This is a genomic window from Herbaspirillum sp. SJZ099 (assembly GCF_007828355.1).
In the GTDB taxonomy this organism is placed as follows: Bacteria; Pseudomonadota; Gammaproteobacteria; order Burkholderiales; family Burkholderiaceae_D; genus Herbaspirillum.
Genome location: NZ_VIUO01000002.1, coordinates 1 through 111,728 on the forward strand (window position 1 = coordinate 1; position 111,728 = coordinate 111,728).

General features: G+C 64.6%; 109 protein-coding genes (1 of these 109 running past the window's edge). 48 read left to right on the forward strand and 61 right to left on the reverse strand.

The window, feature by feature from the left end:
* Window positions 1–307: 307 nt before the first annotated feature.
* From FB597_RS05030 to FB597_RS05040, 3 genes are read right to left on the reverse strand one after another with little or no spacing between them, the layout of a single operon-like run.
* Entirely contained in the window at window positions 308–1,447 is a 1,140-nt protein-coding gene (locus FB597_RS05030) for a J domain-containing protein (protein WP_144768413.1), read from the reverse strand.
* A 50-nt stretch (window positions 1,448–1,497) separates the two neighbouring features.
* Window positions 1,498–2,904 carry a sensor histidine kinase gene (locus FB597_RS05035; protein WP_144768415.1) on the reverse strand — a complete coding sequence of 469 codons (1,407 nt, stop codon included), beginning with the start codon at window positions 2,902–2,904 and terminating at the stop codon, window positions 1,498–1,500.
* 4 nt (window positions 2,905–2,908) lie between these two features.
* Entirely contained in the window at window positions 2,909–3,592 is a 684-nt protein-coding gene (locus tag FB597_RS05040; RefSeq protein ID WP_141914170.1) for a response regulator transcription factor, read from the reverse strand.
* A 313-nt stretch (window positions 3,593–3,905) separates the two neighbouring features.
* Here FB597_RS05040 and phnD point away from each other — a divergent pair, with 313 nt between their 5' ends.
* From phnD to glpD, 5 genes are all read left to right on the forward strand, one after another.
* Window positions 3,906–4,895 (forward strand): phosphate/phosphite/phosphonate ABC transporter substrate-binding protein, encoded by a 990-nt coding sequence (gene phnD / locus FB597_RS05045; protein WP_144768417.1) that lies wholly within the window; start codon window positions 3,906–3,908, stop codon window positions 4,893–4,895.
* 159 nt (window positions 4,896–5,054) lie between these two features.
* Window positions 5,055–5,825 carry a phosphonate ABC transporter ATP-binding protein gene (phnC, locus tag FB597_RS05050; protein WP_144768419.1) on the forward strand — a complete coding sequence of 257 codons (771 nt, stop codon included), beginning with the start codon at window positions 5,055–5,057 and terminating at the stop codon, window positions 5,823–5,825.
* On the forward strand, window positions 5,822–6,625 hold the full coding sequence (gene phnE, locus FB597_RS05055; protein WP_141914167.1) for a phosphonate ABC transporter, permease protein PhnE: 804 nt from the start codon (window positions 5,822–5,824) through the stop codon (window positions 6,623–6,625). Before phnC ends, phnE (FB597_RS05055) begins: the two co-directional genes overlap by 4 nt.
* The gene (gene phnE / locus FB597_RS05060) at window positions 6,618–7,451 is read left to right on the forward strand and encodes a phosphonate ABC transporter, permease protein PhnE (RefSeq protein WP_144768421.1); all 834 of its coding nucleotides are present in this window, start codon (window positions 6,618–6,620) and stop codon (window positions 7,449–7,451) included. The genes phnE (FB597_RS05055) and phnE (FB597_RS05060) overlap by 8 nt, the downstream gene beginning before the upstream one ends.
* Before the next feature lie 13 nt (window positions 7,452–7,464).
* Complete coding sequence (glpD, locus tag FB597_RS05065) at window positions 7,465–9,063, forward strand: glycerol-3-phosphate dehydrogenase (RefSeq protein ID WP_144768423.1); 1,599 nt, start codon at window positions 7,465–7,467, stop codon at window positions 9,061–9,063.
* Here glpD and FB597_RS05070 read toward each other — a convergent pair.
* From FB597_RS05070 to FB597_RS05135, 14 genes are all read right to left on the reverse strand, one after another.
* Window positions 9,045–9,656: a HupE/UreJ family protein gene (locus FB597_RS05070; protein WP_144768425.1), complete on the reverse strand. Its 612-nt coding sequence runs from the start codon at window positions 9,654–9,656 to the stop codon at window positions 9,045–9,047. The genes glpD and FB597_RS05070 overlap by 19 nt on opposite strands.
* 75 nt (window positions 9,657–9,731) lie before the next feature.
* A complete protein-coding gene (gene ureG, locus FB597_RS05075) occupies window positions 9,732–10,364 on the reverse strand; it encodes an urease accessory protein UreG (protein ID WP_141914163.1) in 633 nt (210 codons plus the stop codon).
* Between the two features lie 63 nt (window positions 10,365–10,427).
* Entirely contained in the window at window positions 10,428–11,108 is a 681-nt protein-coding gene (locus FB597_RS05080) for an urease accessory protein UreF (RefSeq protein ID WP_144768427.1), read from the reverse strand.
* Between the two features lie 5 nt (window positions 11,109–11,113).
* Window positions 11,114–11,641, reverse strand: coding sequence for an urease accessory protein UreE (gene ureE / locus FB597_RS05085; RefSeq protein ID WP_141914161.1), 528 nt, complete (start codon window positions 11,639–11,641; stop codon window positions 11,114–11,116).
* Window positions 11,642–11,646: 5 nt separating this feature from the next.
* Window positions 11,647–13,347 (reverse strand): urease subunit alpha, encoded by a 1,701-nt coding sequence (gene ureC / locus FB597_RS05090; RefSeq protein WP_144768429.1) that lies wholly within the window; start codon window positions 13,345–13,347, stop codon window positions 11,647–11,649.
* 4 nt (window positions 13,348–13,351) lie between these two features.
* Entirely contained in the window at window positions 13,352–13,672 is a 321-nt protein-coding gene (locus tag FB597_RS05095) for an urease subunit beta (protein ID WP_144768430.1), read from the reverse strand.
* Between the two features lie 22 nt (window positions 13,673–13,694).
* A complete protein-coding gene (locus FB597_RS05100) occupies window positions 13,695–13,997 on the reverse strand; it encodes an urease subunit gamma (RefSeq protein ID WP_141914158.1) in 303 nt (100 codons plus the stop codon).
* A 69-nt stretch (window positions 13,998–14,066) separates the two neighbouring features.
* Window positions 14,067–14,990, reverse strand: a complete 924-nt coding sequence (locus tag FB597_RS05105) for an urease accessory protein UreD (protein WP_144768432.1) — start codon at window positions 14,988–14,990, stop codon at window positions 14,067–14,069.
* A gap of 175 nt (window positions 14,991–15,165) precedes the next feature.
* Window positions 15,166–15,864 carry an urea ABC transporter ATP-binding subunit UrtE gene (urtE, locus tag FB597_RS05110; protein ID WP_144768434.1) on the reverse strand — a complete coding sequence of 233 codons (699 nt, stop codon included), beginning with the start codon at window positions 15,862–15,864 and terminating at the stop codon, window positions 15,166–15,168.
* A gap of 4 nt (window positions 15,865–15,868) precedes the next feature.
* Complete coding sequence (gene urtD / locus FB597_RS05115; RefSeq protein WP_144768436.1) at window positions 15,869–16,747, reverse strand: urea ABC transporter ATP-binding protein UrtD; 879 nt, start codon at window positions 16,745–16,747, stop codon at window positions 15,869–15,871.
* Window positions 16,744–17,886, reverse strand: a complete 1,143-nt coding sequence (gene urtC / locus FB597_RS05120; protein ID WP_144768438.1) for an urea ABC transporter permease subunit UrtC — start codon at window positions 17,884–17,886, stop codon at window positions 16,744–16,746. Before urtC ends, urtD begins: the two co-directional genes overlap by 4 nt.
* Window positions 17,883–19,499 carry an urea ABC transporter permease subunit UrtB gene (urtB, locus tag FB597_RS05125; RefSeq protein ID WP_144768440.1) on the reverse strand — a complete coding sequence of 539 codons (1,617 nt, stop codon included), beginning with the start codon at window positions 19,497–19,499 and terminating at the stop codon, window positions 17,883–17,885. Before urtB ends, urtC begins: the two co-directional genes overlap by 4 nt.
* A 239-nt stretch (window positions 19,500–19,738) precedes the next feature.
* Complete coding sequence (gene urtA, locus FB597_RS05130) at window positions 19,739–20,992, reverse strand: urea ABC transporter substrate-binding protein (protein ID WP_141914152.1); 1,254 nt, start codon at window positions 20,990–20,992, stop codon at window positions 19,739–19,741.
* A gap of 304 nt (window positions 20,993–21,296) precedes the next feature.
* Window positions 21,297–22,124: a ferritin-like domain-containing protein gene (locus tag FB597_RS05135; RefSeq protein WP_144768441.1), complete on the reverse strand. Its 828-nt coding sequence runs from the start codon at window positions 22,122–22,124 to the stop codon at window positions 21,297–21,299.
* Window positions 22,125–22,352: 228 nt separating this feature from the next.
* On the opposite strand from FB597_RS05135, the gene FB597_RS05140 reads away from it, so the two are divergent.
* The 7 genes from FB597_RS05140 (at window position 22,353) to FB597_RS05170 (ending at window position 30,752) form a co-directional block, all read left to right on the forward strand.
* Entirely contained in the window at window positions 22,353–23,594 is a 1,242-nt protein-coding gene (locus tag FB597_RS05140; RefSeq protein ID WP_141914150.1) for a Bcr/CflA family multidrug efflux MFS transporter, read from the forward strand.
* A 441-nt stretch (window positions 23,595–24,035) separates the two neighbouring features.
* Window positions 24,036–24,908 carry an EamA family transporter RarD gene (rarD, locus tag FB597_RS05145; RefSeq protein WP_144768443.1) on the forward strand — a complete coding sequence of 291 codons (873 nt, stop codon included), beginning with the start codon at window positions 24,036–24,038 and terminating at the stop codon, window positions 24,906–24,908.
* A gap of 34 nt (window positions 24,909–24,942) precedes the next feature.
* A complete protein-coding gene (ettA, locus tag FB597_RS05150; RefSeq protein ID WP_144768445.1) occupies window positions 24,943–26,610 on the forward strand; it encodes an energy-dependent translational throttle protein EttA in 1,668 nt (555 codons plus the stop codon).
* A gap of 305 nt (window positions 26,611–26,915) precedes the next feature.
* Window positions 26,916–27,206, forward strand: coding sequence for a hypothetical protein (locus FB597_RS05155; protein WP_144768447.1), 291 nt, complete (start codon window positions 26,916–26,918; stop codon window positions 27,204–27,206).
* A 270-nt stretch (window positions 27,207–27,476) separates the two neighbouring features.
* The gene (locus FB597_RS05160; RefSeq protein ID WP_144768449.1) at window positions 27,477–28,391 is read left to right on the forward strand and encodes a bile acid:sodium symporter family protein; all 915 of its coding nucleotides are present in this window, start codon (window positions 27,477–27,479) and stop codon (window positions 28,389–28,391) included.
* Window positions 28,392–28,855: 464 nt separating this feature from the next.
* Window positions 28,856–30,142 (forward strand): branched-chain amino acid ABC transporter substrate-binding protein, encoded by a 1,287-nt coding sequence (locus tag FB597_RS05165; RefSeq protein WP_255517085.1) that lies wholly within the window; start codon window positions 28,856–28,858, stop codon window positions 30,140–30,142.
* A gap of 10 nt (window positions 30,143–30,152) precedes the next feature.
* Window positions 30,153–30,752 carry a molybdopterin-dependent oxidoreductase gene (locus FB597_RS05170; protein WP_141914144.1) on the forward strand — a complete coding sequence of 200 codons (600 nt, stop codon included), beginning with the start codon at window positions 30,153–30,155 and terminating at the stop codon, window positions 30,750–30,752.
* Window positions 30,753–30,770: 18 nt separating this feature from the next.
* Here FB597_RS05170 and FB597_RS05175 read toward each other — a convergent pair whose 3' ends face one another.
* A complete protein-coding gene (locus tag FB597_RS05175) occupies window positions 30,771–32,405 on the reverse strand; it encodes an acyl-CoA synthetase (protein WP_144768452.1) in 1,635 nt (544 codons plus the stop codon).
* Between the two features lie 181 nt (window positions 32,406–32,586).
* Here FB597_RS05175 and FB597_RS05180 point away from each other — a divergent pair, with 181 nt between their 5' ends.
* The 3 genes from FB597_RS05180 (at window position 32,587) to hisC (ending at window position 35,169) form a co-directional block, all read left to right on the forward strand.
* Window positions 32,587–33,261 carry a Crp/Fnr family transcriptional regulator gene (locus FB597_RS05180; RefSeq protein WP_144768454.1) on the forward strand — a complete coding sequence of 225 codons (675 nt, stop codon included), beginning with the start codon at window positions 32,587–32,589 and terminating at the stop codon, window positions 33,259–33,261.
* 82 nt (window positions 33,262–33,343) lie between these two features.
* The gene (locus FB597_RS05185; RefSeq protein ID WP_144768456.1) at window positions 33,344–34,009 is read left to right on the forward strand and encodes a hypothetical protein; all 666 of its coding nucleotides are present in this window, start codon (window positions 33,344–33,346) and stop codon (window positions 34,007–34,009) included.
* Window positions 34,010–34,092: 83 nt separating this feature from the next.
* A complete protein-coding gene (gene hisC, locus FB597_RS05190) occupies window positions 34,093–35,169 on the forward strand; it encodes a histidinol-phosphate transaminase (RefSeq protein WP_144768457.1) in 1,077 nt (358 codons plus the stop codon).
* A gap of 19 nt (window positions 35,170–35,188) precedes the next feature.
* On the opposite strand, the gene FB597_RS05195 is transcribed toward hisC, so the two are convergent.
* Together FB597_RS05195 and FB597_RS05200 are read right to left on the reverse strand one after the other, a co-directional pair.
* Window positions 35,189–36,400, reverse strand: a complete 1,212-nt coding sequence (locus FB597_RS05195) for a YbfB/YjiJ family MFS transporter (RefSeq protein ID WP_144768459.1) — start codon at window positions 36,398–36,400, stop codon at window positions 35,189–35,191.
* A 93-nt stretch (window positions 36,401–36,493) separates the two neighbouring features.
* A complete protein-coding gene (locus tag FB597_RS05200; protein WP_144768461.1) occupies window positions 36,494–37,111 on the reverse strand; it encodes an HD-GYP domain-containing protein in 618 nt (205 codons plus the stop codon).
* 102 nt (window positions 37,112–37,213) lie between these two features.
* Between FB597_RS05200 and FB597_RS05205 the strand changes: the two genes are divergently transcribed.
* Together FB597_RS05205 and FB597_RS05210 are read left to right on the forward strand one after the other, a co-directional pair.
* Window positions 37,214–38,371: an MFS transporter gene (locus FB597_RS05205; RefSeq protein WP_141914137.1), complete on the forward strand. Its 1,158-nt coding sequence runs from the start codon at window positions 37,214–37,216 to the stop codon at window positions 38,369–38,371.
* A 111-nt stretch (window positions 38,372–38,482) separates the two neighbouring features.
* Entirely contained in the window at window positions 38,483–39,178 is a 696-nt protein-coding gene (locus FB597_RS05210) for an alpha/beta fold hydrolase (protein ID WP_144768464.1), read from the forward strand.
* 130 nt (window positions 39,179–39,308) lie between these two features.
* Here the strand turns inward: FB597_RS05210 and FB597_RS05215 are convergent, their stop codons facing one another.
* Together FB597_RS05215 and FB597_RS05220 are read right to left on the reverse strand one after the other, a co-directional pair.
* Window positions 39,309–39,566: a hypothetical protein gene (locus FB597_RS05215; RefSeq protein ID WP_141914135.1), complete on the reverse strand. Its 258-nt coding sequence runs from the start codon at window positions 39,564–39,566 to the stop codon at window positions 39,309–39,311.
* 328 nt (window positions 39,567–39,894) lie between these two features.
* A complete protein-coding gene (locus FB597_RS05220) occupies window positions 39,895–40,866 on the reverse strand; it encodes a nitronate monooxygenase family protein (RefSeq protein WP_144768465.1) in 972 nt (323 codons plus the stop codon).
* A gap of 294 nt (window positions 40,867–41,160) precedes the next feature.
* On the opposite strand from FB597_RS05220, the gene FB597_RS20185 reads away from it, so the two are divergent.
* Window positions 41,161–41,313: a hypothetical protein gene (locus FB597_RS20185; protein ID WP_183405690.1), complete on the forward strand. Its 153-nt coding sequence runs from the start codon at window positions 41,161–41,163 to the stop codon at window positions 41,311–41,313.
* A 156-nt stretch (window positions 41,314–41,469) separates the two neighbouring features.
* Here the strand turns inward: FB597_RS20185 and FB597_RS05225 are convergent, their stop codons facing one another.
* The 9 genes from FB597_RS05225 to FB597_RS05265 form a co-directional block, all read right to left on the reverse strand.
* On the reverse strand, window positions 41,470–42,378 hold the full coding sequence (locus FB597_RS05225) for a hydroxymethylglutaryl-CoA lyase (protein ID WP_144768467.1): 909 nt from the start codon (window positions 42,376–42,378) through the stop codon (window positions 41,470–41,472).
* Window positions 42,379–42,425: 47 nt separating this feature from the next.
* Window positions 42,426–42,941: a YbaK/EbsC family protein gene (locus FB597_RS05230; RefSeq protein WP_144768470.1), complete on the reverse strand. Its 516-nt coding sequence runs from the start codon at window positions 42,939–42,941 to the stop codon at window positions 42,426–42,428.
* Window positions 42,942–43,013: 72 nt separating this feature from the next.
* On the reverse strand, window positions 43,014–43,943 hold the full coding sequence (locus FB597_RS05235; protein ID WP_144768472.1) for an MBL fold metallo-hydrolase: 930 nt from the start codon (window positions 43,941–43,943) through the stop codon (window positions 43,014–43,016).
* Between the two features lie 9 nt (window positions 43,944–43,952).
* Complete coding sequence (locus FB597_RS05240) at window positions 43,953–45,968, reverse strand: acetyl/propionyl/methylcrotonyl-CoA carboxylase subunit alpha (RefSeq protein WP_144768474.1); 2,016 nt, start codon at window positions 45,966–45,968, stop codon at window positions 43,953–43,955.
* A 23-nt stretch (window positions 45,969–45,991) separates the two neighbouring features.
* Entirely contained in the window at window positions 45,992–47,626 is a 1,635-nt protein-coding gene (locus tag FB597_RS05245) for a carboxyl transferase domain-containing protein (RefSeq protein ID WP_144768476.1), read from the reverse strand.
* A 66-nt stretch (window positions 47,627–47,692) separates the two neighbouring features.
* Window positions 47,693–48,118 carry a YchJ family protein gene (locus FB597_RS05250; protein ID WP_144768478.1) on the reverse strand — a complete coding sequence of 142 codons (426 nt, stop codon included), beginning with the start codon at window positions 48,116–48,118 and terminating at the stop codon, window positions 47,693–47,695.
* Window positions 48,118–48,720: a 2-hydroxychromene-2-carboxylate isomerase gene (locus tag FB597_RS05255; protein ID WP_144768480.1), complete on the reverse strand. Its 603-nt coding sequence runs from the start codon at window positions 48,718–48,720 to the stop codon at window positions 48,118–48,120. The genes FB597_RS05250 and FB597_RS05255 overlap by 1 nt, the downstream gene beginning before the upstream one ends.
* Before the next feature lie 27 nt (window positions 48,721–48,747).
* Window positions 48,748–49,932, reverse strand: coding sequence for an isovaleryl-CoA dehydrogenase (locus FB597_RS05260; protein WP_141914126.1), 1,185 nt, complete (start codon window positions 49,930–49,932; stop codon window positions 48,748–48,750).
* A gap of 102 nt (window positions 49,933–50,034) precedes the next feature.
* On the reverse strand, window positions 50,035–50,457 hold the full coding sequence (locus tag FB597_RS05265; protein WP_141914125.1) for a MerR family DNA-binding transcriptional regulator: 423 nt from the start codon (window positions 50,455–50,457) through the stop codon (window positions 50,035–50,037).
* A gap of 255 nt (window positions 50,458–50,712) precedes the next feature.
* Here FB597_RS05265 and FB597_RS05270 point away from each other — a divergent pair, with 255 nt between their 5' ends.
* Window positions 50,713–51,777, forward strand: coding sequence for an MBL fold metallo-hydrolase (locus tag FB597_RS05270; protein ID WP_144768482.1), 1,065 nt, complete (start codon window positions 50,713–50,715; stop codon window positions 51,775–51,777).
* Between the two features lie 52 nt (window positions 51,778–51,829).
* Here the strand turns inward: FB597_RS05270 and FB597_RS05275 are convergent, their stop codons facing one another.
* The 3 genes from FB597_RS05275 to FB597_RS05285 all read right to left on the reverse strand — a co-directional run bounded on the left by FB597_RS05275 (window position 51,830) and on the right by FB597_RS05285 (window position 54,751).
* Window positions 51,830–52,213, reverse strand: coding sequence for a hypothetical protein (locus FB597_RS05275; protein ID WP_144768484.1), 384 nt, complete (start codon window positions 52,211–52,213; stop codon window positions 51,830–51,832).
* 154 nt (window positions 52,214–52,367) lie between these two features.
* Window positions 52,368–53,198 (reverse strand): carbon-nitrogen hydrolase family protein, encoded by an 831-nt coding sequence (locus FB597_RS05280; RefSeq protein ID WP_255517103.1) that lies wholly within the window; start codon window positions 53,196–53,198, stop codon window positions 52,368–52,370.
* Between the two features lie 152 nt (window positions 53,199–53,350).
* Window positions 53,351–54,751 carry a PLP-dependent aminotransferase family protein gene (locus tag FB597_RS05285; protein ID WP_144768488.1) on the reverse strand — a complete coding sequence of 467 codons (1,401 nt, stop codon included), beginning with the start codon at window positions 54,749–54,751 and terminating at the stop codon, window positions 53,351–53,353.
* A gap of 159 nt (window positions 54,752–54,910) precedes the next feature.
* Between FB597_RS05285 and FB597_RS05290 the strand changes: the two genes are divergently transcribed.
* A complete protein-coding gene (locus FB597_RS05290; protein ID WP_144769007.1) occupies window positions 54,911–55,150 on the forward strand; it encodes a hypothetical protein in 240 nt (79 codons plus the stop codon).
* Between the two features lie 383 nt (window positions 55,151–55,533).
* On the opposite strand, the gene def is transcribed toward FB597_RS05290, so the two are convergent.
* Window positions 55,534–56,058 carry a peptide deformylase gene (def, locus tag FB597_RS05295; protein ID WP_144768490.1) on the reverse strand — a complete coding sequence of 175 codons (525 nt, stop codon included), beginning with the start codon at window positions 56,056–56,058 and terminating at the stop codon, window positions 55,534–55,536.
* Between the two features lie 23 nt (window positions 56,059–56,081).
* Between def and FB597_RS05300 the strand changes: the two genes are divergently transcribed.
* The 5 genes from FB597_RS05300 (at window position 56,082) to FB597_RS05320 (ending at window position 61,932) form a co-directional block, all read left to right on the forward strand.
* Window positions 56,082–56,327, forward strand: a complete 246-nt coding sequence (locus tag FB597_RS05300; RefSeq protein ID WP_141914120.1) for a hypothetical protein — start codon at window positions 56,082–56,084, stop codon at window positions 56,325–56,327.
* A 110-nt stretch (window positions 56,328–56,437) separates the two neighbouring features.
* The gene (locus FB597_RS05305) at window positions 56,438–57,154 is read left to right on the forward strand and encodes a hypothetical protein (RefSeq protein WP_144768492.1); all 717 of its coding nucleotides are present in this window, start codon (window positions 56,438–56,440) and stop codon (window positions 57,152–57,154) included.
* Between the two features lie 64 nt (window positions 57,155–57,218).
* Window positions 57,219–58,367, forward strand: a complete 1,149-nt coding sequence (dprA, locus tag FB597_RS05310) for a DNA-processing protein DprA (protein WP_144768494.1) — start codon at window positions 57,219–57,221, stop codon at window positions 58,365–58,367.
* 99 nt (window positions 58,368–58,466) lie between these two features.
* A complete protein-coding gene (locus FB597_RS05315; protein WP_050467425.1) occupies window positions 58,467–58,943 on the forward strand; it encodes a DUF494 family protein in 477 nt (158 codons plus the stop codon).
* 346 nt (window positions 58,944–59,289) lie between these two features.
* Window positions 59,290–61,932, forward strand: a complete 2,643-nt coding sequence (locus FB597_RS05320; RefSeq protein ID WP_144768496.1) for a DNA topoisomerase III — start codon at window positions 59,290–59,292, stop codon at window positions 61,930–61,932.
* Window positions 61,933–62,019: 87 nt separating this feature from the next.
* Here the strand turns inward: FB597_RS05320 and FB597_RS05325 are convergent, their stop codons facing one another.
* Window positions 62,020–62,922, reverse strand: a complete 903-nt coding sequence (locus FB597_RS05325; protein ID WP_144768498.1) for a LysR family transcriptional regulator — start codon at window positions 62,920–62,922, stop codon at window positions 62,020–62,022.
* A 125-nt stretch (window positions 62,923–63,047) separates the two neighbouring features.
* Between FB597_RS05325 and FB597_RS05330 the strand changes: the two genes are divergently transcribed.
* From FB597_RS05330 to FB597_RS05340, 3 genes are read left to right on the forward strand one after another with little or no spacing between them, the layout of a single operon-like run.
* The gene (locus FB597_RS05330) at window positions 63,048–64,211 is read left to right on the forward strand and encodes an MFS transporter (RefSeq protein ID WP_141914115.1); all 1,164 of its coding nucleotides are present in this window, start codon (window positions 63,048–63,050) and stop codon (window positions 64,209–64,211) included.
* Between the two features lie 58 nt (window positions 64,212–64,269).
* A complete protein-coding gene (dkgB, locus tag FB597_RS05335; RefSeq protein ID WP_144768500.1) occupies window positions 64,270–65,073 on the forward strand; it encodes a 2,5-didehydrogluconate reductase DkgB in 804 nt (267 codons plus the stop codon).
* 13 nt (window positions 65,074–65,086) lie between these two features.
* Window positions 65,087–66,055 (forward strand): TIGR03571 family LLM class oxidoreductase, encoded by a 969-nt coding sequence (locus FB597_RS05340; protein WP_144768502.1) that lies wholly within the window; start codon window positions 65,087–65,089, stop codon window positions 66,053–66,055.
* A gap of 86 nt (window positions 66,056–66,141) precedes the next feature.
* On the opposite strand, the gene FB597_RS05345 is transcribed toward FB597_RS05340, so the two are convergent.
* Complete coding sequence (locus tag FB597_RS05345) at window positions 66,142–66,918, reverse strand: exodeoxyribonuclease III (protein WP_141914113.1); 777 nt, start codon at window positions 66,916–66,918, stop codon at window positions 66,142–66,144.
* A gap of 148 nt (window positions 66,919–67,066) precedes the next feature.
* Here FB597_RS05345 and pyrE point away from each other — a divergent pair, with 148 nt between their 5' ends.
* The gene (gene pyrE, locus FB597_RS05350; RefSeq protein WP_144768504.1) at window positions 67,067–67,726 is read left to right on the forward strand and encodes an orotate phosphoribosyltransferase; all 660 of its coding nucleotides are present in this window, start codon (window positions 67,067–67,069) and stop codon (window positions 67,724–67,726) included.
* 99 nt (window positions 67,727–67,825) lie between these two features.
* Here the strand turns inward: pyrE and FB597_RS05355 are convergent, their stop codons facing one another.
* Window positions 67,826–68,323 (reverse strand): LapA family protein, encoded by a 498-nt coding sequence (locus FB597_RS05355; protein ID WP_141914111.1) that lies wholly within the window; start codon window positions 68,321–68,323, stop codon window positions 67,826–67,828.
* A gap of 212 nt (window positions 68,324–68,535) precedes the next feature.
* Complete coding sequence (locus FB597_RS05360; protein WP_144768506.1) at window positions 68,536–69,426, reverse strand: TauD/TfdA family dioxygenase; 891 nt, start codon at window positions 69,424–69,426, stop codon at window positions 68,536–68,538.
* A gap of 196 nt (window positions 69,427–69,622) precedes the next feature.
* Here FB597_RS05360 and FB597_RS05365 point away from each other — a divergent pair, with 196 nt between their 5' ends.
* Window positions 69,623–70,549, forward strand: coding sequence for a cupin-like domain-containing protein (locus FB597_RS05365; protein ID WP_144768508.1), 927 nt, complete (start codon window positions 69,623–69,625; stop codon window positions 70,547–70,549).
* A gap of 282 nt (window positions 70,550–70,831) precedes the next feature.
* Here the strand turns inward: FB597_RS05365 and gatB are convergent, their stop codons facing one another.
* From gatB to gatC, 3 genes are all read right to left on the reverse strand, one after another.
* Window positions 70,832–72,292, reverse strand: coding sequence for an Asp-tRNA(Asn)/Glu-tRNA(Gln) amidotransferase subunit GatB (gene gatB, locus FB597_RS05370; protein ID WP_144768510.1), 1,461 nt, complete (start codon window positions 72,290–72,292; stop codon window positions 70,832–70,834).
* A 56-nt stretch (window positions 72,293–72,348) separates the two neighbouring features.
* A complete protein-coding gene (gene gatA, locus FB597_RS05375) occupies window positions 72,349–73,815 on the reverse strand; it encodes an Asp-tRNA(Asn)/Glu-tRNA(Gln) amidotransferase subunit GatA (RefSeq protein ID WP_144768512.1) in 1,467 nt (488 codons plus the stop codon).
* Window positions 73,816–73,886: 71 nt separating this feature from the next.
* Entirely contained in the window at window positions 73,887–74,189 is a 303-nt protein-coding gene (gatC, locus tag FB597_RS05380; RefSeq protein WP_141914106.1) for an Asp-tRNA(Asn)/Glu-tRNA(Gln) amidotransferase subunit GatC, read from the reverse strand.
* 382 nt (window positions 74,190–74,571) lie between these two features.
* On the opposite strand from gatC, the gene FB597_RS05385 reads away from it, so the two are divergent.
* The 7 genes from FB597_RS05385 to FB597_RS05415 all read left to right on the forward strand — a co-directional run bounded on the left by FB597_RS05385 (window position 74,572) and on the right by FB597_RS05415 (window position 82,335).
* On the forward strand, window positions 74,572–75,615 hold the full coding sequence (locus tag FB597_RS05385) for a rod shape-determining protein (RefSeq protein ID WP_141914105.1): 1,044 nt from the start codon (window positions 74,572–74,574) through the stop codon (window positions 75,613–75,615).
* Window positions 75,616–75,894: 279 nt separating this feature from the next.
* Window positions 75,895–76,950, forward strand: coding sequence for a rod shape-determining protein MreC (gene mreC / locus FB597_RS05390; RefSeq protein WP_144768514.1), 1,056 nt, complete (start codon window positions 75,895–75,897; stop codon window positions 76,948–76,950).
* Window positions 76,947–77,459, forward strand: a complete 513-nt coding sequence (gene mreD, locus FB597_RS05395; RefSeq protein WP_141914103.1) for a rod shape-determining protein MreD — start codon at window positions 76,947–76,949, stop codon at window positions 77,457–77,459. Before mreC ends, mreD begins: the two co-directional genes overlap by 4 nt.
* A gap of 35 nt (window positions 77,460–77,494) precedes the next feature.
* Complete coding sequence (gene mrdA, locus FB597_RS05400) at window positions 77,495–79,450, forward strand: penicillin-binding protein 2 (protein ID WP_141914102.1); 1,956 nt, start codon at window positions 77,495–77,497, stop codon at window positions 79,448–79,450.
* A gap of 93 nt (window positions 79,451–79,543) precedes the next feature.
* Entirely contained in the window at window positions 79,544–80,653 is a 1,110-nt protein-coding gene (gene rodA / locus FB597_RS05405; protein ID WP_141914101.1) for a rod shape-determining protein RodA, read from the forward strand.
* A gap of 151 nt (window positions 80,654–80,804) precedes the next feature.
* On the forward strand, window positions 80,805–81,983 hold the full coding sequence (locus FB597_RS05410; protein WP_144768516.1) for a septal ring lytic transglycosylase RlpA family protein: 1,179 nt from the start codon (window positions 80,805–80,807) through the stop codon (window positions 81,981–81,983).
* A gap of 19 nt (window positions 81,984–82,002) precedes the next feature.
* Window positions 82,003–82,335, forward strand: a complete 333-nt coding sequence (locus FB597_RS05415) for an SMR family transporter (RefSeq protein ID WP_141914099.1) — start codon at window positions 82,003–82,005, stop codon at window positions 82,333–82,335.
* An 18-nt stretch (window positions 82,336–82,353) separates the two neighbouring features.
* On the opposite strand, the gene rsmI is transcribed toward FB597_RS05415, so the two are convergent.
* Window positions 82,354–83,247: a 16S rRNA (cytidine(1402)-2'-O)-methyltransferase gene (gene rsmI / locus FB597_RS05420; protein WP_141914098.1), complete on the reverse strand. Its 894-nt coding sequence runs from the start codon at window positions 83,245–83,247 to the stop codon at window positions 82,354–82,356.
* Window positions 83,248–83,326: 79 nt separating this feature from the next.
* Between rsmI and FB597_RS05425 the strand changes: the two genes are divergently transcribed.
* The 5 genes from FB597_RS05425 to FB597_RS05445 all read left to right on the forward strand — a co-directional run bounded on the left by FB597_RS05425 (window position 83,327) and on the right by FB597_RS05445 (window position 87,121).
* Entirely contained in the window at window positions 83,327–84,475 is a 1,149-nt protein-coding gene (locus FB597_RS05425) for a penicillin-binding protein activator (RefSeq protein WP_370454656.1), read from the forward strand.
* Between the two features lie 10 nt (window positions 84,476–84,485).
* Entirely contained in the window at window positions 84,486–84,905 is a 420-nt protein-coding gene (locus tag FB597_RS05430; RefSeq protein WP_141914096.1) for a YraN family protein, read from the forward strand.
* 197 nt (window positions 84,906–85,102) lie between these two features.
* Window positions 85,103–85,699, forward strand: a complete 597-nt coding sequence (locus tag FB597_RS05435; RefSeq protein WP_141914095.1) for a phosphoheptose isomerase — start codon at window positions 85,103–85,105, stop codon at window positions 85,697–85,699.
* Window positions 85,692–86,351: a BON domain-containing protein gene (locus FB597_RS05440; protein ID WP_141914094.1), complete on the forward strand. Its 660-nt coding sequence runs from the start codon at window positions 85,692–85,694 to the stop codon at window positions 86,349–86,351. The genes FB597_RS05435 and FB597_RS05440 overlap by 8 nt, the downstream gene beginning before the upstream one ends.
* A gap of 242 nt (window positions 86,352–86,593) precedes the next feature.
* A complete protein-coding gene (locus FB597_RS05445; protein WP_144768520.1) occupies window positions 86,594–87,121 on the forward strand; it encodes a peroxiredoxin in 528 nt (175 codons plus the stop codon).
* Window positions 87,122–87,218: 97 nt separating this feature from the next.
* On the opposite strand, the gene FB597_RS05450 is transcribed toward FB597_RS05445, so the two are convergent.
* From FB597_RS05450 to FB597_RS05500, 12 genes are all read right to left on the reverse strand, one after another.
* Entirely contained in the window at window positions 87,219–88,784 is a 1,566-nt protein-coding gene (locus FB597_RS05450) for a methyl-accepting chemotaxis protein (RefSeq protein ID WP_141914092.1), read from the reverse strand.
* 190 nt (window positions 88,785–88,974) lie between these two features.
* Window positions 88,975–89,895, reverse strand: coding sequence for a DMT family transporter (locus FB597_RS05455; RefSeq protein WP_255463843.1), 921 nt, complete (start codon window positions 89,893–89,895; stop codon window positions 88,975–88,977).
* Between the two features lie 64 nt (window positions 89,896–89,959).
* Complete coding sequence (locus FB597_RS05460; protein WP_144768522.1) at window positions 89,960–91,453, reverse strand: M81 family metallopeptidase; 1,494 nt, start codon at window positions 91,451–91,453, stop codon at window positions 89,960–89,962.
* Window positions 91,450–92,706 (reverse strand): Zn-dependent hydrolase, encoded by a 1,257-nt coding sequence (locus FB597_RS05465; RefSeq protein ID WP_141914090.1) that lies wholly within the window; start codon window positions 92,704–92,706, stop codon window positions 91,450–91,452. Before FB597_RS05465 ends, FB597_RS05460 begins: the two co-directional genes overlap by 4 nt.
* Before the next feature lie 134 nt (window positions 92,707–92,840).
* Window positions 92,841–93,545 (reverse strand): ABC transporter ATP-binding protein, encoded by a 705-nt coding sequence (locus tag FB597_RS05470; RefSeq protein ID WP_144768524.1) that lies wholly within the window; start codon window positions 93,543–93,545, stop codon window positions 92,841–92,843.
* Window positions 93,542–94,309 carry an ABC transporter ATP-binding protein gene (locus FB597_RS05475; RefSeq protein ID WP_144768526.1) on the reverse strand — a complete coding sequence of 256 codons (768 nt, stop codon included), beginning with the start codon at window positions 94,307–94,309 and terminating at the stop codon, window positions 93,542–93,544. The genes FB597_RS05470 and FB597_RS05475 overlap by 4 nt, the downstream gene beginning before the upstream one ends.
* Window positions 94,306–95,301, reverse strand: coding sequence for a branched-chain amino acid ABC transporter permease (locus FB597_RS05480; protein WP_144768528.1), 996 nt, complete (start codon window positions 95,299–95,301; stop codon window positions 94,306–94,308). Before FB597_RS05480 ends, FB597_RS05475 begins: the two co-directional genes overlap by 4 nt.
* 19 nt (window positions 95,302–95,320) lie before the next feature.
* Window positions 95,321–96,187 carry a branched-chain amino acid ABC transporter permease gene (locus tag FB597_RS05485; protein WP_141914086.1) on the reverse strand — a complete coding sequence of 289 codons (867 nt, stop codon included), beginning with the start codon at window positions 96,185–96,187 and terminating at the stop codon, window positions 95,321–95,323.
* Between the two features lie 167 nt (window positions 96,188–96,354).
* Window positions 96,355–97,548, reverse strand: coding sequence for an ABC transporter substrate-binding protein (locus FB597_RS05490; protein WP_141914085.1), 1,194 nt, complete (start codon window positions 97,546–97,548; stop codon window positions 96,355–96,357).
* 60 nt (window positions 97,549–97,608) lie between these two features.
* Window positions 97,609–97,749, reverse strand: coding sequence for a hypothetical protein (locus tag FB597_RS20190; RefSeq protein ID WP_186442739.1), 141 nt, complete (start codon window positions 97,747–97,749; stop codon window positions 97,609–97,611).
* A 338-nt stretch (window positions 97,750–98,087) separates the two neighbouring features.
* Entirely contained in the window at window positions 98,088–99,581 is a 1,494-nt protein-coding gene (locus tag FB597_RS05495; RefSeq protein WP_144768530.1) for a CoA-acylating methylmalonate-semialdehyde dehydrogenase, read from the reverse strand.
* A 42-nt stretch (window positions 99,582–99,623) separates the two neighbouring features.
* Window positions 99,624–100,946 carry an aspartate aminotransferase family protein gene (locus FB597_RS05500; RefSeq protein ID WP_144768532.1) on the reverse strand — a complete coding sequence of 441 codons (1,323 nt, stop codon included), beginning with the start codon at window positions 100,944–100,946 and terminating at the stop codon, window positions 99,624–99,626.
* Between the two features lie 346 nt (window positions 100,947–101,292).
* Between FB597_RS05500 and FB597_RS05505 the strand changes: the two genes are divergently transcribed.
* Both FB597_RS05505 and FB597_RS05510 read left to right on the forward strand, forming a co-directional pair.
* Window positions 101,293–102,711: a PLP-dependent aminotransferase family protein gene (locus FB597_RS05505; protein ID WP_141914082.1), complete on the forward strand. Its 1,419-nt coding sequence runs from the start codon at window positions 101,293–101,295 to the stop codon at window positions 102,709–102,711.
* Window positions 102,712–102,793: 82 nt separating this feature from the next.
* Window positions 102,794–103,438, forward strand: a complete 645-nt coding sequence (locus tag FB597_RS05510; RefSeq protein ID WP_144768534.1) for an HAD family phosphatase — start codon at window positions 102,794–102,796, stop codon at window positions 103,436–103,438.
* A gap of 277 nt (window positions 103,439–103,715) precedes the next feature.
* On the opposite strand, the gene FB597_RS05515 is transcribed toward FB597_RS05510, so the two are convergent.
* The 3 genes from FB597_RS05515 to FB597_RS05525 are packed head-to-tail and all read right to left on the reverse strand — an operon-like array spanning window position 103,716 to window position 105,979.
* Window positions 103,716–104,429 carry a DsbA family protein gene (locus FB597_RS05515; protein WP_144768536.1) on the reverse strand — a complete coding sequence of 238 codons (714 nt, stop codon included), beginning with the start codon at window positions 104,427–104,429 and terminating at the stop codon, window positions 103,716–103,718.
* 2 nt (window positions 104,430–104,431) lie between these two features.
* Window positions 104,432–105,043, reverse strand: coding sequence for an NAD(P)-dependent oxidoreductase (locus FB597_RS05520; protein ID WP_144768538.1), 612 nt, complete (start codon window positions 105,041–105,043; stop codon window positions 104,432–104,434).
* Between the two features lie 48 nt (window positions 105,044–105,091).
* On the reverse strand, window positions 105,092–105,979 hold the full coding sequence (locus FB597_RS05525; protein WP_144768540.1) for an MBL fold metallo-hydrolase: 888 nt from the start codon (window positions 105,977–105,979) through the stop codon (window positions 105,092–105,094).
* A gap of 119 nt (window positions 105,980–106,098) precedes the next feature.
* On the opposite strand from FB597_RS05525, the gene FB597_RS05530 reads away from it, so the two are divergent.
* Window positions 106,099–106,998, forward strand: coding sequence for a LysR family transcriptional regulator (locus FB597_RS05530; protein WP_144768542.1), 900 nt, complete (start codon window positions 106,099–106,101; stop codon window positions 106,996–106,998).
* Between the two features lie 18 nt (window positions 106,999–107,016).
* Here FB597_RS05530 and FB597_RS05535 read toward each other — a convergent pair whose 3' ends face one another.
* Entirely contained in the window at window positions 107,017–107,577 is a 561-nt protein-coding gene (locus tag FB597_RS05535) for a PAS and helix-turn-helix domain-containing protein (protein WP_141914076.1), read from the reverse strand.
* A 300-nt stretch (window positions 107,578–107,877) separates the two neighbouring features.
* Here FB597_RS05535 and FB597_RS05540 point away from each other — a divergent pair, with 300 nt between their 5' ends.
* Window positions 107,878–108,579, forward strand: coding sequence for a CoA transferase subunit A (locus FB597_RS05540; RefSeq protein WP_144768544.1), 702 nt, complete (start codon window positions 107,878–107,880; stop codon window positions 108,577–108,579).
* Between the two features lie 10 nt (window positions 108,580–108,589).
* On the forward strand, window positions 108,590–109,240 hold the full coding sequence (locus FB597_RS05545) for a 3-oxoacid CoA-transferase subunit B (protein WP_144768546.1): 651 nt from the start codon (window positions 108,590–108,592) through the stop codon (window positions 109,238–109,240).
* Window positions 109,241–109,423: 183 nt separating this feature from the next.
* Here the strand turns inward: FB597_RS05545 and FB597_RS05550 are convergent, their stop codons facing one another.
* Window positions 109,424–110,419, reverse strand: coding sequence for a pyridoxamine 5'-phosphate oxidase family protein (locus tag FB597_RS05550; RefSeq protein WP_144768548.1), 996 nt, complete (start codon window positions 110,417–110,419; stop codon window positions 109,424–109,426).
* Between the two features lie 23 nt (window positions 110,420–110,442).
* Entirely contained in the window at window positions 110,443–111,072 is a 630-nt protein-coding gene (locus tag FB597_RS05555; RefSeq protein ID WP_141914236.1) for a glutathione S-transferase family protein, read from the reverse strand.
* 294 nt (window positions 111,073–111,366) lie between these two features.
* On the opposite strand from FB597_RS05555, the gene FB597_RS05560 reads away from it, so the two are divergent.
* Window positions 111,367–111,728: the 5' portion of a TetR/AcrR family transcriptional regulator gene (locus tag FB597_RS05560; protein WP_141914072.1), read on the forward strand. 199 nt of this gene lie beyond the right edge of the window; 362 of the gene's 561 nt are visible here — the first part of the coding sequence; its start codon is at window positions 111,367–111,369; its stop codon lies off the right edge, out of view.

A 111,728-nucleotide genomic window follows, 5' to 3' on the forward strand; every position in this document is an offset into this window, starting at 1 on the left:
TGGGCTGCCTCTGCGAGCGTACTCCATACCCGCCTCCCCGCCGCTCGCGCTGCCAAGGCACGCCGTATTCGGTGGCAACCCCTGCATCTACCTCCTTACAGGTCCATACGCATCCCGTCATCACTCCTGGACTGCAGGCGCAGGATCATTCCTGCGCGTGATTCAACATCACTGCCCAGGTTCACCTTGATAAAACCGGCAAGGCCATCCGCCTTCGCTGCGGACAATAGAAAAACCGGCTGATGCCGGCTTCTCCTCTCCCCCGAAGAAATAAGACTTCGCAAGACCAGCAAGAAAACAGCAGCTTTCAGCTATCCACCGCTGATGCCCTGATATTTTTCTTCTCGTCCTTGAGCCAGCGCTTCAACACCTTAAGGTCGGAAAATTTCCCCAGACTGTCTTCCATGACATCGATGCTCGTTTTCACTTCTTCCATGTCGGCACGCAGCGAAGCAATAAGCGTATCCGGCGCCAGGTCCCGGGAAGCCGTCAGGCCGTAGCTGTGAACGAATTGTGCTTCAGTCTGCCGGATCTCTCCCTCAAGCGCCGCCAGCTGATCCCGTAACAGGCTGTTGTATTGCCTGAGCCGCTCATCGCCGATATCGTGCAGCGCATCCCGATCGATCTGCTGTAGCTCGATTTGCAGTTCCAGCAATCTCAGCAAGTCCTGCGCGGCATAGGCCTGGTTCAATGACTGCATGAGCGCGGTCTTGCGTATCCGCAATTGCGGATCGGGTTCGCGATCGGGATGCAAGGCGCTGGCCAGCTTGCGATAGATCTCCCGCAGCGGTTGGGCCAGTTCAGTCTGCAATTTTTCCTTGCGTAGTGGGGATTCAGTCGATTTCCCGGCCTTGGTGCGGCCGGCTTTCGACGCCTTTTCATCTTTCCTGCGCGCTCGCGTTTCTTCCTTGGCCGCCTCCCTGGCTTGCTGCTGTGCCAATTTGGCGCGCGCTCGCCGCATCAGTTCTTCCCGCGAACTCAAATCAACATCTTCGCCAAGCGACTCGCCGAACATCTGTTCAAGTTCGGCTTTCATGTCAGCCACTTCCAGCGCCATTTCCTGGTCATAGTCGGAGGAACCATGCCGGTTGTAGATCGCCTTGAGTTCCGCATCCAATGCCTCGCTGTCAAACTCCCGCAGCAGCCTGAGAACCAATGCCGATATCGTTTGCCGCTCCGAAGCGCTGAGTTCCTCATGGCTTTCATGCGCGTCCAGCTTCAATATCAGTTCACGCGCGAGACGGCTGGCCGTCAGGCGCAGCGGGACTAATTCCGCGGCATAGATCTTCTGGAACGATCCACCGGCCTGCTCCCAGGCGGCGAGCAGCTCCCGTTGCCGGCCGATCTGCCGGATCAAGGCATTGAATGCTTCCTGCTCCGTCGACAAGATGGAGCCGGAGCGTGACGCTGCGCTGAGCGCGAGAGCCTTGATAGGTGATGCAGCCATAAGGGATTAATAAAATAAACGGCGGGTTCCCAGTGTAGCAACCGCTGGCATCAGGAATGCGGAACTATCGGGAACACGACACTGGCATTGAGCCCAACGCAGGTCGCATGGCCGCCTTCGAAGCGGTTATGCAAATTAATGGTGGCGCCCATGGAATCGACGATCTCGCCGCAAATGGTCAGGCCCAGGCCGCCTGAGGAAGAACCGCTGGAAGAAAATGCCTTGAACACGGTATCCATCGCCTCGGGGGCGATGCCGCCGCCGCTGTCCCACACCAGCAGTTCGATGCGTTGATTCTCTTGCCGGATGCGTATGCCCAGCCTGCCGCCCGCAGGCGTATGGCGGATCGCGTTATGCAGCAGGTTGGAAATGAGTTCGCTGACCATCCACGGATGGCCCACGACAAATGCCTTGCCGCCCTCCAGCTCGAAATCGAGATCCTTCTCCGCGATCAGCGGCGACAGGTCGACCGCCGTCTCGCGCGCCAGCATGCCCAGGTCGCATATCTCCTGCACGCCGCGCCCGCGCAATTGCTCCACCTTGGCCAACGATAGCAACTGGTTGGCCAGGTTGGTCGCACGGTCCACCGTGCCGGACATCTCGGCCAGGATTTCCTGCGCCGGCGCATCGCCGCGCAAGCCGGACTGCAGCTGCGTCTTCAGCACCGCCAGCGGCGTGCGCAACTGGTGCGAGGCATTGGCGACAAAGCGTTGCTGGTGATCCAGCAGGCGGCGCAGGCGCGCCATCAGCTGGTTCAGCGCATTGATGAACGGCTGCAATTCGCGAGGCGACATGGGCGGCGCCACCGGCGACAAATCATCGGCGCTACGCTCATCGAGCTGGCGCCGCAGCGCGTCGACCGGTTGCAGCGCGCGCGACACCACATACAGCGTCACCGAGACGATCACCACCAGCAACGCCATCTGGCGCACCAGCGTCTCCCAGAAGATTTTGCGCGCCAGCGCGCTGCGGTTCTCCATGGTCTCGGCTACCTGCACCAGCGCCGTGCCGCGCGGGCCATTGGTCGCTACCGGCTGGAACAGCGCGGCCACGCGCACCGGCGCGCCGTTATAAGTATCTTCATAGATATGCGCCAGCGATGGGTAGATGGCGGACCTGTCAGCCTTGCCCGAATAGGCGGGCAAATCGTCATCGCCGTCGAAGAACTTGCCGTCGAGGTCGTTGATGCGATAGATCATGCGGCTGGAATAGTCGGCCTCGTAGATCTCCAGCGCGGCATAGGGCAGCGAGGCTTTCAGCTCGCCGTTCTCGATGCGCAGCAAGTCGCCGATCGAATGCACCGACGCGATCAGCATGCGATCGTAGGCCGTGTTGACCGACTCCAGCGTATTGCGATATAGCGAGAAGGAATCGATCACGATGAACAGCGCGATCGGCGAGATGATCCAGGCCAGCAGGTAAGTGCGTACCGAGCGGCGGCGCGACAGCAGGCGCATCTTCTCAGTCCCCGTTATCGGCCGGACGTACGCGCAGCAGGTAGCCCAGGCCGCGCAGCGTCATGATCTCGGTGCCGGTGGGCATGAGCTTCTTGCGCAGGCGATGCACCACCACCTCAATGGCCTCGATCTGGGTATTGTCTTCCATCGGGAACACCAGCCTGAATAGGCGCTCCTTGGTCACGGCATGCCCCGGCTTGGCGATCAGCGCCTTTAACAGCGTATGCTCGCGCGGCGTGAATTCCAGCGGATCGTCGTCGCAATAGGCGGCGCCCGAACCGCGCTCCAGTTTCAGCCGGCCGCAACGCAGGAAGCCGTCCTCGGCATTGTTCCGGCGGCGCAGCAAGGCGCGGATGCGGGCATCCAGCTCATCCAGGTCGAACGGCTTGGCCAGGTAGTCGTCGGCGCCGGCATTGAGTCCCACCACGCGGTCGCCCACTGCGCCGCGCGCGGTCAGCACGATCACCGGCGTATGGATGTCCTGCGAGCGGATGCGCTGCAGCAGGTGCAAGCCATCCAGGCCGGGGATATTGAGATCCAGCACCACCAGGTCGCCGATGCCATCCTTGATGTGCGACAGCGCGCTGATGCCGTCGGCGCAATGCGTGACCTGGAAGCCGCGCCGCTCCAGCGCCCTCAGCAAGGCGCGCGACATGTCGATGTCGTCCTCTACCAGCAGGATATGCATGATCTCCGGTATGGTTCTTGTTGGTCAGCCGCCTTTATACCGCCAAACCGCGCCCGGCGCGAGTCCCGCTGCGGGTGTGGTGGGCGTGGCGGGCATCCTGGGGCCGTTGCCGCGCCCGGCAAATGGACACAGGGCCGCCCTTGAAAGCAGATTGAAAGCCGGCGGAAAGGTCGCTGCAAGGAAAGTGCGGCTTTCATCGGCCGCAGGGTGGCAAAAGCCGCGGCCCTCGCCTACACTCCCGCACATCTTCCGGCATGCGCCCGACATGGCGCATGAAATCCGGCAATGACCATAACCATCTTCAGGAGACAGCATGACCCAGCGTCTGATCAAGACCCTGTTCGCCCTGGCCCTCGCCGTTCCGGCGATCGCCTTCGCGCAGGACAACTGCCCCAACCGCGGCGACCTCGACCAGCAATACTGCGACGCCAACAACGACCTGACGGCCGATACCCCGACCGATCCCAAGAAGCTGAAGACGCCCAACACCCTGGTGTTCACCTTCACCCCGGTGGAAGACCCGGCCGTCTACGACAAGATCTTCAAGCCCTTCACCGACTACCTGTCGCAATGCACCGCCAAGAAGGTCGTGTTCTTCCAGGTGCAGTCCAACGCCGCTGAAATCGAAGCGATGCGCTCGGGCCGCCTGCACGTCGGCGGCTTCTCGCCGGGCCCCACCAACTTCGCCGTCAACATCGCCGGCGCCGTGCCGTTCGCCGTGATCGGCGACGCCAAGGGCTACCAGGGCTATACGCTCAACGTGATCGTGCGCAAGGACAGCACGATCCAGAAGATGACCGACCTCAAGGGCAAGAAAGTCGCGCACACCGCGCCCTCGTCGAACTCCGGCCACATGGCGCCGATGGCCCTGTTCCCCAAGCTGGGCGTGACCCCGGACAAGGACTACAAGGTCATCTTCTCCGGCAAGCATGACCAGTCGATCCTGGGCGTGAACTCGGGCGACTACGACGCCGCCGCGATCGCCTCCGACGTGTTCGACCGCATGGTGGAGCGCGGCGTGATCAAGGCCGAGAACTTCCGCGTGATCTGGCACAGCGAGAAATTCCCGACCCAGGATTTCGCCTACGCGCACGACCTGGAGCCGGTCTTCCGCGACAAGATGCTCAAGTGCTTCTACGATTACCGCTTCACCGATGAGTTGAAGAAGGCCTTCGCCGGCGCCGACCGCTTCTACCCGATCAACTACAAGAAGGACTTCGAAATGGTGCGCTTCGTCGCCCACGCCGCCGGCGAATCCTTCAACCGCGCCGCTTACGACAAGCAGAACTCCGGCAAGAAGTAAGCCGCGTCATCCGCCCACGGCCATGCACGCGCATAGCGGCGTGGGCTGCGCAACAACCGCAACATACCGATTCACGCAACACCGGCCCGGGAGCGATCCCGGGCCGCGGCCGCCTGCGTCCTGCAGCTGCGCCGCGACCACCGAGAGAAAGCTCCGCCCATGTCACACGCCATCGAAATCCAGGGCCTGGTCAAGGAATACAAGCCCGGCCATCCCATCCTCAAAGGCATCGACCTGAAGATCGGCGACGCCGGCCTGGTTGCCATCATCGGCCCCTCCGGCACCGGCAAGTCGACCCTGATCCGCTGCATCAACCGCCTGGTCGACCCCAGCCGCGGCGCCATCTGGTTCGACAGCGAAGGCAAGCGTGTGAACCTGGCCGAACTGCGCAGCCGCGCCCTGCGCGAGGCGCGCCGCCACATCGGCATGGTGTTCCAGGAATACAACCTGGTGGAGCGCCTGTCGGTGATGGAAAACCTGCTCTGCGGCCGCCTCGGTTACGTCAACGCCTGGACCGCATGGCGCCGCAACTTTGCCAAGGAAGACATCGCCCATGCCTTCGAGCTGCTCGATACCGTGGGCCTGGGCAACTTTGCCAACCAGCGCGCCGACGCGCTGTCCGGCGGCCAGCGCCAGCGCGTGGGCATCGCGCGCGCGCTGATGCAGCGCCCGCGCCTGCTGCTGGCCGATGAGCCGACCTCCTCGCTGGATCCCAAGACCTCCTTCGAGATCATTTCGCTGCTGAAGGAACAGGGCCGCGCGCAGAAGATCCCGGTGATCGTCAACATCCACGACGTCGAACTGGCCAAGCGCTACGCCGACCGCATCATCGGCATGTCCGGCGGGCACGTGGTCTACGACGGCAATGCCGAGAACCTGTCCGACGATTTCCTCAAGCAGATCTACGGCGGCGAGGATTGGCTGGCATGAGCACCGTCCTCCATTCCAACAACGGCCGCGTCAGCCTGGCCTTCCGTCCGCAGCTCGCCACCCGCATCGCCGTCTGGCTGATCCTGCTGTACGCGGTCTACGCCGCCACCCAACTGGGCTTCTCGTGGGAGCGTTTTTCCGCGGGGCTGGGCAATGGCGCCAAGTTCCTCGGCCGCATGTTCCCGCCTGACGTCAGCAAGGGCGACATCCTGTGGGACGGCATCAAGGAAACCCTGCAGATCGCTGTGCTGGCCTCGCTGTTCGGCATCCTGTTGTCGCTGCCGATTGGCCTGATGGGCGCGCGCAACCTGATGCCGGCCTGGATCTCCTGGCCCGCGCGCGCCTTCGTCTCGGTGTGCCGTTCGCTGCATCCGGTGATCGTCGCCATCCTGTTCGTCAAGGCGGTGGGTTTCGGCGCGCTGGCCGGCGTGCTGGCGCTGATCGTGGCCTCGATCGGCTTCATCGGCAAGCTGTTCGCCGAAGCCATCGAAGAGATCTCGATCAAGCAAGTCGAAGCCATCCGCGCCACCGGCGCCTCGTTCATGAACGTGATCCTGTTCGGCGTGCTGCCGCAGGTGCTGTCGCGCTTCGTCGGTTTTTCCACCTACCAGCTCGACTCCAACCTGCGCAATTCGACCATGGTCGGCATCGTCGGCGCCGGCGGCGTGGGCGGCGTGCTGTTCTCCGCCTTCCAGCGCTTCGACTACGATTTCGTGTTCACCATCCTGGTCACCATCATCACCATCATCGTCGTCGGCGAACTGCTGGCGAACTCGGTCAAGAAGGTCTTCCATGTCTGATACCGCACTCCGCAACCCGCAGGCCGCCATCAGTCCGGCCGAGCGCGAATGGCAGCGCCATACGCCGTTGCAGCGCGTGCTGCGCTTCGCCGTCTGGCTGGTCATCGCGGCCGCCGTGGTGCAGTCGCTGCGCTACATCGAGATCATCCCCGAGTTCCTGTACGACGCGCCAGAACAGATGAGCGACATGCTGGGCCGCATGTGGCCCATCGACTGGGATTACTTCGGCACCGATGTGAAGGCCGGCTTGATCGAGACCTTGCACATCGCCACGCTGGGTACGCTGCTGTCGATCGTGCTGGCGATCCCGTTCGGCCTGTTGGTCGCTTCCAACCTGACGCCCCACCGCGGCCTCAACCTGTTCGCGCGCATCGTGCTGGTGGCCAGCCGCTCGGTCAATTCGCTGGTGTGGGCGCTGCTGTTCCTGGCGATCTTCGGTCCCGGCCCGCTGGCCGGCACCCTGGCCATTGCCTTCCGCTCGATCGGCTTCGTCGGCAAGATGGCCGGCGAAACCATCGAGCAGATGCCGCGCGGCCCGATCGAAGCGCTGCAGGCCTCGGGCGCCGGCAAGTTCTCCGAGATCTGGTACGGCTACTGGCCGCAGCTGAAACCGGCCTTCATGTCCATCGTGCTGTTGCGCTGGGACATCAACGTGCGTGAATCGGCAGTGCTGGGCATCGTCGGCGCCGGCGGCGTGGGCATGGTGCTCGATACCGCGCTGAACCTGTTCCAGTGGCCGCGCGTGGCAACCGTGCTGGTCTCGATCTTCGCCATCGTCATCGTTACCGAAGTGGCGGTAACGCAGATCCGCAAGCGCGTCCTGTAAAAGGCGATACGGCATGCAAGCACACAGCAAACAATCGGTATCCTTCCCCCTGGAGTGCGACGTCCTGGTCGTCGGCGGCGGCATCAACGGCGCCGGCATCGCGCGCGACGCGGCCGGCCGCGGCCTGTCGGTGGCGCTGTGCGAACAGCACGACCTGGCGGCGCATACCTCGTCGTCGTCGTCCAAGCTGATCCACGGCGGCCTGCGTTATCTTGAGCACTACGAGTTCGGCCTGGTGCGCAAGGCGCTGATCGAGCGCGAGGTGCTGTTGCGCAGCGCTCCGCACATCATGTGGCCGCTGCGTTTCGTCATGCCGCACGATCGCGGCCAGCGCCCGGCCTGGCTGATCCGCCTGGGCATGTTCCTGTACGACCACTTGGCGCGGCGCGAACTGCTGCCGGGCTCGCGCGGGCTGGACCTGCGCCGCCACGCCTCGGGCGCCCCGCTCAAGCCCGAGTTCACGCGCGGCTTCGTGTATTCGGACGGCTGGGTCGACGATGCCCGGCTGGTCGTGCTCAACGCCATGGACGCCGCCGAGAACGGCGCGCGCATTTTCACCCGCACCCGCTGCGAATCCATCGTCCGCCAGGGCGAGCAGTGGCAGGCCAGCCTGCGCCAGGAGGCGGACGGCCGCCTGCTGCAGCTGCGCGCGCGCTGCGTGGTCAATGCCAGCGGCCCGTGGGTGGCGCAATTCCTGGGCGAGTCCGCCCATGTGCGTTCCAGCAAGTCGGTGCGGCTGGTCAAGGGCAGCCACATCGTGGTCAGGCGCCTGTTCGAGCACGACCACGCCTACATCTTCCAGAACCCGGACGGTCGCATCGTGTTCGCCATTCCCTATGAGCGCGACTTCACGCTGATCGGCACCACCGACGTCGAGTACCGGGGCGCCACTGAAAACGTCGCCATCTCGGCCGATGAAATCGCCTATCTCTGCACGCTGTCCAACCGCTACTTCAGCAAGCCCATCGCGCCTGCCGACGTGGTGTGGTCATATGCCGGCGTGCGCCCGCTGCTGGAAGACGCGGCGGCCGACGCTTCGGCCGTCACGCGCGACTACCAGCTCGACCTGAACCGGGAAGGCGCGCCGCTCCTGTCGGTGTTCGGCGGCAAGATCACCACCTTCCGCAAGCTGGCCGAAGAGGCGGTCGACATGATCGCGCCGCTGCTGGGCAACAACCGCGCGGCATGGACCGCCGGCGCCTGCCTGCCGGGCGGCGACCTGTTCGGCGCGCTGCCGGAAAATCGTTCGGTGCGCGAGTTCGACGGCTTCGTGCAAGGCTTGCAGGCGCAATACGCCTGGTTGCCGCCGCAACTGCTGCGCCGCTATGCGCGCGCCTACGGCAGTCGCACGCATACACTGCTCAAGGGCCGCGGCAAGCTCGAAGAGATGGGGGAGGAAATCCTCGCCGGGCTGTACGCCGCCGAGGTGGACTATCTGGTGCGCCACGAGTGGGCCACCTGCGCCGCCGACATCCTGTGGCGGCGCTCCAAGCTCGGCCTGCATCTGCCCAAGGGCAGCGAGACCGTGCTGGATGGCTGGCTGGCCGCGCCAGGCGGCCGCCGTTCAGAACAAGACGCGGATCAGGACGCGCTTCAGGCCGCCAGCAGGTAAGCGCCCACGGCGGCGATGCCCACGCCGCCGATGCGCACTACGCGGTCGGCCATCTGGCGGCCGGCCACCACCCCCACCACCAGGCCGGCCGCATGCAACAGCGCGGTGGCCAGGATGAAGCCGATGCCGTACATCGCAGCCGACGAGCCGTGCGGCAGTTCAGTGCCGTGCGCATAGCCGTGGAACAGCGCGAACAGCGACACCACCAGGGTGCTGCCCCACAGCGGCATGCGCACCGCGAACGCGATCAGCAAGCCCAGTACCGCCACCGAAGCGGCGATGCCGGTTTCCACCGCCGGCACGCTCAGGCCGGCGATCGCCAGCAGCGCGCCCGCCACCATCATCAGCGGAAAGGCCAGCGGCAACACCCACAGTGCGCGCTGCTTGTTCTGCGCGGCCCACAGGCCAACCGCCAGCATGGCCAGCAGGTGGTCGATGCCCGAGAACGGATGTTCGAAGCCGCTCATGAAGCTGGCCGAGGCGTGCATCACCGAATCCGGATGGCCGGGGTGCGCCGCCGCCGAACCGGCTGCCAGCGCGGTCACGGCCAGCATGCCCAGGCGGGCGCGGTGTTTGGTCGAGAGTGCAAACATGTTTTCTCCTTGTGCGTAGCTGAAATCAAATCGTCTGAAATTGTTGGATGGGGCGGCGCAGCGCGGCGTGGCGCCTCAGTTCTTCGGCTTGTTGTCCAGCAGGCCTTGCTTGCGGATGTAGTCGATCACCTTTTCCACACCGTCGCCGCTGCGCAGGTTGGTGAAGACGAAGGGGCGCTCGCCGCGCATGCGCTTGGCATCGGCCGCCATGATATCCAGATTGGCGCCGACATAAGGCGCCAGGTCGGTCTTGTTGATGATCAGCAGATCCGAACGGGTGATGCCGGGGCCGCCCTTGCGCGGAATCTTCTCGCCGCCGGCCACGTCGATCACGTAGATGGTCAGGTCCGACAGTTCCGGGCTGAAGGTGGCGGCCAGGTTGTCGCCGCCGGACTCCACCAGGATCAGGTCGAGGTCGGGGAAGTCGGCGCTCATGCGCGCGATCGCCTCCAGGTTGATCGAGGCGTCCTCGCGGATGGCCGTGTGCGGGCAGCCGCCGGTCTCCACGCCCATCAGGCGCTCGGCCGGCAGCGCATCGGCGCGCAGCAGGATTTCCATGTCTTCCTTGGTGTAGATGTCATTGGTGATGACGGCCATGTCGTAGCGGTCGCGCATGCGCTTGCACAGCATTTCGCACAGCGCCGTCTTGCCGGAGCCGACCGGGCCGCCGATGCCCACGCGCAGCGGATTGGAAGTGGGATTGCTCATATGTTCGGTCTCTTGGTGGTGTTGAATATTCGGGTTGGCATCCTGGGCGATATCAGGTCGATATCAAGATCGGTAGATGCGGCTGTACTGCACCTCGTGCTGCATCGACAGCAGCGACAGGCCGGGCGACCAGTTCGACAGTTCGTCGTCTGGCAGCGCCTGTGCCGTGGCCGCCGCCCGTTCCAGTTCGGGCCGCAGCGCCAGCAGCATGCGCTGGCCGGCGACCTGGCCCAGCGGCACGGTCTTCACGCAGGCCAGCACCTGGTTCTCGGCCCAGGAAAACAGCATGCCCAGCACCGCTTCGGCCGGCGGCACCTCCAGCGCCACGGCGGCGAACGCCAGCGCGGTGGGCAGCGGTATCTCGGGTTGCGCCTGCAGGATCGCCAGCAGCTCGGCGTCGCCCAGCTTGAGGTCGGCGCCCAGCTTGCCCAGCGAATAGCCCATCTGGATCGTCTCGGCGCGGAATTCCGAGGTGTCGCGCGCGGCCGTGAAGCGCTCGCTCCACAGTGCGACCGCCGCGGCGTCGCGCGTCTGGAAAGCCTGCATCAGGCGTAGGAAGACCGGCGCCTCGAAGCGCGCCACTACCTCATGCAAGGCCTGCGCGATCCAGGCCTTGGCGCCGGCCTCGTTGCTCACGCTGCCGTTCTCGATGGCCGCTTCCAGTCCTTGCGAATAACTGTATGCGCCAATCGGCAGCGATGGGCTCGACAGCTGCAGCAAGTGGAGCAGGGCGGTGGCTTGCATGGCGTTCAGGATGGCTGCGGATCGTTGGGGCGATGGATCTTCTGGCGCAGCGGGATCGGCGCCAGCGGGTTGTGGTGGTCATCGCCATGATGGTGATGGCCGCCGCCATAGGCGCCCGCTTCCGGCTCGAACGCGGCCTGCTCTTCGGACACGCGCGCGCCCAGGCCTTCCAGCATTTCCTTGAGCACCGGATCCTTGCGGATGCGCAGGAAACCGGCGCCGCCCTCGTGGCCGATGTGCGCCTGCGTATGGCGGTTACCGAGGTGGAAGGCGCAGCGCAGCAGCAGGTGCGCATCGGCCGCGTCGACGCGGTAGGTTGGCTCCAGCGCGGCGGTGATCTTCACCACGCGGCCGTCGTCGCCGCGCAGCAGGTCGCCGTCGCGCAGCACCGTGCCGCGCAGCGTGAACACTGCCGCATCCTCGCCGGAAACCAGGGTGGCGCGCAGGCGGCTCTTCTCGCGCTGGTCATACGGCAGCACCAGTTCGCCATCGATCCGGTCGGCCTGTTCGATCTTGGTATTGAGTGTCAGCATAGGTATCAAAACAGGAAATAACGTTGCGCCAGCGGCAGCGACCTGGCCGGTTCGCACACCAGCAATTCGCCGTCGGCGCGCACTTCATAGGTTTCGGAATCGACTTCCATCTTCGGCGTGGCGCCGTTGTGGATCATGTCGTTCTTGCGCAGGTTGCGCATGTTCTTCACCGCCACCAGCGGTTTGTTCAGCTTCAACTGCTCGCCGATGCCGGCGTTGAAGGCCGCCTGCGAGACGAAGGTCATCGAGGTCTTCAGGCCGCCGCCGTAGGCGCCGAACATCATGCGGTAGTGTACCGGCTGCGGGGTCGGGATGGAGGCGTTGGGGTCGCCCATCTGGGCCGCCGCGATCATGCCGCTTTTCAGGATCATCGACGGCTTGGCGCCGAAGAAGGCCGGCTTCCACAGCACGATGTCGGCGATCTTGCCGATCTCCAGCGAACCCACCACATGCGAGACGCCGTGCGTGATGGCCGGGTTGATGGTGTACTTGGCGATGTAGCGCTTGATGCGGAAGTTGTCGTTGCGCGACGGGTCTTCCTTCAGGGAACCGCGCTGCACCTTCATCTTGTGCGCGGTCTGCCAGGTGCGCATGATCACTTCGCCCACGCGGCCCATGGCCTGCGAGTCGGACGACATCATCGAGATCGCGCCGATGTCGTGCAGGATATCTTCGGCCGCGATCGTCTCGCGCCGGATGCGCGATTCGGCGAAGGCGATGTCTTCGGCAATCGCCGGGTCGAGGTGGTGGCACACCATCAGCATGTCGAGGTGCTCGTCCAGCGTGTTGACGGTGAACGGCCGGGTCGGGTTGGTGGAGGAGGGCAGCACATTGCCCTGGCCTACCGCCGCGATGATGTCGGGCGCGTGGCCGCCGCCCGCGCCTTCGGTGTGGAAGGTGTGGATGGTGCGGTCCTTGAAGGCGGCCAGCGTGTGTTCCAGGAAGCCGCCTTCGTTCAGCGTATCGGTGTGGATCGCCACCTGGATATCCATGCGGTCGGCCACCGTCAGGCAGTTGTCGATGGCGGCCGGGGTCGAACCCCAGTCCTCGTGCAGCTTGAGGCCGATGGCGCCGGCGCGGACCTGTTCCTCCAGCGGCAGCGGCAGGCTGACGTTGCCCTTGCCGAGGAAGCCCAGGTTCATCGGGAAGGCATCGGCCGCCGCCAGCATCGAATGGATGTGCCACGGGCCGGGCGTGCAGGTGGTGGCCGCGGTGCCCACCGCAGGCCCCGTGCCGCCGCCGATCATGGTGGTCACGCCGCTCATCAGCGCTTCCTCGATCTGCTGCGGGCAGATGAAATGGATGTGGCTGTCGATGCCGCCGGCGGTGACGATCATGCCTTCGCCGGCGATGATCTCGGTGGCGCCGCCGATGGCCATGGTCACGCCCGGCTGGATGTCCGGATTGCCGGCCTTGCCGATGCCGGCGATCTTGCCCGACTTGATGCCGATGTCGGCCTTGACGATGCCCCAATGGTCGACGATGAGCGCATTGGTGATGACGGTATCCATCACGTCGGCGTGTGCGCGCTGCGACTGGCCCATGCCGTCGCGGATCACCTTGCCGCCGCCGAACTTCACTTCCTCGCCGTAGATCGTGTAATCCTTTTCCACTTCCAGGAACAGCTCGGTATCGGCCAGGCGCACGCGGTCGCCGGTGGTGGGGCCGAACATCTCGGCATAGGCCGAACGGGAGATCTTGCTCATCGTCTTACCCTTTCCGTTGCTTGAGGCCGCCCATCACCAGCGCGTTGAAACCATAGACGCGGCGCTCGCCCGCCAGCGCCACCAGCTCGACCGTGCGCTGCTGGCCCGGCTCGAAACGCACCGCGGTGCCGGCGGCGATGTTGAGGCGCATGCCGTAGGCCGCGTCGCGCTCGAACAGCAGCGCCGGGTTGGTCTCATAGAAGTGGAAATGCGAACCGACCTGGATCGGCCGATCGCCGCTGTTGGCCACGGTGATGGTGGCGGTGGCGCGGCCGACATTGAGTTCGATGTCGCCGGACTCGACCAGCATTTCGCCTGGGATCATGGCGTGCTCCTGTGTCAGAAATTCAAGGGATCGGATGGTGGACGGTCACCAGCTTGCTGCCGTCCGGGAAGGTGGCTTCCACCTGGATATCGGGGATCATTTCCGGCACCCCTTCCATGACATCGGCGCGCGTGAGGATGGTGGCGCCTTCGGCCATCAGCTCGGCCACGGTCTTGCCGTCGCGCGCGCCTTCCATGATGGCGGCGGTGATCAGCGCCACCGATTCCGGATAGTTCAGCTTCAGCCCGCGCGCGCGGCGGCGTTCGGCCAGCAGCGCCGCGGTGAAGATCAGCAGCTTGTCTTTTTCCCTTGGTGTCAGTTCCATGTTGGCTCCCGGCCGGCTTGCGGCCTTCAGGTTCTACGAATGTTCTAGGGTTGGATGCTTCTTGTGTATTCAGGTATTCCAGATGCGCGGTATGGCCGCATCGCGCCGCATGAGCGGCGGGCGCAGCACATGCCACGCCGCGTGCAGCCATTGCCGCGCCACCTGGCTGGATTGCCCCATGTAACGCGCCACCAGCACCTGCTTCATCAGCGTGGCGCCGCTGCGGCCTTCCAGCGCCAGCGCGCCGATGGTCTCGCGCAAGGCGCCCAGCAGGGCATTGTCCATGCCGTCGCCCACCGCGACCAGGGTGGCGCACACGGTCTGGCCATCCAGCGCCAACGGGCCGTGCATGGCGCCGGCTTCGGCTTGCAGCTTGCCCTGTTCGAACCATACCAGCTTGCCGCCGCGGCGGATGGCGGTGCGCTGGCCGACGCTGCCGCTGTTGAAGCGCTCGCCGGAGGCGGTGCGGCCGAAGCACAGGATCTCGGCGCCGATATAGGCGGCATCCGCGGCCAGTTCGACCTCGTGCTCCATGCGCACGTCGGCGGCATCGAAGAAGATGGTTTCCTGCGGCAGCCATTCCAGCGTCGCACCGGCGCCGGCCCGCAGCGATACCGCCTGGCGCGAGACGCCGCCATTGGCGCGGTACCACTTGCCGGCGCCCGGCGTGGTCAGCAGCGCATGGGCGCCGTCGCCAAGCTCGGCCGCGATCGCCAGCTGGTCGCCGCCGACGATGCCGCCGGGCGGATGCACGATGATGGCGTGGCACACCGCGGGCGTTTCGGGGTACAGCGGTTTTTGCACGCGCAGCGGGCCGAAGTGCTGGCGCCGCGTCAGGCGCGTGGTGCCGGCGTCATCGGTGAAGCCCAGCAGCAGGCGGGCGTGGTCCGGCGCGTGTTTTTGCTCAGCATGCGCAGCGCTCCCTCCTGTCGTGGCGACGGGAAGGGGCGGGGACGTGCTGGCGGCGTCGGCTTGGCCGGGAATGCGTTTCATACAAAGACAACAATGAGGGGCGACAATGCTGGAGTTCGGAACAGGCGGCAAGGCCGTGCGCCGGGAAGTTGAACGCTCCCTGCGCGCACGGCATGAAGATGCGTTGTTATAGCAGACCTGCCGTAAAAACGCATGCCTTGCCGAAGCGGCATGCGCAGCGGCGGGGCCGCCGGCGTTACACCGCCAGGTGTTTCTTGACGTTCTCGTCATCCATCTGGTCTTGCGTGCCGGCCGCCACCACTTCGCCGCGCGACATCACGGCAAAGGTGTCGGCCAGCTCGCGCGCGAAATCGAAATATTGTTCGCACAGCAAAATGCCGATATCGCCGCGCTGGCGCAACAGGCTGATGACGCGGCCGATATCCTTGATGATCGAAGGCTGGATGCCTTCGGTCGGTTCATCCAGGATGATCAGCTTGGGCTCGGCCAGCAAGGCGCGGGCGATCGCCAGTTGCTGCTGCTGGCCGCCGGAGAGGTCGCCGCCGCGCCGGTGCAGCATTTCCTTCAGCACCGGGAACAGCTCGTAGACCTCGCCCTTGATCATCGAGGCCTTGCGGCCGGACTTGGTGGCCATGCCCATGAGCATGTTCTCTTCCACCGTCAGGCGCGCGAAGATCTCGCGGCCCTGCGGCACGTAGGCGATGCCGAGCTTGGCGCGCTGGTGCGGCTTGAGTTTGGTGATGTCGTGGCTGTCGAACGTGACGTTGCCCCTGGCCACCGGCAGCACGCCCATCAGGCATTTGAGCAGCGTGGTCTTGCCCACGCCGTTGCGCCCCAGCAGCGACAGGCACTTGCCCTTTTCGACGTTGAGCGACACCCCGCGCAGCGTGTGCGCGGCGCCGTAGTACTGGTTCAGTTGGTTGACTTGCAGCATAGTGTTAACGCCCCAGATAGACTTCGATCACGCGTTCGTTGGACTGCACCTGCTGCATGTTGCCTTCGGCCAGCACCGAACCCTCGTGCAGCACCGTGACCTTGCCGCCCTGCGCGATCTCCTCGACGAAACCCATGTCGTGCTCCACCACCATGATCGAATGCTTGCCGCGCAGCTCGTTCAACAGTTCGGCGGTGCGCACGGTCTCGGCGTCGGACATGCCGGCCACCGGTTCGTCCAGCAGCAGCAATTGCGGTTCCTGCATCAGCAGCATGCCGATTTCCAGCCATTGCTTCTGGCCGTGCGAGAGCAGGCCGGCCAGGCGGTTTTCCTGGCCGTTCAAGCGGATCAGTTTGAGGATCTCCTCGATCTTGCCGATCTGTTCCGACGACAGGCGCGCGAACAGCGTGGTCTTGACGCGCTTGTCCATCTTCATCGCCAGCTCCAGGTTTTCGAACACCGTGTGCTGCTCGAACACGGTAGGACGCTGGAACTTGCGGCCGATGCCGGCGTGCGCGATCTCGTACTCGGTCATCCGCGTCAGGTCGATGCTCTGGCCGAAGAAGGCGGTGCCGGCGGTCGGCCGCGTCTTGCCGGTGATCACGTCCATCATGGTGGTCTTGCCGGCGCCGTTGGGACCGATGATGCAGCGCAGTTCGCCCACCGAGATGTCGAGGTTGAGGTTGTTGATGGCGCGGAAGCCGTCGAACACGACCGAAATGTTTTCCAGGTAGAGGATGGCGCCGTGGATGGTGTCCACGCCTTCGGGTTTGATGCGTTCGTAGGACGTGCCGTGGTCGGCGTGCGGCGTGTCGACATTGCCGCCCAGGCCGCCGATGCCAGCCGGGGCGCTGGGCGCCTTGCCCGGTTCGATTGCGCTCATGCTGCCTCCTTGGTCGCGGCCTCGCCTTCGCCGGCTGGCGAGGGCGGCGCGTCGCGCTTTTTCAGTTTCTGGATCAGGCCGACGATGCCCTGCGGCAGGAACAGCGTGACCAGGATGAAGATCAGGCCCAGCGCATACAGCCACAGGTCGGGGAAAGCCGCGGTGAACCAGCTCTTGAGGCCATTGACGGTGAACGCGCCGATGATCGGGCCCAGGAGCGTGCCGCGTCCGCCCACCGCGGCCCAGATCACCATCTCGATCGAGTTGGCCGGCGACATTTCCGAGGGGTTGATGATGCCCACCTGCGGCACGTAGAGGGCGCCGGCGATGCCGCAGATCACGGCCGACAGTGTCCACACGAACAGCTTGAACCACAGCGGGTTGTAGCCGATGAACATCAGGCGCGACTCGGAGTCGCGCACGCCCTGCAGCACCCGGCCCAGCTTGGAAGTGACGATCAGGCGGCACAGGAACAGCGCGCCGAACAGCAGCGCCAGCGTCACCAGGTAGATGGCTGCCTTGGTGCCCGGCGCGGTGATGGTGAAGCCGAGGATGCGCTTGAAGTCGGTGAAGCCGTTGTTGCCGCCGAAGCCGGTGTCGTTGCGGAAGAACAGCAGCATGAAGGCGAAGGTCATCGCTTGCGTGATGATCGAGAAGTACACGCCCTTGATGCGCGAACGGAAGGCGAAATAGCCGAACACGAACGCCAGCAGGCCAGGCACCAGCACCACCAGCAGCATGGCGAACCAGAAGTGCTCGGTCATCCACCAGTACCACGGATAGGCCTTCCAGTTGAGGAACACCATGAAGTCCGGCAGGTCGCTCTGGTACACGCCGTCGCGGCCGATGGCGCGCATCAGGTACATGCCGTGCGCATAGCCGCCCAGCGCGAAGAACACGCCATGGCCCAGCGACAGGATGCCGGTATAGCCCCACACCAGGTCCAGCGCCAGCGCCGCCATGGCATAGCACATGAACTTGCCGACCAGGGCGATGGTGTAGCCCGACACATGCAGCGCGCTGCCCTCGGGGAAGGCCAGGTTGCACAGCGGCAGCAGCGCCAGGATCACGGTGCAGACCACGATGCCGGTCCAGGCGGGCCTGGAAAATAAAGAGGGTCGCATGATCATGGCGTTCATTCCACGCTCCTTCCCTTGAGTGCGAAGAGTCCCTGCGGACGCTTCTGGATGAAGACGATGATGAATACCAGGATGGCGATCTTGGCCAATACCGCGCCGGCCACCGGTTCCAGGAACTTGTTGACTTCACCGAGGCCGAATGCCGCGATCACGGTGCCGGCCAGCTGGCCGACGCCGCCCAGCACCACCACCATGAAGGAGTCGACGATATAGCCCTGGCCGAGGTCGGGGCCGACGTTGCCCAGCTGCGACAGCGCCACGCCGCCCAGGCCGGCGATGCCGCAGCCCAGGCCGAAGGTCATCATGTCGATCTTGCCGGTGGATACGCCCACGCAGTCGGCCATGCGGCGGTTCTGCGTGACCGCGCGCACGAACAGGCCCAGGCGCGTCTTGTTGAGGATCAGCCACACCGCGAATACCACGAACAGCGCGAAGAACACGATCACGATGCGGTTGTAGGACAGCACCAGCGACCCCAGCACGGTGACGCCGCCCGACATCCAGCTCGGGTTGGCGACCTCGACGTTCTGCGCGCCGAAGATGGAGCGCACGCCCTGCATCAGCATCAGGCTGATGCCCCAGGTGCACAGCAGGGTTTCCAGCGGACGGCCATAGAGCCAGCGGATCACCAGGCGCTCCAGCGCGATGCCGACCGCGCCGGCGACGATGAATGCCGCCGGCAATGCCACCACGAGATAAGCGTCGATGGCGCCGGGGAAGTATTTGCGGAACACCAGCTGGCACACATAGGTGGTGTAGGCGCCGATCATCAGCAGCTCGCCGTGCGCCATGTTGATGATGCCCATCAGGCCGAAGGTGATGGCCAGGCCCAGCGCCGCCAGCAGCAGCACGCTGCCCAGGGAGATGCCGTAGAACAGCTTGCCGGCGAAATCGACGATCGACAGGTGGCGCTCCAGCGCCGCCAGCGTGCGCACGGCTTCGATCCGCACGCCTTCGTCGGGTTCGAGGTAGCTGCCGTCGGGATTTTTGGCCAGCATCTGTTGCAGCGCGGGTTTGAGCGATGCGTTGGTGGTGTCGCCCAGGGTTTTCACCGCGGCGCGCCGGGTGGCGGGATCGGGCGCATGCAGGTTGGCGGTGGCCTGCACTTGCTGCAGCACGTCCTTGATCTGCGGATCGGTTTCCTTGGCCAGCGCCTTTTCGATCAGCGGCAGCTGCGCCGGATCGGCATTCTTGAGCAGGTCGGCAGCGGCCGCCAGGCGAATGTTGCGCTCCTGGGACAGCAATTTCAGTCCCGACATCGCGCCTTCGACCGCGCCGCGCAGGCGGTTGTTGACGGTGATGCCTTCGGCATCGTCCGGCGCCGGGCCGGTCTGGCCGGTGGCCGGGTTGAAGGCGTTGCCGGCATCGTCGACGATCAGCACCTCGCCGGCCGGCGTGGCGTACAGCGCGTCGCTGTTCAGGGCATTGAGGATCTTCGCCGCGTCGTCATTGGCGAGTGCGGCAATCTTGTTGACCGCCTCGATGCGGGCATCGGGATCGTCTCCTCCCAAGGGTTTCAACAGATCCGGTGCGATGGCGGCGCCGGCGGCCAGCGCGTGTGCGCAGAGCCACATCGCGAGCATCGCGCGTAAGAGCTTGAAGGCTGTTTTCATTTTTGGTTCTGGTCCCGGCGCTGCCGGACGTAGGGCGATATGCCGGACGGCGGGCGGCAGGCACAGCGGGAAGCGGCTGTTTTGTCGTGGTGGGTGTGACCGCTGGACTGGCGGCGCGCCTTCGATACGCCGCGCTGCGGCTACTCAGTCCGAACGGGCGGCGGGTATAACAGGTCCCGTTCGGACTGGGTAGCGGCGTAGCCGCGTATCGCAGGCGCACCCCAGCGCCATGACTGCAATTACATCTTCTGCTTGCCTTCGTTGCCCGGGATATACGGGCTCCACGGTTGCGCCCGGATCGTGCCCTTGGTCTTGTTGACCACGTTGAACTGGCCATCGGCCTTGATCTCGCCGATCATCACCGGCTTGTGCAGGTGGTGGTTGGTCTTGTCCATTTCCAGCGTGTAGCCGGACGGCGCCTTGAAGGTCTGGCCGCCCATGGCCGCGATCACCTTGTCGGTGTCGGTCGACTTGGCCTTTTCCACCGCCTGCTTCCACATGTAGATGCCGACGTAGGTCGCTTCCATCGGGTCGTTGGTCACCACGGTGTCGGCGTTGGGCAGGCCCTTGGCCTTGGCATAGGCTTTCCACTTCTTGATGAAGGCGGCATTGACCGGGTTCTTCACCGATTCGAAGTAGTTCCAGGCCGCCAGGTGGCCCACCAGCGGTTTGGTGTCGACGCCGCGCAGTTCCTCTTCACCCACCGAGAACGCCACCACCGGCACATCGGTCGCCTTCAGGCCGGCGTTGCCCAGTTCCTTGTAGAACGGCACGTTGGAGTCGCCGTTGATGGTCGAGATCACCGCGGTCTTGCCGCCGGCCGCGAACTTCTTGATGTTGGCGACGATGGTCTGGTAATCGGAGTGGCCGAACGGGGTGTAGACCTCGTCGATGTCGGAATCCTTCACGCCCTTGCTGTGCAGGAAGGCGCGCAGGATCTTGTTGGTGGTGCGCGGGTAGACATAGTCGGTGCCCAGCAGCACGAAGCGCTTGGCACCGCCGCCTTCTTTCGACATCAGGTATTCGGTGGCCGGGATCGCCTGCTGGTTCGGCGCCGCGCCGGTGTAGAACACGTTCTTCTCCAACTCTTCGCCTTCATACTGCACCGGGTAGAACAGCAGGCTGTTCAATTCCTTGAACACCGGCAGCACCGACTTGCGCGACACCGAGGTCCAGCAGCCGAACACCACCGAAACCTTGTCCTGCGAAATCAGCTGGCGCGCCTTTTCGGCGAACAGCGGCCAGTTGGACGCCGGGTCGACCACCACCGGTTCCAGCTTCTTGCCCATCACGCCGCCGGCGGCGTTGATTTCATCGATGGTCATCAGCGCCACGTCCTTCAACGAGGTTTCCGAGATCGCCATGGTGCCGGAGAGGGAATGCAGGATGCCGACCTTGATGGTGTCCGCAGCGAAGGCGGACGGAAGCCAGGACGATGCGGCCAGTGCGAATGCGCCAAGTGCAGTTGCTTTCAGTACGGTACGACGTGACATGGTTGCTCCCTCAGAGAATAGAGTTGGAAGAGTTTTTCTGACTGCCTTGTCGCTTTAGCAGAATGCGTGCCAATGATGGGGCGCGGGTGGCCGCATGCATCAAAGCGGGGCGGGGGAGGGCGAGGGAGGGGCAACAATGTTGCCAATGGGCGTAAATTTACGCACCAAATATGGGAAGTTTTGTCGACAAGGCCAGGATCCGGCCAGCGCTTTCACCAAGCTGGCGCTGACGCGTGCGCGAAGTTGGGGCGCGCGGCGGGCCGGCATGGCCATTGTCATGCCGGCGAGGCGGGAGTGAGGCGGTTCAGCGCAGCAGTACGTGCCGCATGAACTGGCGGATCGGGAACTCGATCATGTTCTGCACCATGACGGGCAGCTCCAGCGGCCGCATGATCATCTTGATCGTGGTTTCCGGCTTGAGGTTGATGCGCACCGTGCGGCTCATCCGCGATGCCAGCTCCTTCAGGCGCGCCGGGTCGGCCGCCAGGTCCGGGCGGTGCGCTTTCACCACATGGCGGATGGCGCAGTCGGCGTCTTCGTTCTTCAGTTCCAGCGTGCGCCGGCCGAGCGTGCCGAGCACGCGCGAACGGCCGATCTTCTCCAGGCGGCGGTAGCGCCGGAAGTATTGGTAGAAGTGCTTGTAATGGTTCACCTCATCGTTGGCGATGAGCCCGGCCAGTTGTTTCAGTACCGGCTCATCGGTAGCGCGCGCCAGCGCCCGGTAGTAAGTCGCGGTGCCGGTCTCGACCACGCAACGGGCGGCCAGCTCCTGGGCGCGGGTGGGTTCCAGCAGTTCCACCTTGCAATATTGCGAATACTCATCAAGGAAGCTCGCGTAGGCGCGTTCCCATGCGAACTCCGGCCATACATATGCGACATAGGCGCGCAACGCGGCCCCGTGCTGCAGTTCCTCGCGTTCCCATTGTTCGCGCAGCCAGCTTTCCACCTCATCGTCGCCGCGGTAATACTCGACCAGGTTGTGGGTATAGAGGTCGGAGCCGCTTTCGACGAAGGAAGCGCAGGCCACGAGGTAGAACAGATTCTCATCCTTGCGGGCACGCGCGGTGTCGATGCGTGCGAAATCGATATCCTCGATGGTCCAGTGCGTTTTTGCTTCACGGCGTATGGTCATTTGCTTGTCCTCGGCGTGGTTGGCATCAAGGTATGATGCAGCACGGTATCTTTGGTTCAGGCAATGGCCGTCGCCTTGCGTTTCTTTGCATGTCGGCGCGTATTTGGGCCAGTTGTCAGGCCTGTGTCAGCGCACGTCCGGTTTCCCTTGCCTGAAGGAAAATGGCTGAGGACTTATAATGACCGACTCACTTCACCGGCCGTCCGCAGGCCGTCCTACCGATTTCCCATGAGCATCAAAGAAACCTCGCAAGACACATCGCTCTCGACGGGCAAATTTCCCCCATGGCTGGCGGTGCTCGCGGCCCTCACCGCGATGGGCGCGCTGGCCATCGACATGTACTTGCCCAGTTTCACCGCCATTGCGCAAGACCTCAACGTCGGCACCAACCTGGTCCAGCTCACGCTGGCCACGTTCCTGGTCGGCCTGGCGCTGGGCCAGATGTTCTACGGCCCGCTGTCCGACCGCTTCGGCCGCAAGCCGCCGCTGTTCTTCGGCATTACGCTGTATTTCATCTGTTCGCTGCTGTGCATCTTCGCCCAAAACATCGAGACGCTGATCGTGCTGCGCTTCTTCCAGGGCCTGGGCGGCAGCGCCGGCATGGTGATCCCGCGCGCGATGGTGCGCGACCGCATGGGCGCCGAAGGTTCGGCCAAGGCCTTCTCGATGCTGATGCTGGTGTTCGGCCTGGCGCCCATCCTGGCGCCGTTCATCGGCGGCATCATGCTGGTGATGGCGAGCTGGCGCGGCATCTTCGTGGTGCTGACCATCTTCGGCCTGCTGTGCCTGGTTGGTACCCGCAAGTACCTGACCGAGACCGTCGACGTGCATCAGGCCGAGCCCTTGCACCTGGGGCGCACGCTGCGCCAGTACTGGGGGCTGCTGCGCCACAAGCAGTTCATGGCCTACGTGCTGTGCGGCGGCCTGGTGCAGGCCGGCATGTTCGCCTACATCGCCGGCGGCCCGTTCGTGATCATCGAGCTGCATGGCATCAAGCCGCAGTACTTCGGCTTCGTCTTCGCTTCCAACGCCATCGGCCTGATCGCCGCCTCGCAGGTCAATGCGCGGCTGGTGATGAAGCGCTCGGCCGAGCGCGTGCTGGGCCGCGTGCTGTGGCTGCCGGCCGGCCTGTCGCTGTTCGTGGCGCTGATGGTGGCGGCCGGCCAGGAAAGCCTGCCGCTGCTGCTGGTCGGCTTCTTCGGCTTTCTTACCTCCTACGGTTTCACCGGCCCCAACGCCACGGCCGTCGCCTTGAAGCACCAGGGCCGCCAGGCCGGCACCGCGGCGGCATTGATGGGGACGCTGCAATTCGGCATGGGCGTGCTGTCGGGCGTGGCGATGAGCTTGTGGCATGACGGCACGGCCCTGCCGCTGGTGACGGTGATGGCGGTATGCGGCATATCGGCGTTCCTGCTGTATCACCTGGTGGCCAAGCATGAGACTGCGGCGCCGGCGGTGGCGCCGCGATGACCTGAACCGATCCAGAGTTGAAGTGAAGAGCGCCGCTGGTGACAGCGGCGTTTTCTTTTCCGGGCGACGGATGCGCGCCGCGCCCGCGGCATTCCCAACTTGGCGCACGCCTTTTCCGGCGCGCACATTCTTGGCGCTGGACGGTCGGCATCCGCCGCATCGTTCCCCGCATTTTCCCGCGCCATGGTTCGCCGGTATTTGGCTCGCTAATTGCTGATCCTGTTGTCGCGGTCTGACCAGTCAGGCCGGGCGTGGCGCACGAAGAGGATTGCGAAGTGGTGGCGCTGCGCGGGCGCATCGAGGTACACCTGCCGGCATCCGCGGCGGCGGATTGAGCTGCGGCCAGCCGAAAAGGGCGAATCCTGCAATAATGTCGCCTCCCATCGGGCAGCTACGCCAACCATAACAAGGCCCGGTTTTTTTCCGATTTCCTGCGCCGCAATGCTCTACGCCATCTCCAGTTTCCTGCTGTGGGGACTGTTCCCGCTTTACTTCAAGATGCTCAAGGAGATTCCCTCCTTCGATATCGTCATCCATCGCCTGTTCTGGTCCTTCATATTCCTCACCGGGGTGCTGCTGTGGCGGCGCCAGTGGGCGTGGCTCAAGCGGGCCGCGCAACAACCGCGCGTGCTGCTCGGTTTCCTGTTGTCGGCGCTGCTGTTGTCGGGCAACTGGACCTTGTATGTGTGGGCGGTCAACGCCGGGCGCATCGTCGACACCAGCCTGGGCTACTTCATGAGCCCGCTGGTGAGCGTCTTGCTGGGCTACCTGCTCCTGAAGGAACGCATGCGGCCGCTGCAGTGGCTGGCAGTGGTCCTGGCGCTGGGGGCGGTACTGTGGCTGACCATCGCCAACGGCAGCCTGCCCTGGATCGGCCTGATCATCGCCGCCACCTTCGGGCTCTATGGCCTGCTGCGCAAGACCGCGCCGCTGGGCGCGCTGGAAGGCTTGTCGCTGGAGACGCTGATGATGCTGCCGCTGGTGCTGGTTTTTCTGGGCGTCGATACCTGGCGCGGCAGCAACAGTTTTCTCACCGCCTCGCCTGGCGCGCAGCTACTGCTGGCGCTGTCCGGGCCGGTGACCGCGGTGCCGCTGCTGTTGTTCGCCCAGGCGGCGCGCCGCATTCCATTGTCGTTGTTGGGTTTGTTGCAATACATCTCGCCCACCATCCAGTTGCTGACTGGCGTGCTGATCTACGGCGAGTCCTTCGCCGGCGATCGCGCGGTCGGTTTTAGCGTGATCTGGCTGGCGCTCGCGGTATACTCCGCCGAAGGCTTGTGGCGCTTCTGGCGCACCCGTGCGCAAACCGCCTAGCACATCCATCATTTCTTTCTTTGGCATCGTAAACATGGCTCAATACGTATTCACTATGAACCGCGTCGGCAAGATCGTGCCGCCGAAGCGGCAGATCCTGAAGGACATCTCGCTGTCCTTCTTCCCCGGCGCCAAGATCGGCGTGCTGGGCCTGAACGGCTCGGGCAAGTCGACCCTGCTCAAGATCATGGCCGGCATTGACAAGGAGATCGAAGGCGAGGCGATCCCGATGCCCAACCTCAACATCGGCTACCTGCCGCAGGAGCCGCAACTGGACGCCGACAAGACTGTGCGCCAGGAAGTGGAAAGCGCGCTGGGCGAGGTGTTCGAGGCGCAGGCCAAGCTGGACGCGGTGTATGCCGCCTACGCCGAGGAGAATGCCGACTTCGACGCGCTGGCCACCGAGCAGGCGCGCCTGGAGGCGATCATCGCCGCGGCCGACGGCAACAGCCTGAACCAGCAGCTGGAAATGGCCGCCGACGCGCTGCGCCTGCCGCCGTGGGACGCCAAGATCGGCGTGCTGTCGGGCGGCGAAAAGCGCCGCGTGGCGCTGTGCAAGCTGCTGTTGTCCAAGCCCGACATGCTGCTGCTGGACGAGCCGACCAACCACCTGGACGCCGAATCGGTGGACTGGCTGGAGCAGTTCCTGCAGCGCTTCCCCGGCACCGTGGTGGCCATCACCCACGACCGCTACTTCCTCGACAATGCCGCCGAGTGGATCCTGGAACTGGACCGCGGCCACGGCATTCCGTGGAAAGGCAATTACTCATCCTGGCTGGAGCAGAAGGAAGCCCGCCTGAAGCAGGAAGAGGCCAGCGAATCGGCGCGCCAGAAGACCATCGCCAAGGAACTGGAATGGGTGCGCCAGAACCCCAAGGGCCGCCAGGCCAAGAGCAAGGCGCGCCTGGCGCGCTTCAACGAACTCTCCGAACACGAATACCAGAAGCGCAACGAAACCCAGGAAATCTTCATTCCCGTGGCCGAGCGCCTGGGCAATGAAGTCATCGAGTTCAAGAACGTCAGCAAGGGCTACGGCGACCGCCTCTTGATCGACAACCTGAACTTCAAGATCCCGGCCGGCGCCATCGTCGGCATCATCGGCCCCAACGGCGCCGGTAAGTCGACCCTGTTCCGCATGCTGGCCGGCCGCGAACAGCCCGACAGCGGCGAACTGGTGCTTGGCCCTACCGTCAAGATTTCGCTGGTGGACCAGTCGCGCGAGGATCTGGAAAACAAGAAGACCGTGTTCGAAGATGTCGCCGGCGGCGCCGATATCCTGACCGTGGGGCGTTTCGAAATGCCGTCGCGCGCCTATCTGGGACGCTTCAACTTCAAGGGCGGCGACCAGCAGAAGATCGTCGGCAACCTGTCCGGCGGCGAACGCGGCCGCCTGCACCTGGCCAAGACCCTGCTGCAGGGCGGCAACGTGCTGCTGCTGGATGAACCGTCCAACGACCTTGACGTGGAAACCTTGCGGGCGCTGGAAGATGCCTTGCTGGAGTTTGCGGGGACCGTGCTGGTGATTTCCCACGATCGCTGGTTCCTGGACCGTATCGCTACCCACATCATTGCGTTTGAGGGCGATTCGCAGGTCAGCTTCTTTGATGGCAACTATCAGGAGTATGAGGCGGACAAGAAGAAGCGGTTGGGTGAGGAGGCTGCCAAGCCTAAGCGGATTCGCTATAAGCCTGTTACTCGCTGATTTTTTTGTTTTGCTTTGATGGAGACGCCGCTGATGTTTAGCGGCGTTTTTGTTTTTTGGGGGTAGTCTGGTCTTGCTGCGTGTTGGTGTACTGGCTTTATGCTTTTCTTTCTCCGGTCGAAGGGGAGCGCCGGGAGCGGCTGGTCAGAAGCGGACTTCGTGTCCGGCTCGCCTGCGGCTTCGGTGTTGGGGTTCGCGATTTTTCTTCGGCGTCCTTTCTCCAATGTAAAGAGTTGTAGGAACGCATGACGTCATCGCTGTGCGCCGCTAACATCGTCGAATATAAGAACACCGTGGGAGCGGCGATGAATCAGCGATATGGGATGGCGTGCATGATGGCGGCATCGTTGCTGCTGGCGGCGTGCGCTTCGTCCGGGCCAGTGACGCAGCTGGGCCAGGATACCTACATGCTCACCGCCAGCTCGCGCTGGCATGGCAACGATGGCGTGGCTATCCAGGGGTTGCAGCAGGCCGATGCCTATTGCAAGAACCTGGGCGGACGCATGCGGGTGGTTGGCAGCGAGCGTTCCGAGGGCGTGGTGTTTTTTTTGCCGCCCAAGGCGCTGATCACGTTCAAGTGCGACAAGGTTTCCTGAGCGTCGACGCCAGGCGGTTGCTTCCGGCGCGTTGCGGTTTCGGCAGGCAATCGCCGGCGCCGGCAGGATTTTCCGCAGGCGGGTAAAATCCCGTCCTTGCGCCCACAAGGCGTGATAACGAGAAGAGGCCGCCGCCGCATCGGGTGCGAGCCGAACCTGCCTGCCTGTCTGTTGTCCGCGCAACCCGCGATCTTCCTATAACTAAACTAAACGCGCCTCCCATGTCTTTCACGAAAGACGGGGACAGTAATTACTCATCCGGATTCCATCATGCTCGCAACCATTACCCGCCTGTTTCCAGTGTGGGCGCTGCTGCTTTCGGCGGCAGCTTATTTCACTCCGCCGACCTTCACGCCGATCGGCAAATATGTCACCCAGTTGTTGACCCTGATCATGCTGACCATGGGCGTGACGCTGACGGTCGATGACTTCAAGCGCATCATCAAGCGCCCGGCGCCGGTGGCCGCCGGCATCGTGCTGCATTACCTGGTCATGCCGCTGGCGGCGTGGATCATCGCCAAGGCGCTGCGCATGCCGCCCGACCTCACCGCCGGCATGGTGCTGGTGGGCAGCGTCGCTTCCGGCACCGCTTCCAACGTGATGATCTATCTCTCGCGCGGCGATGTCGCGCTGTCGGTCACCATCTCCACGCTGTCGGCGCTGGTGTCGGTGTTCGCCACGCCGATGCTCACCGAGCTGTATGTGGACGCATCGATCCATTTCGACGCGCATGCGATGCTGATGTCCATCGTGCAGATCGTGGTGGTGCCGATCGTGGTCGGCCTGGTGCTCAACATCTTCGCCGGCGGCTTCATCCGCCGTATCGAACCTTACCTGTCGCTGGTGTCGATGGTGGCGATCCTGCTGATCATCGCGGCCGTGGTGGCGGGTAGCCAGGCCAGCATCGCCTCGGTCGGGCTGGTGGTGCTGGCGGGCGTGATCCTGCATAACGGCCTGGGTTTGCTGGGCGGTTACTGGGGCGGGCGTTTGCTGGGTTTCGACGAGGCGATCTGCCGTACCCTGGCCATCGAGGTCGGCATGCAGAACTCCGGCCTGGCGGCGGCGCTGGGCAAGCTGTATTTCACGCCGGTGGCGGCGTTGCCGGGCGCATTGTTCTCGGTCTGGCATAACCTCTCGGGTTCGCTGCTGGCCGGCTACTGGCGCGGACGCCCGCCGCGCGACTGACGCAGTCGCGATGCGTTGCCGCCCATGCCATGGGCGGAGAAGGGCAAGAACGGGGCTGCGGCTCTCATGCCGTTCAGTTAAGCGCTGAACGGCATTTTTGTTTGTGCAGCCCAGACCCCGTTCGCCCTGAGTAGCTGCGCAGCAGCGTATCGAAGGGCAGGCAAGATCGGTAAGGTTGGCACGCTGATACGCTGGCTTCGATACGGCCCTGGCGGGCCTACTCAGCCCGAACGGGATAGGGGGGATGAGTGCTTCAGAATTAGCCTTAACGGAACGGCATTAGGGCTGCGGCTCCGTTTTTGTTTTCGGAAAGCAATATTATTTCGATCCACTTCGATATTTCCAAAATATTTTCCCTGGGCGTATTCTTGCCGTTACCCAGCAGCTACCTTTCTTGCTTTTTCAAGTCGGCCGCCAGCCTTGCGAACTGCCAGGCGCGCTGCCGGCAGGGTTTGGAGATGTGCATGTCCCGTGTTTATTGTTTTGCCCGACGTATCGCATTGGTTGTGCTCGCCTGCCTGTTGCCGCTGCCGGGCCTGGCCGCGCCGGATGCCGACGATCAGGCGCGGGTCGTGCTGGTCGGGTTTTCCGGCGCCTTGAGCGGGGTGTCGGAGACGTTCGGCAAAAGCATGGCCAACGCCGCCGACATGGCGCTGGGCGAGATCAATCGCCAGCAAATCAGGATCGGCAACCAGCGCGTCTTTTTCCGCCTGTTGCGCCAGGATGACCGCAACGATCCCGAGACCGCCGTGGCGGTCGCCAGGCAATTGCTGCAGGCCGGGGTGGTGGCGGTGATCGGCACGTCCAACTCCACCACCGCGCAAGCCGTTGCCAAGATCTATTCCGATGCCGGCGTGCCCATGCTCACCCCGGCGGCGAGCGCGTCGTCGCTGAGCGAACAGGGCAACGAGGGATTTTTCCGCATGGTCGGACGCGATGACCTTGCGGCCGCCAACCTGGTCGATTACGCGGCGCGGAGCATGGGGATCCGCCGCCTCGGGGTGGTGGATAACGAGTCCATGTTTGGCATCGGCCTGGCCACCAGCGTCACCGAGTATGCGCGCCAGGCGGGCATCACGGTGGTCGGGCGCGAACGCATCAGCTACACCAGCGACTTGCGGCAGATGATCCGCGAGATGAAGCGGCGCGGCGCCGAGGCCTTGTTCTTCGGCGGCTACAGCGCACAGGCGGTATTGCTGACCCAGCTGATCCAGCAGGAAGGCGGCGGCATGCGGCTCTTGCTGGCCTCCAGCGGCGTGGCCGGGGCCACTTACCTGATCGCTGCGCGCTCGGCGGCCAACGGCGTGGTGGCTATCGAGTCCGGCATGCCGCCGCGGGACATGCCGGGCTGGCGGCGGTTCGAGGAGGAATACCACCAGCGCTTCGGCCTCAATATCTACGGCACGACGCCGTTTGCCTACGATGCCGTGCAGGTGCTGGTGGCGGCGATGCGCCAGGCCAACAGCACCAATCCGCGCACGCTCATCGACACGCTGCACAAGATCGTCTTCAAGGGATTGACGGGGACGGTGGCTTTTGAGCCCGACGGCGATCCGCGCATTCCCGTCTTCACGGTCTACCAGGGGCAGGGACAGCGCTGGGTTCCGTTGAAGACGTATGAGGGTTATCCGGCCGCCGCCGCCCCAATAGCGGCGGAAGCCGCGGAGACGCCCCTTGCCGGCCCTGACGCCGGCAAGCCCTACAATGCCGGCGCCGCGCCGGATAAGCCGGTTTCCGGGGCACGCCATTGAGAGGAGGAACATGAAGAAGAGGGATTTCCTGCGTACCGCCGCGTCGGCGCTGGCGACTGCGGCGGCCGTGCCGGCCATGGCCGCCGGCAGCAAGCCGGCCCCGTCCGGCCCGGTGCTGCTGACGGTCACCGGCGAGATTTCCGCGCCCAACCGCGGCCCCATCGATCCCGCGCTGGACCAGATGATGCACAAGCAGAAGCTGGAATTCGACAAGGCCCGCACCTTCGACTTCGCCGCGCTGGCGGCGCTGCCCGCGGTCGGCATCCGCCCCACGCTGGAATACGACGGCAAGCGCCATGCGCTGCGCGGCCCGCTGCTGGCCGATGTGATGCGCGCGGCCGGCGCCGATCCGGACGCGGAGGGCTATGTCTTGCGCGCCATCGACGGCTATGCCGTGATGGTGCCGCGCGAGGATGCCTTGAAGTACCGTTTCATCGTCGCCACCCATCTGGACGGCAAGCCGATGCCGCTGGGCGGGCTGGGGCCGCTGTGGGCGGTGTACGAGGCCGACCGTTTTCCCGAGATGGCCGCGCGCCCGGTGACGGAGCGCTTCGGCTTGTGCCCCTGGGGCATCTATCACATCGCCGTGCGCAAGCGCGCCAAGGGCTGAGCGCGGCGCGCCATCGCTTCAGACGTCGATGGCGCTGTCGGATTTCATGCGCTTGCGCAGTTCGAACTTCTGGATCTTGCCGGTGGAGGTCTTGGGCAACGGACCGAAGTAGACCGCCTTGGGCGCCTTGAAGCCGGCCAGGTGGCCCTTGCAAAAATCGATCAGGGTCTGCGCATCGACTTGCGCGCCATCCTTCAACTCGACGAAGGCGCATGGCGTCTCGCCCCATTTCTCGTCCGGCTGCGCCACCACCGCCGCGGCCAGCACCGCCGGATGGCGGTACAGCACATCCTCCACCTCGACGCTGGAAATGTTCTCGCCGCCGGAGATGATGATGTCCTTGCTGCGGTCCTTGATCTTGATGTAGCCGTCGGGGTTGACCACGCCGAGGTCGCCGGTATGGAACCAGCCGCCGGCGAAGGCTTCCTGCGTTGCCTTGTCGTTCTTCAGGTAACCCTTCATGCAGATGTTGCCGCGGAACATGATCTCGCCGATTTCCTCGCCGTCGGCCCGCACCGGTTGCATGGTGTCGGGAGAGCGCACGCTCACGCCCGCCTGCAGGTGGTAGCGCACGCCCTGGCGCGACTTCAGCACCGCGCGCTCGTCCACCGTCTTGCCGGCCCAGTCGTCCTGCTCGGCGCACATGGCCGCCGGCCCGTAGACTTCGGTCAGGCCATATACATGCGCCAGCTCGAACTGCATCGCCTCCATCTTCGCCAGCACCGCGGCCGGCGGCGGCGCTCCCGCCACCATGCCGCGCACCGGGCCGCGGATGCCGTCGCGCCATTCGGCCGGCGCGTTGGCCAGCGCGGCATGCACGATGGGTGCGGCGCAGTAGTGGCTGATGCCGTGCTCGCGGATCAGGTCGAATACCAGCTTCGGTTCGAACTTGCGCAGGCACACGTTCACGCCCGCGCGCGCGGCCACCGTCCAGGGGAAGCACCAGCCGTTGCAGTGGAACATGGGCAGCGTCCACAGGTAGACCGGATGCTTGGGCATGTCCCATTCGAGGATGTTGGAAATCGCATTGATGGCCGCGCCGCGATGGTGGTAGACCACGCCCTTGGGGTCGCCCGTGGTGCCCGAGGTGTAGTTCAGCGCGATCGCATCCCATTCGTCGGCCGGCAATTGCCAGGCAAAATATTCGTCGCCGCCGCCCAGCAGGGCCTCGTATTCGCAGTCGCCGAAAGCTTCTTCGGTGACCGGCCCCAGCGCGTCATGGACTTCCACGATCTCCAGCGCCGGCAACTGCGCCTTGAGCTGGCGCGCCATCCCGGCGAATTCGCTATCGACCAGCAATACTTTCGCTTCGCCGTGGCGCAGCATGAAGGCGATCGATTCGACGTCGAGCCGGATGTTGAGCGCATTCAGCACCGCGCCTGCCATCGGCACGCCGAAGTGGGCTTCCACCATGGCCGGCGTGTTGGGCAGCATCGCCGCCACCGTGTCGTTCTTGCCCACGCCGAGTTGCTGCAAGGCGCTGGCCAGGCGGCGCGTGCGGCGGTAGGTCTGGTCCCAGTTCTGGCGCAGCGTGCCGTGCGCGATGGCCAGGCGCTGCCCGTACACCTCGGCGGCGCGCGCGATGAAATCGATGGGCGTGAGTGCCGCGTAGTTGGCGGCGTTGCGGCCGAGGCCGGTGTCGAAATCTGCCATGGTGCCTGTCTCCTGATGGTGCGTTTGCATTATTCGTATGGCTGCCGTTCCGCATCTCGCAGATGGAGTGGGAACAAGGCCCTGTGAGCAGGGTAGCACCAATGGCGTGTGCGCTTTGTCATCAGGGCGACAGGGCGCTCGTGCGACAATCGGCGCATATCGACTGGCAACGGCATCGGGGATGGAGCAACAATTATCGCAGCACGACTGGTTCTGTGCGCTGTCCGGCGAACACCGCAGATTGGCGGCGGCGAGCGCCCAACTGGCGCGCTTTGCGGCCGACGCGTTTATCGCCCGGCGCGGCGAGGCTTCCAACTATTGGATCGGCGTGCAAGAGGGCCTGATCAAGCTCGCCGTCTACAGCGTGGACGGGCGCAGCAGCACGCTGTCGGGCGTGCCCGAAGGCGGCTGGTGCGGCGAGGGCAGCGTGATCAAGCGCGAGCCGCGCCGCTACGACGTGATCGCGGTGCGCGCCTCGCACATCATGCTGGTGCCGGCCGACACGTTCCACCGCCTGATGGCCGAAAGCCTGCCGTTCAACTCCTTCGTGATCCGCCAATTGAACGAACGCATGGGCCAGTTCATCGCCACCGTGCAGAACGAACGCCTGCTCGGCGTCGACGCGCGCGTGGCCCAGGCCATCGCCCAGCTGTTCCACCCGATGCTGTATCCGCGCACCTCGCCGGTGCTGGAGCTGTCGCAGGAAGAGATCGGCCTGCTGACCGGTTTGTCGCGCCAGCGCGTCAACCAGGCCATGCGCAAGCTGGCCGGACTGGGACTGGTGGAGATTTCCTACCAGAGCATCCGTGTGGTCGACCTCGACGGTTTGCGCGCCTTCGGCATGGCTTCGCTATGAGACGTATCATGGTCGCCGCAATGACAGTCTGCGGCTGCCCGCTCGCTTAACATCCATCATCGGTATTCCGTTTCCAACGCTCATGGCCATCGTCACCCACCATACTTTGCTGCTGCGCGAACTGCGCTTCGCCGCGCCTGCGCGCGTGAAAGTGTGGAAGGGCGCGGCCACGCTCAAGAGCGGCGGCGTCGCTATCGAGTTGCGCGCAGGGGAGAGCTTTACCGTGCCGCCTTTCGTGCGTTTCTCCTGCCTCGCGCATCCGCGCCTGGCGCCGGGCCAGGCGCGCCCGGCGGTGTGGTCGCTGGCGCTGGAGGCGCACGCCAGCCCGGAGATGGAACGCGCCGCCGACGCCAGCAAGCCGTGGACGCGCAAACTGGCCGCGGCCATCTTCGACGATCCCGCCGCCGACTGGCGCGCCGCGCGGGTGGCCGGCATGTGGCAAGTCACGCCGGCGCGTTTGCGCGCCTTCCTGTTTGCCGAAGGCGAATCCTTGCGGGCGCTGGTGCGCGAGCAGCGCGTGGCGAGGGTGCTGGCGCAACTGGCGCGCATGGACGGCGCCGGCGGCGGCTTCGCCGAAGCCGGGTTCGCTTCGGCGGCGGCCATGGCGCAGGCTTGCCAGGATGTCATCGGGCTGCCGCCGGAGATCGCCCAGCGCGCCATTGCGCTGTTGAGCCCGGCGCCGCTGCAGCCGGCGCCCGAGCCGCGGGGCGATGCCTTGCGCCGCCCGCGCTACCGGCCCTATTTCTGAATGCTGCCGCCGGTAGCGCCAAGTTTGCTACCATCTGCGTTTCCTTTTCCATTCCCTGTTGCCCTTCGCGGGCCGATTTCCCCATGAGCAAGTTCTGGAGTCCCATCGTCAGCCGCCTGACGCCTTATACCCCGGGCGAACAGCCCAGGATCGCCAACCTGGTCAAGCTCAATACCAACGAGAATCCCTACGGGCCGTCGCCGCGCGCGCTCGAGGCGATCGCGCGCGAAGTGGGCGACAGCCTGCGCCTGTATCCCAACCCCGATGCCGAGCCGCTCAAGCTGGCCATCGCCCGCCGCCATGCCGCCGATGACATCACCGCGCGCGAAGTGTTCGTCGGCAACGGTTCCGACGAAGTGCTGGCGCATGCCTTCCATGCGCTGCTCCAGTATGGCAAGCCGATCCTGTTCCCGGACATCACCTACAGTTTCTATCCGACCTACGCCGGCCTGTACCAGGTCCAATACCGGGCGGTGCCGCTGGCCGACGATTTCACGCTGCGCGCCGACGACTATCTCGGCCACGGAGACGCCATCGGCGGCATCATCTTCCCCAATCCGAACGCCCCCACCGGCTGCCTGTTGCCGCTGGCCGAGGTCGAGCGCATCGTGCAGGGCAACCCGCAACGCGTGGTAGTGGTGGACGAGGCCTATATCGATTTCGGCGGCGACAGCGCGATCCCGCTGGTGCAGCGTTATCCCAACCTGCTGGTGGTGCAGACGCTGTCCAAGTCGCGTTCGCTGGCCGGCATGCGGGTCGGTTTCGCCATCGGCCACGCCGACCTGGTCGATGCGCTGGAGCGGGTGAAGAACAGTTTCAATTCCTATCCACTGGACCGCCCGGCGATCGCCGGCGCCACCGCCGCCATCGAGGATGAGGAATATTTCCGGAAGACCTGCGACATGGTCATCGCCAGCCGCGAGAAGCTGGTCGCCTCGCTGGCGCAGCTCGGTTTCGAGGTGCTGCCATCGGCCGCCAACTTCGTGTTCGCGCGCCACCCGCAGCACGACGCGGCCAGGCTGGCGGCGGCCCTGCGCGGCGACGGCATCATCGTGCGCCACTTCGGCAGCGCGCGCATCAGCCAGTTCCTGCGCATCACCATCGGCACCGACGAGGCTTGCGGTGCGCTGGTGCAGGCGTTGCAGCGCCACCTTTCCTGACGAGGGGGGGCAGTCGGCGTTACTTTTCCAGCGGGCGCTGCCGCCATGCGACCAGCGCGCCCGCCAGCAGCGTCAGCGCCGAGAACACCAGCCCGCGTTGCAATCCGCCCGCGCCATCGGCGATCCAGCCGACGATGGTGGGGCCGACGATCTGCCCTGCGGCGAAGATGATGGTGAAGGCGCTGATGCCGGCCGGCCAGTCGGCCTGCGGCAGGTTGTGCCGCACCATCGCCGTGGTGGAGGCCACCGCCGACAGGAAGCAGGCGCCGAACAGGATGCCCGAGGCGAACACCGCCGCCGCCTGGCTGGTGAGTGCCGGGATCAGCGTGGCCACGCACAGCAGCGTGTTGAGGATGGCCAGCGACTGGCCGCCGCGGAAGCGGTCCAGCATGCGCGCCCAGATGCGCGACGAGGCGAAGGTGGCCACGCCCAGCAGCGTGAAGAACAGCGTGATGCGCTGCGGCGCCATGCCTTGCTCCTTGAGCAGCGCGATGACAAAGGTCATGTAGCCGATATAGCCGAGCCCGAAAAACAAATATCCAGCCAGGCCGAAGATCAGGCTGCGCGGCTTGAAGCTGCCGCTTGCCGACGCCTGCGCGGCCGGCGCCGGGATATGGCGCGCCGGCAGCGACATGAATACGCTGGCCGCCAGCGCCAGCGCGCCCAGCAGCAGCCAGGCCCATTGCCAGGGATGCGCCGCGCCGTGTTCGGCGGCCGCTTGCATGACCGCCGGCACCGTCAGCGAGGCCACGGCGATGCCGATGCCGGTGCCGCCGTAATACAGTCCCAGCAGCAATCCCGCGCGTTGTGGGTGCAATGCCGCCAGGCGGCTGACCAGCAAGCCGCCGGCGACGAAGAGGAAAGCGCTGGTGATGCCGGTGGCCACGCGCAGCGCGAGTTGCGCGGCAGTGTCGGTGACGAAGCCGGGGGCGAAGGTCAGCAATGCGGTAGCCAAGGCGCCGCCGATCAGCACGCGATGCGCCATGTAGCGCCGCATCAGCCATGGCGTAATCAGCGCGCCCAGCAGATAGCCCAGCGCGTTGCCGGTATTCATGCCGCCGGCGACCAGGTAGGGCCAGCCGAGGTCGGCGCGCATCGGCGCCAGCAGCAGCGCATAGGAAAAGCGCGCCACGCCCAGGGCGATGGCGGTGCCCAGCGACAAGGCCAGCGCGGTCAGGATGGGATGGCGCTGGATGAAATCGTGGGGGGCGGGATCGGTGGTGGCGGACATGGGCTGGCGTCTCCGAAGCCTGGGGGCCTCATTTTATGTGCGCCAAGTGTAGCCCAAATGGGGCTGGCGCCGCTTGGCCGGTCCCGGTACGGCTTAGGCGGCCGCGCTTCGGTTTCCGGCGGCGTCTTGCGCCACGACGCGCAGGCAGGCGTCCACCACGCGCGGGTCGAGGCGCGTCCCGCTCAGGCGGCGGATCTCGTCGAGCGCTACCGCCATGCCCAGCGATTTGCGGTAAGGACGGTCGGCCGAGATCGATTCGACGATGTCGGATACCGTCAGGATGCGCGACTCCAGCGGGATCGATTCGGCCGTGACGCCGCGCGGATAGCCGCTGCCGTCGAGATATTCATGATGGCACCAGACGATCTCGGCCAGGTTGAAGGGAAAGCCGATCTTGCTGAGGATGTCGTAGCCGGCCTGCACATGCGTCTTGAGCAGCGCGTATTGCTCGTCGGTGATGCGGCCGGGTTGGGTCAGCAGCGCCAGCGGTATCCTGGCCTTGCCGATGTCATGCACTTGCGCCGCCATGCGCAAGACGTCGATGCGTTCGCGCGGCAAGCCGAGCTGTGTCGCGATTTTCACGCACAGCGTCGCGGTGCAGTCTTCGTGGCTCGGGGTATAGCCATCGGTAAACCGGTGCATGGCGACCAGCGCATCGATGATTTCCTGGTAGATCGGGTTTTGGTGCGGGTTTGAGTCTGAGTCTGGCATGCGATTCCTGCGATATCGCAGCGCGCCGGCCGGGAGCGGATGCCCCGGATGTCGGATAATAGCGGCTGCAATCCCGAAGCAGTTTACCTTCACGATGTATCAATGACAATCAAGCTTTCCACTTCACGCGCGGGCCTGCCGACCATCCGCAGCCGCCAGATCGCCATTTTGCTGTTCTTCCTGTTGCTGGGCATGGTGTATGCCAGTTGGGCCGCGCGCATCCCGTCCATCCGCGACATCCTGCAGCTCGACGCCGCCACGCTGTCGCTGGTGCTGCTGTGCGGCGGCATCGGCGCGGTGGGTTCGTTCCCGCTGGCGGCCTGGCTGACCGGCCATTACGGCGCGCGCCACAGCACGCTGTATGCGGGGCTGGCGCTGCTGCTCTCGTTGCCGCTGCTGGCGCTGGCGCCCGGCCTGTGGACGCTGATGGCCGCCAGTGCGCTGTATGGCGCCGCCTCCAGCTGCTTCGACGTGGCCATCAATGCGCTGGGCGCGCAGGCCGAAAAGGAGGCCGCGCGCCCCATCATGTCCATGCTGCATGGCTGGTTCTGCGTGGGTACCTTCACCGGCGCGCTGGTCGCCAGCGCCCTGGCGGGCATGGGCATTACGCCGGTCTGGCATTTCCTGCTGGTGTCGGCGCTGTTCCTGGCGCCGCTGTGCATGGCCTACAACGCGCTGCCGGACGACCGTCCCGAGCACGATCCGCACCGCAAGATCTTTGCCATCCCGCACGGCCATCTGGTGGTGCTGGGCGTGATCGGTTTTTGCGGCGCCATCGTCGAAGGCTCGATCGCCGACTGGAGCGGCATCTACATGAAGGATCACATCCACGCCAGCGACGGCGGCGCTCCGTTGGCCTATGCGGGCTTCGCCGGCATGATGCTGGTCATGCGCATGGTGGGCGACCGCCTGAAGGAGCGCTACAACGCGCGCCGCGTGGTGGCCGTCGGCACGCTGGCCGCCGCATTCGGCATGGGCATCGCGGTGATGGCTGAGGGCATGGCGCCCGCCGTCCTCGGATTCGCCATCGCCGGCGCCGGCGTGGCGGCGGTGTTCCCGTTCGTCTTCAGCGCCGCCGGCCGGCATGGTTCGACGGCGCTGGCGGCGGTGGCCACGCTGGGCTACAGCGGTAGCCTGATCGGTCCGCCCGCGGTCGGTTTCCTGGCGCATGGCTGGGGCTTGCCGGCAGCCCTGGCGCTGATCGGCGCGCTGTGCCTGGCCATTGCCGTGTGCAGCAGCCGCGCGCAGTGGCTGGAATAGGGCGCAGGCTCCTGGCGACTGCCCAGGCAAGATAGCGAAAAGAAATAAAATGGCGGTTTTGCCGATGCCCGGCGTCAGCGCCGCATCGTTCATGCAATAAGGGGAAACATCATGCGCAACCTGGTTCTGTTGCCAGGCTTCATGCTTAACCGGCACCTGTGGGACGACATGCAGGGCGACCTCGCCGCGCTGGGCACGCTCACCTTCGGCGACCTGGGCCAGGAGGTCGGCATCCAGGCCATGGCCGACGCGGTACTGAGCCAGGCGCCGGAGAAATTCATCCTGTTCGGATTTTCGATGGGCGGCTTCGTGGCCCAGGCGATCGCGCTCAAGGCGCCGCAGCGGGTGCTTGGCCTGGCGCTGCTCAATACCTCGTCGCGTCCGCAGACCGCGCAGGAGTCGGCCGCCACCAAGGCGCAACTGGAGATCGCCCAGCGTACGCCGTTCAAGGGCCTGACGTCGCGGGCGCTGGCTTCGTCGCTGCATCCGGCGCGCAGCGCCGAGCGCGCGCTGCTCGACCGTTTGCAGGCGATGGCGCTGTCCAATGGCAAAGAGGTGTTCCTGCGCCAGCTGCAGACGCTGCGCGACAGCAATGCCGAACAACTGCAGCAACTGCGCTGCCCGGTGCTGGTGGTGGCCAGCGACCAGGACAAGTTGCGCACGGTGGAAGAATCGGAAGAGATGGTGCGGCAGATCCCTCAGGCGCGTTTTGAGATCGTGGCCGATTGCGGCCACATGACGCCGATGGAAAAGCCGCATGAATTGTTCGCCCTGATCCAGGACTGGATCGCGCAATCGGGCCTGTGAGGCGGGGGCGGGTGCCGTGCCCGGCGGCAAGCAAAGCGAAAGGCAGCCGGACGATCGCCGGCTGCCTTTCTTTTTCCCGGTGCAGGCGGGAAAAGCCTGCCTGGAGCCGCCGGGCGTTTCCGGCAGCGCCTTACTTCTTGCGCGGCGCGTCGGCGGCCACGCGTCCGGGAGCCTTGTTCATTTCATCCAGGCCGCCGCTGCCGCGCAGGTCGGTATCGACCTTGCCTTCGCGGATATCGTCGTAGGCCTGGCGAATCTCCGGCCGTTCCACCTTGCGGCCGCTGTCTGCCGGATCCTGGCGGTCGAAGCTCTGGTCATGCTCATGCGGCAGTCGCGGCTTGTCGTGTTTGGGATGACGGTCTTTTCTGGTTCTGAGAAAGCTGGTCATGTTGTCCTCGCGTCAAATGTTGGACTTTCTTCCATCGTTGCGGATTACCGTGGCGGAGATTGCGGCAATGGCGCCGCGCGCAAAAAGATGGAAGCGAACTGATACGACCGGTTGCCCAGGAAGAAGTGCCGGACGTTACAAATTGAGCGGAAAGTAAGGGCGTTGTCCGACGGACAATTCGGACAAGCGGGGGAGGGATGGGGCAGGCGGAGGCGGACGGCAAGCCGTTTGGAGCTCCGTAACCTGCCGCTGCGTTCAATCGCGGCGAGGCGGTTCGACCTGGCGCATGCGCTGCCGCGGCAGCCAGGCCGCACCGGGCGATATCGCCTTACAGCGCCAGGCGCGCCCGCGCCGCCCGGTATTCGGCTTCAAGGCGGTCGGCCATTTCGGCCACCGAAGGGATGTCGTCCATCAGGCCCACGCCCTGGCCGGCGCCCCAGATGTCGCGCCAGGCCTTGGCCTTGCTACTGCCGCCGGAACCGAAATTCATCTTGGTCTTGTCCGCTTCCGGCAGGTTGTCCGGGTCGAGCCCGGCGTTGACGATGGATTTTTTCAGGTAATTGCCGTGCACGCCGGTAAACAGGTTGGTGTATACCACATCGGCGGCGGTCGATTCCACGATGGCCTGGCGGTAAGCCTCGTCGACGTTGGACTCCTTGGTCGCCAGCCAGCGCGAGCCGATGTAGGCGAAGTCCGCTCCCATGGCCTGCGCTCCCAGCACGGCGTCGCCGGTGGCGATGGCGCCCGACAGAACCAGCGGCCCCTTGAACATCTTGCGCACCTCGCCCACCAGCGCAAACGGCGATAGCGGGCCGGCATGGCCGCCGGCGCCGGCCGCCACCAGGATCAGGCCATCCACGCCGGCTTCCAGCGCCTTCTCGGCGTGGCGGATGGAAATCACGTCGTGCAGCACGATGCCGCCGTAGCTGTGCACCGCATCCAGCATCTCCCGGGGCGGCGCACGCAGGCTGGAGATGATGATCGGCACCTGGTGCCGCACGCAGACCTCGACGTCATGCGCCAGGCGGTCGTTGGACTGGTGCACGATCTGGTTGACCGCGATCGGCCCGACCTTGCGTTGCGGATGCTGCTGTTGCCACTCGGCCAGCTCGGCCTGCAACTGGGTCAGCCACACATCCAGCTGTTCGGCCGGACGGGCGTTGAGGGCAGGGAAGGCGCCCACCAGCCCGGCCTTGCACTGGGCCGCCACCAGGGCCGGGCCGCTGGCGATGAACATGGGCGAGCAGATGATGGGCAGGCGCAGATCTTGCAAGGCTTTCGGGTAAGCAGGCTGGGGCATGGCTGTCTCTCGGTTGTCGTTATGGAAAGGCGCTGGTCCTGAATTTGTTCGACGATTATAGGTGAAAATATTACGATCGTGCTTTTTGTTGCGCGGACGTGAATTTCATTCGGAAATTGCTAAATAATTTCCAGGATCGGCCGGCCTGCGTGTTATGTTTTTTTCGTACCTGCCGTAATGCATGTATGGATGGGCCGCGCCGGGGCGCGTGCCCCCGGTGTCCGGAGCGTTTCCGGCACGGATGGCAGGATCCATCGTTGTCATGCAATCGCACGATCCGTTGTGGGGAAAGTCATGGAAACCTTCGAGTTCGCCAATATCGCCATCGTTGCCGCATTGGGCGGCGGGCTGGTTCTGTGTGCGGTGCTGCACCACCGCTTCCTGAAAAAGGCCGTCGTCACCGCCGACAAGCGGCACGTGCGCGGCCTGCGCCGATACCGCCAGTGACCGCCTTGCCGCGCCGGCCGGTGTATCGCGGCTTGCCTTGCCGGCTGGCCGGGCTGGCGTTTTGCCGGCGGCTATGAGAATGTTTCGCTGAACCGAGTCCTTCCAAAGAAAACGCCGGGATTGCCCCGGCGTTTTTGTTTGGCGCATGCGAAGCGTTCAGGTCGCGCGCTTGGCCGCGATGGCATTGCCGGCGCGGCTGACCGATTTGCGGCCCAAGTGCTGCGAAATGAACTGGCCGGCGTCGACCACCGCATTGAGGTCGACGCCGGTGTCGATGCCCAGCCCCTGCATCATGTACAACACGTCTTCCGACGCCACGTTGCCGGTCGCGCCCTTGGCATAGGGGCAGCCGCCCAGGCCTGCCACCGACGAATGGTAGATGGTGATGCCGGCCTGCAGGCTGGCATAGATGTTGGCCAGCGCCTGGCCGTAGGTGTCGTGGAAGTGGCCGGACAGGCCCTCGATATGGAATTCGCGGATCGCCGTTTCCATCACCGGCCGCACCTTGTCGGGCGTGGCCACGCCGATGGTGTCGGCGATGTCGATCTCGTCGCAGCCCAGTTCGCGGAAGCGGCGTACCACATCGGCCACCGCGTCCAGCGGCACCTCGCCCTGGTAAGGGCAACCGAAGGCGCAACTGACGGCCGCGCGCAGGCGCTTGCGGTGCTGCTTGGCGGCCGTGGCGACTTCGCGGAAGCGCTCGATCGATTCGGCGATCGAGCAGTTGATGTTCTTTTGCGAAAACGCCTCGGACGCCGCGCCGAAGATCACCACTTCATCCACGCCGGCTTCCAGCGCCGCCTCGAAGCCCTTCATGTTGGGCACCAGCGCGGAATACACCACACCGGGTTTGCGCGTGATGCCATGCATCACTTCGCTGGAGGTCGCCATCTGCGGCACCCACTTGGGCGAGACGAACGAGGCCGCCTCGACATTGGGAAAACCGGCCGCGGTGAGCCGGTTCACCAGCTCGATCTTCACCTCGGCGGAGATGGTTTCCTTCTCGTTCTGCAAGCCGTCGCGCGGGCCGACTTCGACGATTTTTACTTTTTTCGGCAGGCTCATGTTGCGTGTCTCCTCTTGTCTCTTGTATGGCCGGCGATGCAGTGGCATCAGGCGGCGTCGGGTACGGGGTCCAGCTTGACGTCGGCGACCAGGCCGCCGGTCATCTTTTCCAGCTGGGTGGCGGTCAGGTTGAACACCGCGTGCGGATGGCCGGCCGCCGCCCACACGCTGGGATAAAGGAACAGGTCACGGTCGATCAGCATCACCGGCTTGACCACATGGCCGACCGGGCATACGCCGCCGATCGCATAGCCGGTGCTGTCGCGCACGAACTTGGCGTCGGCCTTGCCCAGGGGGCCTACCAGCGCGGTCACCTTGGCTTCGTCGACGCGGTTGCTGCCGCTGGCGATCACCAGCACCGGCGCATCGTCGGTCACGCGCCGGAAGATGATCGACTTGGCGATTTCCGACACGCTGCAGCCCAGGCCGGCGGCGGCTTCGGCCGAGGTGCGGCCGGTCGCCGGCAGCATCACCACCGGTTTGTCATGCCCGAGTTGGGCCAGCAGGTCGGAAACGCGTTGGGCGGAAGAGGGCAGGGCGGCGGTATCGGCGGTCTGGGTCATGGCATGGCGGGGAATGAAAACTGATCCGACATGATAGCAGCGGCACGCATGTCCGTTTGGGCAGCCATCGGTTCAGGCATCCAGCAAAAACATGCCGTCGTTGCGCGCCGCGCCCGCGCGTTCCAATTGCGCGGCGACCCAGTGCGCCAGCGCATCGTCGTCCATGTGCATGAAGCGTTCATTGGCGATGCGCAGCAAGGGGATTTCGCGCATCATCGCCGGCAGGTCGGCCAGCGCGATGCGCTGCCGCTCCAGCAACAGGAACTTCACCAGCACCTTGATGCCGTTCTGGGCATTGCGCAGCGGATCGGCTTGCAGGTAATCGAGGCGCGAGAAGGCCTTCTCCAGCGCATCGTCCACCTCCGAAAAAGGCGCGCCATGCCCGGGAATGACCAGCTTCACCTCCAGCGTGCGGATCAGCTCCAGCGTGGCGCGCGCTTCGGCAAAACCCGATTCGCCGTCCAGCTCGGGAAAGATGATGCCGAAGCCGTTGCGCCACAAGGCGTCGGCCGAGATCAAAATACCTTCCTGCGCGCAGTAGAAAACCAGCGAATGCGGATCGTGGCCGGGCGCCGCCAGCGCCTGCCAGTCGAGGTCGCCCAGGCGCAGCACATCGCCGGCGCGCACCGTATCGTTGAAACCGAAGCGCGCGCAGCGCTGGCCGGTGGCGCGGTAGCTCAGCGCCTCTTCATCCCAGGCGCCGACTTTTTGCGCCTCTGCCGCCGGGATGGCGGTGCGGCAGCCATAAGCGGCCTGCAAGGCGGCATTGCCGCCGCAATGATCGGAATGCAGGTGGGTGTTGAGCAGCAGGTCGAGCTTGTCGCGCCCGCGCTGGCGCAGCACGTGGCGCACCAGCGCCAGCGTCTGTTCCGCATGCGAGACATAGCCGCTGTCGATCAGCGCCACCTCGTCCCGCCCGAACAGCAGCACATTGTTGGACGACAGCCAGCCGCGCTCCAGCACATGGATCGACGGCGGCACATGCAGGGCCGGTGCATTCATTGCCGGCGCCTATGCGGTTTTGAATTCGAGCAGTTGCGCACCCTCGGCGACCTGGTCGCCCACCGCGTACAGCATGTCTTCGACGGTGCCGCCGGCGGGCGCGGCGATGGTGTGTTCCATCTTCATCGCCTCCATGATCAGCAGCGGCGCGCCCTTTTCAACGATGCTGCCTTTCTGCGCCAGGATCGCCACGATCTTGCCCGGCATGGGCGCGGTCAGGCGGCCGCCTTCGGCTTCGCTGTGCCCGGCATGCGCCATCGGATCGGCATAGCGCAGGCTGGATTGCGCGCGGCCGTCGAACACATGCAGCAGTTCGCCTTCGCGCACCACCTCGGCTTGCAGCATGCGGCCATCGAGCGACAGGCGCAGGGTATCGCCGTCGGCGGATTCGATGCGCATGGCATGGACGTGGCCGTTGGCCAGTAATTTCCAGCCGCTGCCGTCGCCCGCATATTCCAGTTGCAGTGTCGACGGGCCGGACTGGTCGCTCAATTGCAGCGTGCGCAGCAGCTTGCCGTTGAGTCGCCAACCATGGGTGGACGACCAAGGATCCGCGCCGCTGGCGGCGCGCGCTTCGCCTTGCAGCAGCGCAGCGGCGGCCAGCGCCAGCGTGTCGATGGATGCCACTGCGGGCGGCGGGAACAGCGCGTCGTGATGACGTTCGATCAGGCCGGTATCGAGGTCGGCCTGCGCGAACGCGGCGCCGGCAACCAGGCGCTGCAGGAAACCGATGTTGGTCACCAGGCCAACCACCTGGTATTGCGCCAGCGCGCGCGACATATTGCGCAATGCGGCCGCGCGGTCGGCGCCCCAGACGATGAGCTTGGCGATCATCGGATCGTAGAAGGGCGAGATGGCGTCGCCTTCGCGCACGCCGGAGTCGATGCGCACGGCGGCCGGTTGCGCCGCGCCCGCCTCATGCAAACGGAATTCGACGGCGCTTGCCGTGCGCATGCGCGCCAGCGTGCCGATCGAAGGGAGGAAACCTTTCTCCGGATTCTCGGCATAGATGCGCGCTTCGATCGCATGGCCGTGGATGCGCAACTGCTCTTGCCCCAGTGGCAGCGCTTCACCGGACGCCACGCGCAATTGCCATTCGACCAGGTCCTGGCCGGTGATCATTTCGGTGACCGGGTGCTCCACTTGCAGCCGCGTATTCATCTCCATGAAGTAGAAGCTGCCATCTTGATTGGCGATGAATTCCACCGTGCCCGCGCCCACATAGCCGACCGCCCGCGCGGCGGCGACAGCGGCGTCGCCCATGGCGGCGCGGCGTTCGGCCGTCATGCCGGGCGCCGGCGCTTCTTCCAGCACCTTCTGGTGGCGCCGTTGCACCGAGCAGTCGCGCTCGAACAGGTAGACGCAGTTGCCGTGGGTGTCGGCGAATACCTGGATCTCGATATGGCGCGGCCGCGTCAGGTATTTCTCGACCAGCACGCGATCGTCGCCGAAGCTGGAAATCGCCTCGCGCTTGCAGGACGCCAGCGCGGCCTCGAAGTCTGCCGAACGCTCGACCACGCGCATGCCTTTGCCGCCGCCGCCGGCGCTGGCCTTCAACAGCACTGGGTAGCCGATGCGGTCGGCTTCGGCGCGCAGAAAATCGCTCTCCTGGCGCTCGCCGTGGTAGCCCGGCACCAGCGGCACCGCGGCCTTTTCCATCAGCGCCTTGGCGGCCGACTTGGAACCCATTGCGCGGATCGCCGAAGCCGGCGGGCCGATGAAGACCAGGCCGGCGTCGGCGCAGGCCTGGGCGAATTCCGCATTTTCCGACAGGAAGCCGTAGCCGGGATGGATGGCCTGCGCGCCGGCGGCCAGCGCGGCGGCGATGATCTTGTCGCCGCACAGGTAGCTTTCCTTGGCCGGCGCCGGGCCCAGGCGCACGCTTTCGTCGCAGCTCTGCACGTGCTTGGCGCGGGCGTCGGCATCCGAATACACCGCTACCGTGGCGATGCCGAGACGGCGCGCGGTGGCCGCCACGCGGCAGGCGATTTCGCCGCGGTTGGCGATCAGGATCTTGTTGAACATGGGGTCTCCTCCGTGGGCGCGGTTCAGATGCGGAACACGCCGAATTTGGTTTCTTCGATGGGCGCATTGAGCGCCGCCGACAGGCCCAGCGCCAGCACCGTGCGGGTGTCGGCCGGATCGATCACGCCGTCGTCCCACAGCCGCGCCGAGGCATAGTAGGGGTGGCCCTGTGTTTCGTATTGGGCGCGGATCGGTTCCTTGAAGGCGGCTTCTTCTTGTGCGCTCCAGCTGCCGCCGCGCGCTTCGATGCCGTCGCGCTTGACGGTGGCCAGCACGCTGGCGGCCTGCTCGCCGCCCATCACCGAGATGCGCGCATTGGGCCACATCCACAAGAAGCGCGGCGAGAACGCGCGTCCGCACATGCCGTAATTGCCGGCGCCGAAGCTGCCGCCGATGATCACCGTCAGCTTGGGCACGGCGGCGGTCGACACTGCCGTCACCATCTTGGCGCCGTGGCGGGCGATGCCTTCGTTCTCGACTTTCTTGCCGACCATGAAGCCGGTGATGTTCTGCAGGAAGATCAGCGGGATCTTGCGCTGGCAGCACAGCTCGATGAAGTGCGTGCCCTTCTCGGCCGATTCCGAAAACAGGATGCCGTTGTTGGCGACGATGCCCACCGGCATGCCATGCAAGTGGGCGAAGCCGCACACCAGCGTGGTGCCGTAGCGGGCCTTGAACTCGTCGAACTCGCTGCCGTCGACGATGCGCGCGATCACTTCGCGCACGTCGAAGGGCTTGCGGGTGTCGGTGGGGATCACGCCGTACAGTTCATGCGCCGGATACTTCGGCGCGACGCTCTCGCGCAGCGCCAGTTGCTGCGGTTTCTTGCGGTTGAAGTTGCCGACGATGCCGCGCGCGATCGACAGCGCATGCAGGTCGTCTTGCGCCAGGTGGTCGGCCACGCCGGACAGGCGCGTATGCACGTCGCCGCCGCCCAGTTCCTCGGCCGTGACCACTTCGCCGGTGGCGGCCTTCACCAGCGGCGGGCCGGCCAGGAAGATGGTGGCCTGTTCCTTGACGATGATGGATTCGTCGCTCATGGCCGGCACGTAGGCGCCGCCGGCGGTGCACGATCCCATCACGACGGCAACCTGCGGGATGCCCTTGGCCGACATGTTGGCCTGGTTGAAGAAGATGCGGCCGAAGTGGTCGCGGTCGGGAAAGACCTCGTCCTGGTTGGGCAGGTTGGCGCCGCCGCTGTCGACCAGGTAGATGCAGGGCAGGTGGTTGAACTCGGCGATCTCTTGCGCGCGCAAATGCTTCTTGGCGGTCATCGGGTAGTAGGTGCCGCCTTTGACCGTAGCGTCGTTGCACACGATCAGGCATTCCTGCCCGGCCACGCGGCCGATGCCGGTGATGATGCCGGCCGAGGGCGCGGCGTCTTTCAGGTTGCCGTCGCGGTCCTTTTCACGGTACATGCCATAGGCCGCCAGCTGCGAGAATTCGAGGAAGGGCGTGCCGGGGTCGAGCAGCATCTGCACCCGGTCGCGCGGCAGCAGCTTGCCGCGCGCCAGGTGCTTGTCGCGCGCGGCCTGGCCGCCGCCTTCGGCGATCGCCGCGACCTTTTGCTTCAGGTCGTCGACGATGCGTTGCATGGCATCGCGGTTGGCCTGGAAATCCTCGCTGCGCGGGTTGAGCTTGCTTTCGATCTGCGGCATGTCGTATCTCTCTCTTCAGTTTTTCTGTCTGCCGGTGGTGGGCTTGTGATGGGCTTATGGTGGGGCTTATGCGTCGCCCGGGAAGTTGCCATCGACGTAGTACCAGCGTGGCGTGCCATCGGCGTCCGGCTGGCGCACGAAGTTGCTGATCTCGTGCATGCGGTGCGCCTTGCCGCCGACCTTGAAGCGCGCCACGAACTCCACCGTGGCTTCGTCGCTGCCGGCGACATGGGTCTGCTTCTTGATGTCCAGGCCGATCCAGTTGACGTCGGTCTCGCCGGTCAGCTCTTCTTCCGGCAAGGTCTCGGGGAGCCAGGTCGCGCGCAGGTAGGCTTCATCGCGCAGCGCATAGGCGCTGTAGCGCGAGCGCATCAGCAGTTCGGCCGTGGCGGGAATTTCCGCGCCCGAGATGAAGCGGCCGCAGCACGTGGCGAAGGCGCCCTTGCCGCAGGGGCATGCGCTGCCCTTGGCGTGGTCTTTCTTGCCGGCCATCAGATCTTCCCGTTTGCCAGGAAGGCTTCCAGTTGCGGGTAGCGGTCGAAGCCCCAGAACGGTTCGCCGTCCACGATCACGAAGGGCGAGCCGAACACGCCTTGCTTTGCCGCTTCTTCGGTCGCCAGGCGCAGCTTGTCCTTGATTTCCTGGGTGCCCAGCGCCGCTTCCAGCGCGGCATGGTCGATGCCGAGGTCGCCGGCGATGCGCAGCACGTTGGCTGGCACGCTGATGTCGATGTCTTCGGTGAAGTAGGCGCTATAGACGGTCTGGATGAAATCGACCGCCTTCGCCGGCTGCTGCTCTTGCACCCACAGCGCGGCGCGCGCGGCGACTTGCGTGCCGATGGGGAAGTTGCCGGGTTCCTTGAAGAAGATATTGTGGAAGCGGGCGGTGCGCCCCATGTCGTGGCGCGAGTATTCGCCCTTGACCGGGATGGTGACCAGCGAGTTGGTGCCGATGTTCTTGAAGATCGGTCCCAGCAGGATGGGATGCCAGTTGACCTGGCGGCCGTATTTCGCCGCCAGCTTGCCGATCTCGACGGCGCCGAAGTAGCCGTAGGGGGAGCTGAAGTCGAAGTAGAAGTCGATGGGCTTGCTCATGATGTGGTGTGGGTACGGGAAAAAAGGTCAGAGGGTATCGGCGAACAGTTCGCGGCCGATCAGCATGCGGCGGATCTCGCTGGTGCCGGCGCCGATTTCGTAGAGCTTGGCGTCGCGCCACAGGCGGCCCACCGGATATTCGTTGATGTAGCCGTTGCCGCCCAGCGCCTGGATCGCTTCGCCGGCCATCCAGGTGGCCTTCTCGGCCGAGTACAGGATGGCGCCGGCGGCGTCCTTGCGCAGCGCGCGCACCTGTTCCGGCGAGGCGGCGCGGTCGCAGGCCTGGCCCACGGCATAGACATAGGCCTTGCAGGCCATCATGGTGGAATACATGTCGGCCAGCTTGCCCTGCATCAGCTGGAATTCGCCGATGGCCTGGCCGAACTGCTTGCGGTCGTGCACGTAGGGCACCACCGCGTCCATGCAGGCCTGCATGATGCCCAGCGGGCCGCCGGAGAGCACCGTGCGTTCGAAGTCCAGGCCCGACATCAGCACGTTGACGCCGCGGCCGACGCCGCCCAGCACGTTTTCTTCCGGCACCTCGCAATCCTGGAACACCAGCTCGCCGGTATGCGAGCCGCGCATGCCCAGCTTGTCGAGCTTTTGCGCCACCGAGAATCCCTTGAAGCCCTTTTCCACCAGGAAGGCGGTCATGCCGCGCGCGCCGGCTTCCAGGTCGGTCTTGGCGTACACCACCAGCACGTCGGCGTCGGGCCCGTTGGTGATCCACATCTTGCTGCCGTTGAGCACGTAGCGCTCGCCCTTCTTGTCGGCGCGCAGTTTCATGCTGACCACATCCGACCCGGCGTTGGGTTCGGACATCGCCAGCGCGCCGATGTAGTCGCCGGAGATCAGCTTGGGCAGGTATTTTTGTTTTTGCGCGTCGTTGCCGTTGCGCTTGATCTGGTTCACGCACAGGTTGGAGTGGGCGCCGTACGACAGGCCGATGGAGGCCGAGGCGCGCGAGATTTCTTCCATCGCGACGATGTGCGCCAGGTAACCCATGTTGGCGCCGCCGTATTCCTCGCTGGCGGTGATGCCCAGCACGCCGAGGTCGCCCAGTTTCTTCCACAGGTCCATCGGGAACTGGTCGCTGCGGTCGACCTCGGCGGCGCGCGGGGCGATTTCGGCGGCGGCAAAGGTGGCTACGGCTGCGCGCAGCGCATCGATGTCTTCGCCGTGGTTGAAGCTCAGTCCTGGCAGGTCGGGCATGCTTGTCTCCTCATTGTCGGTAGTCGTTTTTTCGATGCCGGTTCTGTGCCGGCGTGTTGACGTTAACGTCAACTATATTGTCTTCCGGTGTGCGCGGTATCTTCAGGCGGCCTTGCGGCGGGGCTTCGGCGCGCCGCTTCTTTTGCCCGCGTCTTCCAGCAGCGCGCGGCATTCGTCTTCATGCGCGGCGATCTCGGCCAGCGTCAATTCCAGGTCCTCGCGCTGGCGTTCCAGCTTGTCGCGGTGCTGCTGCAGCACGCCCAGGAAGCGCTGCAATTGCGGCTCGGTATCCTTGGGCGATTCATACATGTCGATCAGGTCCTTGATCTCCGAGAGCGTGAAGCCGAGGCGCTTGCCGCGCAGCGTCAGTTTCAGCCGCGTGCGTTCGCGCGCCGGATAGACGCGGTTGCGGCCGCCCGCGCCTTCGCGCTTGGGATTGAGGATGCCGTGATCCTCGTAGAAACGGATCGCCCTCGGGGTGATCCCGAACTCTTCCGCCAGTTCGCTGATGGTGTAGGTGGGCATGATGGCTCGCTCTGCGTCGAACGGGAATATTGGTTAAGCTGGTCCGGAGGTACCGCCATGCGTCTCTTTGCACGGAACGGATGCGGCATCGAAACTTCCGGAACTGGCACTTTACGTTAACGTAAAGTATATTGTGCTCCGTCGTCCAGTGGAAAATGCAGGAGACATGACGGCCTGGGCGTTTTATTGTCCGTACGGCAATGTCTTGTCCGTTCTTCGTTCCGCTTTCTTTCGTTTCATCTTGTCAGGTATTTCATGAATGAACTTGAATCCCAGCTCGACTACGCCTTCGGCGACGCCATGCCGGAAAGCGGCCGCACCATGGAGGTGGCGCCGGGCGTGCGCTGGTTGCGCATGGGTTTGCCCTTCGCGCTGAACCACATCAACCTGTGGCTGCTGGAAGATGAAGTCGAAACGCCGCAAGGTTTGCGGCGCGGCTGGACCGTGGTCGATTGCGGCATCGCCACCGATGCGACCAGGCAGGCATGGGAAACCATCTTCGCCGAGGAGTTGAACGGCTTGCCGATCCTGCGCGTGCTGGCCACGCATTGCCATCCGGACCATGTCGGCCTGGCCGACTGGCTGTGCCGGCGCTGGCAGGCGCCGCTGCTGATGAGCGCGGGCGATTATGCGTTCGCGCGCGTCATGTCGGCGGCCTTGCCGGGCGCCGAGGGGACGGCGGCGACGCCGCATTTCCAGCGCCACGGCCTGGCCGATCCGCAGACGATCGCCACGCTGCAGGGCCGCAACAATTACTACCAGGAATTGGTGCCGGCGATGCCACATGCCTATGCGCGGCTGCAGGATGGGCACGCCGTGCGCATCGGCGGGCGCGATTGGGAAATCATCACCGGCTTCGGCCATTCGCCGGAACATGTGTCGCTGTACTGCGGCGAATTGAACGTGCTGATTTCAGGCGACATGGTGCTGCCGCGCATCTCGACCAATGTCTCGGTGTTTGCGATCGAACCGGAATCCAACCCGGTGCAGCAATTCCTGGATTCATTGAAGAAGTATGCGCACCTGCCAGCCGACGCGCTGGTGCTGCCGTCGCACGGCAAGCCGTTCCGCGGCCTGCACACCCGCATCGCCCAGCTCGACGAGCACCATCGCCTGCGCCTGGCCGAGGTCCTGGCAGCGTGCGCCACGCCCAAGACCGGGGTGGATATCCTGCCGGTGCTGTTCAAGCGCGCGCTGGATACGCACCAGCTTTCGTTCGCCCTGGGCGAGGCGGTGGCGCACTTGCACAAGCTTTGGTATGACGGTGCGTTGCGGCGGGAATTGGGCGAGGATGGGGTTTATCGTTTTGTTGTCGTCTAGTTGGGGGCGACTATTGTGAATTTATGGCGGCTACTGGCGGCGGTAGCGGCCATCATATTCCCCGCGCAACTCGCCAATGCACATGCTCAGGTAGCGCATGCTTCAAGAGAAATGCAACAAAAACATCGGCCACAATGGTGTTTGAAAACCATTCGTCAGAGAGCAACGCAACTTCACCAGCGCCGAACACCAGTAAGGTTCCATCTGGATAGTTAGTGTTCTTTGTTTCTTGATACGCCCGGTAGTGCACGCCTGTAAGAGCATCACGACGTTCAAGCAGGCATGTAATCCCTCCTCCGGCAACCTGAAGATAGTTGCCGTGGTCGTCAGTCAGAGATGCGAAAGATGAGGTGCCGTAGCTTCTCAGGCTTAGAATCGCCTTTCGCAGTTGCTGCTCGGAAGGATAGTCTCTGGCAGATTTATTCTGGATTTCCAAGCGCATAATATTTTTGAGCAGTCAGGTTACATCCCTGAAGATGCAATCAATGTAATAGGTCGGCTTCTGGCCGATTGCGGACATCCCCAGAATGAGAGAAGCCAGCTCATGCAGGATTCCAGCTTAAATTCCCGCCGGAATCCCTCCCTCTAAGTTAGCCATAGATCGCGCGATAGTCGCGTAGCATGTGCTCCGACTCTCGTGCATGCCGGATGGCGTCAGATTGCAAAAGCACAACAAGCAATTCGCTGTCGTCTTCACCGGCTTGGGCAATGCATTCGCCCATGGGTGACCATACGCCGCTTCTTCCGCACGCTTCCCAGCCCCCGGTCGTTCCGCAGTAATTGGCTGTCACTACATAGATCGTATTATCCAGTGCTCTGGCAGGCATCCAAACGGATAGCTCCTGGCGACCAACAGTTCTGCCAAAGAGTGCCGAGACCAGATAGACGTCGCAGCCATCAGCGGCAACCCGGCGAGCATGTTCGGGAAAGCCCGAGTCGTAACATATTCCAAGACCGATCTTCCATCCACCGATCAGGATGGACTTGTCTTCGCAGCCGGGGGAATACCAATCCTTCTCGGAATAGAACAGGTGTTGCTTATGGTAAAAACCGATGCTTCCGTCAGCATTCGCGATGATGCTGCTTATCCTGCGGACACCGTCGATCAGCGTCGGCGCTCCGACGATGAGGGTTAACTCCTGTTCCTCCGAGATTCTCGCCAATGTTTCAAGCGCAGCATCGCCAGGTTTGATCAAGGCAGCGTCGCCTGTCTTCTTGAGAAGCTGAGGTTCATATCCCGTCAAGAATTTTTCGGGGAAGACGATGAGCTGTGCCCCTTCTCTTGATGCGTTCCTGCTATATCTCTGAACCGTGGCCAGGTTGGCCTCGATATCTCCGGCAACGGATGCGACCTGCGCTACGGCGAGGCGCAGGGAACTGGCCGGATCGGGATGCTCTTTTCTTTCATTGCATGTTGCCATCACATTCAAGCCCGTTTCCTAAAGAGATTACGATTCCACATTTGGCCAGAAGCCAACGTTCAAGAACGAGACTTACCGCATCCGATATTGTTTCGCATCATGACTAGTACGTTCATTGGAACGTCTTCGCCAAAACTTCGCCAGGAGCCGAGTTAAACCACAGCAGTGCTGAACGCATCGGGCCGCCGCGCAAGCAGGTGGGACAGCTGTTGAAGACTCGCCTGCAAGCGCCCGCGGTCCTTGATGCTACCCAAGGAGATCCGGATTGCATTGACGGAGCCGCTGCCAGTTGCGAATGCTTCCGCCGGCGTGATTGCGATGCCCTCGCCGTCGGCTGCGCGCGCAAGCTGTGATGAGTTCCAATACGCCGGCAACTCGAGCCATACATGCAGGCCGTCTCCGGCGCCGCTGTACCGTCCCGCCAGGATATCCCGGGCCATCCGGTGGCGCAGGCGCGCTTCGTTGCGTATGCCTTGCATCAATCCGTCGGCCGAACCGTCGAGGATCCACTGCGTGGCCAGTGCGGCCGTCAGCGGCGCGACCATCAGCGCAAACGATCTTAGCGCGGCCAGGAAGCGTTCGCGTTCGTGCGGGTCGCGTACGAGCACGAAGGCGACCCGCAAGCCGGGCGTCAGGCATTTCGACAGGGTTGAGATGTAGTACACCTGTTCCGAGGCAAACGTGGCGACAGGCGGTGGCGGCGCATCGGCAAGGAGCCAGTAGGGATCGTCCTCGACGATGCGGACATTGCAGCGTTTCGCGATGCTGGCGAGCTCCTTGCGCCGGTGTTCCGGCATGGTGATGGCGGTCGGGTTCTGTAGTGTTGGATTGAGGTAGAGCAGCCCGGGTTTGTGCTGGCGGCAGGCTTGCTCAAGCATCTCGGGCAGCATTCCGTGCTGGTCGGCTTCCACGGCAATGATGTGCCGGCCGAATTGGGTCGCTGCGGCACGCAAGCCGGGATAGCTCATTGGCTCTGTCAGGATGGCATCGCCCGGCTCCGTGAGCGCAAGGATCAATGCGGCGATTGCCGCTTGCGCACCCGGGCAGACAACAACCTGCCGGGCATCCAGATGCCCAAACATCGGTTCGAGCCATGTGGCTCCGGCCTTGCGGTCGGAGTCGCTTCCCCCGGCCAAGTGGTAAGTCATCAGCAATTCATTATCCGCCCTCATCAATACTTGGGACAAACCTTGTTTCAGCATGTCGTCGAAGTCCACGCCATCCGGCGGCGGCGGGGTATTCATGCTCAGGTCGAGGATCGAGGTCAACTCGACTTTCGGCGCGGCGACATAAGTGCCTCGAGCGCCGCGGCCTTCCAACAGGTTGCGGCGTCTGGCTTCGTCGTATGCGCGCGTGATCGTCGTCAGGTCGACGTCCAGCTGTGCCGCCAACTGGCGCTGCGGAGGCAGGCGGTCACCCGGTTTCAGCGATCCGTCTGCCATTGCGGCCTGCAACGCATCCGCAATCTGCAAAAAACGTGGCCCGCCGTGCATGGCCAATCTTGGCAACCAGATGGGCACATTGTCATCTTGTACGGTTTTGGGCTGGGACATTTTGTCTCGATGTATGGAAATTGCTTTTAAGTAGTATGTCCCGGAACGTGCGGCAACACCATCCTTGCATGGCAGCCGCTGGCGTTTTCGCCTCTCTCATCGGGGAGGTGGTGTTCCTCATGACAGTCGATGTCAAGCAATAGCCTGGAAATACGCAAAATGATGGATTGGGTTCCTATAGTCTTCGTTACATTCAAGGTGCTCGTGCTCGGCACGGGCATGTTCTTTGCCATCAAGTGGCATTACGATCAAGGGAAAAAGGGGAGGAAGACAGAGCAGCGCGCGGTGCTGCGCGCCAGCGGCAAGGTGGCCGTAGTCTTCGTGCTATCGCTCCTGGGTCTGGGACTCGCCACTTTCGCCGTTACCAGGATGCTGGGGTTGGACTTGACCTTCCCATGATGGCAAGCAATAGCCGGCATGGGCATTGTATGGTTTCGCCGCCGCCTGGTCGGGATGAGGCTATCGAGAATCTATGACGGCCTTGGCCGCCGAAAGCAGGCGAAGGCTCGCATGTGTCACTCAGGAAGCGCTGCCGGCACGAGGTGCTGCAGATGTCCATACCCTGCGGCTCTGGCGAACTCGGGAAGCTTCCAGATGGCGCCGTTCGCCCCCCAGCAGCCGTCCGCTACCTCGAAGAAGACGGTAGACATCATGACCTGGGGTTGATCGCCGGCGGGCATGCTTTGCTCAAGTATCGCGTAAATGCCCGCAATCGCATGTGGGGAAATAAAAAACGCCGGACGATCGGTCCGGCGTTTTGTCAGGCTGAGCGTGCGGCAGGTTCAGGCGGTGGCCGCGCTCTTCTTCATCTCGCGCTCTTCCTTCTGCAGCTTGGTCTTGATGCGGTTGCGCTTGAGCGGCGACAGGTATTCGACGAAGACCTTGCCCTTCAGGTGGTCCATCTCGTGCTGGATGCACACCGCCAGCAGCTCGTCGGCTTCCACTTCGAACGGCTTGCCGTCGGCATCGAAGGCGCGCACCTTCACGCGCGCCGGGCGTTCGACGCCGTCGTAGATGCCGGGCACCGACAGGCAGCCTTCATCGTAGACGCGCTTTTCCTCGCTGGCCCATAGCACTTCCGGGTTGATGAATACGCGCAGCTCGCCGCCGCTGTCGGAAACGTCAATGACGATCACCTGTTCGTGCACGTCGACCTGAGTCGCGGCCAGGCCGACGCCGGGCGCGGCGTACATGGTCTCGGCCATGTCGGCGACCAGCTTCTTGATGCGTTCGTCGAACACGGTGACGGGCTTGGCCACCTTGTGCAGGCGCGGATCGGGGTAACGGAGGATATTGAGCAGGGCCATACGTGTGAATCTCGGCAATCGACTTGGAAGTCGGAAAAGGTCTGGTACATCGTCGCTCGCCATTTTGTGAGCAACGGGAAAATTTTTATCGGGAATATCTTTTAAATAAGGTCGGATTACGCGGCATCAAGTGCGGCGACGGCAGAATGACAGCTCCCGTCGGCGGGATTGGCGCCCGGCAAATCCGGGCGGCATGCCGGTTCCGGCTGCTGTCGCCGTATGCCTTGCCGACACTGGCCAGCTTTGTTTTGATCTTCCCGAAACGATGAAAAAGTTTAGCACAGGCCCGCTGCTTTTCGCTTGCTGGGTGCCCGCAGGGGCGGTTTCGGCGCAGGAGCCGCCGCCGTTCGTTGTTTCTCCGCCGCTGCCGGAATACATCTTGTCGCCGCGACCGCGCGTGCTGGCGCCGTTGCCGCAAGCCCAACAGGCGGCCGATGACGGTGCGCGGCCGCAGGCGATGGTGCTGGATGGGGATGCCGGCCCGTTTGCCGAGGTGACCGGGCTTGTGGCGGCGCGTGATGTCGTGCGGGATGCCGCGCAGATGTTCGTGTCCGGCCAGGTGGTGCGCATTGCCCCGGTTGGCGCATCCGGCGCGCCGCTGGAAGAGGGCGTTTCGATCTACCGCCTTGGCCCGGTGCTCGGTTCTGCCGACGGCCGTACGGCGCTGGGGCGCATGGCTTACCGGATCGGCAGCGCCCGCATCGTCCGCCGCGATGCGGATGGCAAGGCGACCAAGGCGGTGATTGCCCACGGCAACCGGGAGATCGCCGCGGGCGACATCGTGCTGGATGCGCGGGCATGGCCGGCCGCAGCAAGGCAAGAAACCGTGCGCGCGGTGGCTGCGCGCGTGGCGTTGCAGTCCGGCGCGGAACGCATGCGCCTGGCCGCCATGGGCCAGGTGGCGGGGCTGGACCGTGGTGCGCTGGACGGCGTGCGCGCCGGCATGTGCCTGCGCGCGGTGGAATGCGACCGCACGGGAGATGTCGTCGGCCGCGTGCTGCACGCCGGCGGCCGGGCGTCGGTGGCGCGGCTGGAGCACGGCGCCGCTTTGCTGGCCGGGGGCGACGAAGTTTGCGTCGCGGCTTGCCCCGATTGATGTCCGATTCAACGCCTGTGTGAACGATATGGATGATTTCCCGCTTTCCCCGGATCTTCCCGCGATGGAGAATCCGGCCGCCCTGGAGGCATGGTTGCGATTGACGCTGACCGATGGCGTCGGCAGCGAAACCGGGCGGCGCCTGCTGGGCGCCTTCGGCTTGCCGGGACTGGTGCTGCGCGCCGGGCGGGCGGCATTGGAGGCTCTGGTCACGCCGCGCGTAGCCAACGCCTTGTGCAAGCCGCCCGGCGCAGCCATGCGCACCCACATCGATGCCACGCTCGCCTGGGCCGAGGCGCCTGGCAACGCGATCGTCACGCTGGCCGATGCGCACTATCCGCGCGCCTTGCTCAATATTCCCGACCCGCCGCTGCTGCTTTACGTGAAGGGCAACATCGCGCTGCTGGAGGCCAACGCGCTGGCGGTGGTCGGCAGCCGCAACGCCACCGCGCAGGGGCTGGCGCATGCCGAACGCTTCTCGGAACAATTGAGCCATGCGGGCCTGGCCATCGTCTCCGGCCTGGCGCTGGGCATCGACGCCGCCGCGCATGTCGGCGGTTTGCGCGGGCCGGGTTCGACGGTGGCCGTGATCGGCACCGGCATCGACATCGACTATCCGCCACGCAACCGCGCATTGGCGCAACGCATTGCGCAAGAAGGCTGCATCGTCAGCGAGTATCCGCTGGGCATGCCGCCGCTGGCGGCCAACTTTCCGCGTCGCAACCGCCTGATTTCGGGGCTGGCGCGGGCGGTGCTGGTGGTGGAGGCGGCGGCCCAGTCGGGCTCGCTGATCACCGCGCGCATGGCGGCCGAGCAGGGGCGCGACGTGTTTGCGATCCCGGGCTCGATCCATTCGCCGCTGGCCAAGGGCTGCCATCAGCTTATCCGCCAGGGCGCCAAGCTGATCGAGACCACGCAGGATATCCTGGAGGAAATGCCGCCCTTGTTCGCGGCAAAGGGAAATGCCTCGCTTGCGTCGCCCGATTGGCAACGGTCGCAACCTGCCGGAGCGGAGGGCGTGGGCGGCGCCGGTAATGACGATGCGGCAACAGCCCTTGTCATGCAGGCAATGGGCCACGATCCGGTCGGCACGGATACCCTCGGCGCGCGCTGCAAGCTGGACGCGGCGCAACTCTCGGCAATCTTGCTGGCGCTTGAGCTGGCGGGGCGCATCGAAGTGTTGCCGGGAGCGCGCTATCGTCGTCTGGCGTAGGGGCGGGTTCTTAAAAGTTTATGCAGCAGGCTCGGGAAAATCCTGCCATACTGGGGGCGCCGACTTGTGTATTCACACCCTTCGCGATAGAGTAGACCTATGTTCGATGTCCTCGTTTACTTGTACGAAACCTACTATCGCCCCGATGCCTGCCCCGAACCGGAGGCGCTGGTGAAGAAGTTGTCCGCGATAGGTTTTGAAGAAGATGAAATTTCCCAGGCGCTCGGCTGGCTGACCGACCTTGAAGTCGCCAACCACGAGTTCGCCGATTCCTATCCCCGGCAAACCTCCTTTTCCTTCGGCACGCGCATCTACGCACGCCAGGAAACCGACGTCCTCGGCACCGATGCCGTGGGTTTCATCCAGTTCCTGGAGTCGGCCAAGATGCTCGACGGCATGCAGCGCGAGATCGTCATCGAACGCGCGCTGGCCGCCGGCGAGGTGCCGATCACGCTGGAAAAGCTCAAGGTCATCGTGCTCATGGTGCTCTGGAGCCAGGGCAAGGAACCGGACGGCCTGATGTTCGAGGAGCTTTTCCTCGACGAGGAAGACAGCGAACCGCGCCTGTTGCATTGATGCATTGCGTTGGCGGCGAGGCAATATTGCCAGCCGTGCGCAAGGCGCACTTGTCCGAAACCTTGCAAATCCGCCTTCATCCAACTTATCCCGGCAAGCCATCAGGCTTGCCGTTTTATTTGCATCACGCTTATCATTCCCCCGCGCCGGGCCAATATTGGCTACTATATAAATATCCGTTGTCCAAAAGCAATCAAAGGAGCGGCACGCATGCTGTGCTGCCCGCACCAACAAGATTTCCCATGCTTTGGGCGACATGGCGTTGTTTAAGGAACATCCGGCCCCAGATTGGCGCTGGTATTTCTGACAGCGCCAGCAACCGACCTCTCTTTCGAGACCCATACCTATGAGCAAGACCCTCATCATTGCCGAGAAGCCCTCTGTCGCGAACGACATCGCGAAGACGCTCGGCGGCTTTACCAAGCACGATGAGTATTTCGAATCCGATGAATATGTCCTGTCGTCGGCCGTCGGCCACCTGCTTGAAATCGCGGTGCCCGAGGAGTACGACGTCAAGCGCGGCAAATGGAGCTTCGCCCACCTGCCGATGATCCCGCCGCACTTCGCGCTCAATCCGATCGCCAAGACCGAGTCGCGCCTGAAGGTGCTCTCCAAGCTGATCAAGCGCAAGGACGTGACCACCCTGATCAACGCCTGCGACGCGGGCCGCGAGGGTGAGCTGATCTTCCGCCTGATTGCGCAATACACCAAGGCCAAGCAGCCGGTGAAGCGCCTGTGGCTGCAGTCGATGACGCCGGGCGCGATCCGCGACGGCTTCAAGCAGCTGCGCGACGATGACGAAATGATGCCGCTGGCCAACGCCGCCCGCTGCCGCAGCGAGGCCGACTGGCTGATCGGCATCAACGGCACGCGCGCCATGACCGCCTTCAACTCCAAGGAAGGCGGCTTCTACCTGACCACCGTGGGTCGCGTGCAGACGCCGACGCTGTCGATCGTGGTCGAGCGTGAAGAGAAGATCAAGAAATTCGTCTCGCGCGACTACTGGGAAGTCCACGCCGAATTCGTCTGCGCCGCCGGCATCTACAAGGGCCGCTGGCTGGACAAGGCGCACAAGAAGGATGAAGCCGATCCCGAGAAGCGTCCGGAACGCCTGTGGGCCAAGGCGGCGGCGGACTCCATCGTGGCCGCCTGCCGCGACAAGGTCGGCACGGTCACCGAGGAATCCAAGCCGACCACGCAAATGGCGCCCGGCCTGTTCGACCTGACCAGCCTGCAGCGCGAAGCCAACTCGCGCTTCGGCTTCTCGGCCAAGAACACGCTGGGCCTGGCGCAGGCGCTGTATGAAAAGCACAAGGTGCTGACCTATCCGCGTACCGACTCGCGCCACCTGCCGGAAGACTACCTCGCCACCGTCAAGGACACGATGGAGGCGCTTTCCGAGAACAACAATTACCATCAGTTCTCCAAGCAGATCTTGAAGCAAGGCTGGGTCAAGCCCAACAAGCGCATCTTCGACAACACCAAGATCAGCGACCACTTCGCCATCATCCCGACCACCCAGGTGCCCAAGAACCTGTCGGAACCGGAACAGAAACTGTACGACCTGGTGACGCGCCGCTTCATGGCGGTGTTCTTCCCGGCCGCCGAGTTCCAGGTGACCACGCGCTTCACCGAAGTGTCGGGCCACCAGTTCAAGAGCGAAGGCAAGGTCATGATCAACCCCGGCTGGCTGGCCATCTACGGCAAGCAGGTCGAGGAAGACGACAAGGACGGCAAGGAAGGCGGCGGCAACCTGGTCGCCGTGGCGCCGGGCGAGAAGGTCAAGACCGACAAGGTGGTCGCCAACGGCCTGGCCACCAAGCCGCCCGCGCGCTACACCGAAGCCACGCTGTTGTCGGCCATGGAAGGCGCCGGCAAGCTGGTCGATTCCGACGAGCTGCGCGAAGCCATGGCGGGCAAGGGCCTGGGCACGCCGGCCACGCGCGCGGCCATCATCGAAGGCTTGTTGAACGAAAAGTACCTGCTGCGCGAAGGCCGCGAAATGATGCCCACCGCCAAGGCGTTCCAGCTGATGACGCTGTTGCACGGCCTGGGTGTGGACGAACTGACCGAACCCGAGCTGACCGGCGAGTGGGAACACAAGCTGGCGCAGATGGAGCGCGGCAAGATCAGCCGCGAGGAGTTCATGCGCGAGATCGCGCAGATGACCCAGATCATCGTCAAGCGCGCCAAGGAATACGACAACGACACCATTCCGGGCGACTACGCGACGCTGCAGACGCCTTGTCCGAACTGCGGCGGCGTGGTCAAGGAAAACTACCGCCGCTTCGCCTGCACCAAGTGCGAGTTCTCGATGACCAAGGTGCCCGGCGGGCGTCAGTTTGAAATCGCCGAAGTGGAAGAGCTGCTCAAGAATCGCACCATCGGTCCGCTGCAGGGCTTCCGCTCCAAGATGGGCCGGCCGTTCGCCGCCATCCTGAAGATTTCGCGCGACGAGGAAATCAAGAACTACAAGCTGGAGTTCGACTTCGGCCAGAATGACGGCGAAGGCGAGGGCGGCGAGCCGGTCGATTTCAGCGAGCAGACGCCGCTGGGTCCATGCCCCAAGTGCGCCTCCGGCGTCTATGAAATGGGCCTGGCCTACGTCTGCGAAAAGACCGTGGCCAAGCCCAAGGCCTGCGACTTCCGCAGCAGCCGCATCATCCTGCAGCAAGAGATCCTGCCCGAGCAGATGGCCAAGCTCCTGAATGAAGGCAAGACCGATCTGCTGCCGGGCTTCATCTCGCAGCGCACGCGCCGTCCGTTCAAGGCCTTCCTGGTGCGCGGCAAGGATGGCAAGATCAGCTTCGAGTTCGAGGAGCGCAAGGCCAAGGCGCCTGCCAAGGGCAAGGCCGCCGCTGCGCAAGCCGATGGCGATGCCGCTGAGGCAACGGCCAAGCCGGTGAAGAAGGCGGCAGCGATCAAGAAGCCTCCCCTGAAGAAGCCACCCCTGAAGAAGGCGACGCCGAAGAAGGCCACCAGCGCGTAATCGTCATTCACGGTTGCGCTGCCCAAAAAGAAAACCCTCGCGATGCAAGTCGCGAGGGTTTTTTGCTATCGGCCGCTTTTCCGCGGGTCACATGCCGAACGGCCGCTGGCCCAGCGCCTCGACCACATGGTCGACGAAGCAGGTGATCCGGGCGGCCAGGGCAGTGTTGCGGTAGTAGACCGCGTTGATCGATTGGGGCGTATCCAGCGTGTGCCCGGCCAATACCTGCACCAGCCGGCCGCTGCTGCGGTCTTCGCGCGTCATGAAATCCGACAGGCAGACGATGCCCAGGCCCGCCAGTGCCATATGCCGCAGCGTTTCGCCGCTGGACGAGGCGATCGTCGGCCTGATGTGGACGATGTTGCCGTCGGCGTCGCGCAGCGGCCAGTCGTTCAGCGTTTCCGGCTGGTTGAAGCCCAGCAGCGCGTGTTCCTTGAGTTCCCCCGGTTCGGTGGGCGTGCCGTGGCGCTTGAGATAGGCGGGGCTGCCGAATATCCGCAGGCGGCTGGTGCCGATGGGGCGGGCGTGCAGGGTGGAATCCTTCAGGGGGCCGATGCGCAGCGCCACGTCGGTGCGCTTTTCGATCAGGTCGACGATGCCCTCGTTGGAATTGAGCTCCAGTTCCACCTCGGGGTAGCGCGCGCGAAAGCCTTCCAGCAGCGGCACCAGCACATGCAGCATGAAGGGCGTGGCGGCATCGACCCGCAGCCGCCCGGCCGGGCGCATGCGGCGCGCCGCCATCTGTTCCTCGGCCTCGTCGACCGAGGCGAGGATGGCGCGGGCGTGCTGCAAAAAGGCCGTGCCTTCCTCGGTCAATTCCAGCCTGCGGGTGGTGCGGCGTAGCAGGGTGGTCTGCAATTTTTCCTCAAGCCGGCCCAGCGTGCGGCTGGTGGCCGAGATCGTCAATCCCAGCAGCTCCGAGGCGGCCGTGATCGAGCCGGTATCCACGACGGCCGCAAAGGCCTGCAATTCGTCGAGCGTGGTTTTCATTGTTGAATTGAAATCAAAAGTATTTGGCTTATACGAGGCTTAATCTGCAAATATAAACCAAGGACAATGCAATCCATCGAAAACCCACGATTTCCACTCAAGATTTCCCTCAAGGAGAAGTTGTAATGAAGTCTTCCTCAGCCTTACTCGCCCTGGCCATCGGCGCATTCGCCATCGGCACCACCGAATTCACCCCGATGGGCCTGTTGCCGGTGATCGCCGACGGCGTGCAGGTCAGCATCCCCACGGCGGGCATGCTGGTTTCGGCTTATGCGGTTGGCGTCATGGTTGGCGCGCCGGTGATGACGCTGCTGTTCAGCCGCTTCGGCAAGCGCGCGGCACTGATGTCGTTGATGCTGATCTTTACCGTCGGCAACCTGCTGTCGGCGTTCGCGCCCAGCTACGCGACGCTGCTGCTGTCGCGTTTGATCACCAGCCTCAACCACGGCGCCTTCTTCGGCATCGGGGCGGTGGTGGCGGCCAGCGTCGTGCCCAAGGAAAAGCAGGCCAGTGCGATCGCGGCCATGTTCATGGGCCTGACCATCGCCAATATCGGCGGCGTGCCGGCGGCCACCTGGATCGGGCAGCAACTTGGCTGGCGCCTGGCTTTCGGCGGCACCGCTGCGCTCGGCCTGATCACCATTGCCGCGCTGTGGCTGGCATTGCCCAAGGGCGAGCCGGGCGCGCGTCCGGATGTGAAGCGCGAGCTGAAGGTGCTGACCCGTCCTGAAGTCCTGCTGGCGATGGGCACCACGGTGCTGGGTTCCGGTGCGATGTTCGCGCTCTATACCTATGTCGCGCCGATGCTGGCCGACATCACCCATGCCAGCCCGGGCTTCGTGGCCTTCGCACTGGTGTTGATCGGCATCGGCTTCACGCTCGGCAACAGCCTGGGCGGCCGCCTGGCCGACTGGTCGCTGGACGGCGCCACCAAGCTGATCCTGGCTGCGCTGGCCATCGTCATGATCGTGCTGCCGCTGGCGATGACTACCCATGTGGGCGCCGCTATCGGACTGGTGGTGTGGGGCGCCGCCGCTTTCGGCATCGTGCCGCCGGTGCAGATGCGCGTGATGCAGGCTGCCGCCCAAGCTCCCGGCCTGGCTTCGTCGGTCAATGTCGGCGCCTTCAACCTGGGCAATGCGGTGGGGGCTGCCCTGGGCGGCGCCGTCATCGGCCAGGGCTGGGGCTATGCCGCCGTGCCGCTGGTCGGCGCAGCGCTGGCGGCCGGCGGCCTGGGTTTGGTCTGGCTGGGCAATATGGGCCGCCGTGGCGTGGCGACCAGCGCCTGAGCGCACATCCGATTCCCTTTGAATTGTTCCTTTTACCTAATTTGATTCAGGAGTTTTTATGAGCATCCCCTCCTTTGGCGTCGGCACCTTCCGCCTGACCGGACAGGCCGTGATCGATTCCGTACGCAACGCGCTGGACGTGGGCTACCGCGCCGTCGATACCGCGCAGATCTATGGCAACGAGGCCGAAGTCGGCCAGGCGATCGCCGCCAGCGGCGTGAAGCGTTCCGAATTGTTCGTCACCACCAAGATCTGGACCGAAAACTACGCCAAGGGCAAGCTGGTCGCCAGCCTGCGCGACAGCCTGCAGAAGCTGCGCACTGACTACGTGGACCTGACGCTGATCCACTGGCCGGCTCCCGGTAACGGCGTGGCACTGGCCGAATACATGGAAGCGCTGGCAGAGGCCAAGGCGCTGGGTTTGACCCGCCGGATCGGCGTCTCCAACTTCAACATCGAACTGACCAGGCAGGCCATCGCGGCGGTCGGCAAGGGCGAGATCGCCACCAACCAGATCGAACTGAGCCCTTACCTGCAAAGCCATAAGCTGACCGCCTTCTTGAAGGAGCAAGGCATTGCCGTGACCTCGTACATGACCCTGGCCTATGGCAAGGTCCTCAAGGATCCGGTGCTGGCCAAGATCGCCGACAAGCACCAGGCCACGGTGGCGCAGGTGACGCTGGCCTGGGCGCTGCAACTGGGCTATGCGGTGATCCCGTCTTCGACCAAGCGCGAGAACCTGGCCAGCAACCTGCTGGCGCGCAACATGAAGCTGGACGCCGGCGACATGGCGCAGATCGCCGCACTGGAACGCAACGGCCGCGAAGTCAGCCCCGAAGGCCTGGCCCCGGCATGGGATTGATGGAGCGTTTGCGATGACAACGTCTTTGGCATGTCTGGCGGACGGGGGCTTGAGCATCGGCATCGAAGCCCCGCTGGACAACGACTGGACGTCCGCTGGCGAGCAGTCGCGGCGCCAGGCCGACCGCCGGCCCGGCGAGCCGGATCTGCAGCGCCATGCCGAACTGGCCCAACTGGCCGACCGGCTCGGTTTTCGCGCGCTGTGGGTGCGCGACGTGCCGGTGTACGACCCGTCTTTCGGCGATGCGGCGCAGGTATTCGAGGTGTTTTCCTACCTGGGCTACCTGGCCGGCATCACGCGCGATATCTTGCTTGGCACCGCCGCGGTGGTGTTGCCGATCCGCGAACCGCTGCTCACGCTGAAGTCGGCGGCGACGGTGCAGCGCCTGAGCGGCAATCGCCTGATGCTGGGCGTGGCCAGCGGCGACCGGCCGGTGGAATATCCGCTGTTCGGCCGCGATTTCGTCGGCCGTGGCGACAACTTTCGCGAACAGGTGGCATTGCTGCGCGATGGCGCGCAATCCAGCCTGCCTTCCGGCCTGGATGTGCTGCCCAGAATGGAGGCGCCGCTGCCGTTGCTGGTGGCGGGTCTGGCCCAGCAAAGTCCGGCATGGGTGGGGCAGAACATGGACGGCTGTTTGGCCTATCCGGGCACACCCGAGGATCATGCGCGCCGCGTGGCGGCCTGGCGCGCCGTGGCCGGCGACAAGCCGTATGCCAGTTTCATCCACCTCGATTTGAGCGAGCGCGCCGATGAACCCATGCTGCGCTGGCGTTTCGGCTTGCGCGGCGGCCGCCAGGCGCTGGTTGCCGAACTGCGCGCGTTGCATGCCGCCGGCGTCGATCATGTCGGCCTGCATTTCCGCCGTAACCGGCGCCCGCTCGACGAAACCTTCCATGAGATCGCCGAGCATGTGCTGCCTGTTTTCCATGCCAGGCCGGCGGGCGCTGCCGTACCGGCCCAGGAGATTTGCCATGTCTGATACCCAGGCTGCGCTCCATCGCATGTAAGGCCCGTCGTCCGCATTGGCGGAGTAAAGTAATCCGGTCCCGCCAATGCGGGAGGGGGTTATCCGCCGTATACGATTGTCAGCGGCGCATGGTCGGAGAAGCGCTGCTCCTTGTAGATCGCCGCGCTCTTGGCGCTGGAGGCGATGCCCTTGGTCGCCACGTGGTAATCGATGCGCCACCCCACGTTATTGGCCCAGGCCTGGCCGCGGTTGCTCCACCAGGTGTAGGCGTCGCCGGTGGTGTCCGGATGCAGCAGGCGGTAGACATCGACCAGTTCCAGCTTCTCGAAGATGTGGGTCATCCAGGCGCGTTCTTCCGGCAGGAAGCCCGAGTTTTTCTGGTTGCTCTTCCAGTTCTTCAGGTCGATTTCCTTGTGGGCGATGTTCCAGTCGCCGCAGATGACGATCTCGCGGCCGCTCTTCTCCAGCGACATCAGGTGCGGCAGGAATACTTCCATGAAACGGAACTTGGCCTGCTGGCGTTCGTCGCTGGACGAGCCGGACGGGGCGTACAGCGAAATCACGGTGAGGTCGCCGAAGTCGCATTCGACATAGCGTCCCTCGTCGTCGAATTCGGTGTTGCCAAAGCCGATGCGCACCGAGTCCGGCTCGCGCTTGCTGTAGACGCCCACGCCCGAATAGCCCTTTTTCTGGGCGTAGTGGAAGTGGCCGACATAGCCCTCGGGGGCTAGGAACTGGCCGGTCATGTCGGCGGCCTGGGCCTTCAGTTCCTGGACGCAGACGAAATCGGGCGATTCCTTCTGCAGCCATTCGAAGAAACCCTTCTTGGCCGCGGAGCGGATGCCGTTAAGATTGGCGGAGACGATGGTTGGCATGTTCTGATCCTGCGAAGTAAGGCCGGTAGCATAACCGATAGGGCGTTTCATTTAAAATACCGGTCTGATTTCGCTGCGCGCCCGGCTTGCCGATGGGCAAACATGTGTTGCGCCAGCCTTCGACTCCACTTTTCCCCGGGAATGTATCTTGAGCAACTTGAGACAGGAATTCATCGAATTCGCCGTGTCGGCCGGCGTGCTGCGCTTTGGCGAATTCGTCACCAAGGCGGGCCGCACCTCGCCTTATTTCTTCAACGCCGGCCTGTTCAACGAAGGCGCGACGCTGGCCCAGGTGGCGCGCTTCTACGCGCAGACCCTGGCCGACGCCGGCATCGAATACGACATGCTGTTCGGCCCCGCCTACAAGGGCATCACGCTGGCCTCGGCCACCGCCGTGGCGCTGGCCGGCATGGGCCGCAACGTGCCGTTCGCTTTCAATCGCAAGGAAGCCAAGGACCACGGCGAAGGCGGCACCATCGTCGGCGCCAGGCTGCAGGGCAAGGTGGTGATCATCGACGACGTCATTTCGGCCGGCACCTCGGTGCGCGAATCGGTGGACATGATCCGCGCCGCCGGCGCCACGCCGTGCGCGGTGCTGATCGCGCTCGACCGCATGGAGCGCTCCGGCAAGGACGGCGCGTTGTCGGAACATTCGGCGGTGCAGGAAGTGGCGAAGGAATACGGCATGCCGGTCATTTCCATCGGCAACCTGAACGACCTGTTCGAGTACATCTCCAGCGGCGGCGACGCGCGGCTGGCGCAGCACAAGGATGCGGTGGCGGCGTATCGCGCGCGTTACGGCGTGTGACCGGATCGGTCCGGCGAGCCCGGGCAAACGCCCCAAACGGAAACGGCTGCATCGGAAGATGCAGCCGTTTTTCTTGGGCCTGCCGCTGGCGGCGGGATCTTAGAGCGGGCGGATGGCGCCGGCCACGTCATGCCGCTGCAGCCGGTCGTCCAGCTCGCCGAGCTGGGCTGCCACCGCGTTCTCGGTCTGCTCCACGCGCAGGCCGATGTCCTTTTGCAGGGTATCCAGCCGTTGCGCCAGCAAGGCCTGTTGCTCGGCCTGGCGCTGGTTCAACTGATCCAGTTCGGTCTTCAGGTACCCGCGCAGGTCGGTGAAGCGCGAATGCTCGGCCTGGTCGGCCAGGTCGCGCTGCGTTTCCAGCTGCTTGGTCAGGCGCCGGCTCTCCAGCAGTATGCTGGTTTGCAGCGCCAGGATATAGAGCAGGAAAAAGGCCGTCAGCACCACCGTCACGCCCAGCATGACCAGGCCCAGCGGCGCCTGGAAATCGGTGTAGATCAGCGACAGCGTGGTCGGCGTCATGAAGGCGGTCCAGTTGACGGCGGCGAAGATGGCGACCAGCGCCAGCAGAACGATGAGGAAAATAGTCCGGAATCTCATGGCAGCCTCTTGTTTTGGGTTTGTTTGCAGGCACGCGATTGCGAGTGTAGCAGGTGCAGTCGCGATCGGAACCAGTCTTGACGGACAGGCAAGATGAGCCGGTTGGACTGCGGGGGCGGAGGGATGTTCCTGCGCAGGCAACGGATGTTGCCAATCCGGACATATTTGGGGGCGCGCCGGGACGACGGGAGTGGCCGCCCGGACCGGCAAGATCAGCGCGGCACGTCGCCTTCCACCGTGGTGCGGTACAAGGTGCGGCGCAAGTGCTGCGGCGTGATGGCGGCGTAATGCTGGGTGCTGCGGTTGTCCCAGAACACCATGTCGTGCGGCTGCCATTTGTGGGTGTAGATATTCTCCGGCCGCGTGATGTGCGCGTGCAGCTCCTTGAGCAGCGCATCGCTCTCGTCGCGGGGGATGCCGACGATGTGCGAGGTGAAGCCTTCGCTGACGAACAGGATCTTGCGGCCGCTCTCGGGGTGGGTGATGACCACCGGATGCTCGACCGGCGGCACTTCGTCGATCTGCTGTTGCGTCAGTTCGGCCCGCCACGGCGAGAGCTTGCGCAGGCGCTCGTAGCGGTAGACGTAGGAATGCACCGCGCGTTTTCCTTCCAGCAGCTTCCTGGTCGCCGCCGGCAGCGTGTCCCAGGCGTCGGCGGTGTTGGCGTATAGCGTGTCGCCGCGCTCGGCGGGCAGTTCCTGCGAATGCAGCAGCGCGCCCAGGCTGGGTTTGGGCATGTAGGAGAGATCCGAATGCCAATCGGCGCCGGCATCGACCAGGCCGATCGGCTTGCCGTCTTCCACCACGTTGGAGACGATCAGGATCTCGGGATGCCCTTTCAGGTGGAAGCGGTTGAGCACATGCACCTGCAGCGGCCCGAAGCGGCGGCTGAATGCGATGTGCTGTTCGGGCGTGATGCGCTGGTCGCGGAACACCGCCACGCCGTGCTTGACGAAGGCGCCGCGGATGCGCGCCAGCTCGTCGTCGCTCACCGGCAGGTTGAGGTCGAGACCGACGATTTCCACGCCCAGCGGTCCACCGAGGGGACGAATCTCGAACTGCTGGTGCGCACGCGGCGCGCTTTCCAAAGTGGCAACTGACATGCCCGCTCCTCCATGATCGGCAATGGCTGCAGGCTGCAACATGATCGCTCAGGCAGTCCCGGCAGTAAAAACATTGATTACAACGCCTGCCGGACGAGGGGGCAAGGAACAAGAACGCATATCGATATGCGCGCAGCGTTGCCGGTGGCTGTCGCTGCAGCCTGCCGCACTAGTCTGCGGCGCTACAATAGCGCCGATGAAACAGGCCACTTCCGACTCCTCTGCCGACGCCAGCCAGCACCCCGCACGTCCGCTGCCGCCGCTCCGGGCGGTGGCGGCGGTGGCGGCGCTGTCGCCCGAGGAAGCGGCGGCACGCAAGCAGGACAAGGAAAGGCGCGATGCGCAGGTTCGCGGCGTGGCGTCCATTGCCGCGATGCGCGCGGCCATCCGCCAGGCCAGCGCCGGTCTGCCGGTGCTGGGCGACATCCCGCGCCTGGGGCCGATGAAGACGGCGGCGTTCCGTCAGCGGGCCGCCGCCGGCCTGCCCTTCATCATGACCGGCATGGCCACGCGCTGGCCGCTGTCCACCCTGACGGTGGCCACGCTGCGCGCCCGTTTCGGCGCACTGGCGGTACGCGCGCGCGTGGGCGACTACATCAATACCGCCTTCGCCCCGGACCGGGCCATGCAGGACATGCGCCTGCTGGACTACCTGGACTTGGTGGAGCGCGACTCCGGCGACCTGCCGCCCTACCTCGGCAACCTGGAATTGCGTGAACTCAATGCGCTGTGCCACTGGCCCAACTTCTTCGACAAGATGGGGCCGCCGCGTTTCTGGATCGGCCCGGCCGGCACCGTCACGCCGCTGCATTGCGACTATGACGACAATGTCTTCACGCAGATCTGGGGCAGCAAGCGCATCTGGGTGGCGCCGCCGCATCACGATCAATATCTCTATCCACGCGAAGCCAATGCCATCCTGTTCGGCTCGCCCTTCGATCCGGATCATCCCGACCTGGAACGCTTTCCGCTGGCGCGCCAGGCCGCGCTGGTGGACTGCGTGATGCAACCGGGCGAGATGCTGTACCTGCCGGCCGGCTGGTACCACCAGGTCAGCTCGCTGAGCTTCTCGCTGTCATGCAATCGCTGGGCGCGTGCGCGGCCGCTGGTGCTGGGGACGTGACAGTGCTAGCGGCGGCTGCGTAGCGATGCGCGCTGCCGCCGCGCCACACCGCCCGCACCAGTTCATCGGGCGACATCGAGGCAAATCCCGGCCGTAATCCATTGATGGATTCTCCCTGCGGCGAGAACGGTTGCCGCTGCGCACGAACAAGCCCTCGCTGATCGGCCTGCCGGGGCAGTAGACCGGTACGGTTTGTCATGGCGAGGGACGAAAAAAAACCGCATCCGTGGATGCGGTTTTTTCTTGTCGCGGCTGCCCGATTCCGGACAGCCGCGGCGACGATCAACCCGCCAGCTTCTTGCGCAGCAGCTCGGTCAGCTGGGCCGGGTTGGCCTTGCCGCGGGTGGCTTTCATGGCCTGGCCGATGAGGGCGTTGATGGCTTGCTCCTTGCCGGCGCGGAACTCGGCTACCGACTTTTCGTTGGCCGCCAGCACCTGCTCGACGATGGCTTCCAGCGCGCCGCTGTCGGAGATCTGCTTCAGGCCCTTGGCTTCGATGATGTCGTCGGCCAGGCTGTCCTTGCCGGACTTGGCTTCCCACATGCCGGCGAAGACTTCCTTGGCGATCTTGTTGGAGATGGTGCCGTCGGCGATGCGCTTCAACAGCAGCGCGAACTGCGCGGCGCTGACGGGGGCGTCGGCGATGTCGGTGTTCTCGCGGTTGAGCGTCGAGGCGACGTCGCCCATGAGCCAGTTGGCGGCGGACTTGGCTTGTTCGCGGCCGGCGGCAGCCACCACCGCTTCGAAATAAGCGGCCATCGCCTTCGATTGGGTCAGCACGGCGGCATCGTATTCGGGCAATGCGTAGTCGCTGACGAAACGCTCGCGCATGGCGCCAGGCAACTCGGGCATGGTGGCGCGGACGCGCTCGATCCACTCCTGCGAGATGGCCAGCGGCGGCAGGTCGGGGTCGGGGAAGTAGCGGTAATCCTGCGCGTCTTCCTTGCTGCGCATGGAACGGGTTTCCTTCTTGTCCGGATCGTAGAGGCGGGTTTCCTGGACGACCGTGCCGCCGTCTTCGATCAGCTCGATCTGGCGGCGCACTTCGTAATTGATGGCGTCTTCCATGAAGCGGAACGAGTTCAGGTTCTTGATCTCGCAGCGGGTGCCGTATTCCTTCTGGCCGACCGGACGCACCGAAACGTTGGCGTCGCAGCGGAACGAGCCTTCCTGCATGTTGCCGTCGCAGATGCCCAGCCACATCACCAGCGAGTGCAGCGCCTTGGCGTAGGCCACCGCTTCGGCGGCGCTGCGCATGTCGGGTTCGGTGACGATTTCCAGGAGCGGCGTGCCGGCGCGGTTCAAGTCGATGCCGGACATGCCCTGGTAGTCTTCATGCAGCGACTTGCCGGCGTCTTCTTCCAGGTGCGCGCGCGTCAGTTGCAGGGTCTTGATCTCGCTCTTGCCATCCTTCTCCAGCACATAGGAGATCTTGCCGCCTTGCACCACCGGGATTTCGTACTGGCTGATCTGGTAGCCCTTGGGCAGGTCGGGGTAGAAGTAGTTCTTGCGGGCGAACACCGAGCGCGGCGCGATGGTGGCGCCGATGGCCAGGCCGAACTGGATGGCGCGTTCGACCGCGCCGCGGTTCAATACCGGCAGCACGCCCGGCAGCGCCAGGTCGACCGGGCTGGCCTGGGTGTTGGGTTCGGCGCCGAACTGGGTCGGGCTGCCGCTGAAGATCTTGGAGCGTGTCGAAAGCTGCGTGTGCGTTTCGAGGCCGATGACGACTTCCCACTGCATGATGTTGTCCTTGCGAATTCTAATTCTGTTAGTTGGCGACTCTTCAATAAAAAGGCTTACGCGGGTTCGCGCAGGTGCCAGTCGGTCGCTTGCTGGAACTGGTGCGCCACGTTCAGCAGGCGGGCTTCGTCGAAGTAGTTGCCGATGATCTGCAGGCCGACCGGGCGCTTGGCGTTCTTCTCGCCCTGGCCAAAGCCGCAGGGGATCGACATGCCCGGCAAGCCGGCCAGGCTGGTCGACAGCGTGAAGATGTCGGCCAGGTAGTTGGCGACCGGGTCATCGGTCTTGTCGCCCAGGTCCCAGGCCACCGTCGGCGAGACCGGGCCCATGATCACGTCGCACTGGCGGTTCGGTCCTTCCAGCGCGTTCTGGAAGTCCTGCGCGATCAGGCGGCGGATCTTCTGCGCCTGCAGGTAGTAGGCGTCGTAATAGCCGTGCGACAGCACGTAGGAGCCGACCAGGATGCGGCGCTTGACTTCGTCGCCGAAGCCTTCCGCGCGCGACTTCTTGTACATGTCGGCCAGGTCCTTGTAGTCCGCGGCGCGGTGGCCGTAGCGCACGCCGTCGAAGCGCGACAGGTTGCTCGATGCTTCGGCCGGGGCGATCACGTAGTACACGGGAATCGACAGTTCGGTCTTGGGCAGCGAGATATCGACCAGCGTGGCGCCCAGCTTCTCGAATTCGGCCAGCGCGGCGCGCACGGCCTGTTCCACATCCGACGCCAGGCCGGCGCCGAAGAATTCCTTGGGGACGCCGATGCGCAAGCCTTGCAGGCTGTCGCCCAGCGAGCGGTTGAAGTCTTCCTTGGGACGCTGCAGGCTGGTGGAGTCGCGCTCGTCAAAACCGGTCATGGCGTTCAACAGCAGGCCGCAGTCTTCGGCGGTCTTGGCGATCGGGCCGCCCTGGTCGAGCGAGGAGGCGAAGGCAATCATGCCGAAGCGCGACACGCTGCCATAGGTCGGCTTGATGCCGGTCACGCCGCACAGCGAAGCCGGCTGGCGGATCGAGCCGCCGGTGTCGGTGGCGGTGGCCGCCGGCGCCAGGCGCGCGGCCACGGCGGCGGCCGAGCCGCCCGAGGAGCCGCCCGGCACGGCAGTCTTGTCCCAGGGGTTCCTGACCGGGCCGTAGTGGGAGTTCTCGTTGCCGGAACCCATCGCGAATTCGTCGCAATTGAGCTTGCCCAGCGTGACCGTGCCGGCCGCGTTGAACTGTTCCACCACGGTTGCGTCGAAGGGGCTCACATAGTTTTCCAGCATCTTCGAGCCGGCGGTGGTGCGCCAGCCGCGGGTGACGAAGATGTCCTTGTGCGCGATCGGGATGCCGGTCAGCGGGCCGGCATCGTTGCCGGCCAGGCGCGCGTCGGCGGCCCTGGCTTGCGCCAGCGTCAGTTCGCGGTCGACATGCAGGAAGGCGTTGAGGTCGCTGGCTTCGATGCGGTCGAGGAACCGCGTCGCCAGTTCGGCGGCGGAAATCTTGCGCGACTGCAGTTGCGCGGACAGTTCTTTGAGGGTGAGCTTGTGCATGTTTATCGTTTCGCTGCGTATCTGCGTATTCGTGTGGAGCGCCGCGCCCGGGGGCGCAATCGGCGAGGGCCTTATTCGATGACCTTGGGCACCAGGTAGAGCCCGTCCTGGGTGGCCGGGGCCGGCTGCTGGTAGTCGGCGCGGCGATTGGGCTCGGTCACCTCGTCCTCGCGCAGGCGCAGCGCCAGTGCCGGCTCGATGGCGGCGATCGGGTGCGGGAGCGGCTCCACGCCGCTGGTATCGACGGCCTTCATTTGCTCCACCAGGGCGAAGATGCCGTTGAGCTTGTCCAGCGTTTGTTCGGCCTGGGCGTCGGTCAGCTCCAGGCGGGACAGGTTGGCGATGCGTTTGACGTCGGAAAGGGCTAGGGACATGGTCGAAAAGGCGCGCCGTCGCGCGTTGCATGATGTTGAATTGGAGGTCGGCACGAACCGGCGGCCGGGGGCGCGCACAGTCACTTGGGAGGCAAGCGCTTTTCCGGATCGCCGCTGCGGTCGGAAAGCCCGCTTGCCGGGCGCGTCTCCGGCGGCAGCGGTTTACAGTCGAAAAGACGGGAAATCCTTGCCAAATGCCCGCCAAATGGCCTTATCGGGCTGGAATTTTTGGCGGTTGTGCCTGCTGGTTTCCGTTGAATTATAAGGTAGAATGTCAGATTAATGCCTTGCCGGCGCCGGTTTTTCGTGTCGCCGCGGTCATGAACGGACACTCCCCTATCAAAAAAGTTAGGCGCCCCGCGCGGGCGCATCAGGACAATTCATGTTTGGATTTTTACGCAGTTATTTCTCGAACGACCTGGCGATCGACCTGGGCACGGCGAACACGCTGATTTACGTGCGCGGCCAAGGCATCGTGCTGGACGAGCCGTCGGTCGTGGCGATCCGCCAGCAGGGCGGCCCCAACGGCAAGAAGACGATCCAGGCGGTCGGCAAGGAAGCCAAGCAGATGCTGGGCAAGGTGCCCGGCAACATCGAGGCGATCCGCCCGATGAAGGACGGCGTGATCGCCGACTTCACCGTCACCGAGCAGATGTTGAAGCAGTTCATCCGCATGGTGCACGACTCCAAGCTGTTCCGTCCCTCCCCGCGCATCATCATCTGCGTGCCCTGCGGCTCCACCCAGGTGGAGCGCCGCGCCATCCGCGAATCGGCGCTGGGCGCCGGCGCCTCGCAGGTCTACCTGATCGAGGAGCCGATGGCGGCGGCGATCGGTTCCGGCCTGCCGGTCTCCGACGCCACCGGCTCGATGGTGGTCGACATCGGCGGCGGCACCACCGAGGTGGGCATCATCTCGCTGGGCGGCATGGTCTACAAGGGATCGGTGCGCGTGGGCGGCGACAAGTTCGACGAAGCCATCGTCAACTACATCCGCCGCAACTACGGCATGCTGATCGGCGAACAGACCGCCGAGGCGATCAAGAAGGAAATCGGCTCCGCCTTCCCGGGCTCGGAAGTCAAGGAAATGGAAGTCAAGGGCCGCAACCTGTCCGAAGGCATCCCGCGCTCCTTCACCATCTCCAGCAACGAAATCCTCGAAGCGCTGACCGACCCGTTGAACAACATCGTGTCGGCCGTCAAGAACGCGCTGGAGCAGACCCCGCCGGAACTGGGCGCCGACATCGCCGAAAAGGGCATGATGCTGACCGGCGGCGGCGCGCTGCTGCGCGACCTGGACCGCCTGCTGATGGAAGAGACCGGCCTGCCGGTGATCGTCGCCGAAGACCCGCTGACCTGCGTGGTGCGCGGTTCGGGCATGGCGCTGGATCGCATGGACAAGCTGGGTTCGATCTTCTCGTCCGAGTAAGCTTCCTGCCGCCGGCGGGTTGCGCCGGCCATCAGCTCTACCGGCGGATCCCGCCGGATCACCGGGGAACCGATACGTTCGATATGACGCAGTTCACACCGACTGGCCCACAGGAGCGGACTTTTATGCCGCCCATGGCGCAGGCTCGGCTGCAGGACTGTTCCGGCTTGCGCGCCGGGGACGCATCGGGCTCCCTTTTCATACCGTTCACGACGCAGGAAATGAGTGCCTCGTCCTGCAGTTGGCCGCACCAGCCGGCCCTGCGGCCGGCCTGACGCTATGGAAATCCCACCACTGTTCAAGCAGGGCGCCTCCGCCCGCCTGCGCGTTACCGTGTTCGCGCTGTTGTCGATCGTGATGCTGGTGGTCGACGCCCGCATGCATGTGCTGGGGACGATCCGCCAGGGCATCGGCACCGTGCTCTATCCCTTCCAGCGGGTGGCGATGATGCCGCGCGACGCCGCCTCCAGCGTGGCCGATTACTTTTCCGCGCTGAGCGTGCTGCAAAAGGAAAACCAGGGCCTGCAGCAACAGCAGATCGTCAATTCCCAGCTGATGCAGCAGGCGCGCCAGCTGGCCGCCGAGAACGTGCAACTGCGCAAGCTGCTGGATATGCAGCAGAAGGTGCCGGTCAAGTCGCTGGTGGGCGAGATCCTGTACGACGCCCGCGACCCCTTCACCCGCAAGATCATCCTCAACCGCGGCTCCCAGCAGGGCGTGGCGACCGGCCAGCCGGTGATCGACGCTATCGGCATCGTCGGCCAGGTCACGCGCGTGTTCCCGTTCACCGCCGAAGTCACGCTGCTGACCGACAAGGAGCAGGCCATCCCGGTACAGGTACTGCGTAACGGCTTGCGCAGCGTGGCCTACGGCCGCGGCCAGGCCGGCGTGCTGGATTTGCGCTTCATGCCGGCCAACGCCGATATCCAGAAGGGCGACATCCTGGTGACATCCGGCATCGACGGCGTCTATCCGCCCGGCCTGTCGGTGGCCACCGTGGCGCAGGTGGAAACCCGTTCGGCCGACTCCTTCGCGCGCATCGTCTGCCAGCCGCTGGCCGGCATCGACCGCCATCGCCAACTGCTGATCCTGCTGGTCGAACAGAATTTGCCGCCGCGTCCCGAACCGGAAGTCACCGATGAAAAAGCCGCCAAGCTGTTCAAGCGCCGCTTGCGCGACAGCACGCGCGACTCCAGCGGCGACGACGCCAATGCCACGCCCAAGGATAACGTCTCCGAAGAGCGCAAGGGCGCGGCCAACGTGATACCGCCGGCCGCCGCACCTGCTGCGGCGCCCGCCCCCGCCAAACCTGCCGGCAAGGAAAACGCACGATGAACGATCCGCACTACATCCTGTTGCCGGCCAACCCGCTGTTCATCGCGTTCAGCCTGGTAGCGGCCTTCCTGCTCAACCTGATGCCCTGGGGGCAGATGGTCGGCGTACCCGATTTCGTGGCGCTGGCGCTGGTGTTCTGGAATATCCACCAGCCGCGCAAGGTCGGCATCAGCGTGGCGTTCCTGATGGGCTTGCTGATGGACGTCAACGAAGCCACGCTGCTGGGCGAGAATGCCCTGGCCTATACGCTGCTGTCGTACTTCGCGATCATGATCCACCGCCGCGTGCTGTGGTTCCCGCTGCGCACGCAGGCGCTGCACGTGCTGCCGCTGCTGTTGCTGGCGCAAGCGGTGCAACTGGTGATCCAGCTGATGGTGACGGGCAAGTTTCCGCACTGGTTTTACTTCAGCGAGAGCTTCATCTCGGCCATCCTGTGGCCGGTGGCGAGCTGGCTGCTGCTGGCGCCGCAGCGCCGCGCGATCAACCGCGACGAGAACCGTCCCATCTGACGGCCTGAAACAGATCATCACAGGCGCCAGGCAGCATGACCGAATTCAAGAACACCGCGCATGAACTGAAGCTGTTCAGGTTGCGCCTGCTCGCCATGAGCGTGCTGGTGCTGATCTGCTTCAGCCTGCTGCTGGCGCGTTTCCTGTGGCTGCAGGTGGTGCGCCATGACGCCTACGCCGCGCAAGCCGAGGAAAACCGCATTTCGGTGGTGCCCATCGTCCCCAACCGCGGGCTGATCATGGACCGCAACGGCGTGGTGCTGGCGCGCAACTACTCCGCCTACACGCTGGAAATCACCCCGTCCAAGATCAAGAACAATATCGACGACCTGATCGACGAGCTGGGCACGCTGGTGGAAATCCAGCCGCGCGACCGGCGCCGCTTCCGCCGCCTGCAGGAAGAGTCCAGGAACTTCGAAAGCGTCCCCATCCGCACTCGCCTCACCGACGAGGAGGTCGCCAAGTTCACCGCCCAGCGCTACCGCTTCCCGGGCGTGGAGGTGCAGGCGCGCCTGTTCCGCCAGTACCCCTACGGCAAGACCGCGGCCCACGTGATCGGCTACATCGGCCGCATCAGCCAACGCGACGCCGAGCGCATTGCCGACTCCGACGACGAGGCCAACTACAACGGCACCGACTACATCGGCAAGGAAGGCCTGGAAAAGAGCTACGAGAGCCAGTTGCACGGCACCACCGGCTACGAGGAGGTCGAGATCTCGGCCAGCGGCCGCGCGGTGCGCTCGCTCTCGCGCACGCCCGCCACGCCCGGCAAGAACCTGATCCTGTCGATCGACATCGAGCTGCAAAAGGTGGTGGAAGAAGCCTTCGGCGACCAGAAGGGCGCGCTGGTGGCGATCAACCCGGCCACCGGCGACATCCTGGCCTATGTCTCGCAGCCGTCCTACGACCCCAACCTGTTCGTCGAGGGCATCGACCAGCAGAGCTGGGATGAGCTCAACAAGTCGCCCGACCGGCCGCTGCTGAACCGCCCGCTGTCGGGCACCTATGCGCCCGGTTCGACCTACAAGCCGTTCATGGCGCTGGCCGCGCTGGAATTGGGCAAGCGCCGTCCGCAGGACTCCATCCGCGACCCCGGCTTCTTCATCCTCGGCAACCACCGTTTCCGCGACGACAAGGAAGGCGGCCACGGCGTGGTCGACATGTACCGTTCCATCGCGATCTCTTGCGACACCTATTACTACATGCTGGCCAACGACATGGGCGTCAACGCCATCCATGACTTCATGAAACCCTTCGGCCTGGGCCAGATCACCGGCATCGACCTGGAGCACGAGCGGCGCGGCATCCTGCCCTCCACCGAGTGGAAGCGCAACGCCTTCCGCAAGCCCGAGCAGAAACGCTGGATCGCCGGCGACACCGTCTCGCTGGGCATCGGCCAGGGCTACAACAGCTTCACGCCGCTGCAACTGGCGCAGGCCACCTCGATCCTGGCCAACAACGGCGTGGTGATGAAGCCCCACCTGGTCAAGATCATCGAGGATGGCGTCACCCATGAGCGCACCGAGACCGTGCCCAAGGAGAGCTACCGCATCCCGCTCAAGCAGGAGAACATCGACTTCATCAAGCGCGCCATGGTCGGCGTGGTCAAGGAGGGCACCGCCCGGGCGGCGTTCCAGGGCGCGCCCTACGAGTCCGGCGGCAAGACCGGCACCGCGCAGGTGGTCAACATCGGCAAGAACCAGAAGTACGATTCCAAGAAGCTCTCGCGCATCTACCACGACAATGGCCTGTACATCGGCTTCGCCCCGGCGGATGCGCCGCGCATTGCGATCGCCGCGGTGGTCGAGAACGGCGGCTGGGGCGCCGGCGTGGCCGCGCCGCTGGTGCGCAAGGCGATGGATTACTTCATGCTGGGCAAGCGCCCCAACGAGCCGATCAAGTCGGTGGCGCCGGCCGATATCCCGGCCGACGCGCCGGCCGAGGACAGCGCCGTGACGCCCACCGTCCAGCCCGATGTGCAGCAGGACTGACATGCGATTCGTTTATCATTCCCGTGCGCGCCGCGCCCATCCGTGCCTTCCGGCCGGAAGCGCCGGCGCCGCCGACCTAGCAAGGGAGCCGGCATGAGCCTGCAACGTCCGCCCCTGTGGCAAACCATCAAGCCGCACCTGACGGTGTTCGACGGCGCGCTGTCGCTGATCGTGTTCCTGATCCTGTCGGTGGGCATCGTCACGCTGTATTCGGCCGGCATGAACTTCCCCGGCCGCGTGGAAGACCAGCTGCGCAATATCCTGATCGCCTTCATCGTCATGTGGGCCGCCGCCAACGTCTCGCCGCAACTGTTGCTGCGGCTGGCGGTGCCGGTGTATACGATAGGGGTGACGCTGCTGATCGCGGTGGCGCTGTTCGGCATCATCAAGAAGGGATCGCGCCGCTGGCTCAACATCGGCATGGTGGTGCAGCCTTCCGAAATCATGAAGATCGCCATGCCGCTGATGCTGGCGTGGTACTTCCAGAAGCGCGAAGGCATGTTGCGCTGGGACGCCTTCCTGGTGGCGGCGGTGCTGCTGCTGATCCCCGGGTTCCTGATCATCCGCCAGCCCGACCTGGGTACGGGCCTCTTGGTGCTGGCGGCCGGCTTCTACGTGATCTTTTTCGCCGGCCTGCCGTGGAAGGTGCTGGTGGCCCTGGTGATCGCCGGCGCGGCCAGCCTGCCGGTGGTGTGGTCGTTCATGCATGATTACCAGCGCCAGCGCGTCATGATGCTGATCGACCCGACCTCCGACCCGCTGGGCAAGGGATTCCACATCATCCAGTCGACCATCGCCATCGGCTCCGGCGGAATTGCCGGCAAGGGCTGGCTGATGGGCACGCAGACCCACCTTGAATTCATCCCCGAGCGCACCACCGACTTCATCTTCTCGGTCTATTCGGAAGAGTTCGGCCTGATCGGCAACATCGTCCTGCTGGTGCTTTACCTGCTGCTGATCGGCCGCGGCCTGATGATCACCGCCAATGCGCCGACGTTGTTTACGCGCCTCCTGGGCGGCGCCATCACGATGATTTTCTTCACCTACGCCTTCGTCAACATGGGCATGGTGAGCGGTATCCTGCCGGTGGTCGGCGTGCCGCTGCCGTTCATGAGCTATGGCGGCACGGCGCTGGTGACGCTGGGCTTGGGGGCGGGCATCCTCATGAGCATCCAGCGCCACCGCAAGCTGGTGCAGACCTGAGCGTTTGACGCGGCATCCGGCGCAGCGGTTCTGTTGCCGGCATGACAACCGACCCGACACACGGATGAACTTGCGCCGCCGATGCGTTGTCAGCCATACGGCAACGCACTCTGGTATCGTTGCGAAAAATTCCAGCCGGATACACGCACCTATGCACACAATATCGTTCGACTATTTCCGCCGGGCCCGGCGCCTGCCGGCCTTGCAAAGGGCCTGGCGCGCGGCGGCGCTGGCCTTGCCGGTGTTGCTCGCGGCCTGCGGCACCACGCCGCCGCCGGCGCGCCAGAGCGCCGAGGCGCCGCCGCCGGCCAAGGCCAGCGGCGCTTCGCGCCCGTCCAACGTGCCGGCCTTGCCGGCCGCGGGTTCCGGACGCGGCGGCTACTACAAGGACGACGGCCCGGGCGACCACATCCCGGACGGCCTGCTCGAGGTGGCCGATGCCGAACCGCAAGTCGAACCCGTTTCCAGGGCCGCCAGCCGGCCGTATGTCATCTTCGGCAAGACCTACGTGCCGATCACCGATAACCAGCCCTTCATCCAGCGCGGCATCGGCAGCTGGTACGGCAAGAAATTCCACAACCAGAAAACCTCTTCCGGCGAGCTGTACGACATGTACAAGATGACGGCCGCGCACCCGACGCTGCCGATCCCGTCCTATGCCCGCGTCACCAACCTCAAGACCGGCAAGCAGGTGATCGTGCGCATCAATGACCGCGGGCCGTTCCATTCCAACCGCATCATCGACCTTTCCTACACCGCCGCCTTGAAGCTGGGCTACCTCAGCTCCGGCAGCAGCGAGCTGGAAGTCGAGCGCATCCTGCCCGACGAGGCGCAGCGCATGGCCGATGCCCGTCGCAACGGCACCGCGCTGGCGGCGGCCGACAGCGGCGCGGGCGTCGCCACCGGGGCGGTGGCCATCAATTCGGTCACGGCCCAGAACCTGCCGCCGCAGCCGACCGTGGCCGCGGTGCAGCCGATCAATGCAACGACATCGACTTCCGCCAACGGCGCCGGCATGGCCGGTGGCGGCGGCATCATCAATGCGGTGGCCAGCGGCTCCTCGCCATCGCCGGCCATGCCGCAGGCGGTACCGTTGAGCGCCGGTTATTACCTGCAGTTCGGCGCCTATTCGCAAGAAGCCAATGCCTTGCAGGCGCGCGAGAAGTTGATGCCGAGCCTGTCGGGCATCGTCGACAACCTGCAGGCGGTGCAGGTCAACGGCCTGTATCGCCTCTACGCCGGCCCGTATCCGACCCGCCCCGATGCGCAGAATGCGGCCTTGATGGTGCGCCAGCGCAGCGTCGGCGCGCCGTTCGTGGTCGAGCGCTGAGCCGGCGCGGGGCAAGCACATGCATCCTTATCTCGCGCTGGGTATCGCCATCGTCTCCGAAGTCATCGCCACTTCTGCGCTGCGCGCCTCCGACGGCTTCTCGCGGTTGTGGCCTTCGCTGGTCGTGGTGGCCGGTTACGGCCTGGCGTTCTTCTTCCTGTCCGTCACGCTCAAGTCGATTCCGGTCGGCATCGCCTATGCGATCTGGTCCGGGCTGGGGGTGGTGCTGATCTCGGTCGTGGCCTGGCTGTTGTTCGGCCAGAAGCTCGACCTGGCGGCGATCGTCGGCATGGGCCTGATTGTGGCGGGCGTGCTGGTGCTGAACTTGTTTTCCAAGTCGTCAGCGCATTAGGACCCAACGGGTTCCTGGTTATTCGTTCTTCAATGCCAGCGCGCGCTCATAGAGCGCATTCTTTTTCTGGCCGGTGATCTGCGCGGTGAGCGCGGCGGCCTGCTTGACCGGCAACTCTTCCAGCAGGATGCGCAGGATGCGCTCGGCATCGGCCTGGTCGCCATCGGACTGCGGCGCACCTTGGACCAGCACCACAAACTCGCCGCGCTGGCGGTTGGCGTCTTCCTCCAGCCACGCCGGCGCATCGCCGAGCGGGCAACGATGGATGCTTTCGAACAGCTTGGTCAGTTCGCGCGCCAGCACGACCTGGCGTTGCGGCCCGAATACCTGCAGCATGGCTTGCACGGTTTCGACGATGCGGTGCGGCGCTTCATAGAACACCAGCGCCGCCTGCATCGAAGCCAGTTCCTGCAATGCCGTTTCGCGCTGGCGCGCCTTGGACGGCAGGAAGCCGACGAAATGGAAGCGCTGCTCGTCCAGCCCCGATGCCGACAGCGCCGTCACCGCCGCCGAGGCGCCGGGCAGCGGCACCACCTGCAAGCCCGCTGCGCGCACCGCCTCGACCACGCGGGCGCCGGGATCGGAGACGGCCGGCGTGCCGGCGTCCGACACCAGCGCGATGCGCTCGCCCTGGCGCAGGCGGTCGACGATCTTCGCCGCGGCTTCGCGCTCGTTGTGCTCGTGCGTGGCCATCAGCTGCTTGGACAGGCCGTAGCGCTGCAGCAGCTGGCTGGTGTTGCGGGTATCCTCGCACGCCACCGCGTCGGCGATGGCCAGCACGTGCAGCGCGCGCAGGGTAATGTCGCAGGCATTTCCGATGGGCGTGGCCAGCACATATAATGCCGACACCGGATAGTTTTGCTGTGCGGCATCAGACAGGATGGCAGCGGCGACGCTCGGGTTCTGGTTCATTGGAGGAGGCGGGATGTTCACTGGATTCAAAAAAATGGCCGCGCTGGCGGGTTTGGCCTGCGGCCTCGGCGGATTCTGGATGCCGGTTTGGGCGGCATCCCCGACAGCCGACAGTGTACCCCCGCTGGCGCAGGCTGAGGCGAGCGCGCGGCAGCTTCCGTTTACTGATGCGGCCAATGTCGCCGCGTTCCAGTCCGCTCCGGTGCGCATGGCGCTGTTGCTGCCCAATCGCGGCGGCATGTTCGGCGCCGCGGCCGACGCCGTGCGTACGGGTTTCCTGGCGGCCTATGCGCGCCAGAAGGAAAACATCCAGTTGTCCATCGTCGAGAGCGGCGACTCGGCGGCGGACATGCAGCGCGCCTATGACGATGCCTCCGGCAAATTCGACATCCTCATCGGCCCGCTCTCGCGCAGCGCCGTCACTTCGGTCGCCCAGAGCGGACGCGTTACCAAGCCGACCATTGCCCTGGCCCAGCCCGACCTGCCCGGCGAAACCGAACCGCAATTGCCGCCGATGATGCTCACCGTGGGTTTGTCCATCGACGATGAGGCGCGCCAGGTGGCCAACTGGGTCGAGAAGGAAAAGGCGCCCGGCAAGATCTTTGCGGTTTCCACTTCGGTGGCCTGGCAAAAGCGCGCCGCCCGTTCCTTCCTGGTTCGCGCGCGCCAGCTCGGGCTGCAGGTCGAGGCCCTGGAACTGAGTACGCCCGGCAACGCCCTCAGCGCGCCTGGCCTGGCCCAGCTGGTCCGGCGCATCGAACAGGAAAAGCCGGCGCTGATCTTCGCCGCGCTCGACGCCGGCCAGACGGTGCAGCTGCGCAGCGCGGTGGGCGCCGAACTGCCGTTGTACGGCACGTCGCAGATCAATCCCTTCACGCTCAACCGCAGCAATCCCAACGACAAGCTGCCGGAGCTCGATGGCGTCAAGCTGATCGACCTGCCATGGCAATTGCAGCCCGACAATATCGCGGTGGCGCGCTATCCGCGCCCGGCCGGCAATGAAAGCGACCGCCCCAATCCCGACCTGGCGCGCCTGTACGCGCTGGGCATCGACGCCTACCGCATCGCCTACGAAATCGCCCAGCAGCGTTCCGGCTTCGATCTCGATGGCGTCACCGGACGCCTCAACGTCAACATGGTCACGGGCGGCTCCACCTACTTCCAGCGCCAGGAGACCCAGGCCGTGTTCCAGGACGGCCTGCCGGTGCCGACCGCCGACCAGTATTGAGGCATCCCCCATGGGCCTGTTCGACCGCTGGCGCCGCGCCGCAGGGGACGCGCAACCGGCCCGCTCCGATTCCCGTTCCGATTCCCGCACCGGCCGCCAGCGCACCGGCGACGCCGCCGAGGATGCGGCGCTGGCCTACTTGCGCCGTCGGGGCCTGGAGCTGGTCGAACGCAATTTCCAATGCAAGGGCGGCGAGATCGACCTGGTCATGCGCGACGGCGCCACGCTGGTCTTCGTCGAAGTGCGCGCCCGCGCCAGCCGTTCGCACGGCGGCGCCGCGGCCAGCATCACGCCGGCCAAGCAGCGCCGCCTGATCGTGGCCGCCCACTTGTTCCTGCAGCGTTACGCCTCTGCGCCGCCATGCCGCTTCGACGTGCTGGGTTTCGATGGCGAGGAGGTGGAATGGCTGCGCAATGCCATCGAGGAATAATGCCGCAAGGCGGCGCGGCTCGCCTTTGATGCCCGCCTGCCAGCCGGCGCCCGACGGGCCGTCGCGGTGCGCTTTTGCGCGCCGTTTTGCGGCCTCCGGCCGCATCTGGCGGTATCATATGGGCCGCAATCGAGAAACTTTTCTTTACGAATTGCGCCGGCTTGGCGCCGCGCAACTCAACTATAATCGCAGGCACTATGACAAATCCCCGCATCCTTGCCCACTTCCAGGAAAGCGCCGACCTGAAGATGAAGGCAGCCAACGTATTGGCGCAACCGATCGAACAGGCGATTGAACTTATGTTTACCGCGCTGTCGAATGGCAACAAGATTCTTGCCTGCGGCAACGGAGGATCCGCTGCCGACTGCCAGCATTTCGCGGCCGAACTGGTCGGACGTTTCGAACGCGAACGCCTGCCGTTGCCGGCCATGGCGCTGACCACCGATACGTCCATCCTGACCGCGGTCGGCAACGATTACAGCTACCAGGAAATTTTCTCGAAGCAAGTCCAGGCCTTCGGCCAGGCGGGCGACGTCTTGCTGGCGTTTTCCACTTCGGGCAATTCGGGCAATGTCCTGGCCGCCATCGAAGTGGCCCACGAGCGCGACATGCGCGTCGTGGCCATGACCGGCAAGGGGGGCGGCGCCATTGGCAAGACCCTCAACGACGCCGATGTCCACATCTGTGTGCCGCATGACCGTACCGCGCGCATCCAGGAAGTGCATCTGGTGACTTTGCACTGCATTTGCGACGGCATCGACGTCGCGCTTTTTGGAGATGATGCGAATGAATGATTCACGATCGCTGTTTGTCAGGATGCGCCGCCCGCTGGCGGCAGTGGCGCTGGGCGGGATGCTGGCCCTGAGCCTGCAAGGCTGCTTCGCGGTATTCGCCGGCGGCGCGCTGGCCGGCACCTTCGCCGCCACCGACCGCCGCACGCTGGGGGCGCAGACCGAAGACAAAGCGATCGTGGTCAAGGGCGAAAGCCGCATTCCCGGCGTGGTGGCCGCCGGTTCGCACGTCAACGTGACCGCCTTCAATCGCAAGGTGCTGCTCACCGGCGAAGTGCCGGATGAAGCGTCCAAGGCCGCCGCCGAGCGCGAAGCCAAGGCGATTGCCAACGTCGAGACCGTGTTCAACGAACTGTCGATCGAGCCGGCATCCAGCTTCGGCTCGCGTTCCAGCGATGCGCTCATCACCAGCAAGGTCCTGGCCAGCCTGGTGGACGACAAGACGCTGTATTCCAGCGCCTTCAAGATCACCACCGAGCGCGGCATCGTGTACATGATGGGCCGCGTGACCCAGCGTGAAGGCCAGCTGGGTGCCAAGATCGCCAGCGGCGTCTCCGGCGTGCAGAAGGTGGTGACGCTGTTCGAGTACATCTCGGAAGAAGAACTGCAGGATTACCAGCGCAAGCCGGCCAGCGAAAACAAGGCTGCCGCCTGAACGGGTTTCCAGGGCCAGTTTGGCCCGATTGGTTCGATTGGTCCATTTGATGCAGGTCAACACCGCCGGCTTGTCCGGCGGTTTTCACATCCGCGCCGCCGCCCGCAGGAATCGGCCGGCGCGATTATAATGGCCGGGTTTCCTTCCCCTTTCGCTTTTTCGGCGTCCGGCGCCATGTTGTCGCCGCGACATCGCCGCCAGGATTGCGGCGCCGGGGAAAAATCCGTCAACGGAGCAAGCTCATGCCAGCACAAGCCGCAGCGTCACGCAACCGCCTTTGGATCAAGATCGCCGGCCTGGCCGTGGTCGCGGCCATTGCCGTCTTCGCCTATTTCAAGGTGAGCGCCGGCAACGCGGCGCCTGACGTCACCTTCACCCGGCTCGATGGCCAGCAGGTCGCGTTGAAAGACCTGCGCGGCAAGGTGGTGATGGTCAACTTCTGGGCCACCAGCTGCACCACCTGCATCGGCGAGATGCCGCAGATGATCGAGACCTACAACAAATTCAAAGACCAGGGCCTGGACTTTGTCGCCGTGGCGATGAGCTACGATCCGCCGAACTATGTCCTGAACTACACCGAGACCCGCAAGCTGCCGTTCCAGGTCGCGCTGGACACGCAAGACAAGCTGGCCCAGGCCTTCGGCGACGTCAAGCTCACCCCGACCACATTCGTCATCGGCAAGGACGGCAACATCATCAAGCGCTATGTCGGCGAGCCGCAGTTCTCCGAACTGCACCAGTTGCTGGAGAAGGCGCTGGCCAAGGCCTGAACCTGAGATGTTCCCATCATGAAAAAAACGCCGGCAATTGCCGGCGTTTTTTGTTGTTGCGCTCCTCCACGTTTCCGATCCGCCCGCAAGGAAGGGATCAACGCGGCGGCAAGGCCGGCGCGCCGCTTTCCAGGCGAAATACGCTCACTGCCTCCGACAGTGCGGTGGCCTGATCCTGCATGGCCTTGGCTGCCGCCGCCGCTTGCTCCACCAGCGCGGCATTCTGCTGCGTGGCCTGGTCGATATGCGTGATGGCCAGGTTGACCTGTTCGATACCGTCGCTTTGCTCCTGGCTGGCGGAAGTGATCTCGCGCACGATGTCGGTCACGCGCGCCACGCTGGCGACCACTTCGCTCATGGTGTTGCCGGCTTGCTCAACCAGGCGGCTGCCGTCATCCACCTGTTGCACCGAATCGTCGATCAACTGCTTGATTTCCTTGGCCGCCGCCGCGGCGCGTTGCGCCAGTGTGCGCACTTCCGCGGCGACGACCGCAAAGCCGCGTCCTTGCTCCCCTGCGCGCGCCGCTTCCACCGCGGCATTCAGGGCCAGGATATTGGTCTGGAAGGCAATGCCGTCGATCACGCTGATGATGTCTGCGATTTTTTGCGAAGACGCGTGGATCGAGCCCATGGTCGCCACCACGCGGCCCACCACATCGCCGCCCTGTTGCGCCACTTCCGAGGCCGATGCCGCCAGCTGGTTGGCCTGGCGCGCGTTGTCGGCGTTCTGCTTGACGGTGGAAGTGAGTTCCTCCATGGCCGAGGCGGTCTCTTCCAGCGAACCGGCCTGCTGTTCGGTACGCGCCGACAGGTCCATGTTGCCGCTGGCGATTTCGCGCGAGGCGGTATTGATGGTTTCGGTGCCCAGGCGCACGCGGCCGACAATATCGAGCAGGTTGTTGTTCATGGTGCGCAGCGCCGCCAGCAGCTTGCCGGTCTCGTCGCGCGCATCGCTGGCGATGTGGGAGGTGAGGTCGCCGGCGGCCACGGTCTGCGCGATGCTGACCGCCTGGTTCAGCGGCCGCGTGATGCTTTGCGTGAGCAGCCAGGCCAGCGCCGCACCCAGCACCAGCTCGATCAATCCCAATCCCAGCAGCAGGTTGCGGCCGGAACGGTAGTTGTTGTTGATATCGGAGGCCGCCTGGTCGATCAACTGTTTCTGGAACTCCGCATAGCGCAACACGCTGTCGGCATAGGCATCCATCATCTTCACCAGTTCGCCATCGGTCATGGCGCGCGCGCGTTCGGCGTCGCCTGCCGCCTTCATGTCGAAGATGCGCTGGCGCGTATCGCGGTAGGCGGCGCGCAACTTGCCGACTTCATCGAAAAGGCGTTTCTCGTCGGCGCTGAGGATGGCCGACTCGACGCGTTTCTGCAGTTTGCTGATGTTGTTCGATTCGGTATCGATCTGGGCCTGGAAGAACTTCTGGAAAGCGGCGTCCTCGCTTTTCATCACCGCAAAAGTACGCACGCCATTGGTCTTGATTGCCGCATGCCATTGTTCGGCGTCGCGTTCCTTTTTCAGGGCGACACTGACCATGTCCGCGGTAGCGTCGCCGATGTTCTCCAGGCGCCAGACCGCGATCCCCACCATCACCGCCATGAGCATCAGCAATGCAATGAAGCCGATGGCCAGACGCACGCCTATCTTGAGGTTTTTCATCCCTGTCTCCCTTGTGTTGCGACCCTGGTTCTTGTTGCTTGGGGTGGGCCGATGATGACGTCGGCACGGACAGTGCCGCACCGGTCCAGCGTAACACAGGCGCATGCCTGTGCGGCTGCAGCAAATGCAGGATGAATGTGCCGGCGATAAGGCCTGGCAATCACCGGGTTCGGATGGATAGGGAGGCGCCTCAGTGCGTGCGCCGTTGAGTCGCCAATCCTCGGGGCAGCAGCACGCACAGCGCCGCGCAAAAGATCAGCGCAAATCCGGCCAAATCGGAAGAAGTGGGTTGATCGCCCAGCAGCAGCACCGCACCGGTGACGCCCACCACCGGCACCAGCAGCGTGCCCAGCGCGGCGACGCCGGCCGGCATGCGCGCCACGATGGAGAACCAGATGATGTGGGCCAGCGCCATGCCAAACAGGATGTGATATCCCAGCGCCAGCATCACTTCGCCGCGCATCGCATGCCACGCCGGAAAATACGGCGCGCTTTCGAAACTGAAAAGACCGGTCAGCGCCACCAGCGCACCGGTCAGCAATTGCCAGCCGGCCATGGCCAGCGGCTCTGACGAAAGCCGCGCCCATTTGGTGTACACCGTGCCGGCCGCCCACGACAAGGCCGCACCCAGCGCCAGCAGCACCCCCTGCGGCAGGCCGTTGGCGGCCAGCGGCCACAGCAGGGTCAGCAGGCCGCTAGCGCCCAGTAGCAAGCCGCCGCCGCGCAGCGCATCGAGCCGTTCGCCCAGCGCGAAGCGCGCGAACAGCGTGGCCCACAGCGGCATCGAATAGGTGATGATGGCCACCCGGGAAGTGGCCGCGCCCAGTTGCGCAAAAGTCAGCAGGATATTGAACAGCGCTACATTGAGCAGCCCCGCCACCACGATGTGCAGGCGCTCGCGCCCGGAACGGATCGCCAGCGGGCTTCCTCGCAGCAGTCCCAGCGCGAATACCGTGCAGGCCGCCGCGCCCAGGCCGATGCTGCGCAGCGCCCAAGGCGACACGCCCGTCAGCGATACTTTTACCGCCGGCCAGTTCAGGCCCCACAAGATGCCCAGCAGCACCAGCAGCGCCCTGGATTGGCCGTGGCCGGCCGGTGCGGCGCCGTTCATGATGGTCGTCTCCTTGGAACCCGTTCATTATGGCCGCAGCCGCGGGCGGCTGCGGCATGGCGCTTCACCAGGTGATATCGGCATCGAGCGGATAGACCGGACGGCGCACCTTCTTGATCGGGAACAGCTTGAAATTGGCGCTGGTCGGGCCGCCGCTGTCCGAATCGCATTCCACCAGGCCGCGGCTGATCGGCACGAATACCGGACGGCAGTACATGCGCGACTTCAGGATCAGGAAGGACTGCGCCGCCGGATCCAACCCGAAGCTGGTAAACACGCCCAGGTCGTAGGGTTCGACGCGTTCTTCCGTCACCACGATTTTCGCCGCGCCGATATCGAACAGCACGCTCCGGCCCATCTGTATCGTCGAGCCGGTATAGATCGGCCCGGTCACGGTGAACTTGCCGTCGGTGATCGCCGCCACCTTGCCGGTCAGCACCGGCGGCACCTTGGCGATGCCTTGCTGGATCAGCGGCACCTTGTTGCCCACCGCCAGCGTGACGGTGGCGCCCACACCGGCTTCCACCATATCCGCCACCGCTTCCGGATCGCTGATCGGGCCCACCGCGATGCCCTCCAGGCTGGCCGCCAGCGCCGCTTCCAGGACATCCATGGTGTTGCAGGTGCCGCCCGACATCACATTGTCGCTATGATCCAGCAGCAGCACCGGGCCGCTGCCGGCGCCCTGGCTGCGCTCCTTTGCCTGCGCCAGCGATTGCATCAACGGCAAGCTGTCATAGACGAAGTCGTCGCGTTCGGCCCACATCTGGCGGGCAATCCCTTCGGCCACGGCATCGGCCAGGGCACGGTCGTTCTCGGTGACCACCACCACCGACATGCCGGCATCGCGGAAATCGGACAGCGGGAACCCCGCCAGCACCGACACCGCCAGCACGCCCTCCCGCTTCTCGGCCTCCTTGGCCGCTTCCACCGCGCGTTGCATGGCCGATGCCGAGGTGTTGCTGGTCAGCGTTGCCGACAGCAACGGCAACTGGCGCCAGCCGAGCGCGGGCCGGGATTTCCCATTGAGCAGGTCGACCAGCAGGCGGCCCGCATGCTCGCCGGTCTCGAACATGTCGATGTGCGGATAGGTCTTGAAGCTGACGATGATGTCGGCATGGTCCACCATCTTTTGCGTGACGTTGCCGTGCAGGTCCAGCGCCACGGCCATCGGCGTATCGGGGGCGATCCTGCGGATGCGTTCCAGTAGCGCGCCTTCGCCGTCATCGGCGTTCTCGGCCACCATGGCGCCGTGCAGGTCGAGCATGATGGCGTCGCAGCCCTGTTCGATGGCGCGCACGATGCCGTCGCACATCACGGTGTAGGCATCGGCCGCAACGGCTGCGCTGGGATTGGCCCAGGCCGCCAGCGGCGTGACGATCTCGGCGCCGAGTTTTTCGGCGATGTCGAGAAAGGCGCCCATCGCGGTGCGCGCACCTTTCTGGTCTTTGTAAGCCGCCGCATCCCACTGCGGGGAGAAAGCTTCGAGCGGGGTGGGAATCGGCGAGAAGGTGTTGGTCTCGTGATTCATGCGGGCGATGACGATCTTCGGCTTCATTGCACTACCCCCGCGCTGGCCAGCATGGCCTGCAGCAGCACGTTGCAGCCGGCTTCCAGGTGCTCCGGCCTGGCGTCCTCGATCTCGTTGTGCGATACGCCGTCCTTGCACGGCACGAAGATCATCCCGGCCGGCGCCATGCGCGCGGCATAGATGGCGTCATGGCCGGCGCCGGAAACCACGTCCATGGTCTTGTAACCCAGGCCGGCGGCGGCATCGCGTACATTGCCCACGCACTCCGGATGGAAGGGGCAGGGCGGGAAATAGGACACGCGTTCCAGCGCGATGTGCAGGCCGGTCTTCTGGCGCATCGATTCGATATAGGCCAGCAGGTCCTCATGCATCTGGTTGAGCAGCGCGTCGCTGACATTGCGCAGGTCGACCGAGAACTTCACCTGGCCCGGGATCACGTTGCGGCTGTTGGGCATCACCTGCACCGAGCCGACCGTGCCGCGGCCATAAGGCGGATAGCGGTTGGCGATGGCCACTACTTCCTGCATGATGTACGTGGAGACCTGCAGCGCATCCTTGCGGATGGCCATCGGTGTCGGGCCGGCATGCGATTCGAAACCGGTCACCGTGCAGTCGTACCACGACAGGCCCAGCACCGCCGGCACCACGCCGATGACGGTGTCGGCGTTCTCCAGCACCGGCCCCTGCTCGATGTGCGCCTCGTAGTAGGCGCCGATGGGATGGTCGCCGCACTTCTGCTCGCCGATGTAGCCGATGCGCGCCAGCTCATCCTTCACTTTCCTGCCGTCGACATCGGTAGCGTTGTACGCATGCTCCAGCGTGAAGGCGCCGCAGAACACGCCCGACCCCATCATCACCGGAACGAAGCGCGAGCCTTCCTCGTTGGTCCACACCGCCACCTCGATCGGCGCCTCGGTCACGATCCGGTGCCGGTTCAGCGTGCGGATCACCTCGATGCCGGACAGCACGCCATAGTTGCCGTCGAACTTGCCGCCGGTCGGTTGCGTGTCGATGTGCGAACCGGTCATCACCGGCGGCAGGTCGTTGTTGCGGCCGGGGCGGCGCATGAAGATGTTGCCGATCTGGTCGACCGTCACGCTCATGCCCTCGGCCCTGGCCCAGGAGGTGACCAGGTCGCGGCCCTGCTTGTCGAGGTCGGTCAGCGCCAGCCGGCATACGCCGCCCTTGGCGGTGGCGCCGATCCGGGCCAGTTCCATCAGTGAGTCCCACAGGCGCTTGCCATCGATGCGCAGCGTGTTTGTGTTGGTTTTCATGTCCATGATGCTTTCCTTGTTGTAGTGCGGTGCACCTTCGATACGGCCTGCGGCCTACTCAGGCTGAACGGTAGTTAAAACATCCAGCTACCGTTCGACCTGAGTAGCCGCGTAGCGGCGTATCGAAGGCGCGCGATTTGTCATGCCGCCAGGTTCACGCCCAGGTAGCGGTCCTTGACGCCATCGTCGGCCAGGAACTCGGCATTGCTGTCGCTGTAGGCGATACGTCCCTGTTCGACGATGTAATGGCGGTCGGCCAGTTGCGTGCATACTTCCAGGTTCTGCTCCACCAGGATGATGGACATCCCGGTGCCCTTGATCAGCTTGATCTGCGCCACGATCTCGTCGACGATCACCGGCGCCAGGCCTTCCACCGGCTCGTCCAGCATCAGCACCTTGGGATGGGTCATCAATGCGCGCGCGATCGCCAGCATCTGCTGCTCGCCGCCGGAGAGCTGGCCGCCGCCGTTCCTGCGGCGCTCCTTCAGGCGCGGGAAGATCTTGTACACGTCCTCCAGCCCCCAGGCTGATTCCTTGCGCGCCGCCATCTTGAGGTTTTCCTCGACGGTGAGCAGCTTGAAGATGCCGCGGTGTTCGGGCACCAGGCACACGCCGCGCGCCGCGATCTTGTAGGACGGCAGGCCGCTGACCTGCTGGCCTTCGAACAGCACGCGCCCCTGGGCCGGCGGCACCACGCCGACGATGCTCTTCAACGTGGTGGTCTTGCCGGCGCCATTGCGCCCCAGCAGCGTCACTACTTCGCCGGCATCCACCTGCAGCGAAACGCCCTGCAGGATATGGCTTTTGCCGTAGTAGCCATGAACGTCTTCCACTTGCAGGATCATGCCTTGCCTCCGGTAATCATGCTGCCGAGATAGGCGCGGCGCACGCGCTCGTCGTTGCGGATCTCGTCGGGTTTTCCCTGCGCCAGGATCTGGCCCAGTTGCATCACCGTGATGCGATCCGAAATGTCCATCACGATATCCATGTTGTGCTCGATCAGCACCACCGTGTAATCCTCGCGCAGGCTGTGGATCAGGCGCTTCATGTCGGCGATGTCGTCGATGCCCATGCCCGAGGTCGGTTCGTCGAGGAAGATCACCTTGGGCCGGCCGGCCATGGCCATGCCCACTTCCAGCCGGCGCTGCTGGCCGTGCGACAGTTCGGCCGAGACGCGTTGCGCCACGCCTTGCAGCGACAGGCGCGCGAGCAGTTTGTCGGCCAACTCGCAGGCAGCGTGCAGGTGCTCGGCGCGTTTCCACGGGTTCAGTGCAGCCAGTGGATGGCGGCCTTGCGCGGCCAGCCGCAGGTTTTCCCACACTGTCAGGTTGGGGAACAGGCTGGTCACCTGGAAGGAACGCGCCAGCCCTTTCCTGACCCGCTTGTAGCCGGGCAGGTGGGCCACTTCCTCGCCTTCGACGCGGATGCTGCCTTCGGTGATCGGCGTGGTGCCGGTCAGCGTGTGGAACAGCGTGGTCTTGCCGGCGCCGTTGGGGCCGATCACCGAATGCACGGTGCCGGGCATGATATCCAGCGTGATGTTGTTGACCGCGGTGAACTTCCCATAGCGCTTGGTAACGTTGACCGCTTGCAGGATCGGGGTGCTCATGAATGCTTCTCCTTGGCAGCCACCTCGACGGCGCTATCGCGTTTGGCGGGGCGCACTGCATTGACCAGTTTCATGGCCAGCCCGAACAGGCCTTTTTGCATGTACAGGCTGACCGCGATCAGCAGCAGGCCCAGCAGCATCAGCCAGCGCGGCCACAAGGTGGAGAGCCAGTTGCCGGCCAGCACGTAGAACGAGGCGCCCAGCACCGAGGCGAACAGGTTGCCGGTGCCGCCGATGACGGTCATGATCAGAATCGACTCGCTGGTGTGGTACTCGATGTTGGACAGCGGCGCCACGCCGGTCATCATCGCATGCAGGCCGCCGGCCAGGCCGGTCACCGCGCCCGAGATCACGAAGGCGGCGAGCTTGAGCAGGCGGATGTCGTAACCCACCGCCGAGGCGCGCGCTTCGTTGTCGCGCACCGCCAGCAAGGTGCGGCCCAGCACCGAATCGACTACCCGCTGCAGCAGCCAGAACACCAGCACGAACAGGATCGCCACCACCGTGTAGTACTGCCACGAGGACGTGGTCGGCAGCAGCGTCAGGCCGAACAGGGCGAGCGGCGGGCGCGGGATGTCGAGCAGGCCGTTGTCGCCGCCGGTGACGTCCTTCATCGTGTAGGCCAGGAAGTAGAACATCTGGGCGAAGGCCAGCGTCAGCATCACGAAGTAGGTGCCGCGCTGGCGGATCGAGAACCAGCCCACCAGCAGTGCGGCCATCGCACCGCCCAGCGCCGCCATCGCCAGCGTCGCCAATAGCGGCGCCTTGAGCTGCAGCAGCACCACGCCGGCGGTATAGCTGCCCACGCCGAAGAAGATGCCCTGGCCGAACGACATCAGGCCGGTGTATCCCAGGAGCAGGTTGCAGCCCAGAGCGGCCAGCGCGAACACCAGCACTTCGGTGGCCAGCGTGCCCGAACCCAGGCACAGCGGCAGCAGCAGGGCGACGGCGGCGGCCAGCAATGTGTATCGGAAATGCGCGATATGTTTCATCAGTTTCCTCTTCCCGCCATTACGCCGCGCCCGGCCGGCCGAGCAGGCCATTGGGCCGCAGCAGCATGACCGCCGCCATGGCGACATAGATCATCAGGTGCGCGCCTTCGGACCACACCGTGCTCATCACGCTCTGGACGATGCCGACCAGGATGCCGCCGATCAGCGCGCCCCAGAAACTGCCCAGGCCGCCGACCACCACCACCACGAAGGCAATGCCCAGCGCCTCTACCCCCATGAACGGGTCGGCGCCGCGGATCGGCGCGGCCAGCGCCCCGGCCAGCCCGGCGGTGGCCGCGCCCAGCGCGAATACCAGGCTGAAGATGCGGTTGATGTTCAGGCCCAGGAGCGACACCATCTCGGTCGACTCGCTGCCGGCGCGCACGATGGAGCCCAGGCGCGTGCCTTCCAGCACCCACCACAAGAGGATGGCCATGACCGCGGTGACGGCGATCACGAACAGGCGGTACTTGGGATAGACGAAGCCGCCGGCCATCACCACGCCCTGCAATATGTCGGGCGGCGAGACATTGTTGCCCAGCGGCCCCCAATACGAGATCACGGCCTCCTGCAGCACCAGCGCCAGACCCACCGTGAACAGGATATGGAAGTGGTGCGGCAGCGCATACACATGCCGCAGCACGAAGCGCTCCACCACCCAGGCGAACAGGCCTACCACCAGCGGCGCCGCCAGCAGCGACCACCAGAAGCCGATGCCCATGTCGGCGAGCTGGAAGCACAGGTAGGCGCCCAGCAGGAAGAACGCGCCGTGCGAGAAATTGACGAAGCGCAACAGGCCGAACACGATGGACAGGCCCACCGCCAGCAGGAAGTAGAGCATGCCGATGCCTATGCCGTTGGCGATCTGCAGCAGGTAGATATTCATGAGACCTCGTGACACTCAGTAATACACAATGACCGTTCGGACTGAGTAGACCCGAAGGGTCGTATCGAAGACGCACCGTCATGTTTCGCACGCAGTCGCGTCTTCGATACGCCGCTGGAGCGGCTACTCAGTCCGAACGGTTGAGTAGCCGCTCCAGTTCGAACGCATCACAGTTTGCACTGCGTCTTGTCCAATGCCAGGAACGATTTGCCCGACGAGACGATGTCGGCGTAATCGTTCTTGTTGGCCATCTTCGACTTCGCCTTGCCCTTGAGCAGGTAGTAGTTCTTGATCACCTGGTGGTCGCCCTTGCGGATTTCCTCGGTGCCGGTCAGGCCTTCGTACTTCATGCCTTCCATCGCCGCGATGACCGCCTTGGGGTCGGTGCTGTTGGCCTTGATGATGGCGTCGAGCATAATCTTGGTACAGATGTAGGAGCCGGCCAGGCTGTAGTTCGGGTCGATCTTCAGCGTGTCGTTGACCAGCTTGACGAACTCCTTGTTGAACGGCGAATCGATCGCGTGCCAGTACTGCGCGCCGAAGTACACGCCGTCGCAGATGTCGGCGCCCAGCGTCTCGAACTGCTCCAGTCCCGAAGCCCAGGCCATGAGGATCGTACAGTTGTTCTTCATGCCGAAGCTGGCTGCCTGGCGCAGCGTGTCCGACGACTGCGAACCGAAGTTCAGCAGCAGCAGCACGTCCGGCTTGGCGGCCATGGCGTTGGTCAGGTAGCCGGAGAACTCTTTCTCGGTCAGCGAGTGGTAGCTGTTGCCGACGTGCTCGATGCCCTTTTCCTTGAAGATATTCTTGGCCGCTGTCAGCAGGCCTTCGCCAAACACGTATTGCGGCGTGATGGTGTACCAGCGCTTGGCGTTGGGCAGCTTCTCCAGCAGCGGGCGTACGGTCTGTTCGATGGCGCCGAAGGTCGGCACCGACCAGCGGAAGGTGGAGCGGTTGCAGTCGCTGCCGGTGATCTCGTCGGCGCCGGCGGTGGTGATGAAGATGCCGCCGGCCTTGTCGGCTTCCTTGCCCATGGCCAATGCCTCGCCGGAGAGGATGCCGCCGGCGAAGAAGCGCGTGCCCTTCTCGATGGTCTCCTGCATCTTGCGCACGGCGGTGGCCGGCTTGCCTTCGGTATCGAGCGTGACGTAGCTGGTGTTCTTGCCGAGCACCTTGCCGTATTTCTGCAGCACCAGTTTCATGCCCATGTCGGCGAACTTGCCGTTGGCGGCGAAGGGGCCCGACATCGGCACCGGGCATCCGAAGGAAATCGCATCGGCTTGCGCGAAGACATCGTTGAAAGTAAGCGCGCCCGGTGCGGCAAGTGCGGACAGCTTCAGAAAATCGCGACGACTGATCATATTCACATCTCCCTCAGGATTAAAAACGACAGGTGACATCCACGAAAACTTCAACGGCGATCAACGCAAATTCCATGCCCAGCAAGAGTGAAAATCCGAATGAAATGAGACGCCGGCATAGCGGCAGGACGAGCGAATTCCTCCGCCGGAAAAACGCGGATAAAAATGGTCGAACGGGCATGACATGATGCGAACGATCATGGCGGGCTCCTCCTGGCCGTGAAATGCAGTGTCTCTTTGGTCTTTCTTCGATGCTGCCATCCGTTGTCCATGCCCCGACGTATGCTCATGCGGTGGCCATGCGGATTTTCTTGTTTTCCGGAGATGCTCATCTCCATCGCGATTGTCGTCTTTTCCCTCCCTTTGTGCGCTCAGAACGCATCTCACGTTTATTGATGAAATGCGTTCTCATATTTTCACTGACATTGCGGTGCATTTTGTGCCGCGCCGCTGCTTTCCTGCACCAACAACCGGCAGTTCCCGCGGCGTGGAAAAACAAAAAACGGCATGAAGGACTCATGCCGTTTTTCATCGTTTCCTTATTTCATCTGCGGGAACGCGAACTCCGCTCCAGCGCTTGCGGTGTTCGGCCAGCGCTGCATCACCGCCTTGGCGCGCGTATAGAAACGCACGCCTTCCGGTCCGTACATGTGATGGTCGCCAAACAGGCTGCGTTTCCATCCGCCGAAGCTGGAGAACGCCATCGGCACCGGCAGCGGCACGTTCACGCCGACCATGCCGACTTCGATCTGGCGCACGAACTCGCGCGCCACGCCGCCGTCGCGCGTGTACACCGCCACGCCATTGCCGTATTCATGCGCGTTGATCAGTTCCACCGCGCTGGCGATGTCGGGCGCGCGCAGCACGCACAGTACCGGGCCGAAGATCTCTTCCTTGTAGATGGTCATGTCGGGCGTGACATGGTCGAACAGCGTGCCGCCGACGAAGAAGCCCTTCTCGAAACCGACCACCTTGTGGCCGCGGCCGTCGACTACCAGCCTGGCGCCTTCTTCCACGCCGCGGCCGATCAGGCCTTCGATGCGTTCCTTGGCCGCGGCAGTGACCACCGGGCCCATTTCGGCGCCGGCGGCCATGCCTTCGTTGATCTTCAGGTTGCGCGCGCGTTCGGCCAGGGCTTCCACCAGCTTGTCGCCGGCCGCGCCCACGGCCACCGCCACCGAGATCGCCATGCAGCGTTCGCCGGCCGAACCGAAGGCCGCGCCCATCAGCGCGTCGACTGCCAGCGCCATGTCGGCGTCGGGCATGACCACCATGTGGTTCTTGGCGCCGCCCAGCGCTTGCACGCGCTTGCCCTTGGCGCTGCCGCGCGCGTAGATGTATTCGGCGATCGGGGTCGAGCCGACGAAGCTGATGGCCTTGACCTGCGGGTGGTCGAGCAACGCATCGACGGTCACCTTGTCGCCCTGCACGACGTTGAACACGCCATCCGACAAGCCGGCTTCCTGCAGCAGTTCGGCGATCAGCAAGGCGGCGGACGGATCGCGTTCGGAGGGCTTGAGCACGAAGCTGTTGCCGCAGGCGATGGCGATGGGGAACATCCACATCGGCACCATCGCCGGGAAGTTGAACGGCGTGATGCCGGCCACCACGCCCAGCGGCTGGCGCATCGACCAGGCGTCGATGCCGCGCGCGATCTGGTCGGTGTATTCGCCCTTCAACATCTGCGGGATGCCGGCGGCGAACTCGACGATCTCGATGCCGCGCGCGACTTCGCCTTGTGCGTCGGAAAAAGTCTTGCCGTGCTCGCGCACGATGATGCGCGCGAAGTCGTCGGCGCGTTGCTGGATCAGGTGCAGGAAGCGGAACAGCACGCGCGCGCGGGTCAGCGGCGGGGTGTTGGACCAGGCGGGGAAGGCGGCGGCGCCGGACTTGACGGCGGCGTCGACCTCATCGGCCGTGCCCAGCGCGACTTGCGCCACCGGCACGCCCAGCGCCGGGTTGAATACATCGGCGTAGCGGCCGCTGGCGGTATCGACGCGCTTGCCGCCGATGTAGTGGGTGATCTTTTCCATTGTTGCCCGTTGCTCCGTTATTTGTGGTCAGGCCTGCCGTGGTCAGGCCAGCGTCTTGAGGATCGCGGCCAGCTTGCCGAACAGCTCGTCGATCTGCTGCTTGTTGATGACCAGCGGCGGCGACAGCGCGATGATGTCGCCGGTCACGCGGATCAGGATGCCGTCGTTGAAGGCGCGCACGAAGGCGTCGTAGGCACGCGCGCCGACCTTGCCCGGGATCGAGGCCAGTTCGATGCCGGCGATCAGGCCGATGGTGCGCACGTCGATGACATGCGGCAGGCCGCGCAGCGCATGCGCCGCATCCTGGAAATAGTCCGATACCGACTGCGCATGCTCTAGCACGCCTTCCTGCTGGAACACGTCCAGCGAAGCCAGGCCGGCGGCGCAGGCCAGCGGGTGGCCGGAATAGGTATAGCCGTGGAACAGTTCGATGCCGTCCGGGCCTTGCATGAAGGCGTCGTGGATCTCCGGCTTGACGAACACCGCACCCATCGGCACCACGCCGTTGGTCAGGCCCTTGGCGGTGGTGAAGATGTCCGGTTCGACATCGAAGTAGTCGGAGGCGAACGGCGTGCCCAGGCGGCCGAAGCCGGTGATCACCTCATCGAAGATCAGCAGGATGCCGTGCTTGCTGCACAGCTCGCGCAGGCGCTTGAGATAACCCTTGGGCGGCACCAGCACGCCGGTGGAACCGGCCACCGGCTCCACGATCACGGCGGCGATGTTGGAGGCGTCGTGCAGCGCGACCAGGCGTTCCAGCTCGTCAGCCAGGTGCGCGCCGTATTCCGGCTGGCCCTTGGTGAAAGCGTTCTTTTCCAGGTTGTGGGTGTGCGGCAGGTGGTCCACGCCCGCGATCAGCGCGCTGCTGAAGGTCTTGCGGTTGCCGCCGATGCCGCCCACCGACATGCCGCCGAAACCGACGCCGTGGTAGCCGCGCTCGCGGCCGATCAGGCGGGTGCGGGTGGCGTTGCCCTTGGCACGGTGGTAGGCCAGCGCGATCTTCAGCGCCGTATCCACCGCTTCCGAACCGGAGCCGGTGTAGAACACGTTGGCGAAGCGGTTGCCGGTATAGGCCTTGAGGCGCTCGGCCAGTTCGAAGGCGCTCGGGTGGCCGAGCTGGAAGGACGGCGCGTAGTCCAGCGTGGCCACCGACTTCTGTACGGCCGACACGATCTTGGGATGGGCGTGGCCCAGCGGCACGCACCACAGGCCGGCGGTGCCGTCGAGGATGGCGTTGCCGGCGTCGTCGCGATAATGCATGCCTTCGGCCGAGACCAGCATACGCGGGCTGGCCTTGAAGTTGCGGTTGGCGGTGAAGGGCATCCAGTAGGCCGACAGGCCGGGTTTCTGTTCGGAAGTAGTCATGGGGCGCACCGTGGCAGGGTGAGGGTTGACGAAGTTGGGAATGACTTGATGAATGGCTTGATTATTGCCAGACACTGGCAGTATTGTTAGCTACACTTTTTAATTTGATCCAAGACTGTATTGTTTGTTTGAGCGAACTATATTGATTCATTTGGCGGGAATACTAGCGTGCGGCTGATCCGGTCGTATTGCCGGCAAACGTCGAATGGCGCTGATTTCGGCCATTCATGCCAGGGAGAGGGCATTGCAGGTTGCGCCAGCCGGAAGCAATACACTTCTTGGAAAAGCAAAACACTCCAGTCGGTCGACCAATGAACTCGCCCGACTGCACGCCGAAAGGATGTCCATGGCCAAGCTCCAGCGCGCGCCGCTGCAACTGGATTTGCAAAGGAATACCGCCGCCCGGCTGGTGGAGCAGGTGGCCGACGGGCTGGCGCTGCTGATCGAGCGCGGCGAACTGCGCTCCGGCGAGCGCCTGCCGTCGGTGCGGCAACTGGCCGGAAGCCACGGCATCGGCGCCTCCACCGTGGTCGAGGCCTATGAGCAGCTGGTGGCGCGCGGCATGCTGCTGGCGCGGCGCGGGGCCGGCTTCTTCGTCGCCGCGCGCGCCGGGCAGTCCGGCGCGCGCGCGGTGTTCACGCCGCACGAGCCGGTGATCGACTCGGCCTGGCTGCTGTCGGAAATGTTCGCCGACGAGCGGGTGCCGATCAAGGCCGGCTGCGGCTGGCTGCCCGGCAAGTGGCTGAACGACGAAGGCCTGCACCAGGCCGAGCGCCGCATCATCCGTTCGCCCGGCGCGCAGCAGGTCGGCTACGGCCATCCTTTCGGCTATGCGCCGCTGCGCCAGCTGATCGCGCAATTCCTCGGCAATTGGTCGCTGGACGTGGCCATCGACCAGGTGCTGACCACGCACGGCGCCACGCAGGCGCTGGACCTGGTGATCCGCACCATGACCCAGCCCGGCGACACGGTGCTGATCGACGATCCCGGCTATTGCAACCTGATCGCCATGTTGCGCCTGGCCGGGCTGGACGTGATCGGCGTGCCGCGCACGCCGGGCGGCGTCGATACCGACACGCTGGAAACGCTGGCGCGCGCGCACCGGCCCAAGATGTTCTTCACCACCAGCGTGCTGCAGAACCCCACCGGCACGTCCTACACCCCGGCCTGCGCCATGCGTGTGCTGCAGGCGGCCGAGCGGCACGGTTTCTGGGTGGTGGAAGACGACATCTTCCGCGAGCTGGGCCAGGCCACCGATCCCATGCTGGCCGCATTGGACGGCCTGCAGCGGGTGATCTACGTGGGCAGCTATTCCAAGACCATCGCGCCTTCGCTGCGCGTGGGTTACGTCGCCTGCCAGCGCGACCTGGCGCGCCAGATCGTGCATACCAAGATGGTGCTCACGCTCACCAATTCCGAGATCAACGAGCGCCTGGTGCACAACGTGCTGACCGAAGGCCACCACCGGCGCCATGTGCAGACGTTGAACGCCACGCTGCTCAATGCCCAGTCCACGCTCAACGCCAAGCTGGCCGAAGCCGGGTTGACGCCGTTTACCGCCGCACGCGGCGGCATGTTCACCTGGGCCACGCTGGAAGGCAGCGGCCTGTCGGCGCGCGAGATCGCCGACCGCGCGCGGCAGAAAGGCATCTGGCTGGCGCCCGGCGATTTCTTCCACCTGGATGCGCCGGAGCAGGCCAGCTTCCGTTTCAATGTGGGTTACGCGGATGCGCCTGAGCTGTTCGATTTCTTCCGCTCCCTGTAGCAAGAACCGCTTACACTTCTTCACGCAGGCGTCATGGCGCGACAGTAGAATGGCCGTTCCACATTCGCGAGGAACGCCACGCATGAGCATCACTACCCCGACTTCCGGCATCCGCGCCGTCGTGTTCGACTTTGGCGGCGTGCTGTTCGACTGGAGCCCGCTGCACGTCTACCAACACCTGATCGCCAACGATACCGAGCGCCTGCATTTCCTCACCAAGGTCTGTTCGTCCGAATGGAATATCCAGCAGGACGCCGGGCGCTCGCTGGCCGAAGGCACCGAACTGCTGGTGCAACAGCATCCGCAGCATGAAAGCCTGATCCGCGCCTTCTACGACCGCTGGAAGGAAATGCTGCGCGGTCCGCTGGATGACGGCGTGGCGCTGTTGAAGGAACTGCATGCGAAGCAGGTGCCGCTGTTCGGCCTGACCAACTGGTCGGCCGAGACCTTTCCGTTCGCGCGCGACAACTATGATTTCCTTGGCGTGTTCCAGGACATCGTGGTGTCGGGCGAAGAGAAATGCATCAAGCCCGATGCGCGCATCTACCAGATCGCGCTGGCGCGCTATGGCCGCCATTTGCCGGGCTTGACGCCGGGCGAGCTGGTGTTCATCGACGACGTGAAGAAGAATATCGAGGCGGCGCAGGCCTTGGGATGGCACGGCATCCATCATGTGGATGCGGGACAGACGCGTGCGCAGCTGAAGTTGCTGGGCTTGCCGTTATAAAAGAGACGCAGCAAAGATGCAGCCTCATCCCTAATGCCGTTCAGTTAAGCACTGAACGGCATTGTGTTTGTGCAGTCCAGACTCCGTTCGCCCTGAGTAGCTGCGCAGCAGCGTATCGAAGGGCAGGCAAGGGCGCTAACCGATGACACGCTGGCTTCGATACGGCCCTGGCGGGCCTACTCAGCCCGAACGGGGTCTGTTTCAGAATTAGTCTTAACTGAACGGCATTGCAGCCTCATCCCGGCTTGCGTCGGGAGGACGGATCGATGGAGACGGCTTAGTTGCAATTACCGCCGTCGATATCGCATTGCGCGACCGATGAACCGGCATGGCCAGCCGTCTCGCCGCGGGTTTGCTGCTGCAGGAACTGCGCCCATTCCTGCGGCCGCCCCAGCCACATTCCCGTATCCAGCACTTCCAGCGCATCGCCCCGCTGCAGCACGAAGGTGGGAAAGCCGCGTCCGCCGACCTGGTTCAGCAGTGCGCGGCTGGCTTCGATGTGCCGGGCCAGTTCCTCTTCTTCGATCTTGCGCAAGGCCTGCGTAAAAGCATCCGCATCGGTGCCCAGCTTCTGCGCCAGTTCAACCAGCGTGCCTTCATCGGAGATGCGCAGCCCGTCCTGGTAATGCGCGCGCTGGATCGCGGCCAGCATGTCCAGCCCGGCGTCATTGCCCTTGAGCGCCTGCATGGCCAGCACGGCCGCAATCGGCGGGGCCGAGTCGAATACCGCATCGGTATCTTTGAGCAGGCCGTTGAAGTAATGCTCGCCAAAGACCTGCCCGGTCAGCTGCGCGATGCGGCGGTCGTGCGGCATCACATAGTCGCGCAACCCGGCATCGACCCGGCGCCGGTTGCGGCCCGCCATCATGCCGCCGCCGTGCGCCTGTACCGGCAACACGCGGCGCGCGGCCGCCACCAGCGGCGCGGCGCCGTAGCACCAGCCGCACAGCGGGTCGTGGATGTAGTGGAGAACTTGGGTTGCAGCGCTCATGCTCAGTAGCCTACCGTGAAACGCGCACGCACATGCTTCGGCTGTTCCAGCTCATCGAGCAGGGCGATGGCGAAGTCCTCATAGGAAATCGAACTCTTGCCGTCGGCGGCCACCAGCAGCTGGTCCTGGCCCAGGCGGAACTTGCCGGTGCGCTCGCCCGGCACGAACAGTGCGGACGGCGACAGGAACGTCCAGGCGATGTCCTGTTCCTTGCGCAGGTCGTTCAGGAAGTCGCGCCCGGCCGAGGCTTCCGGCTTGTATTCGGCAGGGAATTCCGGGGTATCGATCAGCGCCTTGCCCGGTGCGATTTCCAGGCTGCCGGCGCCGCCGACGACCGCGATGCGCTTGACGCCCGCCTGCTTGACTGCGGGCAGCAGGTCGGCCGCCTTGAAACTGGCGAAGCGGCCGCTGGAAACGACCACGTCGGCGCCCTGGATGGCGGCAGCCAGGGCGGCGGTGTCCTTGACGTCGGCGCTGCGGGCGGTGACGTTGGCGCGCGCTGCGATCTTGGAGGCGTCGCGGGCGATGGCGATGACGCTGTGGCCGCGGCGCAGGGCTTCTTCGAGGATGCGGCTGCCGACGTTGCCGGTGGCGCCGATGATGGCGATGTTCATGGTGTTTCCTTTCGGTTCAGTTGATGTGGTGGGCGGTTGAGAATTGGCTCAGGGCCACTTCATCTCGCCCTTGATGACCTTGGCGGAGAGTTCCAGCGAAGCGCTGTCGCCCAGTTCCGGATAGCGCTGCTGCATGGCGGCGATCAGTGCGGTAGAGTCGGCGGCCTTGGCGGCTTCTTCGTCGAAAGCCTTCAGGTAATCGCGGGTGAAGCGTACTGATTCGATGTCCAGCGGCGCGCCTTCAGAAAAGTGGCCCGGCACCACGACCTTCGGTTTCAGTTTCTCGATGCGGTTCAGCGTGCCCAGCCAATCCTTGCGCGACTTCAGGCTTTGCGTATCGGCGATCCAGACATGCATCTTGCCGTCCACCACCACGCCGCCGACCACCGCCTTGATCGACGGAATCCACACGAAGCTGCGTTCCGGTTGCGGGCCGTCCAGGCCCATGATGTCCAGCTTGCGGCCTTCCAGCGTCAGGCTGCGACCCTTCAGCACTTCGGGCACGATGGTCGCGGCCGGCGCGTTGTCGCCCAGCTTGGGGCCCCAATAGGCCAGCTTGCCTTCCACGGTTTCGCGGATGTGCGCCACGGTTTGCGGGGTGGCCACGATCTTCGCGTCCGGATAGGCGGCGTGGATGGTGTCCAGGCCGAAGTAGTAGTCCGGGTCGCCGTGGCTGATGTAGATGGTGGTCAGCTTCTTGCCGCTGGCGCGGATCTTCTCCACCACTTGCTGCGCTTCGCGCTTGCCGAACTGCGCATCGACCAGGATCGCTTCGCGCTGGCCGCTGACCAGTACCGACGAGACAGGGAAGATGGCTTGCTTGCCGGGGTTGTAGACGTCCAGCTTGAGCGCGTCGGCGGCTTGCGCGCCGGCCGCGATGAAACCGGTGGCGGCCAGCGCCAGGGCGCGACGCAGCAGGCGGGTAGGGAAGTTCATGGCGAGACTCCGTATCGGTGGAAGGAGTACTCATCATAGATTCGCTTTTGTTTTTTAAAAACAGCATAATCGATCACAGTTTGTTTCTAAAAACGTTCAGATCGACAGGCGGGTGCACGATGGACAGATTGACGGCAATGCAAGTATTCGTGGCGGTGGTCGATGGCGGCAGCCTGTCGGCGGCGGCCCAGCAGCTCGACCTGTCGCGGCCGGTGGTGTCGCGCTATGTGGCCGAACTGGAGGAATGGGTCGGCGCGCGCCTGCTGCACCGGACCACGCGCCGGCTGTCGCTGACCCCGGCCGGCAACGAAATCCTGCCGCGCTGCCGGCAGATGCTGGAGTTTTCCGACGACATGCGCCACGCCGTCGACGCCCCCGGCGAGACGCCGCGCGGCTTGCTGCGCATCACTTCCAGCACGTCGTTCACGCAGAGCCAGCTGGTGCAGGCGGTGGTGGAGTATGGCCGCCGCTATCCGGAAGTGGCGGTCGACCTGGTGGCGCTGGACCGCACGGTGAACCTGGTGGAGGAACGCATCGACCTGGCCATCCGCATGACCACGCGGCTGGAACCCAACCTGATCGCGCGCAAGCTGACCGTGTGCCGTTCGGTGATCTGCGCCGCGCCCGATTACCTGGCGCGCCACGGTACGCCGAAGAAGGTGGAAGACCTGGCCCTGCACAATTGCCTCACGCACTCCTACGTCGGCCGCAGCCTGTGGCAGTTCGAAGGCAAGGGACGGGGCGCCAAGCCGGCTTCGGTGGCGGTGGGCGGCAGCATCAGCGCCAACGAGGTGACGGTGTTGCTGCAGGCGGTGCTGGCCGGGGTGGGCATCGGCCACATGCCGGCCTATTCGGCGGCGCCGTTGGTGGCTTCCGGGCAACTGGTGCAATTGCTGCCGGAGTACGAGCCGATCCAGCTCGGCATGTACGCCGTGTATGCCTCGCGCAAGCACATGCCGGCGACTTTGCGCACGATGCTCGATTTCCTGGCGGAACGTTTCGGCGGGCAGCCGTTCTGAGCGCCGGAAGAGGGCGGATCAGGGAGTAATGCTGAGCAGCTTGTGAACCAGTTCGGAAGACGTCGATGCGGCGAACTTGCGCATCAGCCGGGCCCGGTGCATCTCCACCGTGCGCGGGCTCAGTTCCACCTGGCGCGCGATCAGCTTGCTGGTCTTGCCTTCCACCAGCAGCGCCGCGATCTCGCGTTCGCGCGGCGTCAGGCCCGGCGCGATCGGGCGCTTGGCGCTGACATCCTCGAAGGTCCAGATGCCGGCCGCATGCGGATCGCCCTGCACCAGCGAATGGCCGGTGACGTGGCACCAGAACATCTCGTCGCTGGCGCGCTTCATGATGCGCTCGTCGGAGTAGAAGCCCTTTTCGTTGAGGATGGGCACCAGGCGCAGGCCGGTGCGCTCGAACTCGTCGGCGGTCGGGTAGATTTCCTGGAACGACATCTGGCGCAAGTCTTCGACCGCATAGCCGAACATCGCCGCCATCGCCAGGTTGCCCTGCTGGATGATGCGGTTATGCGAGACGCACATGCCGATCGGGGCATGCATGAATACCTGTTCGAAATCGATGGCCGGTGGGGTGCTCATGGTGTGCTGCGGATATCCTGGGGTTCCCTCGAGCCTGGCGGTTGCAGCTCGGTGTATGCTGCATTGCGCCAGGTATTTTTACCGTATTGTATGGCCTATTTCGCTGACCTATGATGATTGTCGCTTTTTAAGAACCTGTCCGGGATGGCGCGGGGAGTTGGATCAATGTCGTTTCAGGAGGGGATGCGAGGTTTTGCAACGCCGCAGACCGCCTGCAAGGGCATCGGAACGGCCCTGGCGCGATCCCGGACAGGTTCTCATGACATTTAAGCTCGCAAGACAAGAGCCGAAAGGAGACTCGTGAACAAAGTGTATCCAGACGCGGCCACCGCGTTGAAAGACATCGTCAAGGACGGCCAGACCATCGCGGTCGGCGGCTTTGGCCTGTGTGGCATCCCCGAGGCGCTGATCGCCGCCCTGCGCGATTCGGGCGTGCAGAACCTGACCGCCATCTCCAACAATGCCGGGGTCGACGGCTTCGGCCTGGGCCAGCTGCTCTCCACCCGCCAGATCAAGAAGATGATCGCCTCCTACGTGGGCGAGAACAAGGAGTTCGAGCGCCAGTACCTGGCCGGCGAACTGGAACTGGAATTCACCCCGCAAGGCACGCTGGCCGAGAAGCTGCGCGCCGGTGGCGCCGGCATTCCGGCGTTCTTCACCAAGACCGGCGTGGGCACGCTGGTGGCCGAAGGCAAGGAAATCCGCGAATTCGACGGCGCCAGGTACGTCATGGAGCGCTCGCTGGTGGCCGATGTTTCGCTGGTCAAGGCGCAGAAGGCCGACCGTGCGGGCAACCTGGTGTTCAACAAGACCGCGCGCAACTTCAATCCCAACGTCGCCATGGCCGGCAAGATCACCGTGGTCGAGGTGGAAGAACTGGTCGAGGTCGGCCAGCTCGATCCGGACCAGATCCATACCGCCGGCATTTTCGTGCACCGCATCGTGGTCAACGCCACGCCGGAAAAGCGCATCGAACAACGCACCGTCAGCGCGGCGAAATAAGGAGACAGCAATGGCTTGGACCAGAGATGAAATGGCTGCGCGCGCAGCGAAGGAATTGCAGGACGGCTTCTACGTCAACCTCGGCATCGGCTTGCCGACCCTGGTGGCGAACCACGTGCCGGCCGACATCGAAGTGTGGCTGCAGTCGGAAAACGGCCTGCTCGGCATCGGTCCCTTTCCGACCGAAGACAAGGTCGATCCCGACCTGATCAACGCCGGCAAGCAGACCGTGACCACCATCCCCGGCTCGTCCTTCTTCAGCTCGGCGGACTCGTTCGGCATGATCCGCGGCGGCAAGATCAACATCGCCATCCTGGGCGCGATGCAGGTTTCCGGCAAAGGCGACCTGGCCAACTGGATGATCCCCGGCAAGATGGTCAAGGGCATGGGTGGCGCGATGGACCTGGTGGCCGGCGTCGGCCGCGTGGTGGTGCTGATGGAACACGTGGCCAAGGCCAAGGACGGTTCCACCTCGAAGAAGATCCTGAAGGAATGCAACCTGCCGCTGACCGGCGTGGGCGTGGTCAACCGCATCATCACCGACCTCGGCGTGATCGACGTCACCCCGAGCGGCCTGAAGCTGATCGAACTGGCCGCCGGCGTGACCAAGGAAGAAGTGATCGAGAAGACCGAAGCGCCGCTGGATGTGAGCGCGGTCTGATCGTGTTGACCTGATGGACAAGGCAAGGGCGCTGGATTTCCGGCGCCCTTGTTTTTTGCGTTCAGCCAATCTTCCCGCTTGCAACGCGTCATCCCGGCGAAGGCCGGGATCCAGTGTCTTCCGTTGCGCATCAACGGCCGCTGAACGACGCTGGGCCCTGACTTTCGCCAGGGCGACGGTCATTCAATTCCACGCCCCGGTCGCCGCCAGGAACGGCGACAGCTCCGGCGGCGCCCAGCGCAACGGTAGCGCATGCCGTACCAGCCGCGCCGATTCCACCGAAAACCGCAGCAGCCGCTGCGCGCCCGTGAAGGCGTCCACCTCCGGCCCCTCCCAGATCACTTCGCCGCGCACCGCAAGGTAGAGCAGGGCGCCGCTGTCGAAATCCGCGAACAGCAGTCCGGCGCGCGGCTGCAGCAGCAGGTTGCCGATGGTGTTGAAGAACGAATTGCCGATGAAGTCCGGCACGGTCAGCATGTGGTCGCCATCGATCCGGACGAAACCGGGTTTGCCGCCGCGGTGCGATACATCGGCGCCGTGGCGCCGGCCTGCTCCCCGCGCTTCTTCATCGTCGCTCGCCAGTGCGGTGGCGATGAAGAAGGTGTCGGCGCGGCCGATCATCTGCGCCATCTGCGGGGTGAGCGCGGGAGCGTCGGTGATCGCTGCAGCGGGCAGGGCATGCGCATCCAGCAGTTCGGGCTGGCGCGCCTGGATGTATTTGGGGCAATTGCCGAAGCTCTGCTCGATGGCGATTGCCATGCCATCGTCCGACAGCGCCTGCACCACGCCGTTGGCGCGGTTGCGCCGGCGCGTGTGCGGTTCGATGCCGAGCAGGCCCAGCCTGGCGCCGTGACGCAGGTTGCCATGCAGCGGGTCTCCCGGCGCGATATGCTGGCCGTGCACCTGCAGCGTGCGCGCATCGGGCGAACGCACGAAGCCCGGCGCGCCGCTCATGATCGAGGCCCAGGGGCGTCCTTCCACATCCACCGACCCCACCACCATGAAGGGCAGTTGCTCGAAGAACGCGCGGTGCTGGTCGGGCATGAAGTCGCGGATCACGCGCGGGCCGACCGTTGCCATCTTCTCCAGCATGCCGGCGCGCTGCTGGGCGAGCAGTTCGCCGCGATGGAAAGCCCGGTCCGGCGCCCCGGCTGCGGGGATGGATGGGGTGGATGGCATGGCAGGCTCCTTGGCGGCGACGGTCAGGCGGCGATGGCGTGCGGCGAGGCCGGCATGGGAACGAAGCCGGGCAACTGTTCGACGCGTGCGATCCAGCCGCGCACATTGGCATAGGGCGCCAGGTCCACGCCGCCTTCCGGCACGTGGGCGACATAGGCGTAGCAGGCCACATCGGCGATGGTGGCGTGGCCGGCGGCGAGGAAGTCGCGGCCGTCGAGATGGCGCTCGAGCAATGCCAGCACGGCCAGGGTCTTCTGGTGCGCCAGCGCATAGTCGAGCTCGCGCTTGAACAGCTTCACCAGGCGCACGCGGTTGGGGCCTTCGAATATCTCGCCCGAGGCCAGCGACAGGAATTGTTGCACCTGCGCCGCGCCCAGCGGATCGGCCGGCAGCCACCGCCCATCATCGTAGCGCTTGGCCAGATAGACCAGGATCGCGGTGGAGTCGTACAGCGTAACGTCGCCGTCGACGATCACCGGGACCTGGCCGCGCGGATTGAGCGCGAGGAACTCCGGCTGCTTGTGCTGGCCGTGCGGCAGGTCGACATCGACCACCTCGTGCGGCAGGCCCAGCATGGACAGCAGCAGGCGCACGCGGTGCGCGTGGCCGGACAATGGAAAGCCGTAAAGGCGGATGGATTGTGGTTGCGGCATCTTCTTCTCCCGACGGGTGGTGAATGGGCGGCAAGCATGTTGCCGGCTGGCTGAGGTCCTGCGCGGTATAATGAACCGAACGATCGGTACAATAGAAGATCGGATTCCCGCTGTCAACCATCGGCATGGAAAATATTTTTATCCCGGAGCGCCGGGAGCGGACTCGTTCGGCATGCCAAGCGGTCTTATAATCGGTAGCAACCCCGGGAGCAATCCCGCGTTGCAGTTTCGTTCGAAGGCGCCCGCCATGCCCGTGCATGCAGGCGCAACATTGCGCACCAACAGAAAACCGCCATGCCCGCACCCAGCCTGTCGCGCGAAGAAGTCGCGCAGATCCTGCTTTCCGAATTCCGCCGCTCCGGTTATGAAGGCGCCAGCCTGTCCAGCCTGTCGGCCGCCACCGGCCTGGGCAAGTCCAGCCTCTACCACTATTTCCCCAACGGCAAGGTCGACATGGGGCGTGCCGCCATCGAAGTGGTCGGCCAGTGGATGCGCGAGAAGGTGATCCCGTTGTTGACCTCGGATGCCGAGCCGGAAAAGCGCCTCAAGCGCTATTTCGCCGCCATGAGCGATTTTTACGCCAGGGGCACGCTGCCTTGCCTGACCGACCTGTTCACCATCGGCGAGGCGGCCGGCTATTTCCAGCAGCAGTTCAA

Excerpts from the sequence above, each read along its gene's own strand:
- FB597_RS05180 (WP_144768454.1), top strand. The coding sequence starts at position 32,587 with ATGGAGCAACAATTATCGCAGCACGACTGGTTCTGTGCGCTGTCCGGC.
- ureE (WP_141914161.1), bottom strand. The coding sequence starts at position 11,641 with ATGCTGACACTCAATACCAAGATCGAACAGGCCGACCGGATCGATGGC.
- FB597_RS05250 (WP_144768478.1), bottom strand. The coding sequence starts at position 48,118 with ATGGCCGGCAAGAAAGACCACGCCAAGGGCAGCGCATGCCCCTGCGGC.
- FB597_RS05290 (WP_144769007.1), top strand. The coding sequence starts at position 54,911 with ATGATGGATTGGGTTCCTATAGTCTTCGTTACATTCAAGGTGCTCGTG.
- gatC (WP_141914106.1), bottom strand. The coding sequence starts at position 74,189 with ATGTCCCTAGCCCTTTCCGACGTCAAACGCATCGCCAACCTGTCCCGC.
- FB597_RS05360 (WP_144768506.1), bottom strand. The coding sequence starts at position 69,426 with ATGTCAGTTGCCACTTTGGAAAGCGCGCCGCGTGCGCACCAGCAGTTC.
- FB597_RS05200 (WP_144768461.1), bottom strand. The coding sequence starts at position 37,111 with ATGCCAGACTCAGACTCAAACCCGCACCAAAACCCGATCTACCAGGAA.
- FB597_RS05445 (WP_144768520.1), top strand. The coding sequence starts at position 86,594 with ATGCCAGCACAAGCCGCAGCGTCACGCAACCGCCTTTGGATCAAGATC.
- urtA (WP_141914152.1), bottom strand. The coding sequence starts at position 20,992 with ATGTCACGTCGTACCGTACTGAAAGCAACTGCACTTGGCGCATTCGCA.
- ettA (WP_144768445.1), top strand. The coding sequence starts at position 24,943 with ATGGCTCAATACGTATTCACTATGAACCGCGTCGGCAAGATCGTGCCG.
- glpD (WP_144768423.1), top strand. The coding sequence starts at position 7,465 with ATGCAAGCACACAGCAAACAATCGGTATCCTTCCCCCTGGAGTGCGAC.
- urtE (WP_144768434.1), bottom strand. The coding sequence starts at position 15,864 with ATGCTGCAAGTCAACCAACTGAACCAGTACTACGGCGCCGCGCACACG.
- hisC (WP_144768457.1), top strand. The coding sequence starts at position 34,093 with ATGAGCAAGTTCTGGAGTCCCATCGTCAGCCGCCTGACGCCTTATACC.
- ureC (WP_144768429.1), bottom strand. The coding sequence starts at position 13,347 with ATGAGCAAGATCTCCCGTTCGGCCTATGCCGAGATGTTCGGCCCCACC.
- FB597_RS05210 (WP_144768464.1), top strand. The coding sequence starts at position 38,483 with ATGCGCAACCTGGTTCTGTTGCCAGGCTTCATGCTTAACCGGCACCTG.
- FB597_RS05245 (WP_144768476.1), bottom strand. The coding sequence starts at position 47,626 with ATGCCGCAGATCGAAAGCAAGCTCAACCCGCGCAGCGAGGATTTCCAG.
- FB597_RS05285 (WP_144768488.1), bottom strand. The coding sequence starts at position 54,751 with ATGTCCCAGCCCAAAACCGTACAAGATGACAATGTGCCCATCTGGTTG.
- mreC (WP_144768514.1), top strand. The coding sequence starts at position 75,895 with ATGGAAATCCCACCACTGTTCAAGCAGGGCGCCTCCGCCCGCCTGCGC.
- FB597_RS05550 (WP_144768548.1), bottom strand. The coding sequence starts at position 110,419 with ATGCCATCCACCCCATCCATCCCCGCAGCCGGGGCGCCGGACCGGGCT.
- FB597_RS05265 (WP_141914125.1), bottom strand. The coding sequence starts at position 50,457 with ATGCCCACCTACACCATCAGCGAACTGGCGGAAGAGTTCGGGATCACC.
- dkgB (WP_144768500.1), top strand. The coding sequence starts at position 64,270 with ATGAGCATCCCCTCCTTTGGCGTCGGCACCTTCCGCCTGACCGGACAG.
- phnE (WP_144768421.1), top strand. The coding sequence starts at position 6,618 with ATGTCTGATACCGCACTCCGCAACCCGCAGGCCGCCATCAGTCCGGCC.
- FB597_RS05175 (WP_144768452.1), bottom strand. The coding sequence starts at position 32,405 with ATGGCAGATTTCGACACCGGCCTCGGCCGCAACGCCGCCAACTACGCG.
- FB597_RS05185 (WP_144768456.1), top strand. The coding sequence starts at position 33,344 with ATGGCCATCGTCACCCACCATACTTTGCTGCTGCGCGAACTGCGCTTC.
- FB597_RS05365 (WP_144768508.1), top strand. The coding sequence starts at position 69,623 with ATGAAACAGGCCACTTCCGACTCCTCTGCCGACGCCAGCCAGCACCCC.
- FB597_RS05195 (WP_144768459.1), bottom strand. The coding sequence starts at position 36,400 with ATGTCCGCCACCACCGATCCCGCCCCCCACGATTTCATCCAGCGCCAT.
- FB597_RS05495 (WP_144768530.1), bottom strand. The coding sequence starts at position 99,581 with ATGGAAAAGATCACCCACTACATCGGCGGCAAGCGCGTCGATACCGCC.
- FB597_RS05530 (WP_144768542.1), top strand. The coding sequence starts at position 106,099 with ATGGACAGATTGACGGCAATGCAAGTATTCGTGGCGGTGGTCGATGGC.
- FB597_RS05100 (WP_141914158.1), bottom strand. The coding sequence starts at position 13,997 with ATGGAACTGACACCAAGGGAAAAAGACAAGCTGCTGATCTTCACCGCG.
- FB597_RS05070 (WP_144768425.1), bottom strand. The coding sequence starts at position 9,656 with ATGTTTGCACTCTCGACCAAACACCGCGCCCGCCTGGGCATGCTGGCC.
- FB597_RS05280 (WP_255517103.1), bottom strand. The coding sequence starts at position 53,198 with ATGGCAACATGCAATGAAAGAAAAGAGCATCCCGATCCGGCCAGTTCC.
- FB597_RS05080 (WP_144768427.1), bottom strand. The coding sequence starts at position 11,108 with ATGCAAGCCACCGCCCTGCTCCACTTGCTGCAGCTGTCGAGCCCATCG.
- FB597_RS05425 (WP_370454656.1), top strand. The coding sequence starts at position 83,327 with ATGCCGGTTTGGGCGGCATCCCCGACAGCCGACAGTGTACCCCCGCTG.
- FB597_RS05410 (WP_144768516.1), top strand. The coding sequence starts at position 80,805 with ATGCACACAATATCGTTCGACTATTTCCGCCGGGCCCGGCGCCTGCCG.
- FB597_RS05415 (WP_141914099.1), top strand. The coding sequence starts at position 82,003 with ATGCATCCTTATCTCGCGCTGGGTATCGCCATCGTCTCCGAAGTCATC.
- FB597_RS05165 (WP_255517085.1), top strand. The coding sequence starts at position 28,856 with ATGTCCCGTGTTTATTGTTTTGCCCGACGTATCGCATTGGTTGTGCTC.
- phnC (WP_144768419.1), top strand. The coding sequence starts at position 5,055 with ATGTCACACGCCATCGAAATCCAGGGCCTGGTCAAGGAATACAAGCCC.
- FB597_RS05215 (WP_141914135.1), bottom strand. The coding sequence starts at position 39,566 with ATGACCAGCTTTCTCAGAACCAGAAAAGACCGTCATCCCAAACACGAC.
- FB597_RS05535 (WP_141914076.1), bottom strand. The coding sequence starts at position 107,577 with ATGAGCACCCCACCGGCCATCGATTTCGAACAGGTATTCATGCATGCC.
- FB597_RS05230 (WP_144768470.1), bottom strand. The coding sequence starts at position 42,941 with ATGACCCAGACCGCCGATACCGCCGCCCTGCCCTCTTCCGCCCAACGC.
- FB597_RS20185 (WP_183405690.1), top strand. The coding sequence starts at position 41,161 with ATGGAAACCTTCGAGTTCGCCAATATCGCCATCGTTGCCGCATTGGGC.
- FB597_RS05470 (WP_144768524.1), bottom strand. The coding sequence starts at position 93,545 with ATGATCCTGCAAGTGGAAGACGTTCATGGCTACTACGGCAAAAGCCAT.
- rodA (WP_141914101.1), top strand. The coding sequence starts at position 79,544 with ATGAGCCTGCAACGTCCGCCCCTGTGGCAAACCATCAAGCCGCACCTG.
- phnD (WP_144768417.1), top strand. The coding sequence starts at position 3,906 with ATGACCCAGCGTCTGATCAAGACCCTGTTCGCCCTGGCCCTCGCCGTT.
- FB597_RS05480 (WP_144768528.1), bottom strand. The coding sequence starts at position 95,301 with ATGAAACATATCGCGCATTTCCGATACACATTGCTGGCCGCCGCCGTC.
- FB597_RS05525 (WP_144768540.1), bottom strand. The coding sequence starts at position 105,979 with ATGAACTTCCCTACCCGCCTGCTGCGTCGCGCCCTGGCGCTGGCCGCC.
- FB597_RS05325 (WP_144768498.1), bottom strand. The coding sequence starts at position 62,922 with ATGAAAACCACGCTCGACGAATTGCAGGCCTTTGCGGCCGTCGTGGAT.
- gatA (WP_144768512.1), bottom strand. The coding sequence starts at position 73,815 with ATGCACAAGCTCACCCTCAAAGAACTGTCCGCGCAACTGCAGTCGCGC.
- FB597_RS05320 (WP_144768496.1), top strand. The coding sequence starts at position 59,290 with ATGAGCAAGACCCTCATCATTGCCGAGAAGCCCTCTGTCGCGAACGAC.
- FB597_RS05545 (WP_144768546.1), top strand. The coding sequence starts at position 108,590 with ATGGCTTGGACCAGAGATGAAATGGCTGCGCGCGCAGCGAAGGAATTG.
- FB597_RS05160 (WP_144768449.1), top strand. The coding sequence starts at position 27,477 with ATGCTCGCAACCATTACCCGCCTGTTTCCAGTGTGGGCGCTGCTGCTT.
- gatB (WP_144768510.1), bottom strand. The coding sequence starts at position 72,292 with ATGCAGTGGGAAGTCGTCATCGGCCTCGAAACGCACACGCAGCTTTCG.
- FB597_RS05135 (WP_144768441.1), bottom strand. The coding sequence starts at position 22,124 with ATGACCATACGCCGTGAAGCAAAAACGCACTGGACCATCGAGGATATC.
- FB597_RS05555 (WP_141914236.1), bottom strand. The coding sequence starts at position 111,072 with ATGCCGCAACCACAATCCATCCGCCTTTACGGCTTTCCATTGTCCGGC.
- FB597_RS05040 (WP_141914170.1), bottom strand. The coding sequence starts at position 3,592 with ATGCATATCCTGCTGGTAGAGGACGACATCGACATGTCGCGCGCCTTG.
- FB597_RS05510 (WP_144768534.1), top strand. The coding sequence starts at position 102,794 with ATGAGCATCACTACCCCGACTTCCGGCATCCGCGCCGTCGTGTTCGAC.
- mreD (WP_141914103.1), top strand. The coding sequence starts at position 76,947 with ATGAACGATCCGCACTACATCCTGTTGCCGGCCAACCCGCTGTTCATC.
- FB597_RS05330 (WP_141914115.1), top strand. The coding sequence starts at position 63,048 with ATGAAGTCTTCCTCAGCCTTACTCGCCCTGGCCATCGGCGCATTCGCC.
- FB597_RS05155 (WP_144768447.1), top strand. The coding sequence starts at position 26,916 with ATGAATCAGCGATATGGGATGGCGTGCATGATGGCGGCATCGTTGCTG.
- FB597_RS05515 (WP_144768536.1), bottom strand. The coding sequence starts at position 104,429 with ATGAGCGCTGCAACCCAAGTTCTCCACTACATCCACGACCCGCTGTGC.
- FB597_RS05095 (WP_144768430.1), bottom strand. The coding sequence starts at position 13,672 with ATGATCCCAGGCGAAATGCTGGTCGAGTCCGGCGACATCGAACTCAAT.
- FB597_RS05035 (WP_144768415.1), bottom strand. The coding sequence starts at position 2,904 with ATGCGCCTGCTGTCGCGCCGCCGCTCGGTACGCACTTACCTGCTGGCC.
- urtC (WP_144768438.1), bottom strand. The coding sequence starts at position 17,886 with ATGAACGCCATGATCATGCGACCCTCTTTATTTTCCAGGCCCGCCTGG.
- FB597_RS05455 (WP_255463843.1), bottom strand. The coding sequence starts at position 89,895 with ATGAACGGCGCCGCACCGGCCGGCCACGGCCAATCCAGGGCGCTGCTG.
- FB597_RS05315 (WP_050467425.1), top strand. The coding sequence starts at position 58,467 with ATGTTCGATGTCCTCGTTTACTTGTACGAAACCTACTATCGCCCCGAT.
- FB597_RS05205 (WP_141914137.1), top strand. The coding sequence starts at position 37,214 with ATGACAATCAAGCTTTCCACTTCACGCGCGGGCCTGCCGACCATCCGC.
- FB597_RS05450 (WP_141914092.1), bottom strand. The coding sequence starts at position 88,784 with ATGAAAAACCTCAAGATAGGCGTGCGTCTGGCCATCGGCTTCATTGCA.
- ureG (WP_141914163.1), bottom strand. The coding sequence starts at position 10,364 with ATGAGCAATCCCACTTCCAATCCGCTGCGCGTGGGCATCGGCGGCCCG.
- FB597_RS05485 (WP_141914086.1), bottom strand. The coding sequence starts at position 96,187 with ATGAATATCTACCTGCTGCAGATCGCCAACGGCATAGGCATCGGCATG.
- FB597_RS20190 (WP_186442739.1), bottom strand. The coding sequence starts at position 97,749 with ATGATCGTTCGCATCATGTCATGCCCGTTCGACCATTTTTATCCGCGT.
- FB597_RS05340 (WP_144768502.1), top strand. The coding sequence starts at position 65,087 with ATGACAACGTCTTTGGCATGTCTGGCGGACGGGGGCTTGAGCATCGGC.
- FB597_RS05105 (WP_144768432.1), bottom strand. The coding sequence starts at position 14,990 with ATGAAACGCATTCCCGGCCAAGCCGACGCCGCCAGCACGTCCCCGCCC.
- FB597_RS05270 (WP_144768482.1), top strand. The coding sequence starts at position 50,713 with ATGAATGAACTTGAATCCCAGCTCGACTACGCCTTCGGCGACGCCATG.
- FB597_RS05170 (WP_141914144.1), top strand. The coding sequence starts at position 30,153 with ATGAAGAAGAGGGATTTCCTGCGTACCGCCGCGTCGGCGCTGGCGACT.
- phnE (WP_141914167.1), top strand. The coding sequence starts at position 5,822 with ATGAGCACCGTCCTCCATTCCAACAACGGCCGCGTCAGCCTGGCCTTC.
- FB597_RS05355 (WP_141914111.1), bottom strand. The coding sequence starts at position 68,323 with ATGAGATTCCGGACTATTTTCCTCATCGTTCTGCTGGCGCTGGTCGCC.
- FB597_RS05240 (WP_144768474.1), bottom strand. The coding sequence starts at position 45,968 with ATGTTCAACAAGATCCTGATCGCCAACCGCGGCGAAATCGCCTGCCGC.
- FB597_RS05505 (WP_141914082.1), top strand. The coding sequence starts at position 101,293 with ATGGCCAAGCTCCAGCGCGCGCCGCTGCAACTGGATTTGCAAAGGAAT.
- FB597_RS05465 (WP_141914090.1), bottom strand. The coding sequence starts at position 92,706 with ATGGACATGAAAACCAACACAAACACGCTGCGCATCGATGGCAAGCGC.
- FB597_RS05255 (WP_144768480.1), bottom strand. The coding sequence starts at position 48,720 with ATGAGCAAGCCCATCGACTTCTACTTCGACTTCAGCTCCCCCTACGGC.
- FB597_RS05520 (WP_144768538.1), bottom strand. The coding sequence starts at position 105,043 with ATGAACATCGCCATCATCGGCGCCACCGGCAACGTCGGCAGCCGCATC.
- dprA (WP_144768494.1), top strand. The coding sequence starts at position 57,219 with ATGGAGAATCCGGCCGCCCTGGAGGCATGGTTGCGATTGACGCTGACC.
- FB597_RS05260 (WP_141914126.1), bottom strand. The coding sequence starts at position 49,932 with ATGCCCGACCTGCCAGGACTGAGCTTCAACCACGGCGAAGACATCGAT.
- mrdA (WP_141914102.1), top strand. The coding sequence starts at position 77,495 with ATGACCGAATTCAAGAACACCGCGCATGAACTGAAGCTGTTCAGGTTG.
- FB597_RS05140 (WP_141914150.1), top strand. The coding sequence starts at position 22,353 with ATGAGCATCAAAGAAACCTCGCAAGACACATCGCTCTCGACGGGCAAA.
- urtD (WP_144768436.1), bottom strand. The coding sequence starts at position 16,747 with ATGAGCGCAATCGAACCGGGCAAGGCGCCCAGCGCCCCGGCTGGCATC.
- urtB (WP_144768440.1), bottom strand. The coding sequence starts at position 19,499 with ATGAAAACAGCCTTCAAGCTCTTACGCGCGATGCTCGCGATGTGGCTC.
- FB597_RS05235 (WP_144768472.1), bottom strand. The coding sequence starts at position 43,943 with ATGAATGCACCGGCCCTGCATGTGCCGCCGTCGATCCATGTGCTGGAG.
- FB597_RS05430 (WP_141914096.1), top strand. The coding sequence starts at position 84,486 with ATGGGCCTGTTCGACCGCTGGCGCCGCGCCGCAGGGGACGCGCAACCG.
- FB597_RS05225 (WP_144768467.1), bottom strand. The coding sequence starts at position 42,378 with ATGAGCCTGCCGAAAAAAGTAAAAATCGTCGAAGTCGGCCCGCGCGAC.
- FB597_RS05030 (WP_144768413.1), bottom strand. The coding sequence starts at position 1,447 with ATGGCTGCATCACCTATCAAGGCTCTCGCGCTCAGCGCAGCGTCACGC.
- FB597_RS05490 (WP_141914085.1), bottom strand. The coding sequence starts at position 97,548 with ATGATCAGTCGTCGCGATTTTCTGAAGCTGTCCGCACTTGCCGCACCG.
- FB597_RS05220 (WP_144768465.1), bottom strand. The coding sequence starts at position 40,866 with ATGCCCCAGCCTGCTTACCCGAAAGCCTTGCAAGATCTGCGCCTGCCC.
- def (WP_144768490.1), bottom strand. The coding sequence starts at position 56,058 with ATGGCCCTGCTCAATATCCTCCGTTACCCCGATCCGCGCCTGCACAAG.
- FB597_RS05475 (WP_144768526.1), bottom strand. The coding sequence starts at position 94,309 with ATGAGCACCCCGATCCTGCAAGCGGTCAACGTTACCAAGCGCTATGGG.
- FB597_RS05500 (WP_144768532.1), bottom strand. The coding sequence starts at position 100,946 with ATGACTACTTCCGAACAGAAACCCGGCCTGTCGGCCTACTGGATGCCC.
- FB597_RS05460 (WP_144768522.1), bottom strand. The coding sequence starts at position 91,453 with ATGAAGCCGAAGATCGTCATCGCCCGCATGAATCACGAGACCAACACC.
- FB597_RS05385 (WP_141914105.1), top strand. The coding sequence starts at position 74,572 with ATGTTTGGATTTTTACGCAGTTATTTCTCGAACGACCTGGCGATCGAC.
- rarD (WP_144768443.1), top strand. The coding sequence starts at position 24,036 with ATGCTCTACGCCATCTCCAGTTTCCTGCTGTGGGGACTGTTCCCGCTT.
- FB597_RS05440 (WP_141914094.1), top strand. The coding sequence starts at position 85,692 with ATGAATGATTCACGATCGCTGTTTGTCAGGATGCGCCGCCCGCTGGCG.
- rsmI (WP_141914098.1), bottom strand. The coding sequence starts at position 83,247 with ATGAACCAGAACCCGAGCGTCGCCGCTGCCATCCTGTCTGATGCCGCA.
- FB597_RS05345 (WP_141914113.1), bottom strand. The coding sequence starts at position 66,918 with ATGCCAACCATCGTCTCCGCCAATCTTAACGGCATCCGCTCCGCGGCC.
- FB597_RS05435 (WP_141914095.1), top strand. The coding sequence starts at position 85,103 with ATGACAAATCCCCGCATCCTTGCCCACTTCCAGGAAAGCGCCGACCTG.